Consider the following 115,343-nt stretch of genomic DNA (forward strand, 5'->3'; position numbering starts at 1 on the left):
ATTATGTCTGCTGCCGGTTATCGACCTTGCAAGACTTTACGGACTTAAATATAATCTTACTACTTCAAATACGATCGATCGCCTCGAGTATATTCACAATGAAGGAATGATTTCCGATTCATTGTTCGAGAATATACTTTTCTCTTACAGTTTATTGATGAATCTGCGTCTCAAACATCAATCAGATCTCTATTCGGAAAGTTGCGCAATCGATAATGTCGTCAATCCGCAATCTTTTTCAGAGCTGCAGATACTGCTCATCAAAAAATATTTTGATCTTCTAAAGGATATTAAGGATAAGATCAGTATCGATTTTAAAGGGACACTAACAAGATAGTGTAACCAATTAAACTCAATAAAAGAAATTCATGTCTTTCCAATTCAGTAAAAATCGAGTAATTTCCACATAATCTTTTCAGATTACAATTCATTAATCAGTTCTAGTTTTAACCATTTATAAGGAGAAGTATATGGGTATTAAAGCTGAACGTGTCAAAGAGATCCTCGATTCACAAAAATTCAAAAATCTGGTAAAGCAGAGACTTACTGTTTCAATTACACTTACAATTATTATGCTTGTTGTTTATTTCGGATTCATCTTGTCCATTGCCTTCTACAAAGAATTCCTATCTTTTAAAATCGGAGAGCATCTTACTCTTGGGCTTCCCATTGGAATCGGACTCATAATATTTGCCTGGTTGTTAACCGGAATTTACATTCGCTGGGCTAACAGGAAATATGATAAAGCCGTTAGAGAGTTAAGAAACGAAGTGCTTGAGAACTAATACTCAAAACCTCAAAACAACTTTTTAACTGATTCAGGAGATTAACATTGGAAACAATTCAAACAACACTTGGGCAGGTTAATATAGCGTCCATAATTATTTTCTTTTCCTTCGTTGCCGTTACTTTGGGAATAACATACTGGGCGGCAAAGAAAACTAAAACTACTTCGGAATTTTATGCTGCAGACCGCAGCATCTCCGGATTTCAAAACGGTCTGGCTTTATCCGGGGATTATATGAGCGCCGCCTCCTTCCTTGGTATTGCCGGCATGGTTTCTCTCAAAGGGTATGACGGTCTGATCTATTCAATCGGGTTTCTTGTTGGATGGCCTCTCGTTATGTTCTTAATTGCAGAACCGCTAAGAAATCTTGGAAAATTTACCTTTGCCGACGTAGTTGCATACAGGTTAAAACAGAAACCTGTTAGAATAGCTTCTTCAGTCGGCTCTTTAATGACTATTATTTTTTATTTAATTGCACAGATGGTAGGCGCCGGTTCTCTTGTTAATATTTTATTCGGATTTCCGTATGAAATCGCTGTTGTAATTGTAGGAATTGTTATGATGGCTTATGTGCTTTTCGGTGGTATGCTTGCAACTACCTGGGTTCAGATAATTAAAGCAGTACTGCTTCTTAGTGGCGCTACTTTTCTGGTAATTATGACCCTTGCCCAATTTGGAATGAATCCTATTCTACTTTTTGAACAGGCTGCAAAAAAATACAGCGATGCGGTTCTATCTCCGGGTGGATTTGTTACAAATCCATGGGACGCAATCTCCCTCGGGATTGCTCTTATTTTAGGGACCGCAGGACTTCCTCATATATTAATGAGATTTTTTACCGTACCGGATGCCAGACAGGCAAGAAAATCGGTTTTTGTCGCAACTGGATTTATTGGCTATTTCTATATCCTTACATTTTTTATCGGATTCGGCGCAATGGTTCTTGTCGGACAGGATGTAATTTCCGGTATTGATAAGGGGGGCAACATGGCTGCATTGTTATTGGCTGAATCTGTCGGAGGCCAGTTTTTCCTTGGTTTTATTGCGGCTGTTGCTTTTGCTACAATTCTTGCCGTGGTTGCCGGTCTTACTCTTTCAGGTGCTTCTACTTTATCACACGATCTTTATGTAAGCGTTATTAAAAAGGGAAAAACGGATGAAGCCGGTGAAGTAAAAGTAGCCAGAATAGCTACACTTATTATCGGCGCTCTTGCTATTTTCTTAGGATTAGTATTTAAAGGTCAGAACGTTGCTTTTATGGTTGGATTAGCATTTGCTATCGCAGCCAGTGCTAACTTTCCTTCTCTACTCCTTTCAATTGTATGGAAAAGATTTACTACTAAAGGTGCGGTTGCCAGTATTATAACCGGCGCAAGTCTGGCGGTTATTTTAATTATTATCAGCCCGACTGTCTGGGTCGATATCTTTAAAAATCCGGAAGCATTGTTTGGATTAAAAAATCCGGCCATTATTTCTATGACTGCTTCATTTTTGATGGGAATTATTGTCTCTATGATTACTAAAGAGAAAGATGCTTCGGAAAAATTCGAGGATGAAAAATTGCGAACATATCTTGGTATCGGAGCCGAATAAAAATCATTACTGATATCAAGAGGAGATAAAATGAAAAAAAATATTTGCTTCCTGTTTTTTTCTTTCAGTCTATTATTAAATGGTCAATCAGAAATAAAAAATTTCGGTATATCATTTTCCGGTTATGTAAAATCGGATTTTATTTATGATACCAGACAGACTGTGTCCTTGAGGGAAGGACACTTTTTCCTTTATCCTCAGATTGAAAACCTGGATATAAACGGTAAGGATATTAATGCAAAATCGAGTTTCAATATACTTTCTATTCAAACCCGTCTTAATGGTCTGATTACCGGGCCGGATGCATTCGGTGCAAAAACTTCAGGACAAATTGAAGCCGAGTTTTTTGGTACCGTCGAGGGCGATATCAACGGATTCAGATTGCGTCACGCATTTGTAAAATTCGATTGGGATAAGACTTCGCTGCTGATTGGACAAACATGGCACCCGATGTTCGTTGCAGAAATGTTCCCCGGTGTTGTTTCGTTCAATACCGGTTCGCCATTCCAACCGTTTTCAAGGAATCCTCAGATCAGGTTTACTTATTCGGTTGAGAATCTGAAGTTTATTCTTGCAGCTTTATCCCAGCGCGATTTTCAAAGTAACGGTCCTAATGGATTCAGCAGTTCTTATCTCCGCAATTCGGTGATCCCCAATCTCCATGCTCAGGTTCAATATTCAATTAAAAGTAATTTATTCGGAGCCGGAATTGATTATAAAAGAATAACTCCAAGACTCTCAACCACCAAAAATGTTGCTACTGATAATTCGATTAGTTCCTTGTCTGCAATCGGTTATATGAAATTGAGCATTGCTCCTGTAATTTTAAAAACAGAAGTTGTTTACGGCAATAATCTTGCAGATCATCTGATGCTCGGCGGTTACGCTATTAAATCTATCAATGCTATTACAGGTGAGGAAGAATACACTCCCGCAAGTGTATTTTCTTTCTGGGGTGAAATCTCAACCGGGAAAGAAATTGAATTTGCACTCTTTGGAGGTTATTCGAAATATCTCGGCGCCGAGGATAATATCGTCGGGTCATTTTTTGGCAGGGGAAATAACATCGATAATCTATTAAGAATTTCTCCGCGGATTCAATTGAATTCCGGGAAAGCAAGATTAGCTGCTGAACTTGAGTATACTTCTGCCGGATACGGTACGCCTGATAATCTTAATAAGGGTAAAGTGGAAAATGTTAAGAGTGTCTCTAACCTCCGGCTGCTATTTGCTGTATTCTATTTTTTCTAATAATTAGTAGGGCGGATAAATTCTTTATTCGCCCTTATCTGAATATTTCCTGACTGTTTTTACCGATTCCTTTATCAGTTCTTTCAAAACTTTCACGTCTATATCTTCAAGTTTGTTAATGTAGAGGCACGATTTGCCGGTTTTGTATTTCCCCAGTTTTTTCATCAGCTCGGCATTTTTTGTAAATCCCATAAGTATATAAATAACCAGGTTCTGCTTCCTGGGTGAGAATCCGCATAGACACATATCTCCTTCTCTTCCGCTCTCATACCTATAATGATATTTACCGAAACCGACTATGCCCGGTCCCCACATTACAGGTTCTTCTCCTGTTATCTTTTTCATTATATCGATGATCTTATAGCAATCTTGTAATCTATTTTTATCTGCAGCACTTTTCAGGAATTTATCCACACTAGCTTTAGTCGGTTTTGTTTTATTTTCTGACATTTGAATTTCCCTTTATTTCTGTGATTAGTTCATTCATTTTCAAAATTGTATTCCAGTTTCTGGTAGTTGCCGCAACATTAAAAACTTCTTCTACAAAATTATTGGGGAAACCGAATCTGCCGTTTATCTCCTTAGTAATAGTATAAATCTCTCTTCCGGCGACGTGAATAATTTCAACATCTCCCTTTGCGGATACCAACGGAACTACTGGTTTTATTTTTAATTTTTCTTTAAGCAGGCTAACGTACAGTTTTGTTTTTGCCGGCAGCTTTAATTTATAGAATGGATTTTCTTTCAATATCGAATCAATCTCCTTCAATGTACGGATAACAAGAATTACATCTTTACTCAATTCCCGATGCAGTACTTTTTCAATTTTCAGTATAATTGTATTTTCAGATGAGAGAGGGGAATCAAAAAATATGTTGCCGGACTGAATGTATGTTTTAACGTTTCTCATTCCGGTTGCTTCAAAAATCTCCTTAAGGTGATCCATCTTTATTAGATTTTTGCCCCCTACATTAATACCTCTTAAGATACCTGCATAGCGATATCCCATTCTAATTCATCTTTCGTATTCTTATTTCGCAATCTTTTATGTCCTTCATTAATGAAATCAGCTCGTTGATATTTGTGTCTCCATAATGGTATGGATAAAGAACTTTCGGATGGAACATGTTTACTGCATCCGCTACCATTGGAGGTGTCATTGTATATGGCAGGTTCATTGGAAGAAATGCAACGTCTATATTCTTCAGCTCTTTCATCTCCGGAATCTTTTCTGTATCTCCGGCTATATAAATTTTCTTATTGCCAATTGTTAAAACATATCCGTTCCCTTCACCTTTGGGGTGGAAGGGCTGACCGTTATCACGCTTATGTACTAAATTATATGCCGGAATGGTTTCTATGTCTATTACTTTGTACTTGGCTTTATTACCATTTTTAAGTACTTCTGCACCGGTTGCTTTTTGCAGACTAAGCTCATTACAGAATATTTTTGTCCCTTTCTTAACGATTTGCCCGATAGCCTTAGCATCAAGGTGATCGCCATGATGATGTGTAATCAAAATTAAATCTGCTTTTTGTAGTGCAGAATAATCTGCGTATCTTCCTACAGGATCGATATGAATTGTTGTTTCATTGAATTCGAACATCAGAGTGCCGTGACCTATAAATGTAATCTTAAGATCGCCGGCATCCGTTTTAAAAAGGTCCTGCTCAAAATTATTCTGAGCTATTAAATGTGTAAACGAAAAAAGAATAAATGCTGCAATAAGAAATTTTTTCATCACTAAACCTTTTCATAATTATTAAAGATTTATTTCAATCAGTTCGATCTGTTCAATGTCATTTGTGCCGAGTCCGAATTCCTTTGAAATCCTGATATGCCGGGCAACGTTTTCATTTACAGGGGAGAGGCCTTCCTTAATTCTCTTCTCGTTAATTATACCGAGCATTACAGTATCCATAGCAACCGGATCGGTTCCGATCAGTATTCCGCCGAACGGCCACATAGACTTTCTTTCCCATCGCGGTCCGCCCTCAAATACGCCCATCAGTGCATTCGTGATTATAAGCTTCTGCTTATTCCTGATCTCAGGAAGCATATTGATTTCAGGGATCCCTGGATTTGTGCAGTTGTTGCTGTGAAATTCCCTCGCATTGCTTATCGAACCATAATGATTTTTTAACGCACCGGTAAATCCGGCGTTACCGTGAGTTTTAAGCTGCGGTATATTGATTATAGTATCGCAATACTCAGTTAGTATCTTTGCCAGGCCGGTCTTTTTATTGCCGACCGGATACTCTTCATTAGTATATCCGATACCGGTGTCGCCGCGCCTCGAGTCTACACATCCCAACACTCTTGTTTTACTCTTCTCCTTTTGAATTTTTAAACCGGCACTTATTAATTCCTCTTCACTTCTGTCCCAGACAATAAAATTATTTTCGGGGATTCCTGCTTTTTTACAGCTCTCAATAATTGTTTTTATGAATGCGTCAAAATGATTTGTAAGAGTTGTACCAGCAACAGAATTTAAACCCAGCGTATTAATTTTCAAGCCGATAATCTCATTTATACTGAAATTATTTTTCCAGAAATTGGCGGTGGATTTTTCATCGCTGTATTTCATTATCGCTTTTTCAAGCATTTCAGAAAGGAGGGAAGAGTCAACTATCCCTTCCTGGTTAATTACTTGCGGATTCTTCACAAGTACAATTCTGCTTTTAACTCCCCCCGGATTAATATATAGAACTTTTTTAAAATTGGAAGGTAAGGCACCAAGAAATGATAATCCCGCTGCGCTAATTGACGTAGCTTTGATAAACTCTCTCCGCGAGAGTCCGGCAGTACTTTTTTTCTTCTTCATCTATATTCCGTTATTAGTGATTCCGTAGATCACATTTTATCGAGGGCGGACTCATCCATATAAAAGATTTCCCATATATGGCCGTCCAAATCCTCAAAGCTTCTTCCGTACATCCATCCATGGTCCTGAGCTTCACGCGGTTCCTTTCCGCCTGCATCGAGTGCTCTTGCCATAAATTGATTTACCGCCTCTTTATTCTCCGCGGTGAGAGAAATTAAAACTTCGGTAGATTTTTTTGCGTCGGAGATCTCCTTGTTTGTAAAAGTCCTGAAAAATTTTTCGGTCAGGAGCATTACATAGATATCATCCGAAACAATCATACAGGTTGCATTTTGGTCTGTGAATTTTGGATTGAATGAGTATCCGAGCTTTGAGAAAAACTCGATCGATCTATTTATATCCTTTACAGGCAGATTGACAAAAATCTTTTGTGCCATACTGCTAAGCTCCTTTCAGAAATATATTTCGAATTGATAATAAAAATAAACCGTATAAAATTGCAAGTATGATTGAACGGAAAATGATAATCTGTTTGCATCTCCTGTAATCTAATTAACGTTACATAAGAGTTAAGAACATTAGAAATAATGTGTTATTTTCTTCTGAAAAGAAGTAGTAGTTGTCCGGCAGCAATTGTTGCAACTACTCCCGCAAAAGTAAACCAGGTCCAGGCAACAATTTTGAATGATATAACAAATATCATTACAATTATTCCGGTTGAGAAGCCAATCAGGGCTTCTTTCTCGCCGGCTTTCTTCACAAAAATGCCCAGCAGGAAAGTCCCTAATAGTCCTCCGTATGTAAAAGAAGCAATACTGAGTGCAAGTTCAACTACTGCCTGAGATGTGTTGATAAAAAAGAGTGCCGAACCGGTGAGCAGAAATGCCGCAATAATACTGAAGATTCGGCTCATCATGAGCTTTTCTTTTTCCGACCTGGATTTTTTTGAAAAGGGAAGATAAAGATCCATCATAGTGGAAGAAGAGAGTGAACTGATTGACCCTGCAAGTGTTGATAAAGCTGCTGCAAATAATCCTGCAATTATTATCCCGAAAATACCGGGGGGCAATTCTTCAATTATAAATTTAGGGAAGACCGTATCCGGTTTAATCTCCAATGTACCGTAATAAGAGTAGAGCAGAATTCCCATCATCAGAAAGACAGCAAACTGAATAATTACCAGAATTCCGCTTCCTATAATGGCTTTCTGACCATCTTTCAATGATCCCGTTGCAAGAAGGCGCTGAACAATTAATTGATCAGTACCATGGGAAGCCATTGATAAGAACGCTCCGCCCAGAATTCCCCCGATAAGCGTATACGGCTGACTGAAGAATCCGCTCAAACCGTTTTCGAAACCTGAATTAAAAATTGAAAGTTTGCCGGCAGCAGATGCTTTAGCTGCTGCGGTTTCCCATCCTCCCGGCAGAACCGATAATAGGTAAAGTCCCGCAAATAGTACTCCGCCTAAATAGATAAACATCTGAACCACGTCAACCCAGATAATTCCTCTTACTCCGCCCGTGTATGTATACAAGAGGGCAACAAGTGCCATTATGACTATTGCCTCAGGATAACTGATTCCTATCATCAGCTTCAGCGGAATAGCTGTTGCGAAGAGACGGACTCCGTCGGCTGCAATTCTCGTAAAGAGAAAAACGATTGACGCGAATGATCTTGTCCTCTGGCCGAACCTCTCGCCAAGATATGTGTATGCGGTTCTGAGTTCACCGCGAGAATATGCCGGGAGAAATATGAATGCGACTATTATACGTCCGATCAGATATCCGAATGTCACCTGAAGGAAATTCAGATTTGTAATGTATGCTAAACCCGGAATCGAAATGAACGTGAGTGTACTTGTTTCAGCGGCTACCATCGAAAAGCAGACCGCCCACCAGGCTACCGGCTTCGATCCGTGGAAATAATCTTTTAGGGTTCTCTGCTTGCCGCCGGATAAAATACCTATGGCCGCAATGACAATCAGATAAGCAATAATGATTAGATAATCGAGCTGACTTCCTTTCATATCAGGAGATCACCTTCCGAGTTTTAAAATTCTTACGGCACCCTTTATAACCAGAACGAATACAATTATACCTATTATCAGGTCCGGCTTGCTGGAATTAAGCACGTTAACAAGAATTCCTGCCGCAATAACACCGGCATTTATAATAACATCATTAGATGTAAAAATCATACTCGCCTGCATATGCGCTTCACTGCTCTTCGATTTTTGAAGCAGGTATAGACAGATTGAATTTGCTATCAATGCAAATACGGAGACAATTATCATTGTTGAAAAATCCGGGAGTGATTCTAAACCGAGAAACCGTCTAATCACTTCTACAAATCCGATTACGGCAAGTGCTAGCTGAAAATATCCCGAGAGCGTAGCGATCTTTTTCTTACGCGCGATTGTACCGCCGACCGCGAAGAGACTTATACCGTATACGAAAGAATCGGCTAGCATATCTAGACTGTCGGCAACGAGCCCCATCGAACCGGAGATAAATCCTGTTGTAATTTCAATTACAAAGAAAGCGAAGTTGATGCCGAGAACAGCCCATAATACTTTACTCTGATTAGTATGATCGTTCCGTTCGAAAGCTTCAACTTCTCCGGTTGAAACAATTTTATCTCCCAGTTTGAGATCTCCGATAGCTTTGCTGATACCGGCAATATTATCACTATGATAAACGGCCAGCATTCTATTCTGCAGATCGAATTCTAGATTTCTTATTCCGGAGATCCCCTCCAGCTTAAGCCGGATAAGATTCTCTTCCGATGGGCAATCCATCCCGGGAATTTCGAAAATTGTTTTCTGCACTTTCACATATTCCTTAAAATTTTTCTCGAAATATTGCCGGACTGACATTCAACAAGATTGTTTTTCTCCACTTAAATTTATTAATCAGTCGGGACCCTATTTCCCGATCGTAATTAAGCCGTAAATTGCAATCAATATTTTACCCTGCAGCGATTCTTTCATTTCTTCTTTACCGGTTTCAGCAGATTTTCCTTCACTCTAAATTTTACAATTCTTGATATGAGTAATAGAGGCAGCTTCTTATTAAAAGGGAATTGAATGGCACCTTTCGAAACTTTGTATTGGGACAATTCTTTTCTGAATGCACTTATACCGGATGGTGCCGGGTAAAACCCGATATGATTTTTGCTAGCACCGAAATGGACCAGGTTGCCGTTAAGCGTGTAAGTTGGAATTGAATACTTGATCGCTTCCTTGGCATCCGGTGCCGATTTCCGTATTGCAATTCTAATACTCTTAAGAAGAAATTGAATTTCCTCCGGATAGTTTCCAATATATTCATCTATGCTTTCCGGTATTTTTATATATTTATTCATTTTTGATCCCTTTCCCGGTTCAATATAAATTACTAGTTATAATATGCAATCTATTGCATGCTTAAAATCGATTGCATTTTTCCGCCAGATATAGAATTCTGCTAAAATCCGCATCGGGTGGAGTGGTATCTGCTATACTTAAAATCAGATGGTCGTATGGTTTGCAGGTCTTAATCAGATCACTTACGAAATATTCGAACTCATCGTCCGATGTGCAATTTTTTAGAACCATGTTGGATGGAATTCCTCCCCAGATAGTAGTACGCTTGCCGAAAAACTCTCTGTACTTTTGAATCGACACTTTTGTCATTGGCGCAGGGCAGACGGAATCGGCAATATCAAACCTGCACTTTTCGAAAGAGGGAAGGAGTCCCTCGTTTTCTCCGTCGGTATGTGTTAGAAGTAATTTACCGGACGATTTAAACCGGTCGTAAGCTTTGTTAAGCCAGGGTGAAATATGCTCGTCGAAAAAGGGAGGCCATGTGATCATCTCATCGTAATTGGCACCGAAAAGGATAGCTTCGGCATTTGATCCTGCGGAGCAGTCGAGTATCTGATCGTATAATCCCGACAGCTTTTCGACAAGCGGATCGAAGATGGAAGCGTCGTCGTAGAGATCGAGGCAGAAATCCTCGTACTTCACAAGGTCGCGCATAATATGCTGCATCGGTCCGCATGCAAGCGATCCGAATGCAACAGCAATTCCCGAAGTACCGATCCTCTCTTTGTATCGGTCATAATTCCCCGGAGATGGAATTATCTTTATTCCGGAGAAGATCTCTTCGAGTGCTTTATAGTCATCATGATCCTTTGCAGCATGTTCAGTCATCTCGGGTATTGTGTTTCCGGAATTGAACAACTCTTCACCGTAACCGCATCTCGTTGTAACATCACCGCAGGATGTGTGATATGTAACTTTCAGTTCACTTTCGGTTTGTACGGCTTCGTAATCAATTGAATTGAAATCGACCATGTAAGGGAAATCAGGATTGTTGTAAAATCCCAAGCCCCTGTGATGGATCGATTCTACCGGGGCGGAACGGATAAAATCGGGTACAACCGAATGAAATCCGACTCCGATTTTTTCGGTCAATTCTCTTAATGAAAGATTCTCAAATCCGGTGGGGAGAGAATTGTTCGCTTTATTAAAGTTGTACCAGATATCGAGACGGGGCACAAAAACCAATCCGCCCGGATCCTCTCCCTGCATTATGGATAGTATTTTTTCCCTGAAGTCAATCATATTATTGAATTGTAAATATAGACGAGTAAAATAATCGTAAGAATTACACTGAAAATTTCCTTGTTATATTTTGCAATTGTATAGGGAAGATAAATATCGAAGTTAGGTGAATCTTCAGGCGCATATTTTTTTGCGATGTTTGTTAACGGACACCGCCAGGAGTTTACGAGAATAACAAGTGACTCCCCGACAATAAGAAATAATGAAACATAAAACAGTGAATTGAATTGCATCGTAACAACGGAATATCCGATATAAAAAGTAGCGAGTGTCATTACCGCCCAGATAATTGTGTGAAGTGTTTTGATAAAAATTATCATAGAGTTTTACCTGAATTTTGGTTGTCTGAAATTGAATAAACTAAAGTGATTCTCATGCATCCTTTTTAACAAAGTAACGGGATACTGATGTAAATCTAAAAAAAATAATCTATTTGAGGGATAGTCAAAATAATTTTATAATTATTAAGGTGTGTTAAAGGAATATAAATTTATTGTAAGAAATGTATGAAGGATTCTTGTGAGTTGATTCCGGGGTTCAAAAATCCCGGGTCATCTCAATCTTAACTCCCATTCTAATCATATCATTGATCAATAGTTCAGGATCGGCGATATGACCCATCATATAGAGCCCCGGCTTCCTGATAGAATCAAGCTGCTTTAGGAGAGCGATGACCGGTATGACAGTAAATTCATAAGCGCTTTTATGTTCGGCGCGGATCATTAGCTTCTTTAACATGCCCTCCTTTTCACCCTCCGCTTTAAGAAGGAAGACAACACCCAATTGACCATTAGAAAAATTATTAATCCCCCAGGTCATCAAACGTGCCCAGAATCGGCGGAACAGTCCCCGTTTTATTTTATGCGAAATCATTATAAGAGGAAAAAGGAAATAATCAACGAACCAGTTGAATCCCGCTACATATACACCGTTCTCTTCTAGTCCGTACTTTTCGGGTATTCCCTTCATCTCGATCAGATCGATCGGAACGCAGCTTCTCTTTCCCCATCCTTTACCGAAATCGATTTTTATCTCATCCTTATAAGAACCGGGCACCCATTTGCCGCCGCGGTAAACTTCGGGCCTGTATTCTGCAAATGAATCAACCAGCTCAATTAATGAATAAGGATTTTCAATCTCCTCGTTCATCACAAAAGCAATAATTGCTCTCTTAAAATTGTCGAATTGTGAAGCGCCGCTTCTGACAAACAGCGCGGGGAGGCCCGGATGGAATCCCCCCTGTGTAATAAAGCATCTGCCGGAACTTAATATCTTCTCTTCAATTGCCTTGAGAGTAGCGAAAACATCCTGCTGAAAATAGATATCGATATAATCGATACCCGCCTCAATTGCTTCTTCGGCAATTGAAAGTGCATATTTTGCGGTAGTTGCCGCGATAAGAACGAGGTCGCACTCTCTGAACGCGGAGCGGAGGCTAGATCTATCCGCTGCATCTACGTGCCTGAATTCCACCCGCTCACCTGGAAAATTTGCTTTCAGAAATTCTGCATGCTCTTCCGCTTTCTTTTCGTTTCTTCCGGCAACAATAACGTTCCAATCTGTTTCTTCAAGTAACATGCGGCAGAAGACTTTTCCCGTTCCGCCGTAACCGCCGAGTACTAATATTTTCATTGAATATAAATCCGTTTTTATAAATTAATTATTGAGGCGATACCGACTCTTCATTACTATTCTTTCTCAAACCGACAATCGCACCGGCAATTCCGGCAAATGCAAGCAGGTAGAGGCCTATCCCTGCATATAATAATTCTCCGAATCCGAATGAATACCCTGTACCTATTATTACAGTACCGAAGTCGTCCGGCAGCAGGAAGATGTTTACGATTGCAGAAGCAGCTGCGATAATCGAAAATAAGGAGGCGATCAAACCGGTTCTTTTATTCTTATTCCCCGGAATAAAAAGTATGAATAGAAAAACGATCATATATATTGAGGATGCTGATAAAGAAATGTAAATCGGTATTGTTAACACTAGATCCATTCCTTTTGTAAATGCATTTCCAGTTTTCGACTCTGTCGTTGTCCACGGCAGGAAGTGAATTAGAATCATGAAAAGTCCGAATAGAATTCCAATAAATGCGGAATTCTTTCTCATATTTTCACCTCTTATAGGTTGTAATTATTTCTTTCCGGATTTTAATTCAACATGCCTCTTAAAATTATCGAGTATACTCTGCCAGCCCTGGCGCTGAAGCTCCGGGTCGTTTTCCGTTTCCGCATCGAATTCTTCTACTACCTTAACGCTGCCTTCGAGCTGAATGAATTGTGCCGATACTTCACGCCCGTCGGCCATATAATATTCTATCAGATTCTTCTCGATTACTTTGCTGTATGTTCCTTCAAAGTCGAAGCCCATACTTCCGTCCCTGGCTTCCATCCTGTAGGAGAATGTTCCGCCGGGCTTAAGATCGAGCCGGCTCTTCGGATTGTGCCAGTCGTCCGATGCCGCGTTCCAGCAGTTGATGTCGTCCGGAGTATTCCATGCTTTCCAGACCTGATCTATATCTGAGTTTATAATTGCTTCTACTTTTATCTTCATCAGAAGACCCTTTTTGTTTAGTACGTTAATTCAAACCTGCCGTTTTTCTTTATACAGGTGAAATGATCGCTGAGAAAAGAGGAAGGGAATTTCGTTCTGTTTCCCCGTCTGTCTTTTGCTGTGAAATAGAATTCTACTTTATCTTCTTCATTACTAACATAAAAAATATAGCTGAAAAAATTATCATCTTCCTCATTCATTTTATTGACGGATTCCTTCCCGTTATTCAAAAGATGAATTTCGATGCTTGATTTATCAAGTCCGTAACCGCTCAAAACATAAGTGGTAATTTCAATTTTCCCGCCGTGATCAATTATTCCGGGTAGGTTTGAAAAAGCGGGACCGAAATAGGAAACCGCCATTTCAGCATCCGGAATACCCCAGCCGTAAAGATTATCGGGATTCCCGGCTCTCGACGATGTATTTCTAATCGCCTCTCTTACCTGGTCGGCAGAAAGATCCGGATGTGCAGACAATACAAGTGCCGCAATGCCTGCAGCAACCGGTGCTGCCAGAGATGTACCGTGATTCCAACCGAATTCCTCTTTTAGTCCCGGTAAATAGTTTGCTGTCCATACTCCTTCGCCCGGCGTTACGATATCCGGTTTTATTCGGCCGTCAACAGTCGGACCGCTTGAACTGAAGAAAGAATGATTCAGATCCTTATCAATCGATCCCGCGGCAAGAACCATAAATCCGTCGGCAGGCGGCTCAATAATCTGCCATTCCTCCTCAAATTGATTCCCGGCGGAACTGACGAAGACTATTCCACCGGCTGACAGACTGTCTGCAACTCTTGTTATCAGTGCTGTATTTCCGTCCATCTGTTCCGGGGTATAATAATCTGCTTTTTCAAATTTATTATAGCTGAGGGAAGTAGTAATTATATTGACCTTCTTCCCGGAAAGCCACTTATAGGCATTAACTGCATAACCTTCCTCTTCAGTTAATCTATCCGAAGTCTTATCTGATTTTGCCAGATAGAAATCAGCTCCGTATGCAATCCCCAAAATTTCATTTTCCTGATATCCGCCGATCATTGAGAAAACATTTGTACCGTGGTCCATTCCACCAATATGATCCTGATTCGAAACAGTTGGAAGGTTTACTGCAAAATCAAACTCCTCTATAATTCTAGTTTTTTTAAATGCAGTATGAGCCGTATAAAAACCTGAGTCAACTATTCCAACTTTTATTCGTTTACCTGTAATTCCGTACTGATGAAGCCGGATTGTGTTCACAATCCTATTCTGCCTGTACGAATTACCGTATAAATATTTTGCTGTGGTTTTATTGTATTCTAAGAGAATCCAGATAGAAGTACAGATCAGGATGACTGAAATTAAAATAACTTTCAGGTTTTTCATCGGATTGTTCTCACACAGTTTTGATCATTAATTATTTTTTATAATTTGCAGAAAACTCCCCACATTAATATTAATCTTCTTAATTGATAAGCTTAATAAAAATCATTACAAGGATCGAAGTCCAGGTTCGAAATCATATATTTAATCAGGTACCCATCATTCTTCTGTTTTTCCCAAATCATGAAATAAGAACCGGTAAAAGCATATGGATGCTTTGTTTCATTTGAACTGACCGATAATCCGTAAGTACCATACTCATAAATATCATTATTTACCTGCCAGATTTTGTCAGCCTTTGCGTTGAATGAATGGAATTTTGTCCCTTCCTTCTCCTGTTTAAGATAACTTGACCTTATTGCATCCTTCTCTTTTATAGCCGGCTGGAAGTCGGATGCAACAATCGCGTCATCGGTATAAAAATTTATAAGCTTTTCGTAGTCTGAGTCATAGATTGCTTTTTCGATTTGTCTGTTAGTTTCAATTAATGCGCTCTCAATAGTGGAGGATTGATTCGATTCTTTTTCCTGTGCATCTGTCTCTTTTAGATTATTGCACGATATCATTACAGCAATAAGGATACAGCAGAAGATAAATCCTGAAACATATTTTAGTTTCATACTACTCCTTATAAATTGATATGTGATTACTATTTCCTTCAATCTCCGATTTTTGACCTTTTAATATGACCATTGAATTCTATCAATTCGATTGGAACTCCGTCATCAATAATCATCGCGACACGGACACATTTGGACGGGGAATTGATTCCGCTCAGAATTGTTCTCCCTTTTAATGCTTCTTCAAGGTTATCAACTTCGAAAGCGATATGGGGAAGTGTCCGGATTAGTTCGTGCACTTTACAATCCGCTTCAAACCGCATCCATTCAATTCCGTACGGACTCGTATCGAAACCCCGGACGTACATTTTAAGTTTTTTGAGATGCTTTTCTTCGGGATGGGGAAGGGTGGTGGGGATACCGATATGGTGATACTTCCAGCCCGCACGCGATATAACCTCGGGCTCCTCGTGATCGGATCTCTTTTTCAAGTCTGTCTCACATTTATCTATTTAAAACTATCTTACACAAATACCCAAAATCATCAAAGTCTTTATCAGAGTTACCTAATTGCGGTCTCAATATTTTCTACAATTACATTATTTGCAAGCGTTTTAAACCGTACGCCGTTTTTCTGTACAACAGTTATGGTTATATGACCGGTTTTACTCTTGTTGATGTCTCGTACTGTTCCGGATTTACCTTTGTGAGTTCCGCCAATAACCATGCAAAAGTCGCCGTCTTTCAATTCTATCTCTTTTTCTAACTTTATATCGAAATCCTTTGATAGAAATTAGTCATTCGGAATAATAAATAGCAATGCATGGAATTCGGGTTGGTACGTTTGAAATGTGAATATGGTTCTGAGAACTTATGTCTATTCTTTTTTTGGAGAACTTCCTCCGGCTCATTTAGAAAAGAACAGGAGGAAGCTTATTTATTATTTAAGATTTCTGCTCTGCGTCTTTTTGAACAGTCAGTTTTGCCGACTGAAGATAAAGTGCTGAGGAGATAATCCATAATGCAATGAAAAATCCATTTACTGTAATAAGCTCCCGGAATTCGCTGAATGTATTTCCGTTCCCCTCAATGTAAGCTATAACAACTACTATAACCTGTGTTAACGCAGTAGCCAGTAAAGCGTATGACATCCCTTTCGGTTTGAACTGAGCAATGACCGCCGCGACAACTCCCACACCGATAACCCATAAATACATAATGTTAGCCGGGTTATCCTCATTGCCGATTATCCCGACTGCAAGATTTGCCCACATCATGAAGAGTGCGGCTCCGACCGCTATACCGGTTGCAATACTATATTTCCGGTTGCCCGATTTGTGAGTCAATAATACAAATGAAATTCCAGCGCCAGATAGAAGGATTCCTGCAATTACAAAATCCATCAGGTTCCATACAACCTCATCACCCGCAATCATGGCAATCAGCGGTATTAATAAGATGAGACCTGTAATTATAAAAACAATAATAATGTGTCTTGCGAGTTTACTGAGTGATTTCATTCTGACAACCTCTTATAAATTATTGAATTGTTAAAAGTACTTTGCATTACAAAGTTTTAGTGTAAAAAAATTATTTACGTGATTCTATTATTTTCTCAAGCGCTTTTAGATGATCGTCGAATGCTTTTCTGCCTGACCTGGTTATGAAATACTTAGTATTAGGTTTCTTACCGATAAACGATTTTTCCACTCCGATGAAATCCTCTTTTTCGAGCGCCTTGATATGACTGGCGAGATTTCCGTCGGTTACATCAAGGTATTCTTTCAGCGATGTGAAATCTAGTTTGTCGCTAACAGCCAGGGCGGACATAATGCCGAGCCTCACACGGCTTTCGAATGCCTTGTTTAGATTATCGATAAATGTTTTCACCTCTCATACCTGAAATGCATGTAAATTCCGTAGATGATATGAACAATCCCGAATCCCGCCGCCCATAATACTAAACTGTATTCAACGAAGTAAGAGCTTATCAATCCTAAAACGATCTGTACAATTCCGAGGGACTTAACTTCATCGATTGTGTACTTACCGGCATTATAGAGTGCGAGACCGTAGAATATTAGTGTTGCGGGAACAAGCAATCCGATCAGTCCTTTTGAAATGAAAATTAGTATTAATAATCCGCCCGATATTAGCGGAACTGCCATGTGAACCAGAAGTCTCCGGGATGTGGCGTTCCAGATTTTTTCTCCCTTCTTAATCGCCTTTCTTCTGGATAGTAGAACTGCAGATACAAGCGCAAGGATCAGTACGATTACCGCTAATCCGGTAACATTAAACAGGGAGGATGTTAATCCCGATGGGTCATTATATTCGTAGTAGATACGGTCCGGATTAAAATTGAAATAAGCATATGCAATATAAGCCCCGGCTAATCCGTACAGACCCGCCATAATTCCTGCCCAGCCGGAGAGTGATAGAAATTTGGAGGAACGCTCCATCATAGAGCGTATCTCCGTTATATCCTGAATGTAATCTCGTTCTTTTTCCATACAAAGTACTTTTTGTTGCAAAGTTAATCTAAAATTTATTTCTACACAAGATCTCACTTAATTTTTTTTGATTATTACGGCTAAGGTTAAAACAATTTTGGAGAACCGGATTTTTCAGCCCAAAATTTTTAAGCTCAAATACGGATTGCAGGATGTGTGTATGCTCGAAATCCTGACTATTCCTTGATTCCTTTAATTACTACAAATCCTCCTTTCCCGTACCTTCAACCGGATTTTCAACTTCATTTCTATTTTCGCTTAGTAAAGTCTGAATAATCCGGTTTATCTTAAAACCGTTTGATTCTATCAGCTTTATAATCTCATCCGCCGAATAAAAATTAGCACTCCTGTAAAACTTGCTCACCTCTATTTGCTCTTCCATAGATTTGCCGAATAAACTATCCCTATCTATAAACGCAATTATTAATTCGCCGCAACTTTTTAATATCCGGTATGCTTCCGTTAAAGCTTTATCGGGATTATTAATAAAGCAGATTGAAGTTATAAAGAGTGCTATATCGAAACTTGAATCCGGATAGGGGAGACTTTCAGCAAATCCTTTCTCAACATTTAAATTTCTTTTACGTGCATACTCAAGCATTCTATCCGAAGGATCGATCCCGAATTTAATACCCAGTCGTTCGGCAAATATTCCGCTCCCGATTCCGATTTCCAATCCGTTTCTCCCGACCGGGACAACTTGCTTTAAGGCAATCAATTCCGATTGAAAGATAGTTTCATTCTCACTGAACCAATCTTCATATTCTTCAGTGTAAATATCGAAAGGATTCTTTTTCATCTCTAAAATGTTAGGACTTTATCGCATTCAACGGTCCACTGTGCGAATTCTTTCATATTGCTCAGTTTAACACCCTCTATAAATTGAATTTTATCTATACCGCGTGCCTCCGAGCAGCCGCCGCAGCTTTTAACTTCGCCCCCTTTCTGGATTACGGATTTCAGCATTCTCTCGATGTTATAATATCCGTTTGGTGTATTCTGATTCGGCAATCCGCAGAAAACGGCATCTGCAAGTAGGAAAATTTTAATCCCGGTACTATCGCCGTGCTCTTTCTGAAGTGTCATCGCCATTCGTAAAGCATTGTAAGCCTTCTCAGTACCGTAAGGCGCATCGTTTATAATAATTAGAATCTTCTGCATCTTTTCTCCTTTTTTTGCAAATATAATTCAGTTTTATGATTTCAGATAGAATAAAAGTATATCAGTGAGAATTTTAAGATTGTTTATTGATTTTTACAATCATAACGGAAAACATTATATCATAATTCACCTTATCTGCTCCTTTGGTTAACAACCGCTGCTCTTTTATTAATACCATTCCGTTTTTATACAGTAATTTTTTAATATACTCCGGCGGGTGTTTATAAACCGGTACTCCCCAGTCTGTCATCTCTTTTTTATAATCAGCTCCTATTCCCGGAATCACCGTGAATGCGAACAATCCTCCTCCTTTCATCAGCCTTGCCGCTTCGGAAAATATATTGTCTAGATCACCCAGGAAATGTAAAACACCGCAGCAAATTATATGATCGAAATAGTCGTTATCAAAAGGGATTGTTCTGTCTGCGAGATTATGGATTCTTAAATCTTCTGCGAATCCTTTTTCTCTGCATTTGTTCAGCATCTCTTCGGATCTGTCAAGTCCGTAGACTTTCAATCCAATCCGTGAAAAATTAATTGATGCCAATCCGGTCCCGATACCAAGATCGAGTATTTTTTCTCCGGGTTTAACAAACTCATAACACAATCCGAACAACACATCCTGTGCATAACTGTCATATTCTTTTACCTGTTCGTCATATCGGTCAGCATCCTCTTTGTAATCAGATTCATTCATATTCAGCTCCGGAAAAATGTTTTTTCATTTCCTGCATTAGAATTTATTCTCTAACCGGATTTGTAGTACCACTGTTTACCCAAAATTAAATAGTTATACTTTTCCTAACAAGTATCAAAATATTTCGTCTAACATAACCGGAATCCTACAAAATATGAGGACCGCATGAAAATTAAATATTCACTCCCCGTTATAATTACTTTATTCTTTATTTCTACCTTGACTCTCTTACCGCAGCAGGATAACGATCCTGTATCAATCGGAATTTATAAGAAACTCCATTCAGAAATTCTTAATGAAGGCCGTCTGCTTACCATAACATTGCCGCGCGAATATGAATCAACCAATCTCTCATATCCTGTTATTTATCATTTATACGGTGACAGGATTGAACAGTATTTAGCCGAATCAGTTTCACACATTTACAATCTCGGAAGTACAGGTGCCATCCCGCCCTGCATACTTATTGGAATTGATGAAAAGCAGCTAAGGTACCGCGACCTGCTTCCGTTAAATAATGACGGGACTCCTACTGGGATTGAAAATTTTATCCGCTTTATTAAAGAGGAACTCTTCCCGTTTGTAGAGAAAAATTACAGGACAAAGGATTTCCGGATTCTCGCCGGACCGCAGGTAGGTGCGAATTTCGGAATTTATACTCTAGACAAATATCCGGACCTCTTTAATGCCTTTATTCTTACTTCTCCCTTTAGATGGAGCGGGGGAAGGGATCTTCTGCTTGAAATGAGCAGGGAATTCTTCGGCAGAACTAGTGTACTAAACAGGTTTTTGTCTATTACTTTTGATGAAAGCGACCGTTTAGCAAAAGAAGGTGCTGTATATGTCAGAAATTTTGAGAAGATGATATCGGAGAATCCTCCTGATAAATTCAGGTTGAATATTCATTACATTGAAGGGAGCAGTGATTTCAATACACCGCTGCGGCTCAAAGAAGGATTGAAATCACTCTTTGAATCATATCCGCTGCCGGCAGATAGGCAAATTGAAAATCTCTCAGCACTAATTGAATATTATAATAATCTTTCCGGCCAGTACGGATTTCAGGTTGATCTGCCTGAACATGTTCTCACCGATGTGAGCGATAGGTTTGATTCGCAGAAAAAAATAAAAGAGAGACTAGAGGTTCTCGAGTTCATTTTGAAAATCTATCCACGGTCGGTTAATGCGTTGTGGCGCCTTGCCAACTATTATAAAGGAACGGGGGAGAAGGAGAGGGCACTCAATTACTTTGAGGAATGCCTCAGGATTATGCCCGATTTCGGCGCGGCAAAAGAGAATGTAAGAATTCTTAAATCGGAACTTGAGAAGTAGTAGAATTTTTTTTTTATCCGGCTGCTGCGATTTATTAGAATGTCATTATAATTCCTGAATCCGGAGAACAATTTTTTATTTCAGCAGGATTAATTTCTTCGTATCGGAATAATTGACGGACCATATTTTATAAAAATATAATCCGCTTGTTAAATTATTACCATCTAAAATTACTTTGTGTCTTCCAGCATTTAATTCTTTCTGAACCAGTGTCCGGACTTCCCGTCCGAGCAGATCATAAAGTTTAATAGTAACTTCTCCGGTTTTCGGAATTTCAAATTCAATATTTGTTACCGGATTGAAAGGATTAGGATAGTTCTGGAAAAGCTTATACTCCGTTGGTAAATCGGGACTAATCTCCACACCGGTAATACTAATCGACACTTCTTCAGAAGCCGAAGAACCCGCAAGATTTGTTGCGCTTGCATAATAGGTTAGCGTCCCTACTCCGTTATATTCGTCGGTATACTCCGTTTCGTTAGGACCTGCTTCACCAATCTGCAGCCAATTCTCATCGTTTACTTTTCTCCATATAATTACTTTATCTGCTACACCGGAATTATTTTTCCATTTAATTACTACTTTTCTCTGATTGTTTAACTCTACTGTAACGTTAGACGGAGCTTTGGGAGGATAAACGCGTGCCGGATTTTTCTCTGTCCATTGATTTGTGGCGGGTATGTATTCATAAATTTTATTAGAACTTTGTCCGTTCTCGTCTCTGCCGCCGTAGATATATAACTTTCCGTTCAATACTGCAGAAGAAGCAGCGGAAAGTTTTTTCGGCATGTCGGCTAATCTTGTCCAGCTCCAGTTTGAAAGGTCAAGAGAGTAGAAATCATTTACGTTGGTTATGTAATCTTCAGTTCCTCCACCGATGTATGCTTTATTGTCAATCTTCTCCATAATAAATCTGCCCCGTTTTTTCTGGGGTCCGTTTCCGCTTGTAGTATTCTGAGCCCATGTGTTACTGTTTTTGTTGAAAGTCCATAATTCGTTTACAAACGTGTTATTGTCCCCACCCCAGAGTGCGACTGTATATTCATTCAGACCTACGGCCTGATGACCTTCAAATTCCCTGTTGGCAGGCGGATTTGCCATTTGAGTCCAGGTATTCTGCTCAATATTATAGAGCCAGCAGTCGGCAATATATGTGCCTTGCTGACCTTTGCCGCCGATAAGCAATAAGCCGTCGCTTACTTTTGACAGAGAAGGAGCTACTCTATTTGTCGGCGAAGCGCCGGTAGGAACTAATTTTGTCCATTTTCTATTTGCCGCGTCGTATTTCCAGATATCGTTAAAAATCTGTCCGCCGGAAGATCCGCCGTATAAAAAGATCGATTTCGAATTATTGTCGTAAACAGTTTTTTGATATGTTCTTCCTTCAGGTTTTAAACCGTCCGATGGATCCTCCTTAGCCCATTTATTCTGTTCCGGATCTCCCACGCTTAAATCATTAAGTAATATTGATTTTACAGAGCTCCTTTTCATGAAAATATTGATCGAGATTTCATTGTCTGCCAATCCGCCAAACATGTATAGATATCTTTCGTCGGAAATCATTGAACCGGATTGAACAGCGGGAAGTGAGAGAGTATCCTGGGAAAAAGTAGTATTGATTAAAAATAGATTTAGAAAAAGTACGGTGATTAATTGACGTGAACCGAATCGGATTTTCATAGTACCTCCTAATCTAAGAGAAAGCACATGATATGGGAATTAGATTTATGAGTAAAAAAATGTCCTGCATACAATGGTTAAGTCAACAAATTAATTATTGATTAAAACAGCCTTTAACTTAACCAAGAACCAAGGCAGACCTTGTTTCATTACAAAACTAAAACAGATTTTGTTGCCGGCTGTTAATTTATACATTTTAGTTCCATTAATCAGTTATTAGTTCAATTGATATTTTTGACCAGCGCTTACCGGATTAAGATATTATAACCTCGCTATAAATCTAAAAAGAATTTCAATCCCCGGTTTGTATAAAAGAACAAAGGGACTCTTAAAAATCCCCCGACTTCATATATTTTATCATCCGTCAGAAGATCAGTATAACTGAAGTAAGGATACAATAGCAATCCTGCGAACGGGGTTATTGAGTATCCTAATGATGTTTCCCCTGTGTTTCTGGAAATTGATAACGTTGGCCCAACATCTATACCGGCGATGATAGTATAATATGCCTGGATACCGATATGTATTTTTGTCCGCACCTCGTTAAAATCAATACTGATTGAGTTGCCGAAATTTATTTGATCGTACTTCGAGAGATAAATAACAGATAATTCGAATCCGGATGTAAATCCGCCGCCTTTACCGAATGAATAACCTAGTTTCAGCGTTGGAGTAATTATAGCTTTAATATCAGGCCCACCGGCAAATGTTTTATCGGCAAATGAAAAGAAGAATAAAGCCAGTAAGAAATATCGTATGATCAATTTCATACAGATGTAAATTATCCCTATAGACCATCACATTGTAAAACGTCTTCAACAATGAATCACATTAACTTTCTGCTCTCTTTTTACGTATAATCTAATCAAAACTTTACCATTACAGAACTTATTAAATTTCATGCACGGAATTTTTCGATAATTGCTTAAACAAATTATATTCAACATAAGCATTACAAAGTTTAAAATGCTTACGCGGTTGGTTTTAAACTTATTTAATTAGAATCATTTTTCTTGTAATAATAGTGTCTGAAGTTTTCAGCTGATAAAAGTAGATTCCGCTGCTAATGTTAGAACCGTTGAAATCTACTGTATAAGTGCCGGGATCGTACTCTTTTTTCGTAAGTGATTCAACCTTTCTTCCTAACATATCATAAACGTTTAATTCCACGAAGGAGGTATTCTTAATATTGAACTGAATTCTGGTAACCGGATTGAATGGATTAGGATAATTCTGAAATATACCTGTTGATAATTGCAATTGTGATTCCTCTTTAATATCTGTTAAACTGCTGGTTACAAATTGACTAACTGAAGTCCAGATTCCTTCATAATACTGGTTGAAAGATCTAATCCGCCAGAAATATCTCTTACCCGGTTCGAGTGTATAAAATTTATAAGTTGTATCGCCTTCAATTCTTATCGATGCAACCGTACTTAAAAAATCCCGATCCAAACCGATATTAAGTTCATAACCAACCGCATTTGAATCAATGGTCCATTTAAATATAGTTGGGTTCGTACTTACATTTTCCTCCATATTATTTGGAGAACGTAAATAAGGCCATGATAATACTCCTGTAATTGGCATTGTACTGAAACTCCAGACTTTGGAAGGTGTCCCCAGTTTTATAAAATCATAAGGTATCACACGCCAGAAATATTTTACAGAAAAACCTACATTCATATTAACCCAGTGCCATCCAACTCTGGTACTTGAAAATGAATCCTTCATCAATGTATCTTTCGCCATTTCAAGAAGGTAACCGGTTGCACTGTCAATTTTCGTCCAGGCAAATCTTACCGGATTATTTCTGATCTCTACCAAACCATTTGCCGGGGCTACCAGAGTTGGAGCGTATAAGTAATTGGGTGGTGGTTCAGGGACAGTTTTAAAGTTATATACAGGCGACCACTCGCTAATTGTATAATTATTCTTTGCTCTAACTCTCCAGTAAAAAGTTGTGTTGTACTGAAGACTATCGATAATTACACTATTTACCTGTAGACTATCCTGTTGGTGAATGATGCTTTCAAAATCAACATCAGTTGAAATCTGAACCTGGTAAAATAAAACTTCGTTAACCACATTCCATATTAGAACTACATGGTTCCTGCCGATTTCTACTGCATTGTTAGCGGGAGTTGAGGGCTGAGGTGAGTCGAGAGGTTGAAATAATGGTTTCGTCCTGAATCTCCTTTGATCCGACCAGGGACTTTCTCCTCCGTCGTTAAAGAATTTTACTCTCCAGAAATACTCAGTATCATATGCCAGATTTTCTATCTTCTGTGTATTCTCTACGGTAATTGTATGAGTTAATGGACTTGAATTGATGTTTAAAATAAGATCCGAATAATTCTGATCGGTAGATACCTGCAACTGAAAATACATTACTCCCGGTGGTGTAAACCAGGACAGAGTTGGTGTAGTTGAAACTCCTGTCTGGCCATCGGAAGGGAAATTCAGTTCCGGCTTGATTAGTTCTACCGTAGGACCATTTATATAAATACTTCTAACTTCAAGGGGAGGTTCGAATATATTTGTCCCGTTATTATCGGCTGATACTACTTCCCAGTAATAGGTCGACATCTGGTTCATCTCATTTAATGTTAATACTGTATCACTAACCTCAACAAATTTAAAATTATACTTGTTATTGTATCGGGGTGAAAGCTGATAAAAATTAAATATATAATGCTCGGCATTGATTGCTTTCCGCCATCGGAATGTTACAGGTAAAGTAACACGTTCTCCATTAGAAGGAGTAATCAATTCTGGAGAGTAGAGAGGGGGCAGAATCTCTACTATGTGTAATTGTCCCGAATTATTACTTTTTACTTCAACGATTTCATTATATGCATCCACCTGATAGAGCATCATCCATCGGCTTCCGACAGGCAACTCAGGTACTGAAAATTTTATTTGTTCAAAATCATTATTAACCCCCGGTTCTATTGCCGGGTAGCGGTGTTCAATTATTTCAATATCTGTCGATGTGTCGATATATCTTTTTAATGTATCGGCTGAAAGGTAGACTTTAAATACACTGCTTGGTGCAAGTGTATCCCCTTGATTTAGAATATATGCTAAAAACTGATTGTTCTGACCGGAACGGAAATGTGTATGATACACAAAACCATACAATTTGAGATCGGGGTACTTTTGGGCAAAGAATATTGAAGTTACCGAAGTCAATAGAATAAATAATATTTTAAGAAACCTTGTTAACATTTAGGATTTCTAAAATAATGATTTTGATAAATAATCCATGACAAAAAAATCCTTTACATCTATATCAATACCACACTCTAACAGCGTGCAATTTAATTTATTTCCTCAGTATTTTCTCCATGGCTTTACCTTTTGCGAGTTCATCTATCAGCTTGTCCAGGTAGCGTATTTTCTGCATAAGCGGGTCATCAATCTCCTCCACGCGTATTCCGCAGACAACGCCTTTTATAAGCGCACAATTCGGATTCATCGCAGGCGCCTGTGCAAAGAAAGTCTCGAAATCGTTCTCCTTCTTAATCTGCTTCTCTAATCCCGCCTGAGTGTAGCCTGTCAGCCAGCAGATTATCTGGTCGACTTCTTTCTTTGTCCGGTTTTTCCGCTCCGCTTTTTGAACGTAGTTTGGATAAACGCTCGCGAACTTCATCTTAAAAACTTTATGTCCAGACATTTTTTCCCCTTTCTGATAACGATTTTGAAATTAATTCACCGCCTGAAATTACAACACTGCAATTCTAAACACACTAACTTTTTGTTTTACTTACACGCTGTTCTCCGGCTGAGAAGCCGATTATTCATCATTATTTAAATTGATTTAAAAACAACTCCGTTTCTTTTTCTCTTTTCTGTTTATCTATCAGATATTGACTCCTGGCTCTCGCTTCGCGAACCCAATCATTCACCTCAAAACGAAGAAGAAAACAATAGAAATAGAACAATCCAAGAGTAATAAAAAGCAGAATATTGCTGAACTCTGCAATCACGGTAAATAGTAAGAGAAAAATAACCGGCACAATTACAATTGCGGCAAATAAAATAATCCAGCCTTTCTTTTTCTCACTGTACAACACATAAAGCATATACGGCGTAAAGATTATTGCCGTCGCTGCTGCAAAGAAAATAAAAACAAATGCAAAAAAAGAAAAAAAATACAGCACTGTGCCCGAGACCTCATAATTGAGATATCTCTGCAGCCGGGTTATATTATTATTCTGGTTTATATATATCTCATCTTCCATTGGCTCTTGCTCTTTATGACAGCGATAAATTTAAGCCGATGCACTTTATAACTGCCGATTGGCAGTAAGAATAATTTTACTTTAACACAAAGGACAACAATTCTTAAACTATTTTTTTAGGACTACTTTAATATACAATTACAATATCCTTCCGCACTATAATCCGGCCGCTTCAAAAATTGGAACAACTTCCTCTATAACCATTGGTACTTTTTGATGATCCATCCCGTCACGAGAGTAATCGGATGCCGTGGTAACTATCACCAGATTCAGGTCCCTGATAACCATGATATACTGCCCGCCGGCTCCGAGAGCCAGGAACATATCGTGTTCTGATTTACTGCCGCGTATGGGATCACTCCACCAGCTTTTATTGCGTTTACTTCTATACCACCATTGATAACCGTAATCAAAAAAATCGCTTTCTGCTACATATGGTTTTGTTGATGCGGCAATCCATTCTTCCGGTACTATTTGTTCACCGTTCCAATAACCTTTATTTAAAACCAGCAGACCGATCTTAGCCATATCTCTCGGATACAGTTGCAGACCGGCATCACAGGGAATTACTCCATTTTCTTTTTCCCAATTAAAAACCGAAATACCGAGCTTGCTGAACATAAATTCTTTTGCAAATTCATCGGCCTGTTTGTTCTCTAGAGTATATATGATTCCGCCGAGAAGATTTGTACATTTCCCGCTGTATCGGAATCTTTCCCCCGGCTTTGTCTCCATTTTACTACTAAGTATATATCGAATAAAATTATCCGGTCCGTGATCTTCAAAATCCCCATCCTCATTAAATCCGGCAGTCATTGTTAAAACATGTTTAAGTGTGATTTTTTCTTTTTCCGGTGTTTTATACGAATAGTATTTTGGGAAAAAGTTTAAGACCGGATGTTCTTCATTATTTGATTTATTACGGTGTAAAGCTATTCCCAGAAGTAAAGAAGTAATGCTTTTAGTGCATGAGTTGATGCGATGAAGCTTCGTTCGATTATAACCGAAAAAATATTCTTCAAGTATAAGTTTCCCGTCTTTGATTATTAATAATGATTCCAGCCGTCCGGATTTTTGTTTAATTATCCGGTCGATCAACCTGTAAACGGCCGCTGAATCTTTTGCAAATTTGAATATTGATTCTGTCTCTAAATAATTATCAATTTGCCCGGGCCTTTCATATCTATAATTTATTTCTCCGCGGTTGTCCGGTTTACGGGGGTAAAATATATTCGAAAAATCTTTTTCTGTTCTTACAAAATTGACCGGGGTTATTTCATCTGAATGTATTCCTCCTTTGAGCATTTTACTTTCTGCATCCAGGTTGAAAATCAAGGTATCCGAATCTGAATCAATGATTACTATTCTCCCGGCAATACTGTCGTATTGTACATCAGTAAACTTACATTCCATTTTGAACTCATTGTTCATTATAAAACAACAACGGGCTGTAAGTTTATTACTGCTCTCTTTTCTAATTAACAAAAGAGCATTGTCTGCGTCTCCGAAATTGGATGACGTTTCTTTGGTCGAAATCCACAATCCCTCAATACCTGCTGTTGACGTAGTGTTATTATTAATACAACTATTGATGGAAATTGCGATCAAAGCCCACGTAAACAATAGTTTTGTTCTATTCATTATAGATCCATAATAATGTATTTGACATTTTGTATTCAGTATCAAGCGGCCGCAGCTGAGTAGCTTGTCATTGATTATTCATTAAAAAATAAAAGGAACAAACATCCCGGTCTCTTTTATATACTCTGAATAGGATTTACCGAAATAATTTATATTCTCTCTCTCTTCAACTTTCGCCGTTACAATTAAGAACAACATTATAAATACTGTTAATAGAATTGTAAGAACTGATATATTTTTTAAGAGAGCTCCGAGACATAAAAATAAAAGTGAGCTATACATGGGATGTCTTATATACTTGTAAACACCATCTTTAACTAATTTATCAGTGTTTTCAAATTCGAAATTAGCTGTAGCATTCTCTCTTTTATTTGAGCCGCCAGTCTTTTTGAGTAAAGATATACTCCGGATTATTAGGTAAAGTGAGATTAGTAAAAGAAACCATGAGAGTATCTGCCGGGGAGAAAATGATTTGGAAAACCAGTGCGGGATATTTAATAAAACCAGAATCAGTGTAAATTCAAAAACAAAAAACCGGTAAAAACCGTGAACCTTAAAACTTCGAAATGATTTTCTCGATACTGTAATCAGCAGAATAGTCCCTGAAGCAAATAGAAAAACTTGAATTATAGATGGTAGATTCATAATCAATCCGCAATTCTAAATACCTAACGAAGTTGCGTTTAAGCAAACGCTACAATGTTTCCGCTACAAATATTTACCCGCCGTCTTTTTGGCGGGCAACGATTTCTTGTTTATGTTTTTTATTTTCTTCCTTTCTTCAACTTTTGCAATAATGATAATCTACAAATTCCTTGACCGACGGAATTTATCCCGCAGTTGTTTTGCGGGAGCGTTCCGCTTAAGACGCGTGCTATACCTTATTCTCTACAGACCGGTAATTTTATAAGTTGCAATTACCAAAAGTTGACACAGAATACTTACTGTAAAAAAATAACCATTATGTTTTAAATCTATCTTGAGTTTATAACTCGCTCTTATAACAATTAGAAGCAATAGCAGCAGTATAATTATTCCTACAGTATATGTACCGAGTCCCATAATTGAAGATATTCTAGCTTCATCTTGCTGACTAAATCCTCCAAAGACAAGAGAAAAAAAACGGAGTACAAATTGAAAGAATAAAACCGGGTAGGCATATATCGTTGAATATTTCTCTAAAATTAACAGAGAGGCAACAGCCAACAATATCGTAAATGCAGGTCCGCCAATACTTACGTATAAATTATGGCTTTCATTTAAATAATGTCCGTCTCTAGGCCAAACATAGTTTAGACTATATATCATATCATTACCTAGAATCTCTCCTACAATCCAATGTCCAAATTCATGAAAGAGATATGAGAAATAAGCTACAGGAATAAACAATAAATAGAGTCTAGCTAAAAATTTTTTATCAACATTCATAACTTAACTATTTTTTATTAACGGTATAACGGTGTGGCTTTTCACCCGTCAGCACCGTACAACAGAGCCGAACTGAAAAACCACTGTCAATAATTTTTAACAATTTTATTTGACAGAACAATGTTACAAGCAAGCTTACATCTTTTACCAAACCCGAAAACTTGAACATTGCCACATTGAAAACTCGGTCGGGTGTAAAAGCTGGTTAGCTGGCATTCTCACTTAAATTTATCCATAATATTTACAACACCAGGCATTGTAGGAGAACTATCGCCGCTTAATATACCAGTATCTGCTCTACTAAAAATAGATTCGAATACAAGTTTCCTTTCTGCATCCGCAATTTTACCTTCTTTAACAAGTGCTAAATAAATTAGTGTTAGCTGCTCTCTTTCTTCAGCATCTCTTTGCAAATGGAATGAACTATAAGTTAATTTTGTAAATACTCTAGTAAGAAAAACTCCTAAGGATATTATAGTAGCTAGAATAACTAATCCTTTAATGCTTTCTGGTTTAAATTCGGTTATGCTATAGTGGAATGGCAACGGCAAATTATATAAAATCAACAAAAGCAAACAGGTCATTAAAATAATGTTGGCAACTAAAAAAGATAACCAGAGTTGACCTTTTTGTTTATAAAGCTTAGCTCTATTTTGCCAATACACAACTGGCCCTTCCAACTTTAGCTTCTCAGTATATAGTTTTTTTAATGAATTGAGGTCTTCATTGCCTTTGCTTATAAATCCTTCAACTTCACTTTTTCTATCTTTCTGCCAGCTCTCATTATCACTTATAAATTTAGTTTTCCAGTCTTCCAGCTTGTTATTGTACTGATTAAAAATAGCATCTAAGTCTTTAGTTTTTTGTATCCAATCATTGTTAATTTGAGCAATATTTTTATTCTCGGATTTGCTTCTCTGGACAATGCTTGTCTTATTTTGAGTTATAAACTCATAGCCGCGCAAGTAGCCTAATAATGCATCCTTATTACTTATGTTAAAACCGGAGTTAATTAAAAAGTTATGAGTATGCATTGCTTGTGAACTGTTATTTTCATATTCCTCATAAATAAACTTTGCTAAAGAGGTTGATGAGTAAATTAGACGTTGACCTTCTGGAACATTTGTGTGACTTAGTGAGCCTTTTATATTATTCCAATGTTGTTCAATTTGCGAAACATTCCAAGCGGGCGAATTGGATATGAGGGCATTTAAGTCATTAATTCGCTGAGTATAAAATCTAATGTAATAATCAATAATACTACTTCTACTTTTTAATTTTTCCCAATATTCCTTTTCCTTTGAATAGAACGATTTAATTTCACTTGCACCTTTTATGGTAAAATTAGCACCAGTAAAGTTGTCAGATATTGTTATTGTACAATTATCTAAAAATTCTTTTTTTTTCAATTCAATTTCATTCATTTTATGCTCATTTTAATTTGCCAGCTAACATATATTTATCAATAATGGCTTCCATCCCTAATTTTGATTAAAAGCCAAAAAATTTTCGTGATAAATTCCAAACGCTTGTCATTTATCACGGCTTAATTATTTGAAGAACCTCTTAAAACAAAGAAAATATTCCTGATAACCTGCATATTCAAAAATTGTTATCAAGATTTATTTCTCTTAAAAAATAAAAGAATCCGCAGCTAATTTTATAATTCACTGATGTAAAATCTAAATGGTGATCATTCTGAGTTTTAAAGAAAGCATTAGGCAGGGATGAGCAGTAACAGTAGATATGAAAAGAAATTAAATATGTAAGTCGGTACGCGGAAGATGCGTCAGGCATTAAGAACCCCTCTGTAATGCTTGGGCAAATTAAAATTTCAACTTTATAATTGCAAGAAAAATAATTCTTGGTTCGTGGTTGTTGGTTCTTGGTTCGTAGTTGAACTTACAGAACAATGATATTGCAGCCGTTATGGATTTGGAATGACGCGGATTATTGTCATCCTGACGAATGTCAGAATCTGCTTATATTTTCATTCCCACTTAACCAAGAACTGAGCCAACACCGCCTTTTGTGTGGAACCAAGAACTAAGCACTAAGAACTAAGAACTTTTTTGTCATCCATTCATTCAATCATTCAGACAATCAAGCAAAAATCTTTTTCTCTTCATCCTTCCCTCATTCCATCCTTCCCACCTTTGTAAAACCTTCCTATTATAGCTATATTTCGCCGCAAAATTTTTCAATTAATTATTAAAAAATGTTCATAATCCGCGGAAATCCGCTTAATCCGGGTTATCCGCGTTCTATCAGCTTAGTAAGGAAAATCGCTTTTGCAAAACATCCGTAACTTCTGCATAATCGCACATATCGACCACGGCAAATCGACTATTGCCGACGGACTTCTCGAGTTCACGCATACAATAAGCCAGCGTGAGGCGAAGGAGCAGCTGCTTGACAGTCTCGACCTCGAGCGCGAACGCGGAATTACGATCAAATCCCACGCGATACAGATGAAATATATCGCTCAGGATAAGAAAGAGTACGTTCTAAACCTGATCGATACACCCGGCCACGTCGATTTCTCCTACGAAGTATCACGCTCGCTCGCCGCGTGCGAAGGCGCTATTCTTATTGTAGACGCCGCGCAGGGTGTGGAAGCTCAGACAATCTCCAACTTATATATGGCAATAGATGCCGGACTTGAAATAGTGCCGGTTATTAACAAAATCGACCTGCCGAGCGCAATGGTAGACGTTGTTAAACACCAGATAATCGACCTGATCGGCTGTAAGGACGGGGATATAATTCTCGCAAGCGCGAAGACGCGTCAGGGTATCGACCAGATCCTCGAAGCGGTTGTTCAAAGAATTCCGTCTCCGGTTGGTGATGAAAATGCTCCCCTTCAGGCACTCATATTCGATTCAATTTTCGATTCGTACCGCGGAGCTGTGGCATACGTCCGACTCGTAAACGGAACACTTAAAGAGAAAGATGAAATCACATTCTTTACCAGCGGCAAAAAGTACCTTGCCGAAGAAGTCGGAATCCTTAGAATGGGAAGAATCAGATCCGGTGAGCTTCAGGCTGGAAATGTAGGATACCTGATTCCCGGAATAAAAGAATTACATGATACAAAAGTAGGCGATACTGTTACACATCTACGCAACGGTGCTGAAAGTCCATTGCCCGGTTATAAAGAAATTAAACCGATGGTATTCAGCGGATTATATCCAACGGATTCCGATGATTACGAAAACCTGCGCGACGCTCTCGATAAATACAGATTGAATGATTCGGCTCTCAGCTATGTACCCGAAACATCCGCCGCACTCGGATTCGGATTCCGGTGCGGATTCCTCGGTATGCTCCATATGGAAATTGTTCAGGAACGTCTGGAACGGGAATTCGATCAGTCGATCGTTACTACACTTCCGAACGTTGAATATTGGGTTTATACCAAGATTGGTGAGAAGGTTATTGTGGATAATCCGGCTGAAATGCCTGTTCAGGGTGATATAGAGAGAGTAGAAGAACCATATGTTAAAGCTCAGATAGTTACTCCGAGCGAGTACGTCGGGAACTTAATGCAGCTTGCGATTGAAAAAAGGGGAGTATATAAGAATACAACGTATATCGATCCTACAAGAGCCGATATACAGTTCGAATTCCCGCTCTCTGAAATTATTTTTGATTTCTACGATAAGCTTAAATCGATCTCGCGCGGCTATGCGTCGTTTGATTATGAGTATATAGGATACAGGGAATCGGATCTTGTTAAACTTGATATTATGCTTAACGGCGAGAAGGTTGATGCGCTTTCGATAATTGTTCATGAGAAGAAAGCTTATTCGTGGGGACAGAAAGTCTGCTCGAAGCTTAAGGATTTAATACCGCGGCAGATGTTCGAGATTGCCGTTCAGGCGGCTGTAGGTACGAAAGTTATTTCGAGAACAAATATAAAAGCATTGCGTAAAAACGTTCTTGCTAAATGTTACGGCGGCGATATTACACGTAAAAGAAAACTTCTGGAGAAACAGAAGGAAGGTAAACGGAGAATGAAACAGGTGGGCAATGTTGAAATACCGCAGGAAGCGTTTTTAGCAGTATTGCAGATTGAAGATTAAAAAGAAATAGAACGCGGATTACACTGAATGCCGGACGAATGGATGTTAAACATATTTATAATTCGTGTTCTATCAGCAAGATAGAAAAGAAGGAAAAAATTTTATGCCGGAAAAATTTGAAAAGAAGGAAAAATCATTGAAAGCTAACAGAACTCCATTACGACGCTTTTTAGATTTTATGAAAAATCTTCTCTTTGCGGCTATAGCCGCACTCCTGATCAAAACATTTTTAATAGAGACATCTCGCGTTCCCACCGGCTCGATGGAAAAGACAATTCTAATCGGAGATTTTCTTTTTGTAAATAAATTCATTTACGGCTCATCGTCACCGCGGAATATTCCATTCACTAATATAGCCCTTCCATATTTCCAGATGCCCGCAATCAGGGAACCCGAGAGGGGAGACATTGTTGTATTCGAATACCCGGGCGACCGCGACGAGCTCGTCCCAATGTCAATCGATAACTATGTAAAAAGGTGTATCGGAATTCCCGGTGATACAATCCACATTCAGGATAAAGTCGCATTTGTTAACGGGGAGGAGGCCTGGCGACCGCCTCACATTCAATATATTAATCCTTACACTACTCCGACAGGCGTTGTAAATCCGCGTATCTTCCCTAAAGGATCCAATTTTAATGAGGACAATTACGGACCCGTTGTTGTACCGAAAAAGGGCGACGTAATTCAATTGTCGCTCAGTAATATTGAAGCATGGCGGACTATAATCGACCGTGAATTCGGCAAACGCGTCGTTACCGTTGAAGGAAATCAGATCCTGATCGATAAAAAACCGGTTACTTCATATACGATTCAAAAAGATTATTACTTTATGATGGGCGATAACAGGGATGATAGTGCCGACAGCCGCTTCTGGGGATTCGTTCCGCGCGATAAGGTCGTAGGACAGGCATTCTTCATTTACTGGTCCTGGAATCCGGCTATTCCGTTCTCCGATTTATTTAATCTCCTCGGTTCGGTACGTATCGGTAGAATAGCGAAATTAGTCCATTGAGATTAAGAAAGATCAATTATTATCTTCAGTTGTAAATTAATAAGGTTTACTAATTCGATCTGCGGAACCTGATCTTAAAAATCAGAGTTCTGTCATTCTTTCATTATTATGAAAGGTGTAGCATGAGAACTTTCCTTACTCTTTCTTTCCTTCTGGTTTTATCCATAACCTCATTTTCACAGAATAAATACTTCATCACTTTTAAAGATAAAGGGAACGATGCAGTTCGGCTTGGCAAATCCTCTGCGATTTTTCAGGAAGCCGAAAAACTTCTTACAAAAGAAAGTATTGAACGGCGAAAGAGCGTAATGGGTGAAAATTATATAACGCTCGAAGACCTTCCTGTAAGCGAAAACTATGTTGCTTCTCTCGAATCCCTCGGAATTGAAATAATTCATAAATTAAAATGGTTCAACTCGGTTTCCTGCTATCTGACAGATGCCCAGTTGAACAGCGTAAAGCAATTATCATTTGTAAAAAGTATCGAAGAGGTAAAATCATTTAAAAGAAATGAACCCGTTGAAGAAAAATTGAATAATCCGCCGGTACTATATAAATCGAATTACCTTCTGGATTACGGACCGTCGCTTATTCAAAATGAACTATCCGAAATTCCCGTTGTTCACGATCTCGGAATCAACGGTCAGGATGTTATTATCGGACTACTCGATACCGGATTCAGAAAAACAATTCCTGCTCTTCAGGGAAGAACTGTGCTGGGAGAGAGGGATTTCATTCAGAACGATAATACCACATCGAATCAGGGTGACGACGCAACAAATCAGGACTCCCATGGAACTCACGTCTTCTCAATTATCGGCGGTTACGCACCGGGATTTCTGATCGGTCCGGCATTCGGTGCTAAATATTATATCGCTAAAACCGAGGACGTCCGTTCTGAAAGAAATGTTGAAGAGGATAATTATGCCGCGGCACTTGAATGGATGGAATCGCAGGGTGTTCATATTACTAGCAGCTCGCTCGGTTATTCCACATTTGATGTTGGGCAAACATCATATCTCTATTCTCAGATGGACGGTAAGTCAACTAAAGTTGCGCAGGCTGCTAATCTTGCGTTTGAAAGGGGAGTATCTACTTTCTCTTCTGCGGGTAACGAGGGACCAAGTTACTGGGGTATAAATGTAAGCGGAATTCAATCTCCGGCCGACGCGTTCAATTTAATTGCTGTAGGTGCTGTTGATAGATTCAATACCGTTACATCATTCAGCAGCCGTGGCCCGACTTTCGACGGCAGAATTAAACCTGAAATTGTAGCTCAGGGTTCTCAGGTTCAGTACGGCAATGTTTCTAATCAGTATGGATCAGGCGGGGGTACATCATATTCAGCTCCTATAGCCGCCGGTGTAGCAGCACTTTTAAAATCCGCATTCCCTCACCTTACAAATGTTCAGATCCGTCAGATTTTACTTGAGTCGGGCGATAATGCCGCGTCTCCTAATAACGAGAGGGGATATGGACTTATCTCTGCGAAACGTGCTATTACTTATCCTAATCTCAGCGGCTTTGCTCAGGGCCAGCCGGTTATAAATAAAATTTTTATTGCCAACGGCGGTATAAACGAAAACTCTATTAAGATTTATATTAGGGAAACAGGCGGGACATTTCAGCAGGCAACAATGGTAAAGAAATCCACTCTCGTCTTCAGTTATGACGTTCTACCGTTTTTTGCCGGTAAGAAACTGGAATTCTATTTCGAGTATCAGGATAACAGCGGATCTACTTTCCGCGAGCCGGTTATAAACAATTACCGCTTTACTTACGGTGGTCAGGTGATTGATAATGTTCTTACGGATTTAAAGGAGGATGAAAGGATTCCCTCTACATTTTCACTTGCGCAGAACTATCCGAATCCTTTTAATCCGGAAACAAAAATCACCTATACAATTAACAGACCGGAATTTGTATCGCTTAAAGTTTTCGACCTGCTCGGCAGGGAAGTTACGACTCTTGTAAATGAATTCAAGCAACCCGGTGTCTATACTTCGCAATTCTCTATTGGAAATTCAGCTTTATCATCCGGTGTCTATTTCTATACGCTCAAAGCAGGTGATTTTGTTCAATCGAAAAAAATGTTAGTGCTGAAGTAATACAGGGAAAATTTATGTCGCAGATCCTTTATCAGCAGCAGCTGAATTACCTTGAATCGTTCCGACCGGAACCGAATCCGTTAATTAAAGAGATGGAGGATTTTGCATCGGAAAAGCGAATCCCGATACTCGACTGGAAATCAGCCGAGCTTCTCGAACAGATTATAATGATATCAAGACCCAAACGCGTTCTGGAGATCGGAACCGCAATCGCGTATTCTGCTGTCAGAATTGCCCGTAAACTGAAGAAGAAGGGTACCATCGATACTATCGAAAAAAGTCTCGATAATATTTCTCTCGCAACCGATTACATCAAACGTGCCCAACTCGAAAAACAGATCAATCTCATTCAGGGCGATGCGCTCGAAATCATGCCCCTTCTTACTAAAAAGTATGAGCTGATCTTTCTCGATGCCGATAAAGAGGATTATGAAAAACTTTTTTATTACTCCCTCATGCTTCTCAAGAAAGGAGGGGTAATCTTTGTGGATAATCTTATGTGGCACGGGTATCCTGCAGCTTCCAAGGTCCCTCCTTCCTATAAAAATTCTACAAAGCATGTAAGGGAATTCAATAAACTCTTTATGAATCAGACTGCGCTTAAAACTTCTATCTATCCTGTCGGTGATGGTGTTGGAATAGGGGTAAAGATTTGACTAATAAAAATTCAATTTCAATTCTTGACGCGATAGAAAAACTATCTAAAGGGAAATTGAATTTCCGTGACGATCTTGAGCGGATTATCGAAATTTCAATTGAGAAGGGGACAATTAAGGGTCTTGAAGAACTCTCATTTCAGGCCAGGTACTCTCAGGGATTGCTCTCAATCGTAAAGAACCGCGATAATAAAATTGATGACGAATATTTTGCCAGGATTCAAAAGGAGTATATGGATTCCATTCTCAGAATAAAATCTCAAATTGAATTGATACTTGGTCACTCATCGGAATTTATCAGGCAGGTCTTTTCGGAAAAATATTTTGAAATGAATCAGAAGAGCCTTAATAACCTTAATCTGCTCTGTAACGATCTCTCTTTTCTAAAACTTTATTTAAATGATTTAAAGAGAAGTGATGAACAAAAAAAAGGGGATTGAGCTATTCAATCCCCTTTAAAAAAAAATTCTACCTGTGTTTTCTCAACGTCTCTGAATATTTCTCAGCAACTTCCTGAACAGATTTGCTCGAGATAAGATTGTAAATCCTGTTGCGAAGGTCGGACCATTCTTCATGGAGCGGACACGGATTTTCTTCGGAACATTCTTTTAATCCGGTAACGCATTTCAGGTTGATTACAGGTCCTTCAACCCTTTCAACAATTTCAAGTATCGAGCTTTTCTTTGCCAGTTCTGTAATTTTAAATCCGCCGCCTCTTCCCTTAAATGAATCAACATAACCGTATTTAGCCATCCTTTGTAAGATTTTTGCAAGATAATGAGCCGGAATATCCTCGCTCTTAGCTATTTCGGAGGACATAATTAAACTCTCTTTCGATTGACGCGCCAGAAAGAGTATTGCTCTTATCGCGTATTCGCCTGTTTTTGTGTAGATCATATTGAACCTTTTATGTTATATGATTTTTTCACTTATTATGGGAGGATTATATCCTAATTAAAATTAAGTAAATCACCCCTCTTTGTCAATAATTTATTTTTTTCTTATCAACTCAATTGAATTTTTTCCAGCCCCGTCACGTTCATATCATAAAACCAATAAATGTGTTAAATTTAAGCCCGCTAAAATTTTTTTTAAGTTTTCATTCACTAAATGAAAGAGGGTTACAATGTCTAAATCGTTTGAAATTATAGAAAGAGTCGGAGTTTCCACCGAAAGTATATCAGATGCAGTTAAATCGGTTCTTCAGGAAGCTAATTCCGAAAAAAAAGTCGGATGGTTCGAAGTTGTTGAAGAAAGAGGGCGTATTACATCCGACGGCAAAGTCGAATTTCAGGTAACTGTAAAAATTGGCAGAAAATTATCAGAATAAAAATAAAAGGAGAAAAAATGGCTTTAAAGATTGGTGATGTTGCACCTGATTTTACACTGAAAAATGCAAATAACGAAGCTTTTACTTTGAGTGACTTTAAAGGGAAGAAAAATGTTGTCCTTCTCTTCTTCCCGGCTGTCGGAACCTCTGTGTGCGAAAAAGAATTATGCTCTACCAGAGACAGCATGAAAGATTACGAAAACCTAGATGCCCAGGTTTTGGCTATAAGCGTTGACGGACCGTTTGCCCAGAAACTCTGGACAGACCGCCATCAGTTTAATTTCCCGCTTCTCAGCGATTTTAATAAGGAAGTCTCTACAAAATATGATGCTATTTATGATGTATGGCTTCCTGAAAAATTTGCTCTTAAAGGTGTATCAAAGCGTTCTGCATTTGTAATAGACAAGCAAGGCATTGTTAAGTATGCAGAAGTACTTGAGGTCGCCGGCAATGAACCTGATTATAATGCGATCCGGGAAACTCTGAAAAATCTCGGTTAGTTTTACGTTTATAAGGAGAGACAATTTAATCTCTCCTTTTTTATTTTAAAGGAACTATTTTAATCATTGGCTCTGTTCAGTTTTATTTGGAAGGGAGAATCTCAATGCCTGAAACAGGTAAAAAAGCACCGCCGTTTTCTGTTTTCGACTCGAACGGCGTAAAAGTTTCGCTTAATGATTTTAAAGGCAGAAAAGTTGTACTCTATTTCTATCCGAAGGATAATACTTCCGGCTGCACTAAAGAAGCATGCGATTTCAGGGATTTCTTCCCCGACTTTAAGAAACTTAAAGCTGCGGTTATTGGAATCAGTCCCGATTCTGTTGAATCTCATAAAAAGTTTGTACAGAAACTGAACCTTCCATTTATTCTCCTTAGCGACGAAAAAAAAGAAGTTGTACAGAAGTATGGAGTCTGGAAGGAAAAAAGTATGTATGGTAAAAAATATATGGGTGTTGAAAGAACAACATTCGTGATTAATGAAGAAGGAAAGATCGTTAAGATTTTTCCGAAAGTTAAAGTAAACGGCCATGTTGAGGAAGTTATCCGCTCTCTTAAAGATTAATCGTTACAGGTCATTATAAATGCTATATCTTACAAGAAGGGAAGTCTTCAGCGCATCTCATCGCCTCTATAACGAAAATTATTCCGATGAGGAAAATCTCCGTGTGTTCGGTAAATGCAGCAATCCCAACGGACATGGTCATAATTACGTACTCGAGGTGGTTGTCTGTGGTGAAATTGATAACAGCACCGGATATGTTATCGATCTGAAAATTTTGAAGGAGATTATAAGAGAACATGTTATAAGGAAAGTAGATCATAAGAATCTTAATGTTGATGTCGATTTTATGCGCGGGGTTATACCGACTGCAGAGAATATTGCAATCGGAATCTGGAATCAGCTCGAAGGTAACATCCCTTCGGGTGTGCTCTATTCGGTTAAAATCTACGAAACAGAAAATAATTATGTAGAATATAGAGGAAAGGAACGGAGTTGAAACTAGAAAAGCTTGAACAGAATGTAAAATCAATTCTCGAAGAGATTGGCGAAGATGTAAACAGGGAAGGCCTTCTCAAAACACCGCACAGGGTTGCCAAAGCATACGAATTTCTAGTGCAGGGTTATAATAAGAGTATTGATGATGTGCTTAACGGTGCCATCTTCGAAGAAAAATATGATGAAATGGTTATTGTTAAGGATATCGATTTTTACAGTATGTGCGAACATCACCTTCTTCCGTTCTTCGGCAAGATTCATATTGCCTACATACCAGGAGGTAAAATCGTTGGACTTTCCAAGATTCCCCGGATTGTAGATGTCTTTTCCAGAAGATTGCAGGTTCAGGAAAGAATGACCCAACAGATTGCCGATACAATCGATCACTACCTTAACCCTATCGGTGTTGGCGTGGTTGCTGAAGGTTACCATATGTGTATGATGATGCGGGGTGTCCAGAAACAGAATTCGATTACTACCACCAGTGCCATGCATGGTATCTTTAAGTCGGATGCCAGAACACGTTCCGAATTTCTGAACCTTATTTCTCTGAAGAAGATTTTATGAGTGAACGTTTAAAAGCTGTCTGGATTACTGGCTCCAGTTCTGGAATCGGAAAAGCACTCACAATTGAATTTGCTTCCAACGGCGAGACTGTTATTGCCACTTCACGTAGAAAATCCATTGTTCAGAATTATGCGGATCAACTCGGTAAATTTTCAGGGAATGTTATCCCTTACCAGCTTGATGTTGGTAACCCACTGGAAATAAGTGATTTTTATGATGAAATCTCTGCCCATTACGATATTAACGGCTTGATCAATAATGCCGGCTTAACTTCTTTTAAACCTGCAACAGAAGATTCATTCGAAGAGATAAAAAATATTATCGATGTAAATCTTCTTGGCGCAATCTTCGCCATTAAAACCGTTCTGCCTTCTATGATTTCCCGCAATAGCGGAATCATAATCAATATTTTATCGGTTGTTACTCAGAAAATATTTATGAACAGCAGTGCTTATTCTGCTTCTAAACACGGTCTTCTCGCTTATTCAAAAGTGTTGAGGGAGGAAGTAAGAAAAAATAACATCAGGATTCTTAATGTTTCCCCCGGCGCTACTAAAACTTCTATCTGGCCGAATCACGTTCTCGAAAAATATTCTCACCGGATGATGTCGCCGGAAGAAATAGCTAAAATTATTTACCAGTTCTATTCTCAAAAATCGATCCTCGTTGCCGAGGAGATTGTATTACGTCCTATTCAGGGTGATCTGTAAAAATTTGTTTAAAACTAAAAGCCCCGATTTTTAGTCGGGGCTCTTTAATTACCTCATACTTCCCATCATTCTCTCTTTAACACGTTCTTTAATTATACCTCGTGCAGCACCTCTCATCATTTTATGCTTGCGGTCCATTCCTAATTGTTTGCTCCAGATTGCCTTCTGTTCGTCATTCAAAATTTTATTTATTGCGATCCACTTCTTTACAGAAAGCGATTTCATCTCTGCCTGAAGTTTGCTGTTTGCATCGGTTAAATCGATCAGCTTCTTTTCATCGACTTTATTTTCAGCCGCCATCTTCTTTAATTCAAGACGGTTCTTTTCGATTGCGGATTTCAGATCAATTACTTTTTTCTGATGCTCAAATGTAATTTCTCTGAACTGTTTCTCCTGGTCCTCTGTTAAATTGAGTCTCTCCGGCACTGATCTCATTCCGGGATTCTGCATCCTTTTCATTCTCTCAGCCGGCTGGGCTGTTAATGTAATGGAAAGTGCAACAAGTAATACTGTTAATAAAGATGTTCTTTTCATGATGCCTCCTTTATGTTGAAATATGTTTTCTCATTTTGTTATTTTGACAGAGACCGGTAGGATCAGGTTTAAATCATCCCGGAATTTGCCCTTCTTCTCCCCGAAGATTATTATTGGTTCGCTGTTTTGATTAAACCTGAACGGATAACAGTTTGTCTATTTTTTGAATAATTTTAAAAAGATGCAATTAGATAACGATTTCGAATTAATTGAGAAGTTTGTTTCGGGAGATGAATCCGCTTTCAATATATTGGCCAGAAAATACCAGAAAAAAATTTACTGGCATGCCCGGCAGATGCTCGGGGATCATCTGGATGCCGACGAGGTTACGCAGGAAGTTCTTATTGTAATGTATAATAAATTAAAAACGTTCGGATTCAAATCTTCTCTTTATACCTGGATCTATAAAATTGTTACGACCAGGAGTCTGAACCAGATTAAAAGAAAAAAATTGAAACGGCTGATCTCTTTCGAAAATACCGATGAGAAGAACCTTACGTCTTCTCACGATATAGTCAGGGATATTGCAAATAAGGAGAAACTCGAAAAGGTTAATAAAGCGCTCAACACTCTGCCCCCTAAACAAAGGCAGATTTTTGTTCTGCGTAACTTTGATCAGCTCTCTTATGAAGAAATTTCTGAAATAACAGGAAAAAGTGTCGGGGGATTAAAAGCTAATTATTTTCATGCATTGAAGAAAATTGTGGAGTTGGTTGATGAAAAAGAATGATGATAAAATATTAAGATATCTCTCAGGTCTGATGGACCCGGTTGAAGAGAAATTCTTTTTGAAAGAACTTGAATCCGATTCGAATCTCAGCAGCAGGTTCCATTCAATTAAAGAAGGCATAGACGGGCTCTCCTCAACGCGTGAGATTGAAACTGATGAACTCTATTTTAACTCCCTGGTCCCTAAGGTTAGGGAGAGACTGGAATTGTCCGATGGTAAAGGAATTCTAAAAAAATATTCGATTGCAATCCCTGTTCTGGCAACTGTTCTCATTGTGGCCCTTCTTACAATTCTTCCCAACAAGAACGGAGTTGAACAGAACATATCTTTAGTCGATGAAATTGTAAATAATATTGATGATGATGAAATTGCAGATATTCTGATCAACGACCATACATTCGAATCGGTCATCGCTCAGAATACGAACGGAAACGGATTCGATTCACTGCTGCCTGATGATGTTTCTATCCCTCAGACGGCAATTAACAGATATGTCGATTACTCTAAGGTCGATTATTCTCAGGTCGAAAATCTTAGTAACCCTGAATTTGAAAAACTATATAAAAATTTAAGTATGATCACTTTCGAAAAGGTATCGAAATGAAAAAATATTATTTCTTTCTTCTAATGTTTGCTTTTGTCTTTACATTGAACGGTCAGGATAAAAGGGACCAGCGTCCGTTTGAAAAAATTGAACAGCTCGAGAAAGCTAAATTGATTGAGGTGCTCGACCTCGATGAGGAAACTGCGGTTAAATTCTTCGCCCGCCGTAATGAACATCATAAAGCACAGAGGGATATGATGCGCAGCCGCCAGAACCTCCTCGAAGACCTTGAAAAAAGTATAAAAGATAAAATTTCAAAAGATGCCTATTACACGGATCAGGTAAACAAAATCTTTGAGATCGACAAACAGATGTCGGTTGAAAAACAGAATTTTATCCGTTCTCTCGGCGATATTCTGAATCCTCAGCAGATTGCTAAGTTTGCTGTATTTGAATTCAAATTCCGTCGCGAGATCGCTCAATCCTTAATGAGTAAAAAAAGACCCAAAGATTGAAAGATAAATCCCCGTGATGTAAAAAATTACCCCGAAGAAAATATTCTGTTGCATTTTTTTTCGTCGAGGCCTATCTTGCAACACATTTTTTTGCGGAAGTGGTGAAATTGGCATACACGCTACTTTGAGGGGGTAGTGCCCGTTAGGGCGTGCGGGTTCAAGTCCCGCCTTCCGCACCCGGTTTATCAACTAATTTATTAAAAGGTATAATTATGAAGAAAAATTGGATATCTCTTTTCGTATCACTTTTTCTGGTAACCTCGATCTCTTTGGCTCAGGATATGCCCCCTGATGCTGCTAAGGCATATAATGAGGGAAATAAATTTATGAAGGCTGGTGATTACGACGGTGCCGTTCAACAGTATAATGAAGCTTTAAAAACTTCTAAGGATTATAGAATTTATTATCAGCTTGGTGTTACACTTAAAAAACAGAATAAACTTGAAGATGCAGAAGCTGCTTTTAATTCCTGTATTAAAAGCAATCCAAATTTTGAAATTGCTTACAATGGCCTCGGTGGTACCTACTTCCAGGATGGTAAATATGCCGAAGCTGTCGAGAGTTTCAAAAAGTTCGAGGAATTGACTAAACAGAAATCGCATAAGGAACAGGCAAGACAATATGTATCCCGCGCTCTTGTTAAACTTGGCGAACAGACTAAAAAGGACGGCAACTACGCTAAAGCAATTGAACAGTTGAACGAGGCAATCAAATATCATCAGCTCGATGCCGCTTATATTCTCCTTGCAACAACTTATTATGAGAACGGCGAGTACGATAAAGCTATTGCAACTGCAGATAATGTCATCAATATGAAATCGAGCGGTCTTAAAGGTGCTGCATATTATTATAAAGGAATGGGTCTGAAACAGAAACAGGATATATCAAAAGCAAAAGAGAATTTTGAACTGGCAAAAAGGGATGCACAGTATAAGCGCCTTGCGGACTATGAACTGAATCTGCTCAAATAGATTTTTTGGGCCCCCTCATTCAGGGGGCTTTTTCTTTCCCTGTTGCTGTTTTTATATCCTTTTTACATTCAAGAAATTTCTGGAGTTCTATCACGACTGAAAATTTTTTAATGGCACTCCTTCTTGCATCAATTCTTGCTTTCATTTCATACCGTTTTAAGTTTCTTACACCCGGTGGTTCTTTTGCGCAATTTATCCTTGCAATAATCATTTTTGGAATAGGCGGTCTAATTTGGAGCATTCCGATTCTTCTTTTCTTCTTTTCAGCAAGCTTCTTTTCTGTAATCAAAACGGCAAGAACCGCAATTAATGAGAGAATTAATAAACCGGGAACTGCCAGGAATCAAAACCAGGTAATTGCGAATGGCGGTATTGCAGGACTTCTTGTTGTGCTCTATTATTTTTCTAGTGATGATCTTTTTTTTCTGCTTTATCTTTCTGCTGTTAGTATAGTCTGTTCAGATACATGGTCAACTGAATTTGGAACCTGGAAAAAATGGCCGACGTATAATATTTTGAATTTCCGTAAAATGGATCAGGGACTCTCCGGTGGTGTTTCTTTTGCCGGAACTTTGGCAGGATTAGCCGGAGCAATTATTATTGCACTGTCAGGATTTATATTGATCAGGTTTAACCTTAATGATTTTGTGATTATTATTATATCCGGAATATTTGGTAATATAATTGACAGCATACTTGGCTCGTCAATTCAGGTTAAGTACAAATGCCGTGTTTGCGGTTTTATTCTGGAATCCGGTTTTCATTGCAATACAACTACTGAATATTTTAAAGGTATCAGATTAATTAACAACGATGCCGTCAATTTTATTTCTGTTTTAACCGGTGTTTCTCTTGGTTTACTTTTATTTCTAATAATTTAGAATTGTATATGAGAATTAAAACTTCAGTCGTTCTTACTCTTCTTTTATCATTCAATCTTTTCTCACAGAAGGGGGAGAGCCGTTACGACTCGGCTCTTAATTTATTCAACGAAAAAAATTATGCCGCATCTTACCAGGTATTTAAGTCGATTGCAGACGGCCTGAATTATGACGACCTGAAAAGGTCAGCTTCACTTTATTATTCTGCGGAATCGTTACTTAAAATGGGACAGCTTAACGGGGCTGCTTCAGAGTTTGAGTCCTTCCTGAATTTATATCCGCTCTCGACCCTTAGGGAGGATGTCCTTTACAAGCTTGGTACAATTTACTATCATACCAGTGAATTCCGTAAAGTCCGCGATCGGTTATATCAGCTGCTGAACGAATTCCCGTCCAGTTATTATAATGGTCCGGCTTATTACTGGATTGGAGAAGCTTTCGCGGCAGAAAATAAAAATATAGAAGCTGAAGAAGCTCTTAAAGAAGCAATCTCAAGAAGAAACTTGAATGATTATATTGTTCACAGCATCTATGCGCTGGGGCGGCTATATGAAAAAACCGGAGAGTATAACGATGCCGTCTCTCACTATGACGAAATCCTAGCCTATTATAAAAACAGTCCTCTGGCACCAAGTGCCCAATTGAGAATCGGTATCTGCTATTTTATTCTGAAAGAGTACGACAGCGCGGTTCTGGAGCTTACAGATCCTCTTATTAATTCACTCCCGGCTGATGAATTGATAGATGCAAAATATTTTCTGGCTAATTCCTTCGTAAGATTGAAGGATTATAATAATGCAGCAATGATCTATGAGGAGATCCTCTCCGGCAGAATTGAACAGAATCTCAAAAATAAAATTAATTACAGCCTCGGCTGGATCAAATTTCAGACTTCGGAATATGAGGAGGCTTTTAAAATATTCAGCGACCTGGCAGTTGCCGCAGATGACACTCTTTCAATTCCCGCACTTTTCTGGAGCGGAGAGAGTAAAAGATATCTGGGCGATGTAAACGGTGCGAATGAGATCTATAAGAATTTTCTGGATCGATATCCGGACCATCCGCTTGCATCCCGCGCGCAACTGGGAAAAGGCACTGCCTTCTTTACTCAGAATCAATCTCAGGAAGCTGAATCTACTCTCATTCTTGCCTCCCGTTCAGGCGATAATCTTACTAAAGGAAAAGCATTCACTCTGCTTGGTGAAATGAAATTGAACCGCCATGAATTTTCCGACGCTAAAAATAATTTTAGCCAGGCAGTCAGGTTCTCCTCAGCCGATAAGAGTACACTCGACCGCTCCTCGCTCGGACTCGCAGTCTCAGAATTTTATCTCGGCAATTACAATGAAACTGTTGCAATTCTCGAAGCTCTAAAAAAGAGATCGTCGGAATTCGAACCCGGTAAAACAAATTTCTACCTTGCGGAAGCATATCTGATGAGAGGGGAGTATTCCGCTTCAATTAAACATTATAACATGATTGCTTCTTCAGATGAAGAGTTGCGCAAACCCTCTATTTACGGCAAGGCATATGCTTATTTCAATATGAAGGATTTCCCGAATGCCATCTATTACTTTAATGAATATGTTACAAAATTCCGGAATGATCAGAATATCAACGACGCTAAACTGAGACTTGCCGATAGCTATTTCGGCATAAAGAATTTTGAAAGAGCAAGCCAGATCTACCGCGAGCTCTTTGCAAACGACCGTTCCGTTTTGAATGATGACCAGACTTATTATCAGTATTGCCAGTCTCTCTTTAAAGCGGGGAGATCGAACGATGCAATAAAAGAATTCGGCAATCTTCAGCAGAGATTCCCCCGGTCCAGATATGCAGATGCTTCACAGTATGTTGTTGGATGGATCTATTTTCAGCAGAGCAATTTTCAGGAGTCGATCGATAATTATCTTGAGCTTCTAAAAAAATATCCCGGCTCGCAGCTTAAACCGATCGCTTATTATTCTATTGGCGATGCTTATTTCAATCTGGGCGATTATCAGTCCTCAATTGATTACTATAATAAAGTCTTAACCGAATTTCCTTCCACCCCTTACATCCTGGATGCAGTTAACGGAATTCAGTATGCGTTCCTGGCACAGGATCGTGCCGATGACGCGGTCGGTTTTATAGATCAGTTTGTTGATTCTAATCCCCGCTCCAGATTCGCCGATCAGATCTTTTTCAAGAAGGGCGATATCTATTTCAGCTCCGATAATTATGAGAATGCAATTCAGTCATATACGGAATTTGTTCAGAGATTCCCGTCTAGCTCTTTAGTCCCTAACGCCTATTACTGGATCGGCAAAAGCGCTTCAATCCTTAAAAGGGAATCTGAAGCTATTGAAAATTTCAGCAAAGTCCTCTCCTCAAATCTGAAGTCCGATATCGGTATCTCTGCCGCAATTGACGCTTCCAATATTTATGTAAATCAGAAACAGTTCGACTCTGCCGTCAATGTTCTTAATACTGCAATTAACGCGCAACCGACATCAAACAGAATCCCCGAACTACTCTATCTGCGGGCATTATCCGAAATAAAATCGGAAAAACTTCAGGAGGCGTATGCAACACTCGATCAGATAGTTACTTATTACGAAGGGACTGTCTTTGCTGCTAAATCCAAAATTGAACTCGGGCTGCTCGAATTCAACCGATCAAATTTCGAAAATGCGTTGATCTTATTCAGAGAGCTTGCGGAAAAACGCCTGGATGATATCGGCGCCCAGGCCCAGTATCAAATCGGCTTGATCTACTTTGAACAGAATAATCTAAATGATGCAATTACCGCTTTTGTACGTGTCCGTTCCGTCTATTCAGGTTTTGATGAGTGGTATACAAGATCATTAATGAAACTCGGCGATTGTTACGTTAAGTTGAACGATAAAAAACAGGCAAGAGATATGTACAGGGCTGTTATTAACAGACATAAAACAGGTGAACTTGCTCAGGAAGCTAACAGGAAATTAAAACAGCTATGAAAAAATATCTGATATTTTTATCCGTATTATTTCCGTCTCTGATTTCTGCACAGCAGGAACAGAAGAGTATTGAACTCCCGGATTTTGTAATTACCGGACGGCAAAGCGTTGAGGTCCAATCGGCTCAGAAAAAGAAACCTGAATTAATCGCTACTCTCTCTCAGGATTTTTTTACACCCTATTATTCACCAGAAGAGCTTCCACTTCTCATTTCTTCGGATCCTCTGCAAATAATACCGCCGGTTGCTTCGGATGATCAATACTCCGGAAGACTCTACTTTGGTGCCGGAAGGTATACGCTTCCGTTAGGCCAGTTGTCACTTGGTAAATCATTCGGGAATTTTTTGCTCTCGGCCGACATTTGGGGCCATAATACCCGCTCATATATTCCGGATGCCGGTTATAATACTTCCGGTGCTTCGCTTAACAGTAAAGCTTTTATCGATACAGATTCGGACCTTTTCTCGGGAATGATTGTTTCATTGGGAGGCAGATTCTGGCGCGATAATTATAAGTTCTTTGGTTCAGTTAATCCTCTGTATGAAAGGAAAACAAACAGGGCTGCTGCGGCTCTCTTGATCAGTAACGATTACGGACGCCTGTTCAATTTTAATTTCGGCTTGAATGCTGATTTCCTTTCTGTTACAGAGACGGATCTTATAGAAAGAATCCTTTCTGCCGATGCCGGATTTAAACTGAGATTGGGCAACCTGATTATCGGTGCCGACGGAAAATATCAGAAACAGCTCCTTAATAATAATATGAGCGGTATTGATGATTACGGCTTTTACAATTTGGACGGACATTTGAGAATTTCTCCTTCAAGTTCTGTAATTCTGCTTGTTGGTGCCCGGCTTGCCGGAAATTCCGCAAATTCTTTTTTCTCGCCGTTCGGATCCATGTTGTTTAATATTGATGATGGTCTCTACATGACTTTAAATTTCGATCCGCGTGCTGAGAATAATACGCTGAAAGACTTTATCAGCGGTAATATCTATATGATGAACAATATTACGGATAATGTTTTTACCGAAGTTAAGTTTGATTTGAAGGGATCGCTCAATTATGAATATAAAAAACTGTTCTCAGTTTCCGTTTGGGGAGGTTATGCAGCATCCGACAACTATCTCTATTTTGAGGATATTATCCTTAAAGGATTTTTTGATGTAATGAGTGCTAACAGTGTTAAATCAATCTCAGGCGGTTTAAATGTTCTTGTTCACCCGAATCTTCTGGGATATCTCTCAGGCGAATTAAAATACCAGAACATTAAAGATGGTAATGATAATTACATCCCTTATAAACCCGAATTCTTCGCATCAGTTTCATACGGATATGATTTTTCTTCCGGTATCGGAATCAAATTAAAATATCTTTTTGCGCAGAATGTTTACGCGGATCGGCTTAATACAAGGCCGCTTGGCTCATATTACAATCTTGCAGCAGGAATAAGTTACAGATTGTTAAATAACTTATCTTTGTCTGCGGACTTTCAAAACATCATGAATCGAAGTAATTTTGTATTCGACGGTTATCAGGAAAAGCCGTTAGATTTTGTCATTGGTGTTGAATACCGATGGTAGTTTTGTTTAACTGAAAAAGACTTTAAATGACGATTTCGGATCTCCAAAAAAGAATTGCCGAGGTTCTGGGAGTTTCAAGTTCCGAGAAAGAACTTGCATTCAATATCCTTATCCCCAAAATTGCTGATAATCTCGAAGCAGACCTCACGTTGAAAATTCCCCGCATCGGATTCTTTCAGCTGAAAGAGGGGGAGGATATAGATAAAACTTCTCTTATCTTTACACCGTTTTCCGAAGATGTCTCTAAAAGTACAAGAACACTTTACCTCACTATCGATGTGCCAGGCAGATCGAAGAAAGATCCCGATAGCGATGCGGATGTATTCAGTATTGGAGTCGGCAAACCGCTTATTCCTCTTTCAGATAAACTGAACCCTCAATCCGAATCCGAAACTTCTTATATTATTCTTAAAAGATCCATCGAGGAACGGGTTAACGAAATTATCACTGAGTCGGACAACCTTCCCAATTTCAATATCTGGGATGATTATTATGAATCGCTCGACTCAAATCAAAACGATTTTGACAGTCAGTCTAAATTAACTGAACTTACATCCGACCTCGAATTCAAGGAGGATATTATTGCCGAAGAGATTACCAATAATCTCCTCGAACTGGATTCTCCGAAAGATGTGTCAACCTCTGATGAATTTGAAACCGCTCTTCCGGAACTTACTCCAAGCGATCTTCTTGAAGATTATGATGTCCCCGGAATATTGAATGATATACCGGAAAAAGACTCAACCGGAGAAAATGAATTAAATGAAGATACCGGAATTTTAGAAATTGATAATTCATCTGTAGAAAATTCCACCTCTTCAGAAGATTTGCAGGAACTGATTAAAGACTATGAGGACGAGAAATCAGAAGATATTGAATTCAATAAACTGGAAAAAACAGAGACATCTAAAAATACAGATCCGGATATTCCTGAAGAAACACTGACTGATCAGGTCGATTCTATTATCCTGCCCGATGAAGATGAGGAAACTTTCCTTGGTCTAAAGAAAAAAGTTGTAGACAATATCGATTGGAACTGGGGAGATGAGTTGAAAGAGGAATTAGGACCCATTCACGATGATGATGAAAAACCTCTATTCGAATTTGATGATGATGATTCGTTTGAAGAAGATGATTCCCGCAAAGACCTTTTTAAGACTGCTAAACCGTCTTCAACCCGGTTATTCGATCAACTCGAAGATTCTATAAAAAAAGAATTGGCAGAATCCGATAAGGAAACAGCGTATATTGAATATACTGCGCCGCCTCCGCGATATGAATTTGTTGAAGACAGAAACTTTCCTGAAACAAGTCCCGAACCGGATTCCTATCTGCCTGAAGCAACGCCGCCAACCCGTGAGTATGAAGAATATAACAAAGAGAAATATTTCAGCAGGAACTTCCTCCTTATTTTCGGGGCTTTCATTCTAATTGTTAGTCTTATCGTTTATATGCTATTACCCAACAGGAATCAGAATCAAACCGATCAGACTCTCCCCGTTTCTACACAGGATTCAATAGTTTCCGGACAGTTACAGGCGTCTCTGCCGGTTGATACAGCCACTTTTGTTGAGGATGAAATTAGTGATTTCCCGAGAGTTGCTTCATTACCGGTTATGGACAAGGATGCCAAATCCGGTGCTCCGACTCAAAAACCTGTTGTAACAAATCCTCCTGCACAATCTAACAGAACAAATTCACAGGGAGATTTGTATAAATCACCAGTTAGCGAAACACGAATAGGAAGTTCTATTTACTACGACGGAACGAATTACAACGTTCAGGCTTCTTCCTGGAGGAACAAAGAGAAAGCGGAACTGGAAGTAAAACGGTTAAGAAACCTCGGGCTTAATGCCTTTATTTTGGAAGCGTATCTCCCTCAAAAAGGAGGTACATGGTATCGTGTCAGGATTGGGCAATTTAAGACGAAGGAAGAAGCTGAATCATTTGAATCACAGAAAAATTTTTGAAATTAATTAAGAAGGGATTTTATGGATCTACTCTCAATATTTGTTAAAGGCGGCTTTTTAATGTATTTCATCCTGGCCAGTTCAATAGTCGCTGTTGCAATTGCTATTGAAAAATTTATTGTTCTTAAGAAAGCAAAAATTAATGTCCCTGCTTTCCTAATCAAATTGAGGGGATTAATTAAGAAAAAAGATCTTGAAGGTGCTATCAGTTATTGTATGCAGGAAAGGACCCCCGTTTCGAACATTGTGAAGAAAGGATTGAAAAAAATCAGGTTCGGGCATCAAAGAGTTGTCGAAGCTATTGAAAGCGCGGGACGGCAGGAAATCAGTAAACTTGAAAAGGGATTATCGATCCTTGCATCTGTTGCAGGCATTGCGCCGCTACTCGGATTCCTCGGTACAGTTACAGGTATGATCGGCGCTTTCATGAAAATTCAGGAACTACAGGGATCTGCCAATCCTGCCGACCTGGCAGGAGGTATCTGGGAAGCTCTTATTACAACTGCCTTCGGTCTTATAGTTGGTATTCCGGCTCTTGCACTCTACAACTATTTTGTAAGTAAAATAAATAAAATGGTTGTTGATATGGAAAGAATCTCGAACGACCTGATCGATATGCTCGATGATACAGCCAGAAATGTAACTAATGACGAAGACGACGAATACAATTTATAGGTGATTAATGAAATTCGAAACATCAAATAAACCGTTAAGCATTTTTGCGTTCTCGTCCTTAACCGACATTGTTATGCTTCTGCTGATCTTTTTTCTTCTTACTTCTCAGTTTGTAATTCAGACCGGGGTAAAAGTTAAACTTCCGGGAGCTCAGAATAATGAACAGGTTTCTCAGGGCCGCATGGTCGTTACTATCAGCTCTCAGAATCGTGTCTTTCTCGGTTCCGAAGAGATTGGTATTGATAAACTTGCAGGCCGGCTCGAAGAGTTGAAAAAAAACAGCCCCGAGAATAATCTGATTATCCGCGCGGATAAAACCGTTCAGATCGACCTGATTATAAGGGTTCTCGATGCTGCAAAGGGAATAGGGATTGATAAATTTACAATAGAAACAGAAAAGATCAGTTACTGATGACAGAGAACAACGTCAGAAATAAATCCTTTGTATACTCAATCGCGCTCCATGTAGTTTTTATTATTCTTTTTGCCTTCATCAATTTTTCGGTCGGTATGGAGGAAGAGGAATATGTTACTATTGGGTTCGGCAGCGGATTAAGTATGGGCAGTGCCGGACCGGTTGGGCAGGATCCTGTTACTGAAAAAAATCAACCTCAACCCGAAAAGCAAAAACCGAAATTGGAAGAACAGAAAAAAGTTGATCTCCCCAAATCCTCAACTACTGATAAAGAAAATCTTATTACTGAAACGGATAAGAAAAAAGAGAAGGACAATATCAGCGACGAAAAAGTAAAGCCTCTTTCACAGGATGATTCAAAAACGAAAGGAACCGAACAGGTTGGAGAGGGTGAAGGCGGATTCGGATTTGAAATCGATTTCGGCGGGAAAGGAATGCGTAAAATCTACAGCTACAATCTGCCCGAATACCCTGAAGGTGTATCGAAGGAGATTGATGTGCGTCTCAGGTTTACAATTATGCCCGATGGTACAGTAGGAAAAATATTCCCTCTTATAAAAGCCGATGCCCGTTTGGAACTGGCTGCAATTAATTCATTGAGACAATGGAGATTTGAACCTCTTCCGCAGAATGCGAAACAGATAGACCAGACTGTGATTATTACTTTTCCGTACCGGCTTCAGTAGGTTTTTCTTCCCTGTAGTAAAATTTGTAAAAGAAATACTCAACTATTGAAAGAAGTGTAAGCGAGATTGTGTCTGCATTGAACTGAATCCCTAAACCCTTGCTTTCGAAGAAAATTTTTACCACCGAGGTCGATATCGACCACCCGACAGTAAAAAGAATAATAATCAATGCCAGATTTATGAAAGCAGTGGAGAGTGAATCATCCTGCCATTTTTTTGTGAAGATGTAAAGCATAAACATCAGATGTCCGAAAAATATTAATGCCGAAATCATAATTACATTTTGTCCCGGTTGTTTAGTCTCTGATTGATTACCTGAGCTCCTACAAGTCCGCCGATTGTACCTACAATCGAATTAACTACCGCATTATTAATTATCATCGATAGAGCATAAACTGGTGAAAAACCGTATTGTATGATGTCGTTTCTTACGCCTTCGAATAATGAGATTACCTCCGCTTGCAGTGCTTCAGAAAGTGGAAAATTGTTTATCATTCTTTGAAGTTCAGGCATCATCGTAACTATATCATTGTTCTTTGTAACAAGGGTTATCATAAGGTCGAATACTGTTCCGAATAATGCCGCATATAAACCGGTAAATAATCCGAACATCGCCCCTTTCTTAGCGGAAATTTTCTCCATAGAAGGATTAGCTCTTTTGTCCAGTATTAATGCAATAAATGAGGCTACAGGTACTATGAGACAGCAGACAAAACTTTTTGCTACCGGCACAACATGGAGAACACCCGATCCGAATCCTGCCACAAATGAGGAAATATATTTTTTCAATCTCTTTACCTGAACTTTAGTTCCGAAATTAATTTTTCTAAACCCTCGCAAAGATATAAAAATAGAATTGAACCGGAAAGGAAACCTGTTGTAAATGCAGTCGTTCTGGAATAGTTGTATAATCCGGCCATCACCATTGAAACATCAAGCAGCATTGGAGCCATAAAAATAAACAGGAGTTTTAAATTCGATTTCAATTTCCATTTGTAAAAAAGAAAAATTGTTGAGAGAATTAATAGTCCGGAATAGATCCCGGTACAACGTGCACAAACAAGACTGGTACCCGATCCTGTGTCAATCAGTTTCTGAGGGTCCTGGTGACAGACAAGTGAATATGCCTGGTGTACAAACGGATATCCGTAAATAAGCTGATTGAAATGACCTATAAAGGATTCATAAAAAATTCCTGCAGTCCAGATTAAGATTGCTGCATATAATATGATCCGGTATCGAAGCGCCAATTATTTTTATTCCGGAGTTTTATAGATCTGAATTCTGTTCTCTGTTAGAACATATAGTCTGCCGTTATAAATAGATGCATCGATTGCCTTTTCTTCTAATGGTAACGTAAAGTGTTTTATTTCATTCATGTTGTTATTCTCACCGTCATTAAATATTCCAATAAATCCATCGCCGGTAAGAATAAGTGAATTAGAGGAAAAATTTAAATTAGTAATTTTTTTAATCTGCTTTGTCTTACGGATCAAATTACCGAACTGATCAAAGATTACAAGGTCATCCGAATCAATCAGAAATATCTGGTTCGCATTATTGATCGTAAATACTGATGGCTTATTTAGAATAAACGAACCCGACTCGAATCCGCCGATCTCTGTAATAAATTCTCCTCTGAAATTAAATTTCAGAATTCTTGAGTTATCGGTATCCAGAACGAAAAGATCCCCCTGCGAGTTTACACCGACTGCCCCGGGATATCTGAATTGAAATCTTTCGTTCCTTTTCTTTGAAGAAATCTCGGATAGGTAATTCAGATCCTTATCAAATATCTGTATCCTGTCGTTATTTCGGTCGGCTGCATAAACATTTAATGTATTGGCAAAAATGTCCGAAGGATTGTCGAATGATGAAGCGGACCATCCGTAACCACCGATGCTTTTAAGTATATTTCCTAAAGTGTCGAGCTTAAAGATTTCATTAGTTCGCGAGTCCGATACAAATATAAATCCACTCTGGTTAATCGATATTGAAGATGCGGATTGGAATGAACCGATCTCTCCTGAATAGATGAGTTCCTGGGATTTTACCGGTAAAGGTGCAATTATAAGTAATATTAACAGGTAGATTTTATACATACTTACCTAAAGCTGAATATTATGCCGAAAATCATAATTAATTATTTAGGCACACTTTCTGTAATATTTTACTTAATTAAAATAACTGAATTTATTAAATTTACCCAGGACGAAAGTCCTAAAAAACTTGATCGAGGAAAAAATGCGTAGAAAAACAGCTTTTCTATTAGCAAGTCTGCTCTTAATCTCATCCTGTAAACTGATTGAGGATGAATCAAACGGTATTACCGATCCTGAAGAAAGCAGTACCAGCTCGGTTAAAGTCCTTCTGCCAAACGGAGGCGAAACTTTGATGGAAGGTTCCTCCTATGATATTAAATGGACTGCAACAACTAATTCAAAAATCAGAATTCAATCAACAATTGATAACGGGGCTACCTGGTCCCTTGTTGCAGATAGCTTATCAAACACAGGAACATTCTCCTGGTTTCCAATTCCCAACTCGATTTCGAGTCAGTGCAAAATCAGGGTTACAACTGTCGATGGCTCTGCCTCCGATATGAGCGACGCGATTTTCAGTATTATTAAAAATAGTAATGAGAGTTTGAGAATTACTTCCCCTGTCGGAAATGAAGAGTGGGAAGCCGGTTCATCAAAACAGATAAAGTGGTTCAGCTCAGGTATCGACTCTGTTCGTCTTGAATACACTACTAATAACGGTAATACATGGAATCTTATAACAGTTGATAAAAGAAATACCGGCATCTATTTCTGGGAGCCTGTCCCGAATACTCCGTCTACGCTTGCAAAAATCAGGATCAAAGATGCAAAAGACGGAACTCCGTTTACCGAAAGCCCTAGTACGTTTAATATTATGCCTGAACCGTTGATCACTGTGAAATTCCCTAACGGAGGTGAAAATATTGATATCGGATCTTCCATGAGAATTGAATGGATATCCGAGAATATTCAGAATGTATCAATCTCCTATACAACCAATAACGGATTTAACTGGAATGTAATTACAAACTCTACCCCGAGTAACGGATTTTATGTATGGACTCCGGTACCCAATATTAATTCGCAACTATGTAAAATTAGAATCGCCGATGCTCTAGACAGCGAGCCAAAGGATTTATCGGACAATACATTTTCGATTAGTGAAATTGAGAGTAAAACGATAACAATAAAATCGCCTAACGGCGGCGAAAGCTGGGAGGCTGGAACCGCTGAGCAGATTACATGGTTCAGCAGTACCGGTATCGATTCTGTCTACCTTGAATACACCACCGATAACGGAAACAGGTGGAATTTTATTGGTAAGGATACAAAAAACACGGGTATTTACTTCTGGGAACCGATACCTAATACACCTTCAACATTAGCTAAAGTGAGAATCAGGGAAGCTAAAGACGGATTAATTGTTGATGAAAGCAACACAACTTTCAATATTCTTCCAGAACCGGTTATCCGGGTTCTTGTTCCAAACGGAGGAGAATCCTGGCTGGCGAATACTTCACAGAGAATTGAATGGATCTCGGAGAACATTGAAAACGTTAGAATTGCTTACACAACTAACAACGGGGCCAACTGGACAACTATAGTTGAATCAACTCCCAGCATTGGATTTTACAACTGGGTTCAGATTCCTAACGTCAATTCTCAGAACTGCAAGATCAGGATCTATGATGCTCTTGACGGCGAACCGAACGATGTCTCTAACGGTGTGTTCAGAATTACTAACCAGATTGTAAAATCTATTCAGGTACTTAGTCCTAACGGTGGGGAAGAATGGGAAGCCGGCAGCAAACAGAATATTACTTGGAGTGCTACCGCCGTTAACAAAGTAAAGATTGAATTGACAATCGATAAGGGATTAACCTGGACTACTCTTGTAGACAGTATTGCAGGGGGCGCTTATGAATGGAGTCTCAATGAGAACCTGAATTCCACTCAGTGCCAGATTCGAATAAGCGATTCAAGGGATCCGGCAATCTCTGATGTAAGCGACGCTGCATTTAATATTATTCCGAGAAAATATATCTACGTTAACGAACCGCGCGGCCCGCGGGTATTCAAGGATAGCGATCTTATTGAAATTGCATGGGAATCTTCGGGAATAAAAAATGTCGGCATCAAATACACATGGAATAACGGAGTAGCCATTTACCCGGATGTACCCGCATTTACAACTCTTGTCGACAAAATGGCCAACCAGGGAAGATATATGACGAGCTTTACGATTCCTTCCGATAAATATTATGTTGTAGTTTATAATGCTGATGATGGAAGTAACGGATCGCCGAGTGCAAGAAGTATTGGAAACTTTACAATTGAAAAAACAGAGCCCGCCTCTATCTCAATTCTCAGTCCTGTAGAAGGTGACGAATGGTTAACAAGCGATCCACAGAAGAAATTCTCATATGAAATTAAATGGCGGAGTTATCTAGTAGACTCGGTTAAGATTGAGTATTCATTAAACGGAGGTGCTTCCTGGAATACTATAATTGCAGCACACCCGAGCAACGGATTATATAATTGGATTATGCCGGAAAATGTTGAATTCAGATCTGATAATGCTTTAGTTCGTATCAGCAGCACAGTAAATCCATCTGTCTTTGCTCAAACTGCAGGTCATTTCAGTATTCATCCTCAGAATAAACTATTGAGATGGTCGTTCCCACTGGGTGGTGAATATATTGCATGGCGTCAGACATCACCTACTACAGTAGACATAGATACATTAATCACCTGGCATTCTGCCGGAATTTATAATGTAGACATTGAATATACCGATGATAACGGATTAACATGGTTTAACATTGTTCAGAATTACAGATCAACCGGAGCCTACAATTGGGTTATTCCGGCGGTACAGCCCTCAACACTTGCGAGGTTGAGAATTATAGATGTAAGCGCGGATGCAGGAGCTTCTCCAATGACGGATTTGACTTCTCAGGTATTTAATCTTCAGATATTGAAAGCCGGGGCAGTCATACTGATTGATGAAAAATCACCGATTTCAAAACCGGGAACAATAAGGGAAATAAAATGGGCAGCTGCAAATGATATTAGTTCTGTCTCCCTGGAGTATTCGATTGATGGCGGTATGAAATGGACCACTATAGAAAGTAATATCTCCTCAATACCCGGGGTTGTAAATACTTATCGCTGGAAAGTACCGGAAAATAATTCAAAAAATGTTTTTATTAGAATTTTGAGTGGAATTAAATCAGTAAAATCAACTAAATTTAGGATAGAAAAATAAAAGTCTTTGCCCCGTGGTGTAATTGGCAACACGTCTGACTCTGGATCAGAAAAGTCTAGGTTCGAGCCCTAGCGGGGCAGCTCAAGTGCCGGTCATCTCGATCGGCTTTTTTATTCCTTCAGTTTTGCTATAACAAATTAAAGGTCTGTTATGAAAACGCGCCAACTTGGAAAAAATGGTCCGCAACTCACAGTTGTCGGATTCGGTGCCTGGGCCATAGGCGGGCCATGGCAGTGGGGATGGGGTGAGGTTGATGATAAGGAATCGATATCAGCAATTCATACCGCAATTGAAAATGGTATCAATTGGATTGATACTGCCGCCGTATACGGATTCGGTCATTCTGAAAAAGTTACTGCAATTGCTGTTAATTCAATAAGAGATAAAGTTTTTATTGCAACAAAGTGCGGAATGGTTAATGACGGCTCCGGAAATGCTGTATTTAACAACCATCCAGATAATATCAGAAAAGAATGCGAAGATAGTTTGAGAAGGCTTAATACCGAGTATATCGACTTGTACCAGATTCACTGGCCTGATGAAAATGTGGAAGTTGAGCGGTCCTGGGAAATGATGGTCCGGCTTAAAGAGGAAGGGAAAGTAAAATATATCGGTGTGAGTAATTTTGATGTTCCGCTTCTCGAACGATGCATGAAAATTGAACATGTTCAATCGCTTCAGCCGCCGTTCAGTATGCTGAATAGAAAAGTTGAAAGCGAAATTCTTCCTTACTGTCTTGAGAATGGAATCGGAGTGGTTGCATATAGCCCAATGCAGGCCGGACTTTTAACCGGGAAATTTGATATCAATAGATTAGCACCCGACGATTGGCGACAGCGCGGATCTCATTTCCGTCAGCCTTACTTAAATCAAGCTCTAAAGTTGGTTGAAGAGTTAAGAGACATTTCAGATAGAAAAAACTGTACCGTCGGTAATCTTGCTGTTGCGTGGGTTCTTGCAAATCCCTCGCTTACATCGGCTATTGTTGGCGCACGGAATCCTGAACAGGTAAGAGAAAATATTATTTCGGCTCAGGTAGAACTTTCTGATACTGATTTGAATGATATCGGCAGATTGTTAAACGAATCAGGATTATAAACTTTTAGTAAGTTTAACTATATTTGAATCATAAAAAGTTTTGTTGGTTCTTTAATGGCGCGTTCGTCTAGTGGTCCAGGACGCCGCCCTCTCAAGGCGGAGATCACGGGTTCGACCCCCGTACGCGCTACAATTTTTAATCTGATTGTATTTCGCTTATTCGAAAATTCCAGGAACAAGATTTTTTAATCTCTAATAAAGTCCCGTCATTTGGCGGGAATTTTTATATTTTGAGCAGGTTTTAATTCGAATCAGAAAATGGCACGTTACGAAAAACATATTTTTGCCTGCCAGAATAAAAGAGAAGCCGGGCATCCAAGAGGGTGTTGTGCAGATAAAAATTCGCAGCAGATTCTGGATTATTTGAAGAAACGATTGAAAGAGTTGGGCCTCAATTCAAAAGTGAGGGCGAATAATTCAGGCTGCCTTGATGCCTGTGAATTCGGCCCAGTTGCTGTTGTTTACCCGGAGCAGATATGGTATGGTCATCTATCGATCGAGGATGTTGAGGAAATTATTCAAAGTCATCTTATTAATAATCTCCCCGTTGAAAGATTGATGATCAAAGACAAGAGGTTCGATCAGTGAAAATTGAACCGGAAGAAAAAAAGAGAGCCCGTAAAATTTTTGATATACTCTGGAAAAAATTTCCTGACGCTCAGCCCGCTCTCGAATATAAAAATCCGTTCCAGTTGCTTATCGCAACTATTCTATCTGCGCAGTGTACCGATGCGAGGGTTAACATAGTTACTCAAACTCTTTTTAAAAAATACAGAAATCCTTCGGATTACCTTGAAGTTTCCGGACGTGATCTGGAAAAAGATATTTTCTCTACAGGTTTTTACAGACAGAAAGCAAAAAGTATAAAGAACTGCTGCAAAATGATTATTGAAGAATATAACGGTAAGGTTCCGCGGAATTTCGACGAGCTTATAAAACTTCCAGGAGTTGGAAGAAAAACCGCTTCGGTTATTGCCGGGAATGCTTTTGGTATTCCTTCTATTGCTGTTGACACTCATGTAAAAAGACTTTCTAGTCTTCTCGGATTTATTGATTCTTCCGATCCGGAAAAAATTGAATACAGGTTGAAAGAATTGTTACCCGAAGATTACTGGATAGTTAGCGGACACCTGCTTATGAATCACGGCAGAAATACATGCATCGCCAGAAGACCGAAATGCGGCGAATGTATTATCAGCGGCTTGTGCCCCTCATTTGTAAAATTTTTAAAGGAGAAAAAATGAGTCCTGATTTTATGAGAGATAGAGAATACTGTCATGCAATCTTAAAAGAATATACAAAAAGCGACAGTCTCCTTAAGCATGCTTATGCCGTGGAAACCTGTGTTGCCGCATACGCTGAGAAATTAGGTGAAGAGAAGAACTATTGGAGTTGTGTGGCACTTCTGCATGATTTCGATTACGAGATGTATCCAACGGCCGAAGAGCATCCATATAAGGGAAAAGAAATTCTTTTGTCAAAAGGTTTTAGCGAAGAATTCTGTAATACTATTCTCTCTCATGCTGATTATACCGGTGTACCCAGGGAGACGATTCTTGCCAAGGTTCTATTTGCATGTGATGAACTTGCCGGTTTTATTACAGCCGTAGCTTATGTCCGTCCTAGTAAATCGATTGATGAGGTCGAAGTTAAGTCGGTTACTAAGAAGATGAAGGATAAAGCATTTGCCCGGGCTGTGAACAGGGAGGATATTATCAAAGGCGCCTCGGAACTTGGTGTGACGCTTGATGAGCATATTCAGTTCTGCATCGATGCAATGAAGAAAAACAAAGATCTTCTCGGACTTTAGACTGTTTTTATACTACTTTTCCCGGTAGAGATTCTATTATGAAATGGTTGCCCGTTTGTTTGAATTATGCCAAATAATACACTCTTAGTAAATTTTTAATTGACTTGACATTATAATCACTTCTTGCATAAATTTTGCAGGTAAAAACGGAGAAGTATTATAGAGAATTTGGCTACCATTACAGAATCAAAAAAAATATTTTAATTGTTATTACTAAATCTTGAAAAAGCCAAAATGAAGACCAGATTCTCTCTATTATTTCTCTTTTTTATTTTAAATCATTCCCTTTTTGCTCAGGATGTTAGGGTAATTTCTTCCAGTACCTCATCTCTAGTTATAGAATACCGTCCGGTAATTGGTGATACCGCGTTCCAAATAATCAGCGGCGAGAAATATACCGGACTTAAAATACCCGGAACTTTTATAGAGAATCTAACCCGTAGAGGACAAACTCAGATCCCCGTGCGTGAAATTAATATCGGTGTCCCGGCTGAATTTGGTAGTACAATTCAGGTAATAACTTCGGATTATACAACCTTACCCGGCAAGTACATTGTAAACCCTGAATTCGAAATTGATTCGCTTTCGACTATCGAAAAATACTATATCTCTCCGCAACCTGATGAAAATGATAATTCTGAGCTCGTTACTTTTGGCGATTTTGGCTTAATCCGTTCTTTACCGGTACAGTCAATTAAAATATATCCGGTTCAGCAGGACAAAATAAATAACCAGATAAAAGTATATAATAGAATAGTATTCAGTATTACATTCCCTCGACCTGCTTTCGAAACGGAGTTAATTAAAGAGGATTTTCTTCAGTATTCAGTTATCAATTGGGGAGTAGCAAAAAAATGGGGTCGTAGAAACGATGCAAAATTATCCAAGACGGGTTCAACACTTGCAGCAACCAACTGGTACCGTTTCGAAGCACCTGAAGAAGGAATTTACCGGATTGATAGAACAACTCTTCAAAACCTTGGAGCCGATGTAAATAATCTCGACCCGCGAACGATTAAAATCTTCAGCAACGGTGGGTATAATCTTCCAGAAAACTACATCGCTGTTTCCAACAGAAAATTTCAGGAGATTGCCATTTCGGTTACAGGAGAATCCGACGGCCGCTTCGACTCCGGCGATTATATCCTCTTTTATGGACGTGGCCCTGAATTCTGGGATTACAATCCTTCTTACAGTAAAATTATGAGAGAAAAACATTTCTACTCAAAGAAGAATTATTATTGGCTTACATTTGGCGGATCTTCGGGAAAACGTATTTCTGAAAAACCTTCACTCAATCAGGGAGGTGCTTATCAGCAGACTTTTTCACTTGCATATAAAAGCTCTGATAAAGACAGCGTTAATATCGGGAAGACCGGCAGAGATTATTTAGGGGATGAATTCAATTCAACGTCATTGAACAGAACGTATTTAACATCTCTAAATGGAATAGTTCCCTCTTCACGGATTAACTATCGTTTTCGGATGGTGAATTCCTCCGCGGCATATGTTCCATTACGTCTGGATGAAAGTAACAATCAGATCTACTCTTCAAACATTGCCGGATTCGGTTCAAACACCTATTCATACGGACAGGACCTGATCGGATCTGCTTCTTTCCAGGGAAACTTATCGGACGAGAGAAGCAATCTGAAATTTACCATCTCATCTTCTTCGCCAAGTACAAAAGTATATCTAGATTATTTTGAAATAGAGTACCGCCGGCAGTTGAGCGCGCTGAATGATAATTTCCTGCTATTCTCGAAGGATACTTCAGCCGTTCTTCAATATACTGTTGTCAATTTCTCAAACAGTTCAATTCTTGTTTACGACGTTACTGACTATGCCGGTATGAAAATTGTTACAAATACAACTATCAGCGGCGGACAGGTAACGTTCCAGATTTCTGAACAATCGAACAAGGTATCTAAGTATCTGATTGTAAATCAAAGCGGATTTAAAACACCTGTTAATGGAGCAGCTGTTACTACTCAGGATATTAGAGGTAATACAGCAGGTACCGAACTGATTATAATTACTCACAAGGATCTTCGGGTACAGGCCGAAAGGTATGCTGCTTACAGAACTTCCCAGTCTCCTGCAAAGATTACTGCATCGGTGTATTTTGTCGATGACATAATGAATGAATTCTCCGCAGGAATGCTGGATCCAACTTCGATTCGCGATTTCTTAAAATATGCTTACGACAACTGGCAGACTAAACCTTTTTACGTCCTTTTCTTCGGTGACGGTGACTATGATTACCTTAATTCAGAAAAGTTGAATAAAAATTACATCCCCACATATCAGAAACCCGAATCATTAGACAAAATTTACTCTTATCCGACCGATGATTATTTCGCGCGAGTTTCGGGTAACGATCTTAGAATCGACCTTGCAATCGGTCGCCTCAATGTTCAAAGCCTTACTGAAGCTCAGAATGTGGTCGATAAAATTATACAATACGAAACAAGTCTCGAAAAAGGACTCTGGAGAACGAACATTACTCTTGTTGCCGATGACGGTCCTCAGGAACTCGGATATAATGATGGTAGTATTCACACAAGTCAATCCGAAAATCTTTCCAACCGGAGAATCCCGCAATATTTTGACCAGAATAAAATTTATCTGGCAGCTTATCCAACTGCCATTTCCGGATTGGGGCGTAGAAAACCGGATGTGAATAAGGCAATTGTTGATGCTGTAAACAACGGCACACTTATTCTCAATTTTATCGGTCACGGAAATCCGAACACATGGACTCATGAATATGTTTTTGAGAAGGCTTCTTCTATTCCGCAACTTTCAAATAAGAATTACTTTTTTCTTACCGCCGCAACCTGCGATTTCGGTAAATATGATAATCCTGGTCAGCAAAGTTCAACCGAAATAATGATCAATATGAAAGATGCGGGAGCTATTGGTGCTTTTACAGCGGCGCGGGTTGTCTATTCTACTCAAAATGCTGCGATTAATGATTCGTTATTTTCAAATCTATTCAGATCGAGGGATGAAAATAATCTGCCGTATAGGATCGGGAGATCATATTTTCTGGCAAAACAGTTTCGTACAGAGGATAACGACGAAAAATTTCACCTGTTTTGCGATCCGACTATCAGATTGGCACAGCCCCTGCTTCAGGCATCAATCGATTCTATAAATAATAAATCGATTAATTCCACTGTCCAGATCAACGCACTTGGCGAGGTTAAGGTTAAAGGAAGAGTAATAAACAGCGACGGTACGAATTCCAATTATTCCGGCGAAGCGATTATCAGTGTTTACGACTCCGAGCGTCAATTGTACCTGAGTGAAATGAACTACTACGCTACTTTGCAGGGAGGTTTGATTTTCAGGGGCCGGACTAATGTAACTAATGGTATCTTCAATACAGAGTTTATTGTCCCCAAAGATATTTCATACGAAAATAAAAGGGGTAAAGTTTCAGCTTATGTTTTTAATCAGTCGCAGGACGGAATAGGGTTCACTTCTAATGTAATTGTTGGTGGTACGAATCCAAATGCGGTAAATGACGGGAAAGGGCCCGAGATAGAAATCTTTTTTGATGATGAATCGTTCGGAAACTCATATCTTGTCAATCCGGATTTTGTTCTGATCGCGAGAATTAAGGACGGAACTGGTTTGAATACAACCGGAACCGGTATCGGTCATAAACTGGAAGGGATTTTAAATGATGATGATAACAACTCGATCGACTTTACAAACTTTTTCATCGGCGATCTAAACTCCGGCGGTAAATCCGGTGTAATACGTTTTAAATTCTCTTCAATGCCGGTGGGGGATTACAATATTAAAGTAAAAGCCTGGGACGTATTCAATAATTTTTCTCTGCAGGAAACTAATTTCTCGGTTGTTAATTCTTTGAATGGAATTACAGTCCGCGATATTTATAATTACCCGAATCCCTTCTCTTCTTCAACAACTTTTACTTTCCAGCATAATATTGCAAGTCCCATTAATGTTAAAATAAGGGTCTATACTGTTGCCGGCAGGATGATAAAAGAAATTGAAGAGATCGATATTCTGAATAAATTTGTTAGAATTGAATGGGACGGAAGAGATAACGACGGAAATAATATAGGCAACGGAACATATCTCTATAAACTTACGGTGGAATCTTCCGACGGTAAGTATAAAGATAATGTTCTGGGAAAATTATCTGTAATTAAATAAACTTAAAGACAAAATAAAGAAATCTACTTTTATGGAGGTTATAAAATGAATAGAAGAGCCATCATAATGATTCTATGTGTACTTACCATAGGAATGGCTGAGAAAACGTTTGCTCAGGGTGAAGCAGCGGTTCCGTTTCTACTGCTGGCCCCGGATTCAAGAGCAGGTGGTCTGGGCGAATCGGGCGCTGGACTTGCCGATAATTCCGCTGCAGTTTTCTGGAATCCGGCTGGTATTGCATTCCTTACTGGATCCGAAGTTGGCTTTACTCACAGCAACTGGCTGCCGATGTTTAATCTCGACCTCTTTTATGACTATGCAACATACCGTCAGTATATAGAAGATTTAAGCGGCAGCTTAACTGCAAGCGTTACATATATGAACTACGGAGAGTTTGTTAGAACAAGTTCTAATTCTCCCGATCCGATCGGTACATTCAGATCATTCGATGCTGCATTAACTCTTGGCTATGCAACAAAGTTAAGCAACAGCTGGGGACTCGGATTCAATTTCCGGGTAATCCACAGCCGGCTTGCAGACAAACCGACCGAAGCAGAACAGGGCTCGGGTGTAGCTACTTCTGTTAGTTTTGATGTTGGCGCAATGTGGCGTCCCGAAGTTCTTGATCTTCCGCTAATCGGCGATATCGGTAATCAGTTCAGTATCGGTTTTAATCTCAGCAATATCGGTCCTAAGATTTACTACATAGATCAGGCTCAGGCCGATCCTATACCGACAAATTTCAGACTCGGAATTGCCGCCAGACTATTTGAAGACGAATACAATTCACTTACGTATACAATTGACTTCAGTAAACTTCTGGTTGATAAAGGGGAAGCGTTCAGAGGTGAGATCGATACTACCGGAACTAAGAAAAGAAAAGACTTTTATGAGTCGATCTTTACTGCCTGGTTCGACCAACCTTTCAGTGAAGAGATAAGGGACATAGTTACATCAATGGGATTGGAATACTGGTACGGAAGCGAGGCCGAAGGTTTTAAATTTGCACTCCGGGCAGGTTTCTTCTATGAAGATCCCTCGTTCGGAAACCGTAAATTTGTAACACTGGGCGCCGGTATAAGATATGAGCTATACGGATTCGATTTCAGTTACATTACTACAGATGTATTTAAAGGAAGTGAAAATCATCCTTTGAATAATACCCTCCGTTTCTCCTTGCTTATTGGATGGGGCTCTCAGGTAAAAACCGGGTCCGGTTTTCCGCGCGGAATTTAATTAAACATGAAGAATTTTTTTTTAGTCATACTGTTTTTAACCGGATTGGGCAGTATCTCTGCCCAATCCTTTGTAAAGCATTCCGTCAGTCAACTCAACCCTAATCACCGGAATAATATTAATTCCGATTCGATTAAGATTCTTGCAGTTATGGTCGATTTCCAGGAGGATAGGTACGACGGCACAACAGGTACAGGGAAATTCGGTTCACATTTTACAAGAGCTTACGGCGATACAATTCTGGATCCACTCCCGCATAATGCTGAATACTTTGCTGACCATCTCGAGTTTACAAAAAATTATTTCAATAAAGTTTCTAACGGCAAAGTAAAAATTGATTATCAAGTTTTACCGGATGTCATTACTGTTTCAAAAACTATGAGGGAATACGTTCCCGTATACAATTCGAATGATTTTTCACCGATGGCAGATTTCTCTTTGGAGGTATGGCAGCTGGCAGGGCAGCGGAATCCGGATTTTAATTTCTCCGGTTATAATCTCTTTATGATCTTCCATGCAGGTATCAGCAATGCAATTGGCGACGGTGCACCGTTGATTAACCGTAATATGCCCTCTCTATATCTCGGCTTGGAATCTCTTAAACAAATCTACGGTAATCAATTCAATGGTTTCCCGATTGGTAACAATAATTTCCTTATTCAAAACACCATTATAATGCCGGAGACCGAATCGAGGGAAGCAACTGCAATTGACAATTCTGTTTTACTGATCGAATATTCTATTAACGGTTTATTGGTTGGAAACATTGCCAGTTATCTCGGTTTGCCGGATCTTTTTAACACTGAGACTTCTAAAAGTGCGATCGGAAGATTCGGATTGATGGACCCGCAGGCACTGTTGGCAAATTCCGGAATGTTTCCTCCCGAACCATCCCCCTGGGAGAAAATCTTCTTAGGATGGGAGAGCCCTGTTGTTATTAATCCGGCTGATAAAAAAATCTCGATTGCCGCCAGATTAAGTGCCTCTTCCGGAGACACGACTTTAATTAAGATTCCTCTCAATTCAACAGAATATTTTCTGATTGAAAATCGTAATCAGGATTCGAGAAATGATAACCTGAAAATAACTTATAAACAGAACGGTATAATCAGCACTAAAATAATTGAAGCAGATACAAGCGGAATCTTTATCGCTGAGCGAAAAAGTGTTAACGGTATCCCGGGCGGTGTTGTTCTGGACGCGGATGAATATGATGCCGCTCTGCCCGGAAACGGAATCGTTATCTGGCATGTTGATGAAAAAGTAATTAACGAGAAGATCCAGGTAAATAAAATAAATGCAGATCCCGACAGGCGAGGTGTAAGAGTTGTTGAAGCAGACGGCATAAGGGATATCGGCGAAACATTCTATTCAATTTTCGGTGAACTGATAGACGACGGCAGCAGAGAGGATTTCTGGTTTAAAGGTAATAAGGCAAGGCTTTATAAAAACAGGTTTGCATTCGAAACCAAACCAAGCAGCAGAACTAACGACGGATCTAACAGTTTAATCACACTAGAAAATTTTTCAGATCTTTCGGAAAAAATATCCTTTAACTTAAGCTTCGGCTCAGACAATCTTGTTCTTGAATACAATATTTCAATTCCTGTATTAAATGATCTTAAAAGCCTATCATCTGTTCAGACAGGAAATCTATTCTCAGTCTATCTGCTCGATGGTACAGATTTGCATCGCACGGATATTTATACAGGTATAACCAAATCATTTCCAGGCTTCAGCACATTTCAAACGGCGGTTTATAATGACGGCAACAATGAATATGCTGCCGGGGTTAATGGAAACAGACTGAATCTAAATACAACGATAAACGGAAATGCGGAATACTCATATCACTATTTTAATACTCCGATTACATCACCGCCGCTAATAATTAAAAGTGCGGGTATTGTTAAAATTCTTTTCGGAACATCGGATGGTAAAGTAATCCAAATTAATGTAAACGAATTTATCTCATCACATCATTCACTTGGTATAAATTCATTTCAGGTAGATAACAAACCGGTACTTCAGGTAAGTGCGGATGAAAATTATTTCTCCGCTGTCAGTGAAAATACTTTTAGTGATTCGGGTTCAAAAATTGTTTCAATCAATAAAAAAATAAAACAGCTTGCCCTTTCAAAATCTGCCGACGGCGGTTATCAGAACGTAATCCTTTATGAAGATTCTGAAGTGAAAGTAATTAAGGATGGAATAATCACCGGGTCGTTTTATTTGCCTGTTAACGGAATTTCCGGCTTCTCTTTAGCCGATCTTTTTGGTGACGGAAATAATTATCTGCTGTTCAGCAGCGGTTCTAAAGTCTATGCAGTGAATTTTAACGGATCGGTTGCAGAAGGTTTTCCAGTAGTCCTTAATAATAATTCTTCATTTACCGGTGTACCGCTTGCGCTCGATCTTGGAAATGATGGAGATGTGGATATATTTTTATTTACAGTGTCAGGCGATCTTTACGGACTTAATTCCTCGAGCGGGAAATTGTTGTCTTCCTATCCGGTAACAGCAGGGGGCGGGGCATTCGTTATACCTGCCTTGCTAAAGGAGGAACTTCCTTCGGCCGGACCAATGGCAAAATACAAACCGTTATTACCAGTAGCTGATAAATCCGGGAATCTTAAAATCTTTTCATTAGCCGGAATAATTGGAAAAGAATTCTGGATTAACAGGTTCGGTAATTCTGCCAATACTTCCTTTACAAACCAGGCGGGAATCGAAAATAAGTCCCAAGAGTTTTTCCCGGTCGAAAAAGCTTATAATTGGCCAAATCCTGTTTACGGTTCCGAAACTTTTATTCGTTATTATGTTTCAGAAGATTCAGATGTTAATATTAAAATATTCGACCTGGCGGGGGATCTTGCGGCAGAACTATCCGATAAGGCCAGAGGAGGTCTGGACAACGAAACAAAATGGGACGTATCACGGATTCAGAGCGGAGTTTATTTCGCACGGATTGAAGTAAAAGGATTGAGTGGTATATCATCATCCAAATTGATAAAAATTGCTGTGATCAAATAATAGAACACGATGAAAAAAAAGCTAAGAAAAAATACTGGATTTAAGAATATGCTTATTCGCCCTGTTCGGCTTTTAAGTGTTCTATTTCTGTTGATCTCTTTTACTTACCCTGTCTATTCGCAATTCAATGAGTATAATCCGGATTATAACTGGTATACCATAAGGGGCAAATACGTTCGGGTTCATTACCATCAGGAAGCCGAGAGAACCGCAAAAACTGTTGCTAAAATTGCTGATGAAATCTGGGAACCGATTACTTCACTCTATCAGTATGAACCGGATGTGGTTGATTATGTGATTAAAGATATTGATGACTATTCGAACGGAGCGACTTTCTTCTTCGACAACAAAATTGAAATTTGGGCCTCCTCACTCGACTTCGACCTTCGGGGTACACACAACTGGCTCCGGAATGTGATCTCTCATGAGTTTACACATCTTGTCCAGATTCAGGCTGGAATGAAATTAGTGAGAACGGTTCCGGTACTCTATTTTCAGTTCCTGAATTATGAGGACAGACGCAGACCCGATATACTTTACGGGTTCCCGAATTTTATAGCATCATATCCTATACCGACTATTAATATACCTGCCTGGTTTGCCGAAGGTACAGCTCAATACATGCGCAAGGAGTTTAATTACGATAACTGGGATTCTCACCGGGATATGATCCTCAGGTCTTATGCCCTGGATAATAGAATGCTTACATGGAATCAGATGGGTGTTTTTGATAAGACAAGTTTGGGTAACGAATCGGTTTACAATTCCGGTTTTGCTCTCACGCGATATATCGCGCAGAAATACGGCGAGGATAAATTAAGGGAAATTTCCAAAGAAGTCGGGCGGTTAACAACTTTTACAATTGACGCGGCATTCGAAAAAATTTTAGGTAAATCCGGAAATCAGGTTTATGATGAATGGAGCAGTTTTCTTAAATCGGATTATGCCGGTAGAATTAAGGATGTTGAAAAAAATAAAATCACCGGTAAAATGATTGCTCCTACAGGATTTGGAAATTTCTATCCTGTCTTTTCGGATGACGGTAAAAAGGTTCTCTATCTTTCAAATAAAACGAGTGATTATTTCAGCCTTTCCTCGGTCTATTTATATGATTTAACTACAGGAGAAGATAAGAGAGTAATCTCCAATGTAAGGTCCACTGTAAGTTTTATCCCCGGGCAGAATAAAATTGTATATGCAAAGCTGAGCGATGACAATCCTAAATGGACAACTATTCACGATCTGTATGTTTATGATATCGATTCTGAAAAGGAGAATCGTCTCACATTCGGGTGGCGCGCGAATAATCCTTCAATATCTTCCGATGGTCAAAAAATTGTATTTATTTTCCAGAACGACGGTACTGTCAATCTCGGTATATGCGATATCGACGGTAAAAATTTTCGAAAACTTACATTTTTCAACAAAGGTGAACAGCTTTACAATCCGAAATTTTCTGCAGACAATTCTTATATCTACTTCGACTATTCATACCACGATAACCGTGATATAGCACGAATTGGAGTTGACGGGGCCAATTTTGAAATGATCACTAATTCTCCTGTTGATGAACGTCACCCGTTTCAAGCTCAGGATGGAAAGCTTTATTACTCCAGTGACGAGACTGGAATATTTAATATCTATTCAGTTGATCTTTTAACAGGTTCTAAGAATCAGCATACTAATGTAACTGGCGGTGCTTTTATGCCTGCACGAAATAGCTATGGGGAAATTGTATATGCCGGTTACACGTCCGAAGGTTATAAAATTTTTCTGATTGAGAACGAAGAACAGAAAAAAGTCGATTCTTCATTGAAATACAAATGGGTCAATAATCCTCCGCTCGATGAAGACAAACCGAACGGTGATATCATAAAATTCAATATTTCGTCACTTCGTAATTTCGACGATCTTTCGCTTCCGGATTATAAACCGGAAAAGTACTCAGGTTTCTTTTCGAGCATCAGTTTTTTCCCTTTCATCCGGATCGATAATTACAATACCTCCAGCTCAAGCTGGGATAGGATTAAACCGGGTGTCTATTTAACATCCAGCGACATATTAAACCGGTTCTCATTTTTCGGTTCGGCTTCACTTAACAAAAAAATGGAAAGAGATCTCTATTTCCTCTTCGAGTACCGGGATAAATTTCCGATTCTTTATTCACTCGGGCTCAAACCGGAATGGGGGCTTGAACTCTTCAGCATCAGCCGTAAAGCCGGTTTCGATATCGAGTTCGGAGTTGATTCAACTTTTACTCCGCCAAGAATTGACTATAAAGTCCCGGTCAACGTAACATACAATCTTTTTGAAGTCGATTTTATCTCCCGCCATAAAATTTTCACAGAAGGTAATAAAATTGAACTTAGATTTATTTACAGCCAGTACGTTTCTACACTTGAGAGTTTTATTATCCCCGAGACCAACAATTCACTCTATCCAACTTCAAACGACAAATATTTTATAGGCAGGAATTTTCAATTAAAGTACACGCATGAAGGTATTATCCCCAATATTGACACTGATATAAATCCGGTCGGGAGAAAAATTGATTTTCAGTATAATTATGAATTCAACCGTTATAATAATGAAGGTAATTACGAAGTAGCCGACGGAATTCTTAAGCCTCTGTACAACGAATATAATTTTCACCGACTCGAATTGAACTGGAGGGAGTATTTTGATCTTGGCCGCAAACATACTTTAACTCTGCAATTCCGTGGAGGTACAATTCTCGGACCCGAAGTACCGGACTTTTTCGATTTTTACCTTGGCGGACTGATTGGAATGAAGAGCTATCCTTTCTATGCTGTAAGCGGTAATGAACTAGGCTGGATAAATCTAACTTACCGATTTCCGGTTCTTACAAATATTGATACAAGGGTAGGGCATCTTTATATCGATAAAATTTATTTCTCTGTCTACGGTGATTTTGGAAACGCCTGGAACGGTAAATTCCCAGGGCTCAGTGAGTTTAAAAAAGGCGTAGGGGCAGAATTAAGAATTAAGATGAATTCATTTTATCTTTTCCCTACCAGCATCTTTTTTAATGCCGCATATTCATTCGATCAATTTACACGATTAATTCGTGGCGAAAATGTAACTTATGGTAAAGAATTCAGGTTCTATGGCGGAATACTGTTCGATTTCAGTCTATAACAATCCGGGCACCCGATGAAAAAATTTCTTCTTATATTCTCAATTACTGCGACAGTCCTTTATTCACAGGAAAATAATATCACATTGAGCGGAGAACTTCTCTACGATTCTCAGATTGTCTCATCAATAATTCAGATTGAGAATAAAATTGAACAACAATCCGGAGTAGATAATCGAAAATCGCCTCTTCTAGCCGCTGCTTTATCATTTGCCCTTCCCGGCGCAGGTGAGTTCTATTCTGAGCAATATCTGAAATCGGCCATTTTTATTGCTGCTGAAATCGCGGCGATTGCTGTCGGACTGATTTACGATAAAAAGGGGGACGATCAGACAGAGTCGTTCCAGAATTACGCTCATACTCACTGGGATGTAAAAAGATACGCGAGATGGACAATAAAAAACGCGGCATCAATTAATCCGCTTGTGAATTCCGCCGAATATAGTGTTTTTGATAATAACGGGAATGTTGTCTGGTCTGAATTAAACCGGCTGGAAAGCGCAATCGGAAAATATTATTCACATCGACTTGCACCATACAGGGATCAGCAGTATTACGAGATGATCGGGAAATATCCACAATTTAATGTAGGATGGGATGATTTCGGTGATGAGAATACGCCGTTCATTTACGGTGATCCTCTTACATCAAATTTTCTTTTCTATTCCGGAGAGCGGGGGAAAGCAAATGATTATTATAATATTGCCTCTACAGCTGTTATTGTAATTGTTGCAAATCATATTTTAAGCGCTGTAGATGCTGCCTGGTCTGCTGCCAGTTTTAATAAAAGTCTTTTACTCTCTTCCGAAATTAAAAAAGTGGAATTAGGATTTAGGACATTTTATTTCCCTCAGTTAAATTTACGGTACAACTTTTAGAATTTTTTTAACAGCACGATATCTAATATGAAAGAACCAGTAGTTGTTATTGTCGGAAGACCGAATGTAGGAAAGTCGACTCTTTTTAACCGTCTTACAAAAAGCAGCACATCAATAGTAGATGACGTAAGCGGTGTTACCCGCGACAGGATATATGGAGACGTTGAATGGAACGGAAAGCATTTCCGGTTGATTGATACCGGCGGGTATGTTCCAGATTCCGAAGATTTATTTGAATCCGCCATACGCGAACAGGTCGAGATTGCGCTCGAGGAATCCGACGCAATTCTGTTTGTTGTAGACGGCCGCCTCGGTTTGACGCCTTTCGATAAAGAAATCGCCTCTATGCTTCGCAGGTCCTCCAGGCCTTATTACCTGCTTGTAAATAAATCCGATACAGCTGAACTTGGAAACTACAAAAATGATTTTTACGAACTCGGTTTTGAGCATATCTACGATGTATCGGCGCTTAACGGTCGAAATCTCGGCGATTTTTTGGATGATCTTCAGGATCATCTCCCGTTTCCCGATGAAAAATCGGTGCCGGATTCCAGACTCCGTCTTTCGTTTATCGGACGGCCGAATGTCGGCAAATCCTCTCTTGTAAATGCATTGCTCGGATTCGATAGGAGCATTGTCACTAATATACCGGGCACAACGCGCGACAGCATCGACTCAGTCCTGAAATATTACAACGAAGAAATTATCCTTGTTGATACTGCCGGATTAAGGAAAAAAACTAAAGTAAAAGAGAATATTGAATTCTTTGCGAGTGTGAGAACTTACAGGGCTTTATGGGATAGCGATGTTGCGGTTCTGCTTATTGATGCCGAAGTCGGGATGGAAAATCAGGACCAGAAAATTATTCAGGAAGCGGTAAGAAGAAGGAAGGGTCTTATCATTGCAATAAATAAATGGGACCTTATTGAAAAAGAGACTAATACGGCAAAACAATTTGAAATTGCTGTGAAAGAAAAGGTTGGCTCTGCCGATTATATTCCAATTATTACGATTTCAGCGCTTACAAAGCAACGTATTTATAAACTGATCGACCTCGCTAAAAAGATCAATGAGGAAAGGAAGAAAAAAATTCCTACCAGTCATCTCAACGATGTGCTGTTGCCTTTAATAGCAGCGACTCCTCCGCCGGCTTCGCCTACCGGAAGAGAAGTGAAAATAAAATATATCACACAGGTTGGAGAACATTATCCGATCTTCCTCTTTTTCGCTAATGAGCATAAATTTATTCCCGAACATTACAGGCGGTTTCTGGAGCGCATGATCCGTCAGAATTTCGGATTTGAAGGCGTCCCGATGACAATTTCATTCAAAGAAAAATAATCTCTTTATCGAAAAAATTATCACTCTCTATTATACTTCCTCCATATCCATTAAATCTGAAATTAGTTATATTTCCTGCAGAATAATTAGACATTGACCAGATGTTGGTACCTAAAAACATAATGATTATTGGTGGAAATGCCGCGGGACCTGCTGCTGCGGCAAAAGCAAAACGCATTGCTCCCGTCGCCAATGTTGTTATGTTCGAAGCAGGCGATTTTATCTCTACCGGTACATGTGAATTACCGTATCTGCTTTCTGGTGACATAAGGGATTATAAAAAGATTGTTTTTTTCAATCCGGAATCATTTGAAAAGGAGAAAGGTGTTAAAGTATTAACGAACCATCTCGTTGAAAAAATAGATAGATCTTCTAAACGAATTCTTGTTAGAAACCTGATTTCGAACCATTCATTCGAACAGAATTACGATAAACTCGTTCTTGCCACCGGTTCAAAACCCAAATTAATTCCTCAGATCCCCCTTGATGCCGAAAATGTTTTTTATTTGAAATCAGTAAAAGATTACTTAAGAATTAGAAACTACTTGGACAATAATCCGGTAAGCAGGATCTTAATTGTAGGAGCAGGATATATCGGACTCGAATCTGCAGAAGCATTCAAAAGACTATCCTATCAAGTTACAATACTTGAAAAAGAGAGTCTTCCGATGCCCGGTGTAGATGAGGAGGTACGGCACCTCATTCTCGATATTATTATTAAAAACGGGACGGAATTTTTCGGCAGAGTGAATGAACTTAAATTCGGATTAAACGGAAACAGGATAACTTCTTTAACTTACGACGGTTACACCCGTGAGTTTGACCTCATAATTCTTTCTCCGGGAGTAGAGCCTAATAATTCACTCGCGATTGCCTCCAAACTGAATACCGGCAAATTCGGCGGTTTACGAGTCGATCAGAAACTCAAAACTTCAGATCCGAATATTTTCGCTGCCGGTGATAATGTGGAGGTCGTTAACAGAATTACAGGTCAGTTCGATTATTTCCCGATCGCTACCCTTGCACAGCAATTTGGTCATGTTGCCGGGGAGAACGCAGCGGGTGGCAACACATTAATTTATCCGGTCGTAAAAAATATTGCTGTTAAAATCTTCGATAAGATACTGGTCCAGGTCGGATTAAATGAGAGAGAAGTTGCGGTACTAAAGAAAAGCACAATTTCTGTCAAAGCGGTTGCTCCAAATCTTATTAAGGTTATGCCCGGTTCCGAAAACATTTTCGGTAAGCTGATTATAGATCGTTCCACCAGAAGAATTTACGGCGGCGTATTTCTGGGCGGAAGAGAAGTATCGGGTTATGGCGACTTAATAGCCGCGTTTATTAATAATCAGATTAAAGTTGATGAATTAGTAAAAATAAATTACAATTATTCACCACCGGTCTCACCTTTCATTAATCTCCTCTCGATTCTGGGTCGAAAGGCAGAAAAGGAACTATTATGAAAAACCTTACCGTTGTCTCCAATCCCCTTGTTAAGAGGGATGTTACAATTTTGAGAGATCGTTCTACGGAGCCGCCGGCCTTCCGAGCCGCCTTGAGCCGCGTCTCTTATGCGATTGCAATTGAAATTGGCAACAGTATCGAATTGATTGAACATGAAGTTCAAACCCCTCTCGAAATTACAAAGGGATTCAAACTTAAACACCAGGTTGTGCTTGTACCTGTCCTGCGCGCCGGATTAAGTATGGTCAGCTCATTTCTGGAAATGATTCCCGATGCAAAAGTCGGGCATATCGGCCTGCAGCGCGACGAAAAGACTCTGGAACCGGTCGACTACTATTACAAAACTCCTAAAAATCTCGATACTTCATTAACAATACTTTTGGATCCGATGCTTGCGACCGGAGGAAGCGCGGTTGCTTCTTTTAATTATTTGAAAAAGAAAGGGGCTTCGAATTGTGTGCTTGCATGTTTAATTGCGGCACCTGAAGGTGTGGAAAAAATGAATTCCGAACACCCGGAAGTGCCAATTTATACCGCTGCGCTCGATAGGCAATTAAATGACCAGGGTTTTATTATGCCCGGACTTGGAGATGCAGGGGATAGAACCTTTGGAACATTTTAAAAATTAAATTGAATAAAAAATAAAAAACAAAGCTAAGATGGAAGTTGCAATAAGCATAAAACACAAACGGATGCTCGAAGATCTCCTGAATACATGCAGACAGAATCTTCCATCCGTAAATGAAAAGCTTATTCAGAAAGCTTTCCAGCTCAGCTATGAATCGCATAAAAATGATTTCCGCGCTTCAGGCGAACCTTATTTCAATCATCCTTACGAAGTTGCGATGATTGTTGCCCGTGAAATGCCGCTTGATGATATCTCCGTAATGAGTGCCCTGCTTCACGATGTTGTTGAGGACAGCGATATAAGTCTCGATTTCCTTACTAAAGAATTTGATAAGGAAGTATCCGAAATTGTTGACGGCGTTACAAAAATCGGAGGTGTTTTTAAGGGTCAGGAGATCACCCAGGCGGAAAACTACCGTAAACTTCTTCTCTCAATGGTTAAGGATGTAAGGGTCATTCTTGTAAAATTTGCAGACCGACTCCATAATATGAGAACTCTTGAATTCGTACATCCTCAGAAACAGAGACGCATAGCAAAAGAAACTCTCGAGATTTATGCCCCATTCGCAAACCGGTTCGGACTTGGTGCTGTAAAATGGGAACTGGAGGATCTCGCATTTAAATACCTTAATAAAGAAGCATACGACGATATTGCCAAACGGATCAAGGATACTAGAAAAGAACGTGAATCTTTCATCAATAAATTTACTAAACCGATTGTAGAAAAATTAAAAGAACACAAATTGAATTTTGAATTGGGCGGCCGGCCTAAACACCTCTACAGTGTTTACCGTAAGATGATAATGCAAAACCGTCCTTTCGAGGATATTTATGACCTCCTGGCGGTTAGAATAATTCTCGAAAGTAATGACCCTAACGAATGCTACTATGTGCTTGGTATAATCAACCAGCTTTACAAACCGATACCGGACCGGTTTAAAGATTTTATTTCTATTCCCAAAAAGAATAACTATCAGTCGATTCACACTACTGTGATCGGTCCGGAAGGAAAACTGATCGAAGTGCAGATAAGAACACGCAAAATGCATGAGATTGCAGAAAGAGGAGTTGCTGCGCACTGGAAATACAAGGAGAATCTTGCATCGGCGGATAAAGACCTTGAAGAGTGGGTCAGTTGGGTCCGGGATATTTTCGAAAATGCTACTAAAGACGAAGCCACAAAGGAGATACTTGCCAGTTTCAAACTGAACCTTTACCAGGATGAGATTTATGTATTCACTCCAAAGGGTGATCTGCGAAGATTACCGCTTAACTCAACACCGGTCGATTACGCATATGAAATTCACAGTAACGTTGGTGATCATTGTATAGGGGCAAAGGTTAACGGTAGAATAGTTCCTCTCGATACAAAAATCCATAGCGGCGATCAGATCGAAATAATTACATCTAAAAATCAGCGGCCTAATAAGAGCTGGCTTCAATTCGTTCAGACTCATAAAGCTAAAAGCAATATCAGAAAACATCTCAACAAAGAGGAAGAGAAGTTGTATGAGTCGGGTAAGGAAACCTGGGAACGTAAAATCAAGAAATTGAAACTCTCGTTCTCATCCGACGATTTATCAAAGCTTGCCCGCAAACTGAAATTCGATAATACGCGTCAGTTCTATAAAGCGGTTGCCCTCGATAAAATGAATCTGGATGAAATCCTTAATCCAACAATTGAAACGGAGGAAAAACCCGATAAGGACCTTCAGTTCGACAAGTTTATTGATATCGCCAGACACACTGCCGGCGGTGTTGTTGTTGAAGGGGATCAGAAGGGCCTTGCTATAAGTTATGCAAAATGTTGTAATCCGATTCCGGGTGATCCGGTTATCGGGTATGTTACAATCGGTGAGGGAATCAAGATTCATAGGAAGGATTGCAGTAATTTGATAACGATGCTTAAAAAAGGGGAGAGCCGTATCGTTCCCGTAACCTGGCCAAAAACTAACGGAGCATTCTTTGTGGCCGGAATTATTATTAAGGGTGAGGATATGCCAGGTATCCTTAAGGATATTTCCAACAGCATTACTACTATGCAGAATACAAATATCAAATCTGTTAATATTACGGCAGGCGATTCGATGTTCAGAGGTACCGTAACGGTTTATGTTAAGGATCTGGATCATCTTAATAAAATTATGGACCGACTCAAAAAGGTAAAAGGAATCTATTCTGTGGAACGTTTCGATGCCGATCATTAATGCTGGTTTATTTTGAAAGAAGAAAGAATTTTAGCAGTCGATTTCGGTGAGAAGAGAATTGGATTAGCTGTTACAGATCCGATGAATATTTTTGCGTATCCGCTTGTCACACTTAATAATGATCCGGGCTTTTTTGATCGATTGAAGAAAATAATTGACGATTATAAAGTCGTTAAAATTCTGCTTGGAAATCCTGTAAAGGAAAGCGGAGGGGAATCGAGAATTTCAAGGCTAATCATGAAATTCAAGGATGAAATTGAAACAAGATTCAGTCTTCCGGTTGAACTTATTGATGAGCGGTATTCTTCCGAAATTGCCAGGCAGAGGATTATTGAAACGGTTACATCGAAGAAGAAAAGAAGGGATAAATCATTACTAGATAAAAATTCCGCAGCCGTAATTCTGGAGGATTACCTTAAGTGGAATGATAAAAGGATTTAGAATTATGAAATTGACATTTTTACCTTTATAAACTATTTTGACATCGAAAATTATAAAAAATGGGAGCACATCTATGACACTTGACGCACTCGGAATGATTGAAACCAAAGGATTGGTCGGTGCAATCGAAGCCGCTGATGCAATGGTAAAAGCAGCAAAAGTAGAATTAATTGGAAAAGAAACAATTGGTGGCGGATATGTTACCGTTATGGTTAGAGGTGATGTAGGCGCTGTTAAAGCTGCTACCGATGCTGGCGCTGCTGCTGCCCAGCGTGTTGGAGAACTGGTTTCAGTCCACGTAATCCCACGTCCTCATTCTGATGTTGAGATGATTCTTCCAAAACGTGCTAAATAGATTATACTATGCAATTAGCATTAGGGCTTATTGAAACCAAAGGCTTGATTGGTGCAATCGAAGCCGCCGATGCAATGGTTAAAGCTGCTAACGTTAAACTGGTTAGCAAAGAAAAAATTACGGCGGCGTTGGTTACCGTTAAAATTATAGGCGAAGTTGCTGCGGTCAAATCCGCTGTCGATGCCGGAGCAGCCGCTGCCCAACGGGTTAGCCAGCTTATTTCGGCTCACGTCATCCCGAGACCTGATGACCAGATCGAAGAGATTATCTACTCTCCCGAAATCCTGAAATCATCCCCTGCGGAAGAATCAAAATCATCAAAATCTACAACGAAAATCTCTGAACCTGTCGAAAAGAAAAAAACCGAATCAATTCCTGAACCGATTGTAAAAGAAGAACCTGCTGCTGAAGTTGAACCGCAAAAAGAAATTAAAAAAGTTCTTCCTTCAAACGAATTCTCCGGAGCTGAATCCCGCCTCGAAATGCTTAGAAAAGAGGCTATGAAGGAAATTAATCCTGATGAGCAGGAAACAGAAATCAAAGAGTCTGAAGAAGAATTATTTACGGGCGAAGTCCCTTCTCGGGAAGTACTAACATCCCTGAATGTACATAAGCTGAGGCATCTTGCCCGAAGCTTTCCGAATTTCCCGATAAAAGGGAGAGAAATTTCCAGGGCTAATAGAGATGAATTGATTGAACATTTTGAAAAGATAAGGTAGACTTTTACACATAATCTTCAATTTGATAAACTCCACAACAGTGGAGTTTTTTTTATATTTTTAAGCCATGAAGAAAAAATTATTACCTTTTTCAATAATACTTATCTTCTCGATAATAATGTGGGGTTCCATTTCACTTTCGGGCGAGTTCGTCGCGACATTCAAAGTGCCGGTAACGCTGATCGATCTGCCCAGGAATTATACTAAAGGTTCGATATCGGATAAAGAAATTTATCTCAGAATCAGGTCGAAAGGATGGGAACTCGCAAAGTTATCATTGGCAGGCGATGAAGAATTTCTTGTCTCGGCAAAACGACGGAGCGGTAAACATAAAGTTAATCTACGCGATGAAATGGAGAATAATGCCTGGCTCACTTCTAATTACAGGGTTATCGAAATTGCTCCAAATAATATTGAATTTGAAGTCGATAGAATTATTACAAAAAAAGTAAAAGTAAGACAGAACACACTGGTCGAGTTTAAGGAAGGATTCGGTATCGCTTCTAAAATTAAAATAACACCGGAAGAGATTGAAATCTCGGGTTCTGCTAATCAACTTAAAGATGTCGACACAGTATTCACTGAATATCTTGAATTGAAGGATCTGTCGGAACCGGTCAATTCTACTCTTAATCTTGTACCGGTTGAAGATGCAATTTTTTCGCACACATCGTGTACAATAGAATTTGACGTTCAGAAAATTGTAGATAAATCCTTCGATGAAATTCCCGTTGAAATTCGAAACGTTCCTCAATCAAAGGAATTAATACTCTTCCCGGGCAAAATCAGTGTTGTTCTGAAAGGAGGGATAAACAAACTTGGCAGATTGACACGCGACAGCATTCAGGCATATGTCGATTTCTGGACTGTTCTCAGGAATGAGGAGGAAGGTGTTGAACCGGAAATCAAAATACCCGAGAACACCACCCTGATAGATATTATTCCCAAAAAACTTGAATATATAATTAAGCAATACTAAAACTACATTTACGGTCCCGTTTATGTTTATAACTTTTGAAGGTCTCGATTTCTCAGGTAAGTCAACTCAGGTTCAGATACTTGAAAAATACCTTTTAAGTAAAGGTGAAAAAGTAATTGTGATAAGAGAACCGGGGGGAACACCTATTTCAGAAAAGATAAGGAATATCCTGCTTGATAAGAATAATTCTGAAATGAGATTCGAGACTGAAGCTCTCCTTTTTGCAGCAAGCAGGTCTCAACTGGTGAACGAGACGATTCTGCCGGCTCTTGAAAAAAATATTTTCGTAATATCGGACCGGTTCCATGATTCCTCAATTGCATATCAGAGTTACGGTAGAGGACTCTCGCTTCAGTTTGTGAATGAACTGCAGAATTTTGTGATAAAAAATGCCATTCCGGCTGTCACTTTTTTTATCGATATTCCGATAGACGAAGTGGTTAGAAGAATGTCCAGAGTTAAAAAAGTGGAACTGGACCGGATCGAATCTTCTAAAGTCGATTTTTATGAAAGAGTAAGAAACGGTTATCTCGAGCTTGCTGCTAAAGAGAAAAGAATTAAAGTTCTGAACGGATTGCTGCCGATAGATGAACTTCATCTCGTAATCCGGTCGGAAATTGAGCAAAATCGTAAGTGAAAGAACATATTATGCTAAACAGAAAAAATATACTGACAGCAATAGTAGGGATTCTTCTTTTTTCGGGATTTGTCCAGAAGGATTCCGACATCTATTTTGAAATTAATAAAGGGATAGAAATTTTCGGACGGGTATACAAGGAAGTAACTCTTAATTATGTCGATCAGATAAATCCTCAAGAATTTATGCTCGCAGGTATTAGCGGAATGCTCGAATCACTCGATCCGTATACAAATTTCATCGACGGAAGTAATCAAAAAGATATTGATATAATTACCAAAGGAAAGTATGGTGGAATTGGGGCTACTGTCGGAATCAGAAATGAAAGGATTACAATAGTGGATCTTATTGAGGGTTATTCGGCTCAACGACAGGGAATTAGAATCGGGGATATTATTTCTAAAATCGACGATATTCCTGTCACGAAACAGAATTATGAAGAGTTGAGCGAACTACTCAAAGGCGATACCGGTACGAGTGTTAAATTAATTATACAGAGGGAAGGAGAAGAGGAACCGATACTGTTTAATTTATTGAGAGAGGAGATTGAAATAAAAAATCTTTCCTATTACGGATTTTACCCTGAATCGAGCGGGAATGTGTATCTGAAACTGAGCGGATTTTCAAGATCTGCCGGTGAAGAGGTTAAGAAAGCACTCGTTGAATTGAAAGAAAAAAGAGTGATTGAAAGTATAGTACTCGACCTGAGAGGTAATCCGGGAGGATTACTGGATGCAGCTGTGGATGTTAGCGAAAAATTTATTCCCAAAGGAGAAATGATAGTTTCCGTTAAAGGAAGGGACTCACTCGATGTAAAAAATTATATTTCTGCTGAAGAACCTGTTGCCGGAAAAATCCGGCTTGCAGTACTTGTTGACGAAGGTTCTGCTTCAGCTTCCGAAATAGTAGCCGGGGCAATTCAGGATCACGACAGAGGTGTTATTGTAGGATCTACGTCATTCGGAAAGGGACTTGTTCAAACACTTATCCCTCTTTCTTATAATACTTCATTGAAGATAACTACGGCCAGATATTATACACCAAGTGGCAGGTCGATTCAGAAAGTCGACTATTCCAGCCGGAATAAAGTAATAAGATCGGCCGGAACAATTGACAGTAAGGAATTCCTCACTGATACGAACCGGAAGGTTACGTCCGCAGGAGGGATTGTCCCCGACTCGGTTGTAGTTAACCGATCAAGTTCACATTTAATTCAGAGACTTCTTGCCGACGGATTGTTCTTCGGGTTTGCTACTCATTTTTACAATGAACATCCCGGAAACGATTTCAAGAATATATCACCGGATAATCTGCTTAATGAATTCCAGAAGTATATAAAAACCCAGAAATTTGAATTTACCTCTCCGGCTGAAAAATTAATTGATCAGTTGAAACTGGCTGCTGTTCAGGAGAATTTGAACGGTTCTTTCCTTGAGTTACTCGATAAATCGAAATCCCAGATAGATGAAAGCCACTCAAGGGAAATGGAAAAATATAAAGATGAAATTGTCAGCGCTATAAGAGAGGAATTGATGGCGCGAGTAGAAGGTAGAATCGGGAGAATAATTGAGTCGCTTAAAAATGATAATCAGCTCAAATCTGCGGTCGGTATACTGTATAATAATGGCCACTATTCAAAATTATTGAAGCAGGCTTTATAAATTACAATTATAAATTCCGGATAAACAAATTTGAAAACCCCTAAAATTTTTATTTATCGGAATCCTCATTATACCCGCTGCCCTAAATGCAGAAAAGCCGGCGTTCTGCATCATTCAAGAGCTAAAACAATGAAAGAGCAGATTATAAAAAAAATCACTTTCTATAAACTTTACCGTTGCAAGGAGTGCGGTTGGAGGGGATTCCTATCAACAATTACATTTACATCCGAATCTGTTAAAGCTATTGCAATGTATGCTGTATTGATTTTTATTTCGGGGTATTTGATCCGTCTTCTTCTCACAAAATTTCTCATAAATTAATTCTCATTCAGATTCGTAATATTTTCTCTTCGCTGAACTCAGGAATGTGAAATCCTTTGCCAGTTCTTCGCTTGAATTATATTTCTTCAGGTAATGGATTCTAATCCTTCCTTTGTTCTTTGCAAGCCAGGAGAGAGATATTTTCAACCGCTCGAAATCTTTATCCGATATCTCCTTGAATAAAGCTATTGAACCGGAAAAATAATTTTCAAGAGCTTCCTCAAATTGATCGGGTTTATCGTTCAGAAAATTTCTGATAATCACTTTCCCCTCCAGCATTAAGAGATAATCGTTCTCCTTGGAACCGGCAATCTCGATAAGAACATTAGCGCGGTTTATTGGTTCGGATAGTATTGCAGCTCTGTTCAACTGCTTGAATATCGAATTTATTATATCGCGTGTATGCGCCGCATCTTCATATTTTTTCTTTTCACTAAGCTCCTTCATTTTTCCTAGAAGTCTGTCCACAGCCGATTGGTTATGACCGCTTAAAAATTCTTTTACCCTTTCAAGCTCTGTGCGATACCTTTCCGGATTCTCTCTGTTGATGCAGGGCGCCAGACATCTTTCAATATCAGCCAGATAGCATTTTCGTCCTTTTGCAAGTTCTTTGTCGGAACATTCCCGGACTTCAAAAGTTTTGTCGATAATTTCTTTAATGGCAATAGTTGTATCCCTGTTCGGATAGGGACCGTAATAATCATTCCCGTCAAAATCAAACTTAGTAACTCGTTCAACGGAAGGGTATTCCCGGCTGCTTGTAACCATAATGAAATAGTTGTTTGAAAATTTTTTAAGAAGTGTATTGAATTTCGGGTCGGCAGACTTGATCAGCTCCGCCTCAGCCAGAAGAGCAGTCAATTCTGTATTGGTTACAAGGTATTCGAGCCGCTTGGCTTTTTGAACAATCTTTTTCGGTTTCCGGCCGCTATTACTGGTGAAATAATTACTGACCCTGTGTTTAAGCGACTTGGCTTTACCGATATAGATTGCCTCTCCCTTGGAATCCCTGAAAAAATAGATCCCCGGCTCGTCGGGTACCGACGAGTAATCCTCAGCGAGCTTTTTCTTGATCATCTTAAACGGAGTGCCCGAAGGAATACTCTGGAAATTGATGAGGTCGCTTAGAGTCTCAATTCCGTAATCATCCCTGAGGGATTTGAACATCTTCATTAATATTTTTGCCGTCGCTGTTGCATCTCCCAATCCTCTGTGAACATTGCGATGATGTATTTTCAGCGATCGGGAAAGATTGCCGAGCGAACGGCTCGGGAAATGGGGATAGAGTCTTTTTGAAAGTTTAAGCGTGCAGATAGCCGGGTTGCCCGGCAGTTCGATTCCCGCGCTTTCACACTCGTGCTTAAGAAATGAATAATCAAATCCAAGATTATGCGCAACCAGAACAGAATCGCCAACGAATGTTCTAATGTCGTTTATTACTTCATCGAAATATGGGGCGTCTTTAACATCATCATTTGAAATACCGGTTATTTGTGTGATGTTATAAGGAACGAATCTGCCCGGATTAATGAAGGACTGAAAAGTATCTGTAATCTTTCCATTCCGGATTTTCGCGATTCCAATTTCAATTACTTTATCTGTCCTGGCAGAAGTACCGGTAGTCTCAAAATCGAAAACAGAATATTCGACCTCATCAAATTGAAGTTCCTTGAGTTCTTTGGCTGTATCTCTTTTTTTCATAGGGCTAATTTACTAAAAATGTCTATCTGGTTGAATGTTTCGTTATTCGGGCGATTTTCAATATATTTCATTAAAGAGAAATCATTATGAATATAAATCTACTGTTTATCGGCGACATAATAGGGCAGCCTGGAATGAACATCGTTCAGATGTGGCTCCCGAGCCTGCAAAAAAAATATAAAATAGATGTTACAATCGTAAATGGTGAAAACCTTTCTGATGGAAAAGGATGTACTGAGAAGGAAGCCAAGCAGCTTTTTGACCTCGGAGTAAACGCGATTACCGGTGGCAACCATACCTGGGACAAACATCAGTCGCAGGAATATCTTCGTAAAGATAACCGGGTAATCCGCCCTCTAAATTATCCCAAAGGGACAGTTGGAAACGGATACTGTTTTGTTGATACACCGAAAGGGAAAGTTGCAGTTCTCAATTTACAGGGCCGGGCTTATATGGCTGCAATCGATTGCCCGTTCAGAGCGACTGATTGGGTATTACCAAAACTGAAACAGGAAACAAAAGTAATTTTTGTTGATTTCCATGCGGAAGCAACTGCAGAAAAAATTGCCATGGTTAATTATCTTGACGGAAAAATTTCCGCTCTGGTTGGTACCCATACTCATGTACAAACCTCGGATGAAAGAATCTTTCCGAACGGTACCGCTTATATAACCGACTGCGGTATGACCGGGCCGTACGATTCGGTTATCGGAATGAAAACCGACGCGGCAATTAACCGCTTCCTGTACCAGACGCCTCAGAAGTACCAGACAGCGACTGATAACGTCCATCTCTGCGGATTATTTGTGAAAGTAGATTCCGAAACAGGAAAAGCTGTAGAAGTCGAAAGAATTTTCCTGCCCGAGTTTGAAAAGAAAATTGAAAAAGAATCGGATCATTAATTATCTGAATAATAATTAAATCGTGTTGAAATAATGGCTACGATAATCGACGGTAAAAAAATTTCGGCTGAAGTAAAAAATGAATTGAAAGAAAAGATACTAGCAATTAAAGAGACTGGTAAGAAGGTGCCGGGACTTGTAACAATTCTTGTTGGTGATAATCCCGCATCACAGTCATATGTGAATTCTAAAGGCAAAGCCTGTACTGAAATCGGGATGCTATCAAAAATTGAAAAACTACCTGAAGACGCCAAGGAAGTGGATCTGCTGAAATTGATTTACAGTTATAATATAAATGATAATTTCCATGGAATACTTGTACAGCTTCCTCTCCCTTCACATATCAATGAGTCCAGAATTATTGAAGCAATCGATCCCAAAAAAGACGTTGATGGATTTCATCCTGTAAGTGTCGGCAAACTTGTTACCGGCAATGAAACGTTCTATCCTTGTACTCCATACGGAATATTGGAATTATTGTCCCGCTACAAAATTGCAACATCCGGAAAGCATGTAGTGGTTGTGGGCAGGAGTAATATAGTCGGGAAACCCGTAGCAAATTTATTGCTTCAAAAGAAAGAAGGGGCTAATGCAATTGTTACCGTCTGTCATTCGGCTGCGAAAGATTTATCGAGGTTTACAAGAAACGCAGATATACTTATTGCGGCGATCGGGAAAGCAAATTTTATTACATCGGATATGGTTTGTGATGGTGTTGTAGTTGTTGATGTTGGCATAAATAGAATAGAGGACAGCAACAGCCCGAAAGGATATAGAATTGTTGGTGATGTTAATTTCGATGACGTTGAAAAGAAAGCTTCGTTCATTACTCCTGTGCCGGGAGGTGTTGGCTTAATGACGATTGCAATGTTATTAAAAAATACTTTTCTTGCATATCAAAAATTAGAAGGCGGAAAGACAATATGAGCTCGTCGTTAATTGATAAGGTTGTATCACAGGTCTTTATTGAAAAATCGCTCCAGGACTTTTATTGTACTACGGGATCATGCGTAGGATGGGAAAGAAATATTGTAGATCAGCCGGTAGCCGTCAAAAATATAATCAGTAACGGAGCAGACAGAATAGCAGCCGGACCCGGAATAGGGAATGAACTTGTTGACCGGAATGTAGCAAGAATGATCGACCATACATTACTCAAACCCGAAGCAACACAGGATGAAATAAAAAAACTTTGTGAAGAGGCAAGAACGTATAACTTTGTCTCGGTTTGCATAAATCCGTGTTATGTTCAGTTGTCTTACCAGCTCCTTAAAGGTAGTCAGGTGAAAGTATGTACCGTAATCGGTTTTCCATTAGGCGCTACAACTACCGAGGTTAAAAGGGCCGAAGCCGAACAGGCACTCAATAGCGGCGCTCAGGAAATTGATATGGTAATAAATATCGGCATGCTTAAACAGGGTAACTATGAATATGTTTTCAACGATATTAATCAGGTTGTCCTTGCGGCTAAAAGACATAATGCTGTATGTAAAGTGATTCTTGAAACTGCTCTGCTTACCGACGAGGAGAAAATAAAAGCATGTTTGCTGAGTAAAGAAGCAAAAGCGGATTTTGTTAAGACCTCTACAGGTTTCAGCAAGGGAGGTGCTACAGCCGGAGATGTTGCGCTTATGCGCTATGTTGTCGGATCGGCCGTTGGTGTTAAAGCCTCCGGAGGAATTAGAACAGCCGAGGATGCGAAACTGATGATTGAGAGCGGTGCAGACCGGATAGGTGCGAGCGCGAGCGTTAAGATCGTTAAAGGTGAAAAAACTGCGGCTGGCGGATATTAGTGGTCCTCGATCTGATTATTATTGACACAGGCGACGGTTTCTCCTCCGATATACCTTCAATTAAAGGCTGTGACAGCTGGGCGCATTCTGAGGATGATGCGATTTCCAAAACACTTGACCTCCTTCGGTTTTATATTCAAGTTGATTCCGCTATCAAAATCAAAACTGACCTCGCAAGGAAAGAGGGAAATACAAAAATTTATAAGGTCATTTTTGATAAATAGTAATGCGAAAATTCAAAACTGAAAAACGGCTTCAGAAAATTGCTGCCGCTGCATCTGCAAGACAATTTTCACTCAGCATTGTACTCGAGAATGTTCACGATCCTCACAATGTAAGTGCAATCCTTCGTACCTGCGAGGCGGTCGGTATACCAAAAGTAAATCTCCTCTATACAATTGAAAAATTTCCTAAACTCAGCCGGGTATCATCGGCTTCGGCAACCAAATGGATTGAGACTGAAAAATTCGATTCTATCGATAAATGTTTTGAATCAGTTAAAAAGAGCGGCTATAAAATCTATTCGAGTTTTCTCGACCCCGGTGCTGTAAGTCTTTACGAACTGGACCTTACTGAAAAAATCGCAATTGTTCTCGGCAATGAAAACAGAGGAGTTTCGGAGGAAACTAAAAAGAGATCGGACGGAATTTTTTATATTCCAATGAAAGGAATGATCCAGAGTCTCAACGTTTCAGTCGCTACCGGAGTTATTCTCTTTGAGGCATTGAGGCAAAGAGAATTAAAGGGAATGTATAACCAACCGGAGTTATCGAATGAGGAACTGGATGAATTGATTGATAAATGGTGCTGTAGATGATTCAACAGTTCAATAATATTGATAGAGTAAATGGGGAATTGAGACTTCCCGGTGATAAATCGATCTCGCACCGTGCTGTAATGTTTGCATCTATGGCAGAAGGTGAGTCGGTTATTTACAATTGTTCGAATTCGGATGACGTTCTTTCTACTGTTAAATGTTTTACCAGACTCGGAGCAGAGATTTCTCAGGAATCGGGAATTATAAGAATAAAGGGAAAAGGTTTTAAAGGTTTTTGCAAACCTGTAAATGAATTGTATGCAGGCAATTCAGGTACAACCGCCCGGCTTATGAGCGGTATATTAGCAGCTCAGGATTTCAGTTCTGTAATTACAGGCGATGAATCACTTTCAAAGCGTCCGATGGGTAGAATAATTGATCCATTGATAGAAATGGGGGCTAGGATTTCATCTGCTCCTAAAGGAACACTCCCGCTAATAATTGAACCGCCCGATAATCTGCACCCGATCAATTACAAAATGAAAGTTGCCAGTGCGCAGGTAAAGAGCTCACTAATTCTGGCCGCTCTGCATAACATGGAGGAATCCGTTTTAATCGAATCTGAACCGACCAGAAACCATACTGAAACAATGCTCGGTTTACCAGTGGAATGTAAAGACGGTATAAAAAAAATAATAGTTTCAAAAAAGTATTATCCGCGCTCATTTAAAATGACTGTTCCTTCCGATATCTCAACCGCATCATTTTTTATTGTACTTGCTCTATTGCTTGAAGGATCGGAATTGCGACTACAAAATGTTTCTTTAAACCCAACCCGCACCGGTCTGCTTAATTTATTAACAGATATGGGAGGTTCGATTTCTGTTGAAAATGAGATAAATGAAAATGGAGAAAGAAGGGGAGACTTGTTAATCAAGTCCAGTAAATTGTCTAATATCGAAATCCCCGCTGATATTGTTCCGAATATAATTGATGAGATACCAGTATTATCGGTTGCGGGATTGTTAGCAGAAGGAAATTTCAAGATTAAAAATGCAAAAGAACTTCGTGTAAAAGAATCGGACCGGATTAAATCACTTTGCCATAATTTTAAGATCCTTGGTGTGAATGTAAAAGAATCCGACGACGGATTTGAGCTATCCGGGAGGATAAAAAATGTTGAAGGGATATTGTTTGAAAGTTTCGGAGATCACCGGATTGCAATGGCTTTTTCGGTATTATCCATTGTACTTAAAAACGGCGGGTCGGTAAACGGATTCGAATCAGTCGCTGTATCCAACCCTGATTTTCTCAATCAGCTTAGAAGTATCTGCTAAAGCTCAAGAACCTGATGCTCAAATTTATTGATCGCCAGTTCACTGAAAACCCATTTTAGGAAATCAGAACCGTACTTGTTCATAAAATAGATAAAATTGAGTTCGCGCTCCTGAAGATTGTCATTAGGATAAAGTATGTTTCTTACTTTTCCTAACTGGCGAATTGTTGCTTCGTGCTTTCTTTTTTCAGCTTCGATTGCCTTGGATTTAAGAAAGTCGATCGACTGCTCAATCCTCTCTTTCGTCTTTTTTGTCAGATCGATAAGTGTCTTATCAATCAAATTCATTTTATCATTTACAGGTTCAAAGAGACTGGAAATTGCCTGGACAGTATCGTTAAAAAGGTTGGAAATATCTGCACCAGCATCTGCCATAATTACTTTTGTAATCAGCTGATCCTCGCTCAGAAAAATATCCGAAAGGTTTAATTTGTATTTATCCAGTATTGTCTGAACTCCCTTTTCAATTATTGTTGCGGAGGAACGGGGATAAATAACAGGCTCTGTTATACCATAAAGTTCATATAATGGTGTAACCTGTGCAAAGTAGCTAACTTCTCCGGGGCCTCCGACATATAATCCGGTCGGGAATAAATAATCCTGACAGATCGGCCGTAAAAGAACATTCGGGCTGAATTTTTCCGGATTTGATTTCACCTGAGAGATAATTTCCTCGTGAGTAAATTTCTTCCTTTTACCTTTGAGCCGGTAATCATTCTCAACAGGTTCTATAAGCAGGCGTTCGCTCTCGTCAATATAAAACAGGTTGATCGCTTTTACCTTCACCTGAGCATGGTAAAGCTCCTCGAGTTCGGCGCTCCGCTCAACGAGAATCCCTGTATGGTCCCTGTAACGAGAAATCTCCTTTTCGAAGATTGGAATCAGTAATCGTTTTACAGATGGGACAAGGGGATTGAATACGATCAGACCGTATTCATCGAATAATCCGATCATCAATTCCCTGAAAGCTTCGAGAAAAGTTCTACCCGGTTTGTAAAGCGTGCGTAGAAAATCTGAAATGGGTTTTTTAAACTCGGTTTCTCTTAATTCAGCCTCAATCTGCTTAAATATCTCTTCAATATTATCGTTGAATTTAAGATGTCCGATGTTTCCGCGGTTCAGCTCTTCAAGTTCCCCATCGTTGTATTTTACCTCAAAGATCCTGTTTTCATTGTTAATAAGGTTTACCGACCTTACTTCTTCATAATCGTGATCATCCCCCTCAAGCCAGAAGACCGGGACAAAATTAAAACCTTCAAACTTTTCCTTGAGAAACATTGTAAGCTTAACTGCCGTAATTGTTTTGTAAATTGTATATAACGGTCCGCCTATCATACCAAGCTGCTGCCCGGTAACAACTGCGATTGTTTTAGGAGAATTAAGCGCGTCGATATTCGCCTGTGTTTTTTTAGAGCTCTTTATTTCTGTGTATTGAGTTTTAATTGCTTCTGCCAGGTCAGCTCTGTGCGGGCGATCCAGATTAGAGATCTGATTGAAAATATTCTCATATTTTTCAACCTCTCTGAAATTATTCTTGTAAAATCTCTCAACATTTTCGAATTCGTTGAGGTAATCAAGAAATAGATTCTGATGCCCGGGGATATCCGAAAAATTTAAATACATTAATTCTCCCGATATTATGTGAAATCTGTTATTTTAGAACGGAAAATTCCCAGATACTCGTTTCTTTTTAAACTGCTGTGTGAATTTAACAAATTTTTCTGTCACTAAAACCGAAGGTTAAAAATATTTAATTCTCCCGGAGTAAAAATGACTAAAAAATATCTTATCTCGGTGGACCTTGGTGGGACCAAAATTCTTTCAGCCTTAATAGATTCAAATAACAAAATTGTCGGTAGACAGAAAAGTCCCACAGAACTTGTTAATGGGAAGGAGGGTCTTGTAAGTTCAATTGTAGATTCTGTCAAAAAAGTAATGGCGGAAAATGAAATTTCGGAAAGGGAATTAAAATCCATTTGTCTAGGTGTACCGGGTACTGTTAATCCTTATTCCGGACTGATTGCAAGCGCACCGAACCTGGGTATAAAAAATTTTAATATTAAGGAAGCATTGATTAAGCATTTTTCCGTTCCTGTGCTTATTGAAAATGATGTTAATCTTGCCGGACTTGGGATTAAAAAATTTGAACTTGGTAATGAAGGAAATAATATACTGGTCGTTTTTGTCGGGACAGGTATTGGAGGTGCACTTTTTTTTGAAGGGAAAATCTACAGAGGGTCATCCTTCTTTGCCGGTGAAATTGGTCATATGAAAGTCAGTCCAAAAGGTAATCTTCTTAGCAAAGAAAAGAGCAGTACATTTGAACTTCTCGCAAGCAGGACTGCAATAGTGAGGGATATCAGGAAGGATTTGAAAAGCGGTAAGAAAAGTATACTGAAAGAATATAGATCGCCGAAGAAAGTTTTGAAGAGTAAAGGATTGGCTCTGGCTGTAAAGAAAGGTGATCCGGTAACAATTAAATATGTCTCGCGTTCGGCCTTAACAATCGGTTCAGTTCTCGGAAGTCTTACAACGCTTCTAAATCTGGACACGATTGTAATTGGCGGGGGCGTATTTGAGGCCATCGGGGATTTTATGCTTCCAAAGGTTAAATCCTCTTTTAAGAAATCAGTGCTTCCGGAACCGGGTAAAATTGTGAAGATTGTTCAGACGAAATTGGGTGATGATGCCCCACTCTTTGGAGGAATTGCACTTGCTGAGGAATTCCTTACAAAGTAGAAATCGATTTTAAATTCTCTTAAAATTTTCTTCAATTTCTTCCAGTCTGTTGGAAAGTTCGGTCCAGCGGTTATATTCATCTTCTAAGAGCTGCTTGGTCTTTTCGTATTCAATATTTTTATTTTTTGCAGATATCGGATTGGAAAAAATCTCCGGATCGGCAAGCTCTGCTTCAATTGTTGATTTGAATTCCTCCAGAATTCTGATCTCCTTTTCACAATTATCAAGATCTCTCCTGAGGTCCTTTGTTAAGATGAACTTCTGATTTCTTAATTCCGCATCGATTCTTTTCTGATCCCGTCGGGTCAGCTTATCCTTCGTTATATTTTTATCCTCCATGGAATCCAGGCCGTGCAATTCGAGCCGCTTGTTTAAATAATAATCGATTCCACCGTAATAAACATTTAGATTCCCGTTCCTAATTTCGAATATTTTATTAGCAATAGGCCTAATAAAATCGATGTCGTGCGATACAATTATCATTGTCCCTGAGAAATTTAAAAGAGCCTTTTGAAGTATCTCTTTGGATGAGAAATCGAGATGATTAGTAGGTTCATCAAGAATGATAAGATTGCTCTTCGTAAGAAGTAAACGGGCTAATGCTACGCGGCTTTTCTCTCCGCCTGATAGAACCTTTATCTTTTTGAAAACATCTTCGCCCGAGAAAAGGAACGTTCCTAAAATCTTTCTGATCTGTCCCGGTGTCAATTCGTCGTTAATTTCTTCTAGTGAATCGATAAGGTCATTTTCCGGATTGAGTGAGTCCGCTACTTCCTGTTCGTAATAGGAGATAATCGTATTGTGGCCGTATAATATCTCACCTCCGGAAGGAGAAATTTTTGAACCGATTATCTTTGCAAGAGTTGTCTTCCCGGCGCCGTTAACACCTACAATTGCAATTTTTTCTCCGCGTTCTATTGCAACGTTAATACCTTTCAGTACTTCCAGGTTACCATAGGACTTTGAAATATTCTTCAGCTCAACGGGAAGGACTCCGCTTCTTGGCGGGTCGGGGAACCTTATTTCAATTTTTTTTTCCTGCTCAATCAATTCAACAGTATCCATCCGTTCCAGCATTTTGATCCGGCTCTGCACCTGTTTTGCTTTAGTATTTTTGTACCGGAATCTTTCAATGAATCTTTCGGTTTCCTTAATCTTTTTCTCCCGGACTTTCTGCATTTCTTTAAGCTGGATATCCCTTTCATCCTTGAAATTTAGATAATGCTCGTAATTGCCCGGATAGAAATTAATCTGATTGTTGAATACTTCCAGAGTTTTGTCTGTAATACTGTTTACAAAATGTCTGTCGTGGGATACAACTATTATTGCCCCCTTGTAGCTATTTAGAAATTCAATCAGCCACTGCAGAGTTTCGATATCGAGATGATTAGTAGGTTCATCCAAAAGCAGGAGATCGTTTTCCGCCAGCAGAATTTTGGCAAGTTGAATACGCATTTGCCATCCGCCCGAAAATTCCTCCGTAGATCTGTGGAAGTCCTTCTTTTTAAATCCGAGTCCCTCCAGTATTTTTTCGATTCTGGATTCGGCGGTATAGAAATTTAATTCGTCTTTACGGTGATGTAGTTCGCCCAGCGCGTTAAGTAATTCCTGTCTCTCTTCATCATCAATTGTTTCAGAATTGAGAATATTCAGTATTTCATTTTCACTTTGGATAATCGAGTGGATTTCGAGCAGGGAGGATTTAACCTCATCAAAAAGTGACCGGTCTTTAAATGCTATTAAATCCTGTGGAAGATATCCGATCCGGAGGCCCTTCTGTTTTACTATTTCACCGCTCTCAGGCTTCTCAAAATCCATCAGAAGTTTAAGCAGGGTCGATTTCCCTTTGCCGTTCGAGCCGACCAGTGCAATTCTATCTTTACGGTGAATCTTAATATTCACATTTTCAAAGAGATTCTCGCCGGTGAATTGTATCGATAAATTTCGAATATCTATCATAACAAAATATCTACTTTCGGATTACGGCAACCTTGCCAGTTGTAACACTGTTTGCTTCTTCGTCATTTGCAACAATTATATAAATGCCGGAAGGGACATAATTACCATTAAGATCCTTTGCATCCCAGAAAGCAACTCGGCCGCCCGGCGAAGTAAATTCCCGGATCAGATTACCTGAAATATCGAGTATTTTGATCCTGCTGCTTTTAATCAGACCGTCAATTGTTACCTGAACGGCGCCGCTTCCCTCAATTATAAGTGGCTGCGGATAGACGGTGAGTTGATTAAAACTCTCCACCGGTTTTATTGAAGAGGTCTGAAGCTCAACAAGTCCGTAATCAGTTCCGATATATACTTTACCGAGATTTTCATCTATGGCAATGCTTCTTATTTCGTCATTTGGCAGAGGACTGTTTTTAGTATTATAGAAATCTACCAGTTGATACCCGTCGCTGGAAATTACAGCAACGCCTTGTTTAGTCCCGATCCATTTCTGATTAAGTGCATCAACAGCAATACAGGTGACGCTCTGGTTTTTAATCGATAATGCGAAGTTGCTGTACAATGTTGTAGTCGGTTTGGACGGATCGGTAATTACATTTACACCCAAACTGGTTCCTATCCAGAGATAACCCCGTTTATCAATCGCAAGGGAGGTAATTATGTCGCTCAGCAGATTATTAGACTGCTTTAGTACTCCCTGTGTATCATCCGATAAATTTGTAAATGTCTCCTTCTCATTAAAATAATAGAGACCCCGGTTACCCTCGATTACAACAAACCATTTTGTACCGTTCTGATCTATCACCATTTTATCGAGTACATCAAATTCTGAAAGAGTAGGATTTGTCATCGAATAATGATACCACTTCTTATCTGGTGTCAATACGCTAAGAGGTTTTCTTGCTGCCGACTGATGGTTGGCAATCCAGATGTTTCCTTTCGGGTCGACTTTTATATCGGAGATCGCAAGAAAATTTGTATTTGCAGGTATACCTACAAGTTCGCTGTTTGCAGCGGTGTATGTCTCGAACTGACCGTTTTTAAAAATTGTAAATCCGTTTCCCCAGTTGGAGAGATACACAGAGTTGTTTTCCGTAGCATAAACATTATAAAATGCATTTGAAGGGAGTTGAGTGACATTTTCTTTGCTGTATCTTTTCCATGATTGTCCGTCAAACTCCAGAAATCCGACACCGAAAACATCTTTTCCAGTTGCAACATAGAGATTCCCGCTACCGGAGACTGAAAGATTGATAAAAAGATTGCTGTAAGGACCGTTTGGTGATAAATATTTTATACCGCTCCCCATAATCTCAATCAATCCGTTAGTTGATGAAAGGTAAATTTTATTATTTAGAACAGAGACTGAAGAAAGTGAGATAGATTGATTATCGAATAGCTGGGTTAACTGATTATTGCTATATGAAAATAATTTTTTGTCGGTTATCGCGTAAAGTGTATTTCCTGAAATTGCGATATCCTTTACGGTATTACCCTGAAGCGTCAAAAGGCTCCACGTGCCGTTAATAAATCTGTAAATACCGTTGCTTGCAGCTAATATTATTTCACCGTTGTAAGAAAGAATTTTACTCCCGGATTGAGCGGGAATACCGCCGCCGAAAGCATAGGAATTCCAAGATTCCGGAGCCGATAAATTCTGCGCACCGGATTTCTGAATAGCTACGCCACTCTCGGTAAGTGTATATACAAGTTCCGATTTATAAGTATTCAGAATTCTTGTCTCCGTTGCAAAGACGCCAAGTTTTAAAAATGTGTCGTAAAACGTAAGAGTGGAAATATTAATGAGGGCTAATCCAAAATCCGTTGCAACAAATGCGGTATCACCTGAAAAATAGATGTCGTTTATCTGCTTGCGGGTTTTATTCGATTTAAAAATATCCGGTATGCTAGATGCCGATTTCTTTTCGGGATTGTAGACAATTATATAACCCTCCTGGGAACCGAACCAGACTTTCCCGTTTTTATCAATTCCAACAGAGGTAAGTGTCTGACTCATCAATCCTTCTGCTTTATTTAATACGATAAATGAAGTATCGCTCGAAAATTTTAACATGAAAGCCCCGCCGTTGGAAACGGTCCAGACTCCATCTGAAGCAATCGCAGCTTCTTTAATATCTTTCATATCGGAATATATTTTCCAGCTGCCGATGTTCTGAGGAAGGATTGAAGAAGAAATCAATATCAGAATAAAAAATAATTTTAACCTGCCCATTATTTTCCCTCAAGATTAAGGTTGTTATTTAAAACCGCAAGGCAAATTTAGTATTTTCCCGCGGAACATAAAGTGTAATAACTATTATAATATTAAAAATGTGGTAGAAGTTTAATTCATGCGCTGTTTTTATGAAGCATAGTTCTCATTGCTTCGAGGTGATTTGGTGAGATAATATATTTACCCAGGTTTGATTCGTCATCTTTTTTGCCGCCGTGGAAATCGGAACCTCCCGCTTCAAGCAGACAATACTGATTAACAATCCCCCTGTAAAAGTGAATCTGGCTTTCGGAATGACTCGGATGAATAACTTCAATTCCGTCAATGCCCGCTTTGATAAGATCTGTTAGGATCGATTCCTTCATATATCCTGGATGTGCAACAAAGGAGAGTCCGCCGGAATCGCTGATCAGTTTGGTTGCACTCTGAGGTGAAACATGAATCTTTCTTTCGAAAGCAGGGCCGTAATCTCCAATGAATCTTTCAAAAGCTTCATAATAATTTTTGATAAGTCCAAGGTTTACAAGAGCATATGCAATATGTGGTCTTCCAATTGCCGAGTTTCTTGCGAGGTCGGTTACATCGTCTATTGTAATCGATAATCCCAGGTTTCTAAGTTTTTGGACTATTCTTTTAGCCCTGTGAAATCTTTCGTCCCTGAAAAAACTTAAATACTTCTGAAGTTCTTCATTTTCAATATCTATGAAGTAGCCGAGGAGATGTACTTCTTTCTCATCAAGGTCTGTACTTATTTCGACTCCGGGGATTACCTCAACGCCTATTTCCTTACCTACTGCAACCGCTTCTTTAATTCCGTTTAGACTATCGTGGTCCGTTATACTAATTGTATCGAGACCGGCTGCTTTTGCCTTTTGAACCAGCTCGGCAGGGGAGTAAATACCGTCCGAGTATGTAGTGTGCATATGAAGATCTATTCTGGCCGGCATCAGCTGTAGAGTTCCTTGAATTTTTCGTAATCCATAATTCTCAATTTACTTCCGTCCAGTTCGATCATACCCTTCTTTGCAAATGAATGAAGAGTCCTTGATATTGTTTCCCTTGAAGTACCGGCCATATTAGCAAGATCCTGCTGAAGCGGGAGTTTGTCGATTTCGACTTTACCGTGTTTAATCATTCCCACATCATCGGCAAGCTGGAGTATTACGGTTGCAACTTTTCCTTCCGCGTCTTTAAGAGATAGGGCTTTTATCTTTCCGTCTGCAGCTCTCAACCTCTTAGTAAGTTCCTGTAATAAAGAAATTGCGACTTCCGGATACTCCTTTAACAGATTAATGAAATCATTTCTCTGGATAAGGAAAAGCTCGGAGTCCTCAATAGCTACGACGGTTGCAGACCTGGTCTGGCCATCAAGAATTGCCATTTCACCGAAAAAATCGCTGTCGGATAAAATGGTTAATATAACTTCTCTTCCGTCGCTGCTTGTTCTTGCAACTTTTACTTTACCTTGAACAATAACAAAAAGTGCAGATCCGACTTCATCTTCCATCAGAATAACGTCGTTCTTGTTGAACATTCTTCTCGTCCCGATCTTTTCAATTTTTTCTATAGTATCCATCGGTATTTCAGAAAAAATGGGAACGTAAGCTAAAAATTCTGATGACGGCATTTTTAACCTCTGTTAAATTTATTGAATTCTAAATATGGGGATTGAACGACCGCAAGATAAACTTTTCCCTCATAATCAACAATTCTTTTGAAATATACCGGGGCCATTCTTTTCAAATTGATACTTCCTGACTGAATTTCTATATTTGCATTCAATTTTACACAAAAAACGTTATTGGAGGTAAATAAAATGTCGGTAAAAGTTGGTATTAACGGATTTGGTAGAATAGGCAGACTCGTATTCAGTGCGCTGGTTGATAAGGGCTACTTCGGAAAAGAAATTGATATTGTAGCTGTTGTTGATGTTAGCACAGATGCAAAATATTTTGCTTATCAGTTGAAATATGACTCAGTCCACGGTAAATTCGCCGGAACATTAGGAAGTGAAAAAAGCAATCCGTCGCTGGAAACAGATGATATTCTTGTTGTCAACGGTAAGAAAATAAAATGTGTACTCGCACAAAAGGAACCCTCTCAATTGCCATGGAAAGAACTCGGTGTTGATATTGTAATTGAAGCAACAGGGTTATTTACCGACGGCGAAAAAGCAAAAGGGCACATTACTGCCGGTGCAAAAAAAGTTCTTATCACCGCACCCGGCAAAGGTGAAGTAAAAACATTTGTTATAGGTGTAAACGATAACGAATACGACTCTTCAAAACATCAGATCGTTTCGAATGCATCCTGCACTACAAACTGTCTGGCTCCGGTTGTTCATGTGCTCCTTAAAGAGGGAATCGGAATTGAATCAGGTCTTATGACAACTATCCACGCATACACGGCAACACAGAAAACCGTTGATGGTCCTTCCAAAAAGGATTGGAGAGGCGGGCGTGCCGCAGCTATTAACATCATACCGTCATCCACGGGCGCCGCTAAAGCTGTTGGCGAAGTACTTCCACAGGTAAAGGGGAAACTTACAGGGATGTCGTTCAGAGTGCCTGTTGCAAATGTTTCTGTTGTAGATCTTACATTCCGTTCGGAAAAGGAGACATCTATTCAGGAGATTGATCAGCTTTTGAAAAAAGCATCGGAAACATATTTGAAGGGGATTCTCGGTTATTGCAACGAGGAAGTTGTTTCAACCGACTTTATACATGACGACCGTGCATCGATTTACGATTCGCTTGCAACCGTTCAGAATAATCTGAAAGGTGAAAAGAGAATGTTTAAAATTGTAACGTGGTATGATAACGAATGGGGTTATTCATGCAGAGTCGTTGATCTGCTCTTAAAATTAATCAAGTAATTTCATTATTGTTTAAAAGGACGCAGAACATTTCAGTTCTGCGTCTTTTTTTTATATTTTGTATGACCCCGGAGGGAATATGAAAAAATTAAGTATCGACAAAGTTGATCTGAATAGCAAAAAGGTACTGGTTAGAGTCGATTTCAATGTGCCACTTGATGAGAATCTGAATATCACTGATGATATCAGAATCACTTCTGCTCTTCCGACAATTAAAAAAATTATTAAAGATGGCGGCCGCACTATTCTTATGAGTCACCTCGGCCGTCCGAAAGGCGGACCGAATCCGAAATACAGCCTGAAACCGGTTGCTGTTAGACTTGGTGAATTGCTTCAGATGGATGTTAAGTTTGCACCGGATTGCATCGGCGATCAGGTTGAAGCTATTGTAAACTCATTGAAAGACGGGGAGGTACTTCTGCTTGAGAATCTTCGGTTCCACTCTGAAGAAGAGAAGAATGATGCCGGGTTTGCAGGGCAGCTCGCTAAACTTGGTGACGTTTACATAAACGATGCATTCGGTTCTGCGCATCGTGCTCATGCTTCTACGGAAGGCGTTACCAGGTTTATTAAAACCTGTGCTTCCGGTTACCTGATGCAGAAAGAACTCGATTATCTTGGAAGCGCAGTCGCAAATCCTGTTCGGCCTTTTACTGCGATTCTGGGTGGTTCAAAAATCTCAGGTAAGATTGATGTTATCGATAACCTTCTTCCAAAAGTTGATTATCTGCTTATTGGCGGAGGAATGGCTTATACTTTCTATAAAGCAATGGGGTATGAAATCGGTACCTCTCTTCTGGAGACAGAAAAGCTTGATCTGGCAAAAGACGTCCTGGAGAAATTCAAGAAATCGAATGCCAAGGTTCTTCTTCCGAAGGATAATGTGATAGCATCAGAATTTAAAAATGAATCTACTCCGTCTATTGTTGATGCCGATAAAATCCCGGCAGATAAAATGGGCCTCGATATCGGTCCGAAAACTATTGAAGAATTTAGAAATGTTATACTAAGCAGTAAAACAGTAGTATGGAATGGACCGCTCGGTGTTTTTGAATTCGATAATTTTGCAAAGGGTACTAATGAAATAGCAGAAGCGCTTGCTGTTGCTACTTCTAAAGGAGCTGTAACTATAATCGGTGGCGGTGATTCTGCCGCGGCTGTTAGTAAAGCAGGGCTTGATGATAAAGTCTCCCATGTATCAACCGGCGGCGGGGCTTCACTTGAATTCCTCGAAGGGAAAATTCTTCCGGGTGTGGCTGCATTGAATGATGATAATTAATTTATTCTGGCGGGCAGGATCTGTACCTTCTGATCCTGCGCCGTTTAATATTCCGTCGGCTCCTTTAGAATGATGTCAAAATAGTTTAACTTTCTTACAAACAATCTATACGGATAAATTAATGGGTTACGATTCAAGAGATTATTACAGGCCATCGGGATTCGGCGGATTTACATTTTTCCCTCCTATCATAAAAAACCTTCTGATTATAAACATCGGTGTTTTTATCGTTCAATTGATTTTCGATAATTTGATGTTTAACGGGCTTCCGGGCTGGTATATCTTGAACCGTTATTTCGCTTTAAATCCGATTACAGGATTCGATCAGGCAGGTATGGAATACAATTTCCAGATCTGGCAGTTTCTTACATACCAGTTTATGCACGGAAACTTTACTCATATTCTATTCAATATGTTTATGCTCTGGATGTTCGGTATGGAGATTGAACAACTGATGGGATCTAAAAAGTTCTTAATCTTTTACCTTCTCTGCGGTTTCGGTGCGGGACTTCTTCAAATTCTTCTTTCACCGGTTCTTTCCGATTCACTAGCACCAACTATTGGAGCTTCAGGTGCCGTCTACGGTGTGATGATCGCATTCGCGATGTTCTTCCCGGACCGGCGTGTTTATATCTACTTCCTTATTCCGATTAAAGCAAAATACTTGATTGCGATGCTGATTGTCTTTGAGTTTCTGTCTATAAACGAACCATCTTTTGTTGCTCACCTGGCCCATATCGGCGGGGCAATTACAGGATTTATTTTCCTTGTAATGGATAAACGTAGCAATTTCAATTTCTCAAATGTTTTAAATTCATTTAAAAAACCGAAGTCATTCGATTCATACGATAATTACCGGAGGCCGAAATTCTCCGGAAGAATTAATGAAGATGAAGTTGAAGATGCTAAATTCAGGGATATATCTTCTAAGCCGAAGGATGAGCTGACCGTTACTCAGGAGGAGATCGACAGGATACTCGATAAGATAAGTCAAAGCGGATATCAGAACTTAACCGAACGTGAAAAGAGAATTCTTTTTGAAGCAAGTAAAAAGAAATAAGCTCTCCGGATTCCTGCCATTTTTCATATCCGTCCTTATCCTTAGCTCATGCGGAGGAAATAAAATGAGTGAGGATATTGCTTCAAGAATCTATGTTGAGAATATTATAGCAGAAGAAAAATATGCCGCCCAGCCGGATTCAATTAAAATTTATCATCTTAAGATTTTCGAAAAGTATAATGTTACCCGTGAAGACTATAACCGTTTTATAAAAAATCTTACTTATGATATTGAAAAATGGAACAGTTTTTTTTCTAAGGCAGATAGATACCTGATCGAACTAAAAGCCGACCGCGTTATTGATTAGATTTTACCGAGGCAAGTATGATCCTCAACTTGGGATACCCGATTTGTTTATTTAGTGATTCATACAATGGTTTTAAATCAGTAATCCCTTCTTTTATTTTTCCCTTAACTTCATTCAGCTCATTGGCATTGAATAAATAATCTGTTTCTAATTCCGGGAAATAGCCTATCAATGTTTCGATCTGGATTGAAACGAGCGTTTCCGAAAGCCCTGTCAATTTAATAATGTCTTCCACTGGATATTTTTTCTTCAGCAATTCATGGATCGTTACAATGTTATCTGGAAGTTTCTTCTGTTTGACCAGTTTACTTAAATTCGATTCCGATTTATTTTCCTCGATAACCGAAAGAATCTCCTCCCCGATTTTATTCAACATTCTCTGATTAAATCCCGGAATCTCCAATAGTTGTGAGAATGTAGATGGTCTTTTTCTGCTAATCTCCCGCAGGACTTCGTCTGGACAAATAATGTGGGGCGGCTGACCGAATTTTGAAACAGCTTCTTTTCTTATCTGCCTCAACAGGTTGAATAGTTTCAGTTCTAATTCATAACCTTCATTTGTTGTAATAGCATCACTTGTTTCTAAATCGGAATCGGCAAGTTCACATACATTCTTACGGACTAAGATCTTTTTATTTTCTTTAAGTATAGAAAGTGATTTTTCGATCTCTTTTTTCGAATAATGACTGCATGAACCGAGTGTCTCTATGTTACCCGGTAATCTAACATTTCCCTTGCCAATGAGTGTATTGATTAGCTCAGTTACTCTGACCGGACTATTCAAGCTTCTAAGAGTCTCGATTATCCGATCCTCAATAAAATCAACCACAGGCTGGCTGCCCCCCGGAATACCGGTACAATTATCGCAGTGACCGCATTTATAAATTCCAATATTCTGCCCGAAGTATTTCAGCAGATAATCGAAGCGGCATCCGTCTGAAAAAACATATCCGATCATCATTTCTAGTTTTGATCTGCTCTGTTCAATTAACTGTCGTGTTCTGCCGTAATTCAGAACCAGGTCTTCACTCTTTATCCGTTCACTTTTTAATTTAATACCGGGGAAATTAGAAGGAGATTCATATGTAATAAGGCCTGAAAGGTTGAGCGATCTTAATAACTCTGCAATCTGTACGGCCGATTCTCCCATCATTTGCGAAATTTTTTCAGGATTGACAGGTGTGCGGGAATGAAATATAGAACTGCCGTATTCGCGGATAAGAATAAGTAGAAGGTCTTTTACATCGTTTTCCTCCAGGGCATTTAGGTAATTCTTAATGCGGCTCGGATCAACTGTTAATCTTACATAGTGCTTCAAATCCCGCGATACATGTGTTATATTATCTGAATCGGTGAGGATTTTCAGAGTCGATTCCATTAATCCTTTTGTAATTCCTTTTGACTCCAGGAAGGATGTGAGATTTTTGTCGATAGGAATTTCTTTTTCGTATCTGTTACCGAAAGCTACAGGGGCGTAATCGCAAATTGCCGTATATACGGTTTCAATCTGTTCTCTGGTCGGGAATGAGTTCCTGATAAAAAATTCCTGAATCTGTCTGTCATTATCATCATAGAGGAGATAGACATTCGATATTTTCCCGTCGCGGCCGGCACGGCCTATCTCCTGATAATAGCTTTCTACATTTCCTGGCAGATTATAATGAATTAATGTTCTGATATTTGACTTATCGATTCCCATTCCGAATGCATTTGTGGCAATTATAAGTTTGATCCGTTCTTTCTGGAAATCGTCCTGAATTATTCTTCTTAATTCGGGTGCAATCCCGGCATGATAAAAAACAGAATCGGTATTGCTTAAACGGAGATAGTCTGCTAATTCTTCGGCTGATTTACGGGTCGCTGTGTAAATTATTGCGGGGAGTTCGGATCTTTTCAATAATTCGAGTACCTTTTCTTTTTTGGAACCGCTCCTAATAACATTCAATTTCAGGTTTTCTCTCTCAAATCCTTTAACAAAAATTTTAGGATTGTTTAATCCGAGCTGTTCTATTATGTCGTTTCTTACATCTTCTGTTGCAGTTGCTGTAAATGCCGCAACATTTCTGAAACCGATCTGATCTTTGAAAGATTTAATACGACGGTAACTCGGTCTGAAACTGTGTCCCCATTCGCTGATGCAGTGGGCTTCGTCAACAAAAAGATAAAATGGGGAAAGACTTTTCAGCTTTTCACAAAACTGAACGCTGCCCAGCTTTTCGGGGGATAAATAAAGAAGTTTAATTCTGCCGCTTGAAATCTCATCCAGAACTTTGTTGCTTTCCCTGAAGTCTAAAGTGCTGTTGATAAATCCGGATACGATCTGACGGCTGTTTAAAGAATCTACCTGATCTTTCATCAATGCGATTAAAGGTGAAATTACGATTGAAAACTGACCGGATAATAATGCGGGGATCTGGTAACAAATCGATTTACCTCCGCCTGTAGGAAGAACTGCAAGAAGATCTTCGCCGGCAAGTATTGAATTAATAATTTCCTCCTGTCCAGGACGGAAACTATCGAATCCGAAAAAGTTTCTTAAAATAGTCTCAGGTTTCAATGCAATATTCGCTTTGATTAAAAAAGTCTAACAATTATCTTGCACACAAATAAATATAGTTAAAATTTATGCTCAAAATTAAGCAAGTAGATAAACAATTCGGAAACATCAACGCGCTAATAAATATTAATCTTGAAATTGCCGAAGGTGAATTCTTCGGTCTGCTTGGTCCGAACGGCGCCGGTAAATCTACTCTTATGAACATAATTGCCGGGTTTTTACCTCCGGATGCAGGATATGTGCAAATTGACGGCAAAGTACTTTCAGTTAATGACCTGGTAATCCGCAAAAATATCGGTTATGTTCCGCAGGAAATATCTCTCTACCTTGAACTGAATGCACTTCAAAACCTAAAAATATTCGGAAGTATATACGATCTAAACGGAGCAGAACTTGGTAAAAAAATTGATGAAGTCCTTGAACTTGTGCAGTTAACTGACCGTAAGAAGGACAGGGTTAATGAATACTCGGGCGGGATGAAAAGAAGATTGAATCTTGCAGCGAGTCTGCTTCACGACCCGCCTATTTTACTATGCGATGAACCGACAGTTGGTGTGGATCCGCAATCACGTAATGCGATTTTCGACATGCTTAACAGACTCAACCAGAAAGGTAAGACAATTCTTTATACCACACATTACATGGAGGAAGCTGAACGGCTCTGCTCCAGACTTGCAATTATAGACAACGGTAAAATAATAGCCGGCGGATCTCTTCTCGACCTGATTAATATGCTTGAGAAAAAAGAGACAATTAAAATTCAGAAAACAGCCCTGACTCTCAGTAAATTACCGATTATCTCTTCGATCGGAAAGTTGACCGAATTCGATTTTTATTATGAGATGATTCCGGACGAATCGTTTAATCAGCATTCAAAAATCTATACGGCTCTTGAGGACGCGGGGATACCCAATCAGTTTATTCAGATAAGCAGAGCCTCTCTTGAAGATGTGTTCTTAAATATTACAGGAAGGAGTTTGAGAGATTGAAAACTGTTTTGAGGCTTATAAAGAAAGATTTAATCCGTTTTTTTAATGACAGACCGGCTATGCTGCTCTCATTTATAGTACCTATGGCTTTAATAGTTGTATTCGGAAATATTTTCGGCGGCAGCGGGCCGAGAGGTAAAGTAAGTATGCTGTTTGTTAATGAGAGCAATTCCATCGTTGCAAAATTATTAGAGAATAAATTAGATTCAGCAAAATCACTGATACTTATTAAAAGGCATATAGACGAAAAGAGTAACGATACAATCCAAATCTCCGAGCAGAAGGCGATCGAATTGATCAGGAGCGGTAAATCCTCATCGGCCGCTCTTGTGCTGACAAAAGATTTTTTCAGCGATACCTCCTCTTCACTTAATTTTAAATTCTATTACGACCCCAAGAATGATATTGAATCCGCACTTATTCAGGGGACCGTTCAGCAGACAATAATGACCCAGATACCAAGAATTTTTCCGGTCCTCTTAAACCGTCAGGCTGTTAAATTCTTAGGATCGGATAGTACCGGACTTTTTATAAGAAATATCGGCAATGTTGTTCAGAAGTATTTTAATGTCCCGGTCGATTCCTTTATCCGGTCATCAACCCGTGTCGATTCATCATCTCTCTTTTCAAGTTCACAGGATACTTCGGGTTCTGCAAACATTATCGGCAATCTAATTAAATTTGATAATCAGCAGCTCGTCGGAAAAGAAATTACAAATCCCGGTCTAACAAGAACTGTAGGCGGGTGGGCTATAATGTTTCTCCTTTTTTCTATTACAGGCGCGGCAACATCATTGTTCGAGGAAAAGCAGGAGGGAACGTTGAAAAGACTATTATGTATGCCTGTTAAACGCTCTCAAATAATCTTGAGCAAATATATATATACAATCCTGTTCGGAACATTTCAGCTTCTTGTCCTTTTCTTTTTCTCCTGGATAGTATTCGGAGTCGATATTTTTTCAAATTTTACCAACCTGTTGATTGTCATAATTGCTTCTGCAGCAGCAGCAGTCTCTTTTGGAATGCTGGTAACTTCTGTTGCCAAGTCTATGAATCAGGCTAATGGAATCAGTATGCTTATTATACTAGTTATGTCAGCTGTCGGCGGTTCATGGTTCCCGACGTCATTTCTTCCCGACTGGATGCAAGCGATCTCCAAAATGACTATGACTTACTGGTCGGTAGAAGCATTTCTGCAGGTATTATGGAGGGATGGTTCGCTCCTCTCAATTTCTACAAATCTGATCATTCTTTTATCGATGGCTCTCTTGTTAAATGCTTACGCTCTCGCGCGATTCAGGAACTTGAACCTCACCTGATTAACGGGTGCTAGCCGGATTGTTTCTCAATTCTGATTATTGATTGCTAAAACCAATAATTATGATAATTTCCGCTTCGTTTTTGCTTAAATTTATAAATCCGGGCATGGTATGATATTTGTCCAATTAAATGATTCTATTGAAGGATTTCGATATTTTAACACGTTAATAAATTACAGTAATTAGAGAGAATAATATGGCAGAAGAAAAATTAAAATTGGAAGATCTGCTCGGAAATGTACAAAGAGTCGAGGAACTTGAGCGGATCGATTATGTTGCGATTATCGGCGGTGGTATTATGGGGCAGGGAATTGCCCAAACCATCGCATCTGCAGGGCTCGATGTTCTTATTGTTGAAGTGGACGAGGATCATATCAAAGCTTCCCAGGAACATCTCAAGCTTTCGATGGAAAGGGAAATATCCAGATGGTCGATGACTCAGAGTGAACTTAAATCGATATTGAGCAGAATTAAATGGACGGTCGAATTAAAAGATGTTGCCGATAGCGATGTGATAATTGAAGCTGTTGATGAGGATTATGATCTTAAGATAAAAATTTTCCAGGCACTCGATAAAATTGCCCGTCCTCATACAATCTTTATTTCGAATACTTCCACACTCAGCTTAACAAGAATTGCAGACGCGACAAACCGCAAGGACAGAATTATCGGAATGCATTTCCTTAATCCTGTTCCCAAAGTACCTCTGGTAGAATTGATTCGCGCTCTGGATACATCCGACAAAACAGTTGAGATAATCAAAAAATTTGCCGCTAAGATCGGAAAGAAAGCTATACCGGTTTATGAGTACCCGGGATTTATTACTACAAGAGCCATCGTTCCGCTGCTGAATGAAGCAATGCATATCCTGCTTGAGGGAATAGCAACTGCCGAGGATATCGATTTGGCAATGAAGCTCGGTTACAACTTTAAAAACGGCCCGCTGGAAATGGCTGACTCTATGGGCCTTGATGAAGTCCTTGCATGGATGCAGACATTATGGGATACTCTTGGAGAACCGAGATACCGTCCTAATCCACTTCTTCGGAAACTCGTACGTGAAAGAAAGCTCGGTAAAAAAACGGGCGAAGGTTTCTTTAAATATGATGCCGACGGCAAAATAATCAAATAAAATTTGAGGAATTTATGAAAGTTCTCGTTTTAAATTGCGGCAGTTCGTCTATTAAATATCAATTCATCGATACGACTACTCAAACCGCTCTGGCTAAAGGAATGGTTGAAAGAATCGGTATGTCTAGTGCCGTATTAACCCACCAGCCGCTTGATAAAGAAAAAATAAAAATTGTCGGGGAAATTCTCGATCATTCAATTGCCATTGAATATGTTGTTGCTGTCTTATTGAGTCCGAATCACGGAGTAATTAAGGATAAAAGCGAAATCGATGCTGTCGGTCATAGAGTTGTTCATGGCGGCGAAACATTTTCCGGCTCAGTTCTTATTACCGATCAGGTCATGAAAGCCCTTAAAGATAATATTGAACTCGCACCTCTCCATAATCCGCCTAATATTAAAGGTATTCAGGCGACCAAAGAGCACCTGCCTCTTACTCCGCAGGTTGGTGTATTCGATACTTCGTTCCATGTTAAAATGCCTCCGCACGCTTTTCTTTATGGAATACCTTACGAACTTTATAAGAAGTATAAAATCCGCAGATACGGTTTTCACGGAACCTCGCACCGGTATGTTTCGCAAAGAGCGGCTGATATGCTCGGTAAACCGTATGAAGGATTGAAAATTATTACCGCACATCTTGGAAACGGGTGCAGTATGGCAGCTGTTGATTGCGGGCATTCGGTCGATACCACAATGGGATTCACGCCGCTCGAAGGTTTAATTATGGGTACCCGCAGCGGTGATATGGACCCTTCCGTAATTCTTTATATTATGGCGAAGGAAGGACTCTCGTTATCGGAAGCCAATACGCTTTTGAACAAACACAGCGGCTTAATTGGTATTAGCGGCGAAAGCAGCGATATGCGCGAAATTGAAGAAGCTGTTGCCGAAGGAAATAAAAAAGCAAAATATGCTTTCGATGTTTTCACCTATAAGATTAAAAAATACGTCGGAAGTTATGCCGCGGCTATGGGCGGTCTCGATGCCCTCGTTTTTACAGGAGGCATCGGAGAGAACTCTATCAAGGTTAGAAATGATGTCTGCGCTAATCTTGAATTCCTCGGTATTAAAATAGATCCTTTGAAAAATGAAAATGTTAAGGGGGAAACCGACATCTCCGCCCCCGATTCTAAAGTAAAAGTATTGAGAATTCCGACAAATGAGGAACTTGTAATTGCTTTGGACACACAGCAGATTGTAGGTGAAGTGATGTCAGGACACAAAGCGGCAGGTTCTAAATAAGAGGTGTTTGCTTTTTACAAAGTGCCGGTTAATACCGGCATTTTGATTTTTTAACCATCGAAAAGTTTAAATTGTATTCGGGATATCTAAAAGAAAAGTAAAATGGATTTTAATCTATTCTTATTAACATTTATTCCGCTCTTCGTAGCAATCGATATTATCGGCACTACTCCGGTTTTTCTCGGATTTACTGAAGGTATCTCTAACTACCAGCGGAAAAAACTGATTATTGAAGCATGTCTAACTGCATTTATTGTTGCACTCGGTTTTTTATTCGCCGGTAAAGCGGTTCTGAGATTTCTAGGTATTACTATAAACGATTTCAGAATTGCAGGTGGACTCATTCTTCTAATCCTTAGCATTAACGATATTCTTTCCTCTTCCGAAAACAGGAGGAATCCTCACACTAACATCGGCATCGTCCCTCTCGGTATTCCGCTAATTATGGGTCCGGCGGCATTGACTACAATTATGATATTGAATGACAAGTACGGATTTTTGCCGACAATTACTGCAATGCTGGCAAATTTTATAATCATTGTATCGATTCTTACAAATGCTAAATGGCTTACAAAAGCTTTGGGTGAAGGTGGTTCGAAAGCTTTTGCTAAAATTGCATCTCTCTTCCTCGCTGCATATGGGGTTATGATGATAAGAGAGGGAATAGCAAATGTTATAAACCTTCTTTGAGGTTGAAATGGATCTTAATTTAAAAGGGAAAACTGTCCTTGTTACTTCCTCCAGTATGGGAATCGGGAAGGCAACTGCCGAACTTTTTATAAGGGAAGGTTGTAAAGTTGCCGTCTGTTCAAGGAATAAAGAAAATCTTATCAAAGCTGCTCAGGAAATAAAATCACAGACAGGTTCCGAACCGTTCTGGGTAGTCTGCGATATTAATAAACCGTCCGATATTGAAAATACTGTGAATACTATTAAAAAGAATTTAGGTGAGATAGATATTCTCGTCAATAATTGCGGTGGTCCTATACCTGGATTCTTTGAGGATCTTACGGACGAGAACTGGCAGGACGCTGTTGATCAAATCCTCTTAAGTGCTATCCGGTTTACACGCTTAGTTCTTCCCGGTATGAAATCGAAAAACTGGGGACGGATTATAAACATCACTTCTCTTTCGGTTAAACAGCCTGTAGATAATCTGATCCTTTCAAATTCTCTTAGAAGCGCTGTTACCGCCTGGGCTAAAACCCTTAGCAATCAGGTTGGCAAATTCAATATCACCGTAAATAACGTTGCGCCGGGTTATACACTTACTGCCCGTCTTTACGAGCTTGCTGTTAACAGGGCAAAACTTTCGGGCGATTCCCACGAACATGTTCTGGCCTCCATGGCTAATGATGTCCCGATGAAACGATTAGCCCGTCCTGATGAAATCGGATCCCTGGCTGTTTACCTTGCTTCGGAGCAGGCAGGATTTATTACCGGTTCCACTATTGCCGTTGATGGCGGCGTAATTCGATCTACTTATTAGAAATCGATCGGATATAATTATATTTAATAGAAATTTTAACTGAACCAGATTCTGAATTCACTGATTTTTTCCTCAAAACAGAGGACAGCATGAAGAAAGAAATAGAAGTTGTAATCCCTCCCGAGTTTATCAATAACTCTGATTATCTCCGTTTAACTTCTGCAAAAAAACTTGGCCTTAAACCGGAGGATTTAACCGCAGTTCAAACAATAAGAAGGTCGATTGACGCCAGAAGCAGGAATCCTGTTTATCGTGTTAAGGTGATTGTATTTAAAAATGAAAAACCCGATGACCTTTATCCGGAAATAAATTTTAAATCAGCCGATAACAGTAAGAAAGTTATAATTGTTGGATTCGGTCCGGCCGGAATGTTTGCTTCCTTAAGGTTGATTGAACTGGGGATAAAACCGGTTGTTATTGAAAGAGGCAAGGATGTAAGATCGAGGCGAAAAGACCTCCAGTCAATCCAGCAGGAGGGAATAGTCGATCCCGATTCGAATTATTGCTTCGGAGAAGGGGGAGCCGGTACTTACAGCGACGGCAAACTTTATACCCGATCTACTAAACGGGGCGATGTGAACAGAATACTTTCAATTCTTGTTCAGCACGAAGCACAGCGCGATATTCTGATAGACGCGCATCCCCATATCGGCTCTAATAAACTTCCTAAAGTCGTTGAGAATATCCGGAACACTATACTGAAATACAATGGCGAGATACGCTTCAACTCCAGAATTACAGATTTAATCCTTACCGGTAAACGGGTAACGGGAGTAATAATTAATGATTCAGAAGAAATTTATGGTGATGCGGTTATTCTGGCAACCGGTCACTCTGCAAGGGACATCTACTATATGCTCGATAAACACCGGATAAGAATTGAAGCTAAACCATTTGCGATGGGAGTCCGGATTGAACATCCGCAGGCATTGATCGATCAGATCCAGTATCATTCTAAAACTAGAAATGAAAACCTTCCCGCTTCGACTTACGGATTGGCATGCCAGGTGGACGGAAGGGGAGTATACTCATTCTGCATGTGCCCTGGCGGTATAATTATACCCGCATCAACCGCACCCGGGGAACTTGTATTGAATGGAATGAGTGTATCGCGGCGTGATTCACCTTTTGCAAATTCAGGACTCGTGGTTTCGGTTGATGAAAAAGACTGGACCGGTTTTAGTTCATCCGGAGTGTTTGCCGGACTTGAATTTCAAAAAGATTTAGAGAAGAGATCATTTGAAGCAGGCGGGAAAACACAGAGAGCTCCTGCTCAAAGAATTACAGATTTTGTTAATGGAAATATATCCGGCACTTTACCCAAAACATCATATATCCCGGGAATAGTGACTTCTCCTTTACACGAAATCTTACCAAATAACATCGTAGATGGACTAAGAAAATCAATTCTTCAATTCGATAAAAAGATGAAGGGATATTACACAGAAGAAGCTCAGATCTTAGCGGCTGAAACAAGGACAAGTTCACCGGTCCGGATT

At 39.3% G+C, this 115,343-nt stretch carries 109 protein-coding genes, 3 tRNA genes and 1 pseudogene (2 of these 113 cut by a window edge); 68 read left to right on the forward strand and 45 right to left on the reverse strand.

The window, feature by feature from the left end:
• From PLZ15_07575 to PLZ15_07590, 4 genes are all read left to right on the forward strand, one after another.
• Positions 1-337, forward strand: the final stretch of a protein-coding gene (locus tag PLZ15_07575) for a DUF294 nucleotidyltransferase-like domain-containing protein (protein HOI29610.1). It extends 2,561 nt beyond the left edge of the window; only the last 337 of its 2,898 coding nucleotides appear in the window; its start codon lies beyond the left edge, outside the window; it ends in the stop codon at positions 335-337.
• Positions 338-470: 133 nt separating this feature from the next.
• Positions 471-785, forward strand: coding sequence for a DUF485 domain-containing protein (locus tag PLZ15_07580; protein HOI29611.1), 315 nt, complete (start codon positions 471-473; stop codon positions 783-785).
• A gap of 47 nt (positions 786-832) precedes the next feature.
• Positions 833-2,380 carry a sodium/solute symporter gene (locus tag PLZ15_07585; GenBank protein HOI29612.1) on the forward strand — a complete coding sequence of 516 codons (1,548 nt, stop codon included), beginning with the start codon at positions 833-835 and terminating at the stop codon, positions 2,378-2,380.
• Between the two features lie 30 nt (positions 2,381-2,410).
• Entirely contained in the window at positions 2,411-3,631 is a 1,221-nt protein-coding gene (locus tag PLZ15_07590) for a hypothetical protein (GenBank protein ID HOI29613.1), read from the forward strand.
• A gap of 24 nt (positions 3,632-3,655) precedes the next feature.
• Here PLZ15_07590 and PLZ15_07595 read toward each other — a convergent pair whose 3' ends face one another.
• The 23 genes from PLZ15_07595 to PLZ15_07705 all read right to left on the reverse strand — a co-directional run bounded on the left by PLZ15_07595 (position 3,656) and on the right by PLZ15_07705 (position 19,920).
• Positions 3,656-4,081: a DUF1801 domain-containing protein gene (locus PLZ15_07595; protein HOI29614.1), complete on the reverse strand. Its 426-nt coding sequence runs from the start codon at positions 4,079-4,081 to the stop codon at positions 3,656-3,658.
• Complete coding sequence (locus PLZ15_07600) at positions 4,068-4,640, reverse strand: DUF1697 domain-containing protein (GenBank protein ID HOI29615.1); 573 nt, start codon at positions 4,638-4,640, stop codon at positions 4,068-4,070. Before PLZ15_07600 ends, PLZ15_07595 begins: the two co-directional genes overlap by 14 nt.
• Position 4,641: 1 nt before the next feature.
• Positions 4,642-5,373 (reverse strand): MBL fold metallo-hydrolase, encoded by a 732-nt coding sequence (locus PLZ15_07605; GenBank protein ID HOI29616.1) that lies wholly within the window; start codon positions 5,371-5,373, stop codon positions 4,642-4,644.
• 21 nt (positions 5,374-5,394) lie between these two features.
• On the reverse strand, positions 5,395-6,456 hold the full coding sequence (locus PLZ15_07610) for a DUF362 domain-containing protein (protein HOI29617.1): 1,062 nt from the start codon (positions 6,454-6,456) through the stop codon (positions 5,395-5,397).
• 29 nt (positions 6,457-6,485) lie between these two features.
• Positions 6,486-6,893: a VOC family protein gene (locus PLZ15_07615; GenBank protein ID HOI29618.1), complete on the reverse strand. Its 408-nt coding sequence runs from the start codon at positions 6,891-6,893 to the stop codon at positions 6,486-6,488.
• 155 nt (positions 6,894-7,048) lie between these two features.
• Entirely contained in the window at positions 7,049-8,485 is a 1,437-nt protein-coding gene (locus tag PLZ15_07620; GenBank protein ID HOI29619.1) for a sodium:solute symporter, read from the reverse strand.
• Between the two features lie 9 nt (positions 8,486-8,494).
• On the reverse strand, positions 8,495-9,286 hold the full coding sequence (locus PLZ15_07625; protein HOI29620.1) for a cation transporter: 792 nt from the start codon (positions 9,284-9,286) through the stop codon (positions 8,495-8,497).
• A gap of 158 nt (positions 9,287-9,444) precedes the next feature.
• Complete coding sequence (locus PLZ15_07630) at positions 9,445-9,822, reverse strand: DUF1801 domain-containing protein (protein HOI29621.1); 378 nt, start codon at positions 9,820-9,822, stop codon at positions 9,445-9,447.
• Between the two features lie 61 nt (positions 9,823-9,883).
• Complete coding sequence (locus PLZ15_07635; protein ID HOI29622.1) at positions 9,884-11,065, reverse strand: hypothetical protein; 1,182 nt, start codon at positions 11,063-11,065, stop codon at positions 9,884-9,886.
• Positions 11,062-11,385: a hypothetical protein gene (locus PLZ15_07640; GenBank protein HOI29623.1), complete on the reverse strand. Its 324-nt coding sequence runs from the start codon at positions 11,383-11,385 to the stop codon at positions 11,062-11,064. Before PLZ15_07640 ends, PLZ15_07635 begins: the two co-directional genes overlap by 4 nt.
• Positions 11,386-11,602: 217 nt before the next feature.
• Positions 11,603-12,697 carry an SDR family NAD(P)-dependent oxidoreductase gene (locus PLZ15_07645; GenBank protein ID HOI29624.1) on the reverse strand — a complete coding sequence of 365 codons (1,095 nt, stop codon included), beginning with the start codon at positions 12,695-12,697 and terminating at the stop codon, positions 11,603-11,605.
• 28 nt (positions 12,698-12,725) lie between these two features.
• A complete protein-coding gene (locus PLZ15_07650; GenBank protein HOI29625.1) occupies positions 12,726-13,181 on the reverse strand; it encodes a hypothetical protein in 456 nt (151 codons plus the stop codon).
• Positions 13,182-13,205: 24 nt separating this feature from the next.
• Positions 13,206-13,625 (reverse strand): SRPBCC family protein, encoded by a 420-nt coding sequence (locus PLZ15_07655; GenBank protein HOI29626.1) that lies wholly within the window; start codon positions 13,623-13,625, stop codon positions 13,206-13,208.
• A 17-nt stretch (positions 13,626-13,642) separates the two neighbouring features.
• Positions 13,643-14,992 (reverse strand): S8 family serine peptidase, encoded by a 1,350-nt coding sequence (locus tag PLZ15_07660; GenBank protein HOI29627.1) that lies wholly within the window; start codon positions 14,990-14,992, stop codon positions 13,643-13,645.
• Positions 14,993-15,084: 92 nt separating this feature from the next.
• Positions 15,085-15,609 (reverse strand): DUF4440 domain-containing protein, encoded by a 525-nt coding sequence (locus tag PLZ15_07665; protein ID HOI29628.1) that lies wholly within the window; start codon positions 15,607-15,609, stop codon positions 15,085-15,087.
• A 38-nt stretch (positions 15,610-15,647) separates the two neighbouring features.
• The gene (locus PLZ15_07670; protein ID HOI29629.1) at positions 15,648-16,040 is read right to left on the reverse strand and encodes a hypothetical protein; all 393 of its coding nucleotides are present in this window, start codon (positions 16,038-16,040) and stop codon (positions 15,648-15,650) included.
• A gap of 71 nt (positions 16,041-16,111) precedes the next feature.
• Complete coding sequence (locus PLZ15_07675; protein HOI29630.1) at positions 16,112-16,297, reverse strand: KOW motif-containing protein; 186 nt, start codon at positions 16,295-16,297, stop codon at positions 16,112-16,114.
• A gap of 196 nt (positions 16,298-16,493) precedes the next feature.
• Positions 16,494-17,069: a hypothetical protein gene (locus PLZ15_07680; protein HOI29631.1), complete on the reverse strand. Its 576-nt coding sequence runs from the start codon at positions 17,067-17,069 to the stop codon at positions 16,494-16,496.
• Between the two features lie 70 nt (positions 17,070-17,139).
• Positions 17,140-17,439 (reverse strand): transcriptional regulator, encoded by a 300-nt coding sequence (locus PLZ15_07685; protein ID HOI29632.1) that lies wholly within the window; start codon positions 17,437-17,439, stop codon positions 17,140-17,142.
• On the reverse strand, positions 17,436-18,062 hold the full coding sequence (locus PLZ15_07690; GenBank protein ID HOI29633.1) for a hypothetical protein: 627 nt from the start codon (positions 18,060-18,062) through the stop codon (positions 17,436-17,438). The genes PLZ15_07685 and PLZ15_07690 overlap by 4 nt, the downstream gene beginning before the upstream one ends.
• A gap of 199 nt (positions 18,063-18,261) precedes the next feature.
• On the reverse strand, positions 18,262-18,861 hold the full coding sequence (locus tag PLZ15_07695; GenBank protein ID HOI29634.1) for a class I SAM-dependent methyltransferase: 600 nt from the start codon (positions 18,859-18,861) through the stop codon (positions 18,262-18,264).
• Positions 18,862-18,863: 2 nt separating this feature from the next.
• Entirely contained in the window at positions 18,864-19,223 is a 360-nt protein-coding gene (locus PLZ15_07700) for a DsrE family protein (GenBank protein HOI29635.1), read from the reverse strand.
• Between the two features lie 73 nt (positions 19,224-19,296).
• The gene (locus tag PLZ15_07705; GenBank protein HOI29636.1) at positions 19,297-19,920 is read right to left on the reverse strand and encodes a class I SAM-dependent methyltransferase; all 624 of its coding nucleotides are present in this window, start codon (positions 19,918-19,920) and stop codon (positions 19,297-19,299) included.
• A 165-nt stretch (positions 19,921-20,085) separates the two neighbouring features.
• On the opposite strand from PLZ15_07705, the gene PLZ15_07710 reads away from it, so the two are divergent.
• Positions 20,086-21,252, forward strand: coding sequence for an alpha/beta hydrolase-fold protein (locus PLZ15_07710; GenBank protein HOI29637.1), 1,167 nt, complete (start codon positions 20,086-20,088; stop codon positions 21,250-21,252).
• 75 nt (positions 21,253-21,327) lie between these two features.
• On the opposite strand, the gene PLZ15_07715 is transcribed toward PLZ15_07710, so the two are convergent.
• The 9 genes from PLZ15_07715 to PLZ15_07755 form a co-directional block, all read right to left on the reverse strand.
• The gene (locus tag PLZ15_07715) at positions 21,328-22,932 is read right to left on the reverse strand and encodes a kelch repeat-containing protein (protein ID HOI29638.1); all 1,605 of its coding nucleotides are present in this window, start codon (positions 22,930-22,932) and stop codon (positions 21,328-21,330) included.
• 272 nt (positions 22,933-23,204) lie between these two features.
• A complete protein-coding gene (locus PLZ15_07720; protein ID HOI29639.1) occupies positions 23,205-23,702 on the reverse strand; it encodes a hypothetical protein in 498 nt (165 codons plus the stop codon).
• Between the two features lie 220 nt (positions 23,703-23,922).
• Positions 23,923-26,163, reverse strand: coding sequence for a T9SS type A sorting domain-containing protein (locus tag PLZ15_07725; GenBank protein ID HOI29640.1), 2,241 nt, complete (start codon positions 26,161-26,163; stop codon positions 23,923-23,925).
• A 97-nt stretch (positions 26,164-26,260) separates the two neighbouring features.
• Positions 26,261-26,611: a DUF2200 domain-containing protein gene (locus PLZ15_07730; GenBank protein HOI29641.1), complete on the reverse strand. Its 351-nt coding sequence runs from the start codon at positions 26,609-26,611 to the stop codon at positions 26,261-26,263.
• Positions 26,612-26,741: 130 nt separating this feature from the next.
• On the reverse strand, positions 26,742-27,179 hold the full coding sequence (locus tag PLZ15_07735; GenBank protein HOI29642.1) for a hypothetical protein: 438 nt from the start codon (positions 27,177-27,179) through the stop codon (positions 26,742-26,744).
• Positions 27,180-27,335: 156 nt separating this feature from the next.
• Entirely contained in the window at positions 27,336-28,820 is a 1,485-nt protein-coding gene (locus PLZ15_07740; GenBank protein ID HOI29643.1) for a serine hydrolase, read from the reverse strand.
• Positions 28,821-28,901: 81 nt separating this feature from the next.
• Positions 28,902-29,465, reverse strand: coding sequence for a methyltransferase (locus PLZ15_07745; GenBank protein ID HOI29644.1), 564 nt, complete (start codon positions 29,463-29,465; stop codon positions 28,902-28,904).
• 243 nt (positions 29,466-29,708) lie between these two features.
• The gene (locus tag PLZ15_07750) at positions 29,709-30,248 is read right to left on the reverse strand and encodes a hypothetical protein (protein HOI29645.1); all 540 of its coding nucleotides are present in this window, start codon (positions 30,246-30,248) and stop codon (positions 29,709-29,711) included.
• Positions 30,249-30,466: 218 nt separating this feature from the next.
• Positions 30,467-31,672 carry a DUF6161 domain-containing protein gene (locus tag PLZ15_07755; GenBank protein HOI29646.1) on the reverse strand — a complete coding sequence of 402 codons (1,206 nt, stop codon included), beginning with the start codon at positions 31,670-31,672 and terminating at the stop codon, positions 30,467-30,469.
• An 867-nt stretch (positions 31,673-32,539) separates the two neighbouring features.
• Between PLZ15_07755 and lepA the strand changes: the two genes are divergently transcribed.
• The 5 genes from lepA (at position 32,540) to PLZ15_07780 (ending at position 38,552) form a co-directional block, all read left to right on the forward strand.
• Positions 32,540-34,333, forward strand: a complete 1,794-nt coding sequence (gene lepA / locus PLZ15_07760) for a translation elongation factor 4 (protein ID HOI29647.1) — start codon at positions 32,540-32,542, stop codon at positions 34,331-34,333.
• 103 nt (positions 34,334-34,436) lie between these two features.
• Complete coding sequence (gene lepB / locus PLZ15_07765; protein ID HOI29648.1) at positions 34,437-35,348, forward strand: signal peptidase I; 912 nt, start codon at positions 34,437-34,439, stop codon at positions 35,346-35,348.
• A gap of 122 nt (positions 35,349-35,470) precedes the next feature.
• Positions 35,471-37,456 carry a S8 family serine peptidase gene (locus tag PLZ15_07770; GenBank protein ID HOI29649.1) on the forward strand — a complete coding sequence of 662 codons (1,986 nt, stop codon included), beginning with the start codon at positions 35,471-35,473 and terminating at the stop codon, positions 37,454-37,456.
• A 14-nt stretch (positions 37,457-37,470) separates the two neighbouring features.
• Positions 37,471-38,112 carry an O-methyltransferase gene (locus PLZ15_07775; protein HOI29650.1) on the forward strand — a complete coding sequence of 214 codons (642 nt, stop codon included), beginning with the start codon at positions 37,471-37,473 and terminating at the stop codon, positions 38,110-38,112.
• Entirely contained in the window at positions 38,109-38,552 is a 444-nt protein-coding gene (locus PLZ15_07780; GenBank protein ID HOI29651.1) for a hypothetical protein, read from the forward strand. The genes PLZ15_07775 and PLZ15_07780 overlap by 4 nt, the downstream gene beginning before the upstream one ends.
• A gap of 28 nt (positions 38,553-38,580) precedes the next feature.
• On the opposite strand, the gene PLZ15_07785 is transcribed toward PLZ15_07780, so the two are convergent.
• The gene (locus PLZ15_07785; GenBank protein HOI29652.1) at positions 38,581-39,009 is read right to left on the reverse strand and encodes an Rrf2 family transcriptional regulator; all 429 of its coding nucleotides are present in this window, start codon (positions 39,007-39,009) and stop codon (positions 38,581-38,583) included.
• 229 nt (positions 39,010-39,238) lie between these two features.
• On the opposite strand from PLZ15_07785, the gene PLZ15_07790 reads away from it, so the two are divergent.
• The 6 genes from PLZ15_07790 to PLZ15_07815 all read left to right on the forward strand — a co-directional run bounded on the left by PLZ15_07790 (position 39,239) and on the right by PLZ15_07815 (position 42,217).
• Positions 39,239-39,442: a dodecin family protein gene (locus PLZ15_07790; GenBank protein ID HOI29653.1), complete on the forward strand. Its 204-nt coding sequence runs from the start codon at positions 39,239-39,241 to the stop codon at positions 39,440-39,442.
• Between the two features lie 17 nt (positions 39,443-39,459).
• On the forward strand, positions 39,460-39,942 hold the full coding sequence (locus tag PLZ15_07795; GenBank protein HOI29654.1) for a redoxin domain-containing protein: 483 nt from the start codon (positions 39,460-39,462) through the stop codon (positions 39,940-39,942).
• A gap of 104 nt (positions 39,943-40,046) precedes the next feature.
• Positions 40,047-40,505, forward strand: a complete 459-nt coding sequence (bcp, locus tag PLZ15_07800) for a thioredoxin-dependent thiol peroxidase (protein HOI29655.1) — start codon at positions 40,047-40,049, stop codon at positions 40,503-40,505.
• Between the two features lie 19 nt (positions 40,506-40,524).
• Entirely contained in the window at positions 40,525-40,941 is a 417-nt protein-coding gene (locus tag PLZ15_07805) for a 6-carboxytetrahydropterin synthase (protein ID HOI29656.1), read from the forward strand.
• Positions 40,938-41,507, forward strand: a complete 570-nt coding sequence (folE, locus tag PLZ15_07810; protein ID HOI29657.1) for a GTP cyclohydrolase I FolE — start codon at positions 40,938-40,940, stop codon at positions 41,505-41,507. Before PLZ15_07805 ends, folE begins: the two co-directional genes overlap by 4 nt.
• Complete coding sequence (locus tag PLZ15_07815) at positions 41,504-42,217, forward strand: SDR family oxidoreductase (GenBank protein HOI29658.1); 714 nt, start codon at positions 41,504-41,506, stop codon at positions 42,215-42,217. The genes folE and PLZ15_07815 overlap by 4 nt, the downstream gene beginning before the upstream one ends.
• Before the next feature lie 48 nt (positions 42,218-42,265).
• Here the strand turns inward: PLZ15_07815 and PLZ15_07820 are convergent, their stop codons facing one another.
• Complete coding sequence (locus PLZ15_07820; GenBank protein ID HOI29659.1) at positions 42,266-42,751, reverse strand: periplasmic heavy metal sensor; 486 nt, start codon at positions 42,749-42,751, stop codon at positions 42,266-42,268.
• Between the two features lie 181 nt (positions 42,752-42,932).
• Here PLZ15_07820 and PLZ15_07825 point away from each other — a divergent pair, with 181 nt between their 5' ends.
• The 12 genes from PLZ15_07825 to PLZ15_07880 all read left to right on the forward strand — a co-directional run bounded on the left by PLZ15_07825 (position 42,933) and on the right by PLZ15_07880 (position 54,702).
• A complete protein-coding gene (locus PLZ15_07825) occupies positions 42,933-43,481 on the forward strand; it encodes an RNA polymerase sigma factor (protein ID HOI29660.1) in 549 nt (182 codons plus the stop codon).
• A complete protein-coding gene (locus PLZ15_07830; protein ID HOI29661.1) occupies positions 43,468-44,085 on the forward strand; it encodes a hypothetical protein in 618 nt (205 codons plus the stop codon). Before PLZ15_07825 ends, PLZ15_07830 begins: the two co-directional genes overlap by 14 nt.
• Positions 44,082-44,540 (forward strand): hypothetical protein, encoded by a 459-nt coding sequence (locus tag PLZ15_07835; GenBank protein ID HOI29662.1) that lies wholly within the window; start codon positions 44,082-44,084, stop codon positions 44,538-44,540. Before PLZ15_07830 ends, PLZ15_07835 begins: the two co-directional genes overlap by 4 nt.
• Before the next feature lie 92 nt (positions 44,541-44,632).
• Positions 44,633-44,716, forward strand: a tRNA-Leu gene (locus PLZ15_07840).
• 36 nt (positions 44,717-44,752) lie between these two features.
• Positions 44,753-45,511 carry a tetratricopeptide repeat protein gene (locus PLZ15_07845; protein HOI29663.1) on the forward strand — a complete coding sequence of 253 codons (759 nt, stop codon included), beginning with the start codon at positions 44,753-44,755 and terminating at the stop codon, positions 45,509-45,511.
• Between the two features lie 110 nt (positions 45,512-45,621).
• Complete coding sequence (locus PLZ15_07850; protein HOI29664.1) at positions 45,622-46,392, forward strand: DUF92 domain-containing protein; 771 nt, start codon at positions 45,622-45,624, stop codon at positions 46,390-46,392.
• An 8-nt stretch (positions 46,393-46,400) separates the two neighbouring features.
• Positions 46,401-49,373: a tetratricopeptide repeat protein gene (locus PLZ15_07855; GenBank protein HOI29665.1), complete on the forward strand. Its 2,973-nt coding sequence runs from the start codon at positions 46,401-46,403 to the stop codon at positions 49,371-49,373.
• Positions 49,370-50,956, forward strand: a complete 1,587-nt coding sequence (locus PLZ15_07860) for a TonB-dependent receptor (GenBank protein HOI29666.1) — start codon at positions 49,370-49,372, stop codon at positions 50,954-50,956. The genes PLZ15_07855 and PLZ15_07860 overlap by 4 nt, the downstream gene beginning before the upstream one ends.
• 26 nt (positions 50,957-50,982) lie before the next feature.
• On the forward strand, positions 50,983-52,926 hold the full coding sequence (locus tag PLZ15_07865; protein ID HOI29667.1) for an SPOR domain-containing protein: 1,944 nt from the start codon (positions 50,983-50,985) through the stop codon (positions 52,924-52,926).
• A 21-nt stretch (positions 52,927-52,947) separates the two neighbouring features.
• Entirely contained in the window at positions 52,948-53,601 is a 654-nt protein-coding gene (locus tag PLZ15_07870; protein ID HOI29668.1) for a MotA/TolQ/ExbB proton channel family protein, read from the forward strand.
• 7 nt (positions 53,602-53,608) lie between these two features.
• Positions 53,609-54,013 (forward strand): biopolymer transporter ExbD, encoded by a 405-nt coding sequence (locus tag PLZ15_07875; GenBank protein ID HOI29669.1) that lies wholly within the window; start codon positions 53,609-53,611, stop codon positions 54,011-54,013.
• Positions 54,013-54,702, forward strand: coding sequence for an energy transducer TonB (locus tag PLZ15_07880; protein ID HOI29670.1), 690 nt, complete (start codon positions 54,013-54,015; stop codon positions 54,700-54,702). The genes PLZ15_07875 and PLZ15_07880 overlap by 1 nt, the downstream gene beginning before the upstream one ends.
• Here PLZ15_07880 and PLZ15_07885 read toward each other — a convergent pair.
• Genes PLZ15_07885 through PLZ15_07900 form a run of 4 tightly spaced genes read right to left on the reverse strand, consistent with a single transcriptional unit; the run spans position 54,677 to position 56,804 of the window.
• Complete coding sequence (locus tag PLZ15_07885; protein HOI29671.1) at positions 54,677-54,943, reverse strand: hypothetical protein; 267 nt, start codon at positions 54,941-54,943, stop codon at positions 54,677-54,679. The genes PLZ15_07880 and PLZ15_07885 overlap by 26 nt on opposite strands.
• Positions 54,944-54,978: 35 nt before the next feature.
• Positions 54,979-55,491, reverse strand: coding sequence for a hypothetical protein (locus tag PLZ15_07890; GenBank protein ID HOI29672.1), 513 nt, complete (start codon positions 55,489-55,491; stop codon positions 54,979-54,981).
• 5 nt (positions 55,492-55,496) lie between these two features.
• On the reverse strand, positions 55,497-55,952 hold the full coding sequence (locus PLZ15_07895) for a DUF2085 domain-containing protein (protein ID HOI29673.1): 456 nt from the start codon (positions 55,950-55,952) through the stop codon (positions 55,497-55,499).
• A gap of 6 nt (positions 55,953-55,958) precedes the next feature.
• Entirely contained in the window at positions 55,959-56,804 is an 846-nt protein-coding gene (locus PLZ15_07900; GenBank protein HOI29674.1) for an NHL repeat-containing protein, read from the reverse strand.
• 142 nt (positions 56,805-56,946) lie between these two features.
• Between PLZ15_07900 and PLZ15_07905 the strand changes: the two genes are divergently transcribed.
• The 22 genes and pseudogenes from PLZ15_07905 to PLZ15_08010 all read left to right on the forward strand — a co-directional run bounded on the left by PLZ15_07905 (position 56,947) and on the right by PLZ15_08010 (position 85,849).
• Complete coding sequence (locus PLZ15_07905) at positions 56,947-60,012, forward strand: hypothetical protein (GenBank protein ID HOI29675.1); 3,066 nt, start codon at positions 56,947-56,949, stop codon at positions 60,010-60,012.
• A 7-nt stretch (positions 60,013-60,019) separates the two neighbouring features.
• Positions 60,020-60,092 (forward strand) — tRNA-Gln (locus tag PLZ15_07910).
• A 70-nt stretch (positions 60,093-60,162) separates the two neighbouring features.
• Positions 60,163-61,110 (forward strand): aldo/keto reductase, encoded by a 948-nt coding sequence (locus tag PLZ15_07915; GenBank protein ID HOI29676.1) that lies wholly within the window; start codon positions 60,163-60,165, stop codon positions 61,108-61,110.
• 56 nt (positions 61,111-61,166) lie between these two features.
• A tRNA-Glu gene (locus PLZ15_07920) sits at positions 61,167-61,240 on the forward strand.
• Positions 61,241-61,368: 128 nt separating this feature from the next.
• Positions 61,369-61,698: a (2Fe-2S) ferredoxin domain-containing protein gene (locus tag PLZ15_07925; protein ID HOI29677.1), complete on the forward strand. Its 330-nt coding sequence runs from the start codon at positions 61,369-61,371 to the stop codon at positions 61,696-61,698.
• Positions 61,695-62,354 (forward strand): endonuclease III, encoded by a 660-nt coding sequence (gene nth / locus PLZ15_07930; protein ID HOI29678.1) that lies wholly within the window; start codon positions 61,695-61,697, stop codon positions 62,352-62,354. The genes PLZ15_07925 and nth overlap by 4 nt, the downstream gene beginning before the upstream one ends.
• Entirely contained in the window at positions 62,351-62,920 is a 570-nt protein-coding gene (locus PLZ15_07935; protein ID HOI29679.1) for an HDIG domain-containing protein, read from the forward strand. The genes nth and PLZ15_07935 overlap by 4 nt, the downstream gene beginning before the upstream one ends.
• 234 nt (positions 62,921-63,154) lie before the next feature.
• Positions 63,155-67,114 (forward strand): type IX secretion system sortase PorU, encoded by a 3,960-nt coding sequence (porU, locus tag PLZ15_07940; GenBank protein ID HOI29680.1) that lies wholly within the window; start codon positions 63,155-63,157, stop codon positions 67,112-67,114.
• Between the two features lie 45 nt (positions 67,115-67,159).
• Positions 67,160-68,350: a type IX secretion system outer membrane channel protein PorV gene (gene porV, locus PLZ15_07945; protein ID HOI29681.1), complete on the forward strand. Its 1,191-nt coding sequence runs from the start codon at positions 67,160-67,162 to the stop codon at positions 68,348-68,350.
• A gap of 6 nt (positions 68,351-68,356) precedes the next feature.
• On the forward strand, positions 68,357-71,383 hold the full coding sequence (locus tag PLZ15_07950; protein ID HOI29682.1) for a T9SS type A sorting domain-containing protein: 3,027 nt from the start codon (positions 68,357-68,359) through the stop codon (positions 71,381-71,383).
• A gap of 9 nt (positions 71,384-71,392) precedes the next feature.
• Entirely contained in the window at positions 71,393-74,542 is a 3,150-nt protein-coding gene (locus tag PLZ15_07955) for a biopolymer transporter Tol (GenBank protein ID HOI29683.1), read from the forward strand.
• A 15-nt stretch (positions 74,543-74,557) separates the two neighbouring features.
• Positions 74,558-75,418 carry a hypothetical protein gene (locus PLZ15_07960; GenBank protein ID HOI29684.1) on the forward strand — a complete coding sequence of 287 codons (861 nt, stop codon included), beginning with the start codon at positions 74,558-74,560 and terminating at the stop codon, positions 75,416-75,418.
• 27 nt (positions 75,419-75,445) lie between these two features.
• Positions 75,446-76,759 carry a ribosome biogenesis GTPase Der gene (gene der / locus PLZ15_07965; protein ID HOI29685.1) on the forward strand — a complete coding sequence of 438 codons (1,314 nt, stop codon included), beginning with the start codon at positions 75,446-75,448 and terminating at the stop codon, positions 76,757-76,759.
• Positions 76,760-76,860: 101 nt separating this feature from the next.
• A complete protein-coding gene (locus PLZ15_07970) occupies positions 76,861-78,222 on the forward strand; it encodes an FAD-dependent oxidoreductase (protein HOI29686.1) in 1,362 nt (453 codons plus the stop codon).
• Positions 78,219-78,845: a uracil phosphoribosyltransferase gene (gene upp / locus PLZ15_07975; protein HOI29687.1), complete on the forward strand. Its 627-nt coding sequence runs from the start codon at positions 78,219-78,221 to the stop codon at positions 78,843-78,845. The genes PLZ15_07970 and upp overlap by 4 nt, the downstream gene beginning before the upstream one ends.
• Before the next feature lie 37 nt (positions 78,846-78,882).
• A complete protein-coding gene (locus PLZ15_07980) occupies positions 78,883-81,057 on the forward strand; it encodes a bifunctional (p)ppGpp synthetase/guanosine-3',5'-bis(diphosphate) 3'-pyrophosphohydrolase (protein HOI29688.1) in 2,175 nt (724 codons plus the stop codon).
• 12 nt (positions 81,058-81,069) lie between these two features.
• Positions 81,070-81,498, forward strand: a complete 429-nt coding sequence (gene ruvX / locus PLZ15_07985; GenBank protein ID HOI29689.1) for a Holliday junction resolvase RuvX — start codon at positions 81,070-81,072, stop codon at positions 81,496-81,498.
• Positions 81,499-81,571: 73 nt separating this feature from the next.
• Positions 81,572-81,853, forward strand: a complete 282-nt coding sequence (gene eutM / locus PLZ15_07990) for an ethanolamine utilization microcompartment protein EutM (protein ID HOI29690.1) — start codon at positions 81,572-81,574, stop codon at positions 81,851-81,853.
• Between the two features lie 8 nt (positions 81,854-81,861).
• A pseudogene (locus PLZ15_07995) lies at positions 81,862-82,119 on the forward strand (BMC domain-containing protein).
• Between the two features lie 520 nt (positions 82,120-82,639).
• Positions 82,640-83,551 carry a CdaR family protein gene (locus PLZ15_08000; GenBank protein ID HOI29691.1) on the forward strand — a complete coding sequence of 304 codons (912 nt, stop codon included), beginning with the start codon at positions 82,640-82,642 and terminating at the stop codon, positions 83,549-83,551.
• Between the two features lie 22 nt (positions 83,552-83,573).
• Complete coding sequence (tmk, locus tag PLZ15_08005) at positions 83,574-84,188, forward strand: dTMP kinase (protein ID HOI29692.1); 615 nt, start codon at positions 83,574-83,576, stop codon at positions 84,186-84,188.
• Positions 84,189-84,199: 11 nt separating this feature from the next.
• A complete protein-coding gene (locus PLZ15_08010; protein ID HOI29693.1) occupies positions 84,200-85,849 on the forward strand; it encodes a S41 family peptidase in 1,650 nt (549 codons plus the stop codon).
• 324 nt (positions 85,850-86,173) lie between these two features.
• On the opposite strand, the gene PLZ15_08015 is transcribed toward PLZ15_08010, so the two are convergent.
• Complete coding sequence (locus tag PLZ15_08015; protein HOI29694.1) at positions 86,174-87,871, reverse strand: exonuclease domain-containing protein; 1,698 nt, start codon at positions 87,869-87,871, stop codon at positions 86,174-86,176.
• Positions 87,872-87,957: 86 nt separating this feature from the next.
• Between PLZ15_08015 and PLZ15_08020 the strand changes: the two genes are divergently transcribed.
• The 6 genes from PLZ15_08020 to aroA are packed head-to-tail and all read left to right on the forward strand — an operon-like array spanning position 87,958 to position 92,660.
• Positions 87,958-88,773 (forward strand): TIGR00282 family metallophosphoesterase, encoded by an 816-nt coding sequence (locus PLZ15_08020; GenBank protein HOI29695.1) that lies wholly within the window; start codon positions 87,958-87,960, stop codon positions 88,771-88,773.
• A 33-nt stretch (positions 88,774-88,806) separates the two neighbouring features.
• A complete protein-coding gene (gene folD / locus PLZ15_08025; GenBank protein ID HOI29696.1) occupies positions 88,807-89,700 on the forward strand; it encodes a bifunctional methylenetetrahydrofolate dehydrogenase/methenyltetrahydrofolate cyclohydrolase FolD in 894 nt (297 codons plus the stop codon).
• Complete coding sequence (deoC, locus tag PLZ15_08030) at positions 89,697-90,566, forward strand: deoxyribose-phosphate aldolase (GenBank protein ID HOI29697.1); 870 nt, start codon at positions 89,697-89,699, stop codon at positions 90,564-90,566. The genes folD and deoC overlap by 4 nt, the downstream gene beginning before the upstream one ends.
• Complete coding sequence (locus tag PLZ15_08035) at positions 90,566-90,790, forward strand: hypothetical protein (protein HOI29698.1); 225 nt, start codon at positions 90,566-90,568, stop codon at positions 90,788-90,790. The genes deoC and PLZ15_08035 overlap by 1 nt, the downstream gene beginning before the upstream one ends.
• A 2-nt stretch (positions 90,791-90,792) precedes the next feature.
• The gene (locus PLZ15_08040) at positions 90,793-91,383 is read left to right on the forward strand and encodes a TrmH family RNA methyltransferase (GenBank protein HOI29699.1); all 591 of its coding nucleotides are present in this window, start codon (positions 90,793-90,795) and stop codon (positions 91,381-91,383) included.
• On the forward strand, positions 91,380-92,660 hold the full coding sequence (aroA, locus tag PLZ15_08045; GenBank protein ID HOI29700.1) for a 3-phosphoshikimate 1-carboxyvinyltransferase: 1,281 nt from the start codon (positions 91,380-91,382) through the stop codon (positions 92,658-92,660). Before PLZ15_08040 ends, aroA begins: the two co-directional genes overlap by 4 nt.
• On the opposite strand, the gene bshC is transcribed toward aroA, so the two are convergent.
• Entirely contained in the window at positions 92,657-94,282 is a 1,626-nt protein-coding gene (gene bshC / locus PLZ15_08050; protein HOI29701.1) for a bacillithiol biosynthesis cysteine-adding enzyme BshC, read from the reverse strand. The two genes, aroA and bshC, sit on opposite strands and share 4 nt — an antisense overlap.
• 147 nt (positions 94,283-94,429) lie before the next feature.
• Here bshC and PLZ15_08055 point away from each other — a divergent pair, with 147 nt between their 5' ends.
• Complete coding sequence (locus tag PLZ15_08055) at positions 94,430-95,398, forward strand: ROK family protein (protein ID HOI29702.1); 969 nt, start codon at positions 94,430-94,432, stop codon at positions 95,396-95,398.
• A gap of 9 nt (positions 95,399-95,407) precedes the next feature.
• Here the strand turns inward: PLZ15_08055 and PLZ15_08060 are convergent, their stop codons facing one another.
• The 4 genes from PLZ15_08060 to PLZ15_08075 all read right to left on the reverse strand — a co-directional run bounded on the left by PLZ15_08060 (position 95,408) and on the right by PLZ15_08075 (position 101,220).
• Complete coding sequence (locus tag PLZ15_08060) at positions 95,408-97,357, reverse strand: ABC-F family ATP-binding cassette domain-containing protein (GenBank protein HOI29703.1); 1,950 nt, start codon at positions 97,355-97,357, stop codon at positions 95,408-95,410.
• Between the two features lie 10 nt (positions 97,358-97,367).
• Positions 97,368-99,593 (reverse strand): two-component regulator propeller domain-containing protein, encoded by a 2,226-nt coding sequence (locus PLZ15_08065; GenBank protein ID HOI29704.1) that lies wholly within the window; start codon positions 99,591-99,593, stop codon positions 97,368-97,370.
• 116 nt (positions 99,594-99,709) lie between these two features.
• The gene (locus PLZ15_08070) at positions 99,710-100,540 is read right to left on the reverse strand and encodes a PHP domain-containing protein (protein HOI29705.1); all 831 of its coding nucleotides are present in this window, start codon (positions 100,538-100,540) and stop codon (positions 99,710-99,712) included.
• Positions 100,540-101,220, reverse strand: a complete 681-nt coding sequence (locus tag PLZ15_08075; protein HOI29706.1) for a Crp/Fnr family transcriptional regulator — start codon at positions 101,218-101,220, stop codon at positions 100,540-100,542. Before PLZ15_08075 ends, PLZ15_08070 begins: the two co-directional genes overlap by 1 nt.
• Positions 101,221-101,409: 189 nt before the next feature.
• Here PLZ15_08075 and gap point away from each other — a divergent pair, with 189 nt between their 5' ends.
• From gap to PLZ15_08095, 4 genes are all read left to right on the forward strand, one after another.
• On the forward strand, positions 101,410-102,468 hold the full coding sequence (gene gap / locus PLZ15_08080) for a type I glyceraldehyde-3-phosphate dehydrogenase (protein ID HOI29707.1): 1,059 nt from the start codon (positions 101,410-101,412) through the stop codon (positions 102,466-102,468).
• A gap of 79 nt (positions 102,469-102,547) precedes the next feature.
• Positions 102,548-103,747 carry a phosphoglycerate kinase gene (locus PLZ15_08085; GenBank protein ID HOI29708.1) on the forward strand — a complete coding sequence of 400 codons (1,200 nt, stop codon included), beginning with the start codon at positions 102,548-102,550 and terminating at the stop codon, positions 103,745-103,747.
• Positions 103,748-103,868: 121 nt separating this feature from the next.
• Entirely contained in the window at positions 103,869-104,807 is a 939-nt protein-coding gene (locus PLZ15_08090; protein HOI29709.1) for a rhomboid family intramembrane serine protease, read from the forward strand.
• Positions 104,808-104,871: 64 nt separating this feature from the next.
• Entirely contained in the window at positions 104,872-105,114 is a 243-nt protein-coding gene (locus PLZ15_08095) for a hypothetical protein (protein HOI29710.1), read from the forward strand.
• On the opposite strand, the gene PLZ15_08100 is transcribed toward PLZ15_08095, so the two are convergent.
• Positions 105,104-107,671 carry a RecQ family ATP-dependent DNA helicase gene (locus PLZ15_08100; protein HOI29711.1) on the reverse strand — a complete coding sequence of 856 codons (2,568 nt, stop codon included), beginning with the start codon at positions 107,669-107,671 and terminating at the stop codon, positions 105,104-105,106. The genes PLZ15_08095 and PLZ15_08100 overlap by 11 nt on opposite strands.
• Positions 107,672-107,739: 68 nt before the next feature.
• Between PLZ15_08100 and PLZ15_08105 the strand changes: the two genes are divergently transcribed.
• From PLZ15_08105 to PLZ15_08135, 7 genes are all read left to right on the forward strand, one after another.
• Complete coding sequence (locus tag PLZ15_08105; GenBank protein ID HOI29712.1) at positions 107,740-108,660, forward strand: ABC transporter ATP-binding protein; 921 nt, start codon at positions 107,740-107,742, stop codon at positions 108,658-108,660.
• A complete protein-coding gene (locus PLZ15_08110; GenBank protein HOI29713.1) occupies positions 108,657-109,979 on the forward strand; it encodes an ABC transporter permease in 1,323 nt (440 codons plus the stop codon). The genes PLZ15_08105 and PLZ15_08110 overlap by 4 nt, the downstream gene beginning before the upstream one ends.
• A gap of 196 nt (positions 109,980-110,175) precedes the next feature.
• The gene (locus PLZ15_08115) at positions 110,176-111,111 is read left to right on the forward strand and encodes a 3-hydroxyacyl-CoA dehydrogenase NAD-binding domain-containing protein (GenBank protein HOI29714.1); all 936 of its coding nucleotides are present in this window, start codon (positions 110,176-110,178) and stop codon (positions 111,109-111,111) included.
• Between the two features lie 14 nt (positions 111,112-111,125).
• Complete coding sequence (locus PLZ15_08120; GenBank protein HOI29715.1) at positions 111,126-112,355, forward strand: acetate kinase; 1,230 nt, start codon at positions 111,126-111,128, stop codon at positions 112,353-112,355.
• 102 nt (positions 112,356-112,457) lie between these two features.
• Complete coding sequence (locus PLZ15_08125; protein HOI29716.1) at positions 112,458-113,045, forward strand: MarC family protein; 588 nt, start codon at positions 112,458-112,460, stop codon at positions 113,043-113,045.
• Between the two features lie 7 nt (positions 113,046-113,052).
• Positions 113,053-113,844 (forward strand): SDR family oxidoreductase, encoded by a 792-nt coding sequence (locus PLZ15_08130; GenBank protein HOI29717.1) that lies wholly within the window; start codon positions 113,053-113,055, stop codon positions 113,842-113,844.
• 89 nt (positions 113,845-113,933) lie between these two features.
• Positions 113,934-115,343, forward strand: the 5' portion of a protein-coding gene (locus tag PLZ15_08135) for an FAD-dependent oxidoreductase (protein HOI29718.1). Its footprint extends 147 nt past the window's final position; 1,410 of the gene's 1,557 nt are visible here — the first part of the coding sequence; the start codon lies at positions 113,934-113,936; its stop codon lies beyond the right edge, outside the window.

The sequence above is a fragment of the Melioribacteraceae bacterium genome, from assembly GCA_035362835.1.
Classification (GTDB): domain Bacteria; phylum Bacteroidota; class Ignavibacteria; order Ignavibacteriales; family Melioribacteraceae; genus DSXH01.

What these genes read in the sequence shown, in the direction of transcription:
- PLZ15_07900 (HOI29674.1), bottom strand. Translation starts at nt 56,804, where the DNA reads ATGTATAAAATCTACCTGTTAATATTACTTATAATTGCACCTTTACCG.
- PLZ15_07620 (HOI29619.1), bottom strand. Translation starts at nt 8,485, where the DNA reads ATGAAAGGAAGTCAGCTCGATTATCTAATCATTATTGCTTATCTGATT.
- PLZ15_07820 (HOI29659.1), bottom strand. Translation starts at nt 42,751, where the DNA reads ATGAAAAGAACATCTTTATTAACAGTATTACTTGTTGCACTTTCCATT.
- PLZ15_07885 (HOI29671.1), bottom strand. Translation starts at nt 54,943, where the DNA reads ATGTTTATGCTTTACATCTTCACAAAAAAATGGCAGGATGATTCACTC.
- PLZ15_07790 (HOI29653.1), top strand. Translation starts at nt 39,239, where the DNA reads ATGTCTAAATCGTTTGAAATTATAGAAAGAGTCGGAGTTTCCACCGAA.
- PLZ15_08105 (HOI29712.1), top strand. Translation starts at nt 107,740, where the DNA reads ATGCTCAAAATTAAGCAAGTAGATAAACAATTCGGAAACATCAACGCG.
- PLZ15_07650 (HOI29625.1), bottom strand. Translation starts at nt 13,181, where the DNA reads ATGAGAAAGAATTCCGCATTTATTGGAATTCTATTCGGACTTTTCATG.
- lepB (HOI29648.1), top strand. Translation starts at nt 34,437, where the DNA reads ATGCCGGAAAAATTTGAAAAGAAGGAAAAATCATTGAAAGCTAACAGA.
- PLZ15_08095 (HOI29710.1), top strand. Translation starts at nt 104,872, where the DNA reads ATGAGTGAGGATATTGCTTCAAGAATCTATGTTGAGAATATTATAGCA.
- PLZ15_07915 (HOI29676.1), top strand. Translation starts at nt 60,163, where the DNA reads ATGAAAACGCGCCAACTTGGAAAAAATGGTCCGCAACTCACAGTTGTC.
- PLZ15_07700 (HOI29635.1), bottom strand. Translation starts at nt 19,223, where the DNA reads ATGCAGAAGATTCTAATTATTATAAACGATGCGCCTTACGGTACTGAG.
- porV (HOI29681.1), top strand. Translation starts at nt 67,160, where the DNA reads ATGAATAGAAGAGCCATCATAATGATTCTATGTGTACTTACCATAGGA.
- PLZ15_07680 (HOI29631.1), bottom strand. Translation starts at nt 17,069, where the DNA reads ATGAAATCACTCAGTAAACTCGCAAGACACATTATTATTGTTTTTATA.
- PLZ15_07825 (HOI29660.1), top strand. Translation starts at nt 42,933, where the DNA reads ATGCAATTAGATAACGATTTCGAATTAATTGAGAAGTTTGTTTCGGGA.
- PLZ15_08065 (HOI29704.1), bottom strand. Translation starts at nt 99,593, where the DNA reads ATGGGCAGGTTAAAATTATTTTTTATTCTGATATTGATTTCTTCTTCA.
- PLZ15_08060 (HOI29703.1), bottom strand. Translation starts at nt 97,357, where the DNA reads ATGATAGATATTCGAAATTTATCGATACAATTCACCGGCGAGAATCTC.
- PLZ15_07630 (HOI29621.1), bottom strand. Translation starts at nt 9,822, where the DNA reads ATGAATAAATATATAAAAATACCGGAAAGCATAGATGAATATATTGGA.
- PLZ15_08040 (HOI29699.1), top strand. Translation starts at nt 90,793, where the DNA reads ATGCGAAAATTCAAAACTGAAAAACGGCTTCAGAAAATTGCTGCCGCT.
- PLZ15_07695 (HOI29634.1), bottom strand. Translation starts at nt 18,861, where the DNA reads ATGAAAAAGAATCCTTTCGATATTTACACTGAAGAATATGAAGATTGG.
- PLZ15_08020 (HOI29695.1), top strand. Translation starts at nt 87,958, where the DNA reads ATGAATATAAATCTACTGTTTATCGGCGACATAATAGGGCAGCCTGGA.
- PLZ15_07635 (HOI29622.1), bottom strand. Translation starts at nt 11,065, where the DNA reads ATGATTGACTTCAGGGAAAAAATACTATCCATAATGCAGGGAGAGGAT.
- PLZ15_07960 (HOI29684.1), top strand. Translation starts at nt 74,558, where the DNA reads ATGAAAAAATTTCTTCTTATATTCTCAATTACTGCGACAGTCCTTTAT.
- PLZ15_08000 (HOI29691.1), top strand. Translation starts at nt 82,640, where the DNA reads ATGAAGAAAAAATTATTACCTTTTTCAATAATACTTATCTTCTCGATA.
- PLZ15_07905 (HOI29675.1), top strand. Translation starts at nt 56,947, where the DNA reads ATGCGTAGAAAAACAGCTTTTCTATTAGCAAGTCTGCTCTTAATCTCA.
- PLZ15_07710 (HOI29637.1), top strand. Translation starts at nt 20,086, where the DNA reads ATGAAAATTAAATATTCACTCCCCGTTATAATTACTTTATTCTTTATT.
- PLZ15_07785 (HOI29652.1), bottom strand. Translation starts at nt 39,009, where the DNA reads ATGATCTACACAAAAACAGGCGAATACGCGATAAGAGCAATACTCTTT.
- PLZ15_07870 (HOI29668.1), top strand. Translation starts at nt 52,948, where the DNA reads ATGGATCTACTCTCAATATTTGTTAAAGGCGGCTTTTTAATGTATTTC.
- PLZ15_07600 (HOI29615.1), bottom strand. Translation starts at nt 4,640, where the DNA reads ATGGGATATCGCTATGCAGGTATCTTAAGAGGTATTAATGTAGGGGGC.
- PLZ15_07830 (HOI29661.1), top strand. Translation starts at nt 43,468, where the DNA reads ATGAAAAAGAATGATGATAAAATATTAAGATATCTCTCAGGTCTGATG.
- PLZ15_08085 (HOI29708.1), top strand. Translation starts at nt 102,548, where the DNA reads ATGAAAAAATTAAGTATCGACAAAGTTGATCTGAATAGCAAAAAGGTA.
- PLZ15_07755 (HOI29646.1), bottom strand. Translation starts at nt 31,672, where the DNA reads ATGAATGAAATTGAATTGAAAAAAAAAGAATTTTTAGATAATTGTACA.
- PLZ15_07970 (HOI29686.1), top strand. Translation starts at nt 76,861, where the DNA reads ATGTTGGTACCTAAAAACATAATGATTATTGGTGGAAATGCCGCGGGA.
- PLZ15_07715 (HOI29638.1), bottom strand. Translation starts at nt 22,932, where the DNA reads ATGAAAATCCGATTCGGTTCACGTCAATTAATCACCGTACTTTTTCTA.
- PLZ15_07850 (HOI29664.1), top strand. Translation starts at nt 45,622, where the DNA reads ATGGCACTCCTTCTTGCATCAATTCTTGCTTTCATTTCATACCGTTTT.
- PLZ15_08010 (HOI29693.1), top strand. Translation starts at nt 84,200, where the DNA reads ATGCTAAACAGAAAAAATATACTGACAGCAATAGTAGGGATTCTTCTT.
- PLZ15_07980 (HOI29688.1), top strand. Translation starts at nt 78,883, where the DNA reads ATGGAAGTTGCAATAAGCATAAAACACAAACGGATGCTCGAAGATCTC.
- PLZ15_07660 (HOI29627.1), bottom strand. Translation starts at nt 14,992, where the DNA reads ATGAAAAACCTGAAAGTTATTTTAATTTCAGTCATCCTGATCTGTACT.
- PLZ15_07815 (HOI29658.1), top strand. Translation starts at nt 41,504, where the DNA reads ATGAGTGAACGTTTAAAAGCTGTCTGGATTACTGGCTCCAGTTCTGGA.
- PLZ15_07725 (HOI29640.1), bottom strand. Translation starts at nt 26,163, where the DNA reads ATGTTAACAAGGTTTCTTAAAATATTATTTATTCTATTGACTTCGGTA.
- PLZ15_08130 (HOI29717.1), top strand. Translation starts at nt 113,053, where the DNA reads ATGGATCTTAATTTAAAAGGGAAAACTGTCCTTGTTACTTCCTCCAGT.
- PLZ15_08120 (HOI29715.1), top strand. Translation starts at nt 111,126, where the DNA reads ATGAAAGTTCTCGTTTTAAATTGCGGCAGTTCGTCTATTAAATATCAA.
- eutM (HOI29690.1), top strand. Translation starts at nt 81,572, where the DNA reads ATGACACTTGACGCACTCGGAATGATTGAAACCAAAGGATTGGTCGGT.
- PLZ15_07835 (HOI29662.1), top strand. Translation starts at nt 44,082, where the DNA reads ATGAAAAAATATTATTTCTTTCTTCTAATGTTTGCTTTTGTCTTTACA.
- PLZ15_07865 (HOI29667.1), top strand. Translation starts at nt 50,983, where the DNA reads ATGACGATTTCGGATCTCCAAAAAAGAATTGCCGAGGTTCTGGGAGTT.
- PLZ15_07855 (HOI29665.1), top strand. Translation starts at nt 46,401, where the DNA reads ATGAGAATTAAAACTTCAGTCGTTCTTACTCTTCTTTTATCATTCAAT.
- PLZ15_07665 (HOI29628.1), bottom strand. Translation starts at nt 15,609, where the DNA reads ATGAAACTAAAATATGTTTCAGGATTTATCTTCTGCTGTATCCTTATT.
- PLZ15_07750 (HOI29645.1), bottom strand. Translation starts at nt 30,248, where the DNA reads ATGAATGTTGATAAAAAATTTTTAGCTAGACTCTATTTATTGTTTATT.
- PLZ15_07655 (HOI29626.1), bottom strand. Translation starts at nt 13,625, where the DNA reads ATGAAGATAAAAGTAGAAGCAATTATAAACTCAGATATAGATCAGGTC.
- deoC (HOI29697.1), top strand. Translation starts at nt 89,697, where the DNA reads ATGAGCTCGTCGTTAATTGATAAGGTTGTATCACAGGTCTTTATTGAA.
- upp (HOI29687.1), top strand. Translation starts at nt 78,219, where the DNA reads ATGAAAAACCTTACCGTTGTCTCCAATCCCCTTGTTAAGAGGGATGTT.
- tmk (HOI29692.1), top strand. Translation starts at nt 83,574, where the DNA reads ATGTTTATAACTTTTGAAGGTCTCGATTTCTCAGGTAAGTCAACTCAG.
- gap (HOI29707.1), top strand. Translation starts at nt 101,410, where the DNA reads ATGTCGGTAAAAGTTGGTATTAACGGATTTGGTAGAATAGGCAGACTC.
- PLZ15_07580 (HOI29611.1), top strand. Translation starts at nt 471, where the DNA reads ATGGGTATTAAAGCTGAACGTGTCAAAGAGATCCTCGATTCACAAAAA.
- PLZ15_07610 (HOI29617.1), bottom strand. Translation starts at nt 6,456, where the DNA reads ATGAAGAAGAAAAAAAGTACTGCCGGACTCTCGCGGAGAGAGTTTATC.
- bshC (HOI29701.1), bottom strand. Translation starts at nt 94,282, where the DNA reads ATGTATTTAAATTTTTCGGATATCCCCGGGCATCAGAATCTATTTCTT.
- folD (HOI29696.1), top strand. Translation starts at nt 88,807, where the DNA reads ATGGCTACGATAATCGACGGTAAAAAAATTTCGGCTGAAGTAAAAAAT.
- PLZ15_07740 (HOI29643.1), bottom strand. Translation starts at nt 28,820, where the DNA reads ATGAATAGAACAAAACTATTGTTTACGTGGGCTTTGATCGCAATTTCC.
- PLZ15_07705 (HOI29636.1), bottom strand. Translation starts at nt 19,920, where the DNA reads ATGAATGAATCTGATTACAAAGAGGATGCTGACCGATATGACGAACAG.
- PLZ15_07875 (HOI29669.1), top strand. Translation starts at nt 53,609, where the DNA reads ATGAAATTCGAAACATCAAATAAACCGTTAAGCATTTTTGCGTTCTCG.
- PLZ15_07640 (HOI29623.1), bottom strand. Translation starts at nt 11,385, where the DNA reads ATGATAATTTTTATCAAAACACTTCACACAATTATCTGGGCGGTAATG.
- PLZ15_07645 (HOI29624.1), bottom strand. Translation starts at nt 12,697, where the DNA reads ATGAAAATATTAGTACTCGGCGGTTACGGCGGAACGGGAAAAGTCTTC.
- PLZ15_08075 (HOI29706.1), bottom strand. Translation starts at nt 101,220, where the DNA reads ATGCCGTCATCAGAATTTTTAGCTTACGTTCCCATTTTTTCTGAAATA.
- PLZ15_07770 (HOI29649.1), top strand. Translation starts at nt 35,471, where the DNA reads ATGAGAACTTTCCTTACTCTTTCTTTCCTTCTGGTTTTATCCATAACC.
- PLZ15_07955 (HOI29683.1), top strand. Translation starts at nt 71,393, where the DNA reads ATGAAAAAAAAGCTAAGAAAAAATACTGGATTTAAGAATATGCTTATT.
- PLZ15_07845 (HOI29663.1), top strand. Translation starts at nt 44,753, where the DNA reads ATGAAGAAAAATTGGATATCTCTTTTCGTATCACTTTTTCTGGTAACC.
- PLZ15_07615 (HOI29618.1), bottom strand. Translation starts at nt 6,893, where the DNA reads ATGGCACAAAAGATTTTTGTCAATCTGCCTGTAAAGGATATAAATAGA.
- PLZ15_07745 (HOI29644.1), bottom strand. Translation starts at nt 29,465, where the DNA reads ATGAATCTACCATCTATAATTCAAGTTTTTCTATTTGCTTCAGGGACT.
- bcp (HOI29655.1), top strand. Translation starts at nt 40,047, where the DNA reads ATGCCTGAAACAGGTAAAAAAGCACCGCCGTTTTCTGTTTTCGACTCG.
- PLZ15_07805 (HOI29656.1), top strand. Translation starts at nt 40,525, where the DNA reads ATGCTATATCTTACAAGAAGGGAAGTCTTCAGCGCATCTCATCGCCTC.
- PLZ15_07950 (HOI29682.1), top strand. Translation starts at nt 68,357, where the DNA reads ATGAAGAATTTTTTTTTAGTCATACTGTTTTTAACCGGATTGGGCAGT.
- der (HOI29685.1), top strand. Translation starts at nt 75,446, where the DNA reads ATGAAAGAACCAGTAGTTGTTATTGTCGGAAGACCGAATGTAGGAAAG.
- PLZ15_08070 (HOI29705.1), bottom strand. Translation starts at nt 100,540, where the DNA reads ATGCCGGCCAGAATAGATCTTCATATGCACACTACATACTCGGACGGT.
- PLZ15_07720 (HOI29639.1), bottom strand. Translation starts at nt 23,702, where the DNA reads ATGAAATTGATCATACGATATTTCTTACTGGCTTTATTCTTCTTTTCA.
- aroA (HOI29700.1), top strand. Translation starts at nt 91,380, where the DNA reads ATGATTCAACAGTTCAATAATATTGATAGAGTAAATGGGGAATTGAGA.
- PLZ15_08115 (HOI29714.1), top strand. Translation starts at nt 110,176, where the DNA reads ATGGCAGAAGAAAAATTAAAATTGGAAGATCTGCTCGGAAATGTACAA.
- PLZ15_07880 (HOI29670.1), top strand. Translation starts at nt 54,013, where the DNA reads ATGACAGAGAACAACGTCAGAAATAAATCCTTTGTATACTCAATCGCG.
- PLZ15_08090 (HOI29709.1), top strand. Translation starts at nt 103,869, where the DNA reads ATGGGTTACGATTCAAGAGATTATTACAGGCCATCGGGATTCGGCGGA.
- PLZ15_08015 (HOI29694.1), bottom strand. Translation starts at nt 87,871, where the DNA reads ATGAAAAAAAGAGATACAGCCAAAGAACTCAAGGAACTTCAATTTGAT.
- PLZ15_07735 (HOI29642.1), bottom strand. Translation starts at nt 27,179, where the DNA reads ATGGAAGATGAGATATATATAAACCAGAATAATAATATAACCCGGCTG.
- PLZ15_08125 (HOI29716.1), top strand. Translation starts at nt 112,458, where the DNA reads ATGGATTTTAATCTATTCTTATTAACATTTATTCCGCTCTTCGTAGCA.
- PLZ15_07795 (HOI29654.1), top strand. Translation starts at nt 39,460, where the DNA reads ATGGCTTTAAAGATTGGTGATGTTGCACCTGATTTTACACTGAAAAAT.
- PLZ15_07590 (HOI29613.1), top strand. Translation starts at nt 2,411, where the DNA reads ATGAAAAAAAATATTTGCTTCCTGTTTTTTTCTTTCAGTCTATTATTA.
- PLZ15_08055 (HOI29702.1), top strand. Translation starts at nt 94,430, where the DNA reads ATGACTAAAAAATATCTTATCTCGGTGGACCTTGGTGGGACCAAAATT.
- PLZ15_07595 (HOI29614.1), bottom strand. Translation starts at nt 4,081, where the DNA reads ATGTCAGAAAATAAAACAAAACCGACTAAAGCTAGTGTGGATAAATTC.
- PLZ15_07860 (HOI29666.1), top strand. Translation starts at nt 49,370, where the DNA reads ATGAAAAAATATCTGATATTTTTATCCGTATTATTTCCGTCTCTGATT.
- PLZ15_07605 (HOI29616.1), bottom strand. Translation starts at nt 5,373, where the DNA reads ATGAAAAAATTTCTTATTGCAGCATTTATTCTTTTTTCGTTTACACAT.
- PLZ15_07730 (HOI29641.1), bottom strand. Translation starts at nt 26,611, where the DNA reads ATGTCTGGACATAAAGTTTTTAAGATGAAGTTCGCGAGCGTTTATCCA.
- PLZ15_07935 (HOI29679.1), top strand. Translation starts at nt 62,351, where the DNA reads ATGAGTCCTGATTTTATGAGAGATAGAGAATACTGTCATGCAATCTTA.
- PLZ15_07775 (HOI29650.1), top strand. Translation starts at nt 37,471, where the DNA reads ATGTCGCAGATCCTTTATCAGCAGCAGCTGAATTACCTTGAATCGTTC.
- PLZ15_07690 (HOI29633.1), bottom strand. Translation starts at nt 18,062, where the DNA reads ATGGAAAAAGAACGAGATTACATTCAGGATATAACGGAGATACGCTCT.
- PLZ15_07925 (HOI29677.1), top strand. Translation starts at nt 61,369, where the DNA reads ATGGCACGTTACGAAAAACATATTTTTGCCTGCCAGAATAAAAGAGAA.
- porU (HOI29680.1), top strand. Translation starts at nt 63,155, where the DNA reads ATGAAGACCAGATTCTCTCTATTATTTCTCTTTTTTATTTTAAATCAT.